Source organism: Micromonospora sp. CA-263727, assembly GCF_050942455.1.
Taxonomy (GTDB): domain Bacteria; phylum Actinomycetota; class Actinomycetes; order Mycobacteriales; family Micromonosporaceae; genus Micromonospora.
Map to the genome: position 1 here is coordinate 1,775,893 of NZ_CP192031.1, position 113,873 is coordinate 1,889,765.

The window sequence follows — 113,873 nt, forward strand, 5'->3', positions numbered from 1 at the left end:
CGACGAGGTGGTCGACCGGATCCGGGCCGAGCTGGCCGTTCCGGCGGCGGGCGGCGTCGACCCGCAGGGGTGATTTCAGGGTCGGCTCCGGGGAGTGTTGACGTTTCGGCGACCTGGACAGGGCGGGCAGAATCGGATGATGGAGCAGCCCCACGATCTCACCGTCGAGGCCCCTCGCACCTGGGAGCGTCCGGTCGTCTGCGTACCGGTGCTCGTCGCCCTCTCGCTGGTCGGCGGTCGCTTTCCGTCCTTCTCGACGGAGGCGAACCTCTACGTCTTCGGCACCGGCGGGGTGCTGATCTGGCTGGGTCTGACCAAACGGGTGCAGGCCCGTCCGGCGCCGCAGCGGTTGGGCTCGGGTGCGGTCTGGTGGGCGCTGCCGGTGGTGGTCTTCGGGGTCTTCGAGGGGGCCACCTTCATCGCGGCGGCCGGTGACGATTTTCCCACCTTCTCGCTGCTGGCCGACCCGCTGTTGGAGGACCGCCTGGTCCGCTCCGCCGGCTGGCTGGTGTGGCTGTCGGCGTTCTGGGGGTTGGTGCGGCGATGATGCGGTCGCTGGCGATCGGTGGCTTCCTGGTCGGGTTGGCGCTGTTCGGTCTGGTCGAGTGGCTGGCCCGGCGGGAGGGTTCGCGGATACCGACCCTCGGCGAGGTCTGTGCCTACGTGATGCGGTACGAGGTGGGCCCGGTCCCGGTGGGCCGGATCGGGTTGTTCGGCTTCTGGTGGTGGGTCGGCTGGCACTTCCTGGCCCGGTGATGGGAGCCCGACGTGTCCAAATGGCGGGAACAGCGCGCACCATGTGGACCTGAACGATAACTTGGGAAACGGCCGGCGCTGCGTTCTGGCGCAGGCCAGGGGCGGCGGAGCCATACCCGGCGCCGCTTCCCTCCAGGGTCGACCGACCCGGGCCAGCACGTCGCCCACCCACCGCTGCGGTGACCCCGGAGCAGGTGCCGGGCGCCTCGTAACAACGCCCGTGACGCCCCGTCGCGCCTGACGGCGCGCGCCCTGGAAGGGGTCCTTCATGCCCGCCAAGCCCAAGCCCGAGACCACCGACGAGGCCCGCGAGCAGGCCCGCCGCGCCCTGCAGACCTCCATGGACACCCGTCAGTGACCGTGCCCGACCGGCGGTGACGCCGAGCCGTCCCGCGCGTACGGCGTCACCGCCGGCCAGGTCGCCCGCTGTCGTCGGCCTCCCCACCCGCCCGGCAGCGCCCGGCGGTAAGTAGCGCACCAGCTTGCTCCCCTTACTATTCGCGTGTCACCATCGGCGGCGATGAGCCAGCCCATCGTCAGCACCGACCGGGTCGCCTCGCCGCGCCGGATCGCCGCGCTCGCCCTGCCGGCCCTCGTGGTCCTGGCCGCCGAGCCGCTCTACGTCCTCGTCGACACCGCGGTCGTCGGCCATCTGGGCCGGGTCCCGTTGGCCGCGGTGGCGGTCGGCGGCACCGTGATGACCCTGACCGCCTGGTTGGGCACCGTGGTCGCCTACGGCACGACCGGCCGGGCGGCCCGCCGCTTCGGCGCCGGCGACCGGGCCGCCGCGGTGGCCGAGGGCGTGCAGGCGTCCTGGCTGGCCCTCGGGGTCGGGGTGCTGGTCCTGGTCGGCATGCAGTTCGGCGGTGGCGCACTGGCCGGAGCGCTGGCCGGAGGTGGTGAGGTCGGCGTCGCCGCCGCCGAGTGGCTGCGGGTCGCCGCGTTCGGCGCACCCGGGCTGCTGCTCGCCGCAGCCGGCAACGGCTGGCTGCGTGGCGTGCAGGACACCCGCCGGCCGCTGGCCTTCGTGGTCGGCCCCAATTTGCTCTCCGCGGTGCTCTGCCCGGTGCTGGTCTACCCGGTGGGCATGGGGCTGATCGGCTCGGCGGTGGCGAACGTGATCGCGCAGACCCTCTCCGGGGTACTCTTCGCCGCCGCCCTGGTGGCCGAGCGGGTGGCGCTGCGCCCGCGTCCGCGGGTCATCGGCCAGCAACTGGTGCTCAGCCGCGACCTGCTCATCCGGGGGGTGGCCTTCCAGGCCAGCTTCCTCTCCGCGACGGCGGTCGCCGCGCGGTTCGGTGCCGCCGCGGTCGGTGCCCACCAGATCGCCGTGCAGCTCTGGTTCTTCGCGGCGCTGGTACTCGACGCGCTGGCCATCGCCGCGCAGGCGCTGGTCGGGGCCGCGCTCGGTGCCGCTGACGAGGCGGGGGCCCGCGCGCTGGCCCGGCGGATCGGCCGGCTCGGCGCGGCCTGTGGCACGGCGTTCGCCCTGCTGGCGGCGGCCGGCGCCGGCGTCGTGCCGGGCTGGTTCAGCTCCGACCCGGCGGTACGCGAGCAGGCGCTGGTGGCCTGGCCCTGGTTCGTCGCGATGCTGCCCCTGGCCGGGGTGGTGTTCGCGCTCGACGGCGTGCTGATCGGCGCGGGTGACATCCGTTACCTGCGCAACCTGACGGTGGTCGGCGTGCTGGGTGGATTCCTGCCGGCGATCTGGCTCGCCTACGCCTTCGACCTCGGCCTCGGCGGCATCTGGGCCGGCCTGATGCTGTTCGTCGTGATCCGCCTGGTGGCCCTGCTGCTGCGGCTGCGTACCGGCGCCTGGGCGGTGACCGGCGCGGTGCGGACCGAGCCTCGCGCCGGCGTCACCGCCTGATCATGCCTGGCTGTAGAGGCCGTAGGCGAACATCACCATGGCCAGGATCACCACGAAGGAGATCAGCATGGCACCGATCTTGACGGTGTTCGGGAAGCGTTGGTAGAGGCGCTGCCGCTGCTGCCAGGCCCACCAGCGACGGCGCAGCCAACCGGCGCCGGGCAGGGCGGCGAGGCCGCCGGCCACCCGGTCGCCCAGGGTGCGCCGCGCCGGAGGCGGGTCGAGCATCCAGTCGGGCAACGCGGGTCGCGGGTCGGGCGTGTGGAGGCGTACCGGCTCCATCGGCGGTCGGGCGCCCGAGGGTTGGCCGCTGGTCGTCATCTCGTTCTCCCCGTGGTTCGCGAGCAGGGCGTCCATCGACGCCGACGAGCCCATCGTGGCAGGGTGCCGCCACGACACATCCCGTTTTTCCGGCCGCACGTCCGGTGCCCGGTCGCCCGGACGGGTCTGGCAGGCTTGCACGTCGTGAGCGGAGACGGTCTGATCGTGGTGGACAAACCGGGCGGCATGACGTCGCACGACGTGGTGGCGCGGGTTCGCCGGCTCGCGCGTACCCGGCGGGTGGGTCACGGCGGCACGCTCGACCCGATGGCCACCGGGGTGCTGGTGATCGGCGTGGGCCGGGCCACCCGGCTGCTGACCTACGTGATCGGCGCGGGCAAGAGCTACACCGCCACGCTCCGGCTCGGCCAGGCCACCGTCACCGACGACGCGGAGGGCGACGTGATCACCACCACGCCCGCCGGCACGCTCACCGACGAGGCGATCCGGGCGGCGCTGGCCGCGCTCACCGGGGAGATCGACCAGGTGCCCAGCGCGGTCAGCGCCATCAAGGTCGATGGGCAGCGGGCGTACAAGCGGGTGCGTGAGGGGGAGAGCGTCGAGCTGCCGGCCCGGCGGGTCACCGTGTCCCGGCTGGACGTGCTGGCGATCCGGCGCGAGCAGCCGGACGTGGTCGACGTCGACGTCGAGGTGGCCTGCTCGACCGGCACGTACATCCGGGCCATCGCCCGGGACGCGGGCCTGGCGCTGCGGGTCGGCGGGCACCTGACCGCGCTGCGGCGGAGCGCGGTGGGGGGTTTCACCCTGGCCGAGGCCGCCACCCTCGACGAACTGGAGCGGCGCGCGCCCGACCTGGTCGACCTGCCGCTCGCCGCCGCCGCCGAGCGGTTCTTCCCGCGCCGCGACGCCACGGCCGACGAGGCGCGGGTGCTCTCCCACGGCGGCCCGCTGGAGGCGGTCGGCCGGACCGGGCCGTACGCGGTCTTCGATCCGGCCGGTGGGCTGATCGCTATCGTCAGCGAGCGGGCCGGCCGGGCCCGTGCGGAGATCGTGCTCGCCCCGGCCTGAGCAGCCAGGGCATCTGACCCGGGTCCGCCGGCGGCCGGCGGGAGAAAGCGGAGGAGCAGCATGCAGCGGTGGCGGGGGTACGACGCGGCGCCCGGCGGCTGGGGGCGGTCCGTCGTCACCATCGGCGTCTTCGACGGCGTGCACAAGGGGCACCAGGCGACGATCGGGCACGCCGTGGCCCGCGCCCGCGAACTGGGTGTCCAGTCGGTGGTGGTCACCTTCGACCCGCACCCGGCCGAGGTGGTCCGGCCCGGCACCCACCCTGCGGTGCTCACCGAGCCGGCCCGCAAGGCGGAGCTGATCGAGGCGCTCGGGGTGGACGTGCTCTGCGTGGTGCCGTTCACCCCCGAGTTCTCCCGGCTGCCCGCCGAGGCGTTCGTGCACGACGTGCTGGTGGAGCACCTGCACGCCGCGCTCGTGGTGGTGGGGGACAACTTCCGGTTCGGGCACCGGGCGGCCGGGGACGTGGCGCTGCTGGAGCGGCTCGGCCGCACGTTCGGCTTCGCCGTGGAGGGCGCGCCGCTGGTGGCCGGGGCCGGCACGGTCTTCTCCTCGACCTACATCCGCTCCTGCGTGGACGCCGGTGACGTCGGTGCGGCGGCCGCCGCGCTGGGTCGCCCGCACCGGCTGGAGGGCGTGGTGGTCCGGGGCGACCAGCGCGGCCGTGAGCTGGGCTTCCCGACCGCGAACCTGCTCTGCCACCGGTACGCCGCGGTGCCCGCGGACGGCATCTACGCCGCCTGGCTGGTCCGCCGGGGGCAGCGCAAGCCGCTCGCCGCGGCGGTGTCGATCGGCACGAACCCGACCTTCTCCGGCCGGGAACGGCGGGTCGAGGCGTACGTCCTCGACTTCGACGCCGACCTGTACGGCGAGCGGCTCGTCCTGGACTTCGTGGCGCACCTGCGCGGGCAGATCCGGTTCGACTCGATCGAACCGTTGGTGGCGCAGATCACCGAGGACGTGGCGCAGACCCGCCGGGCGCTCTCCTGACGGGCCTCATCCGGATGATCCGGATGAGGTGATACCGTGGTCAGGACGTCGGCTGACCGACGTGGGGCCTCGCATGCCTGCTCGACGCCGCGGGTGCGAGGACCGTCCGTCACCGGTGCCCTAGCCCGGCCCGACGGACAGCATCGAATCAACCCACTGGAACAGGGAGAACATGGCGCTCGACCAGCAGGCCAAGGCCAAGATCCGCGAGGAGTACGCGACCGTCGAGGGCGACACCGGTTCGCCCGAGGTGCAGGTCGCGGTCCTCACCAAGCGGATCGCCGAGCTCACCGAGCATCTGAAGGTGCACAAGCACGACCACCACAGCCGCCGTGGGCTGCTGCTGCTGGTCGGCCGCCGCCGTCGGCTGCTCAACTACGTCCAGAAGAAGGACATCAACCGCTACCGGTCGCTCATCGAGCGACTCGGTCTGCGCCGGTGACGTGACGGGGGAGCGGCCCAGCGGGCCGCTCCCCCGTTCGGCGTCCCACCCGAGACACGGGCCGCGACACCCAGACAGGGAGCCGTCGGCGTACCGGTCTCCGGTAGTGGCCTCCGGGCACCGCGGCAGCTCGCCGTCGGTTCCGGGCGCTTCGATCGAAGACCGGCCGTCCGTACAGCTCCCGCGTCGTGGCCCCCCGATGCGAAGGAGCATTGCCGCACTATGACCGAGACCAAACTCGGCACCGAATCCCGCACCGCCGTGATCGACAACGGGTCGTTCGGCACCCGTGAGATCACCTTCTCCACCGGTCGGCTGGCCCGGCAGGCCGCCGGCTCCGTCACCGCCCAGCTCGGCGAGACGGTCGTCCTCTCCGCCACCACCGCCGGCAAGCAGCCGAAGGAGCAGTTCGACTTCTTCCCGCTGACCGTCGACGTCGAGGAGCGGATGTACGCCGCGGGCCGCATCCCCGGCTCGTTCTTCCGCCGCGAGGGCCGGCCCAGCGAGGACGCCATCCTCACCTGCCGGCTGATCGACCGGCCGCTGCGCCCGTCGTTCGTCAAGGGCCTGCGCAACGAGGTCCAGGTCGTCGAGACCATCCTCGCGCTCGACCCGCAGCACCCGTACGACGTGGTGGCGATCAACGCCGCCTCGATGTCGACCAAGCTCTCCGGCCTGCCGTTCTCCGGCCCGATCGGGGCCACCCGGATGGCGCACGTCGACGGCCAGTGGGTCGCCTTCCCGACCTACGAGGAGCTGAGCCGGGCCACCTTCGACATGGTGGTGGCCGGCCGCGCCCTGCCCGACGGCGACGTCGCGATCATGATGGTCGAGGCGGAGGCCACCGAGCACACCGTGAGCCTGGTCGCCGGTGGCGCCACCGCGCCGACCGAGGAGGTCGTGGCCAGCGGCCTGGAGGCCGCCAAGCCGGCCATCCGTGAGCTGTGCCGGGCGCAGAGCGAGCTGGCCGAGGTGGCCGCCAAGCCGGTCGCCGACTTCCCGGTCTTCCTGGACTACCAGGACGACGCCTACGACGCGGTCGCCGAGCTGGCCCGCGCCGACGTCGCCGAGGCTCTCCAGATCGCCGGCAAGGCGGTCCGCGAGGAGGCCCTGGACGCGGTGAAGGCCCGCGTGCAGGAGGAGCTCGGCCCGCGCTTCGAGGGCCGGGAGAAGGAGCTCTCCGCCGCCTTCCGCTCGCTGACCAAGTCCGAGGTGCGCGGCCGGGTGCTGCGCGAGCAGGTCCGCATCGACGGCCGTGGCCCGCGCGACATCCGCCCGCTGAGCGCCGAGGTCGGCGTGCTGCCCCGGGTGCACGGCTCGGCGCTGTTCGAGCGCGGCGAGACCCAGATCCTCGGCGTCACCACGCTCAACATGCTCCGCATGGAGCAGGCGCTGGACACCCTCTCCCCGGAGAAGTCCAAGCGCTACATGCACAACTACAACTTCCCGCCGTACTCCACCGGTGAGACCGGCCGGGTCGGCTCGCCGAAGCGCCGCGAGATCGGGCACGGCGCGCTCGCCGAGCGGGCGCTGATCCCGGTGCTGCCCTCGCGCGAGGAGTTCCCGTACGCCATCCGGCAGGTCTCCGAGGCGCTCGGCTCCAACGGCTCCACCTCGATGGGCTCGGTCTGCGCCTCGACGCTGGGCCTGCTCTCCGCCGGTGTGCCGCTGAAGGCGCCGGTGGCCGGCATCGCCATGGGCCTCATCTCCGACGAGGTCGACGGCAAGACCCAGTACGTGACGCTGACCGACATCCTCGGCGCCGAGGACGCCTTCGGCGACATGGACTTCAAGGTCGCCGGCACCCGGGACTTCGTCACGGCGTTGCAGCTCGACACCAAGCTCGACGGCATCCCGTCGGACGTGCTGGCCGCCGCGCTCCAGCAGGCCCACGAGGCCCGGCAGACCATCCTCGACGTGATGCAGCGGGCGATCGAGACGCCGGCCGAGATGTCCGACTACGCGCCGAGGGTCACCACGGTGAAGATCCCGGTCGACAAGATCGGCATGGTGATCGGCCCGAAGGGCCAGACCATCAACGCCATCCAGGACGAGACCGGCGCCGAGATCTCCATCGAGGACGACGGCACCATCTACGTCGGCGCCACCAACGGCCCGTCGGCGCAGGCCGCGGTCGAGCGGATCAACGCGATCGCCAACCCGACCCTGCCCAAGGTCGGCGACCGGTTCCTGGGCACCGTGGTCAAGACCGCGCCGTTCGGCGCGTTCGTCTCGCTGCTGCCGGGCCGCGACGGCCTGCTGCACATCTCCAAGGTGGGCGACGGCAAGCGGGTCGAGAAGGTCGAGGACTTCCTCAACGTCGGCGACCGGGTCGAGGTCGAGATCGCGGACATCGACCAGCGCGGCAAGATCTACCTCGACAAGGTCCGCCCGGAGGGCGCCGAAGCGCCCGCCGCCGGTGAGGCCGCCGACGGCGAGCGGCCGGCCGGCCGGGACCGGGGCGACCGGGGCCCGCGTGACCGGGGTGACCGCGAGCGCGGTGGCGACCGGGGCAGCCGGGGCCCGGAGCGTGGCGAGGGCGACGGCGACGGCGACTCCCGTCCGCGGCGCCGCACCCGGCACAGCTGATCCTCGATCAGCCGTACTGATCCGCTGACCGGCCGGGCGACATCGTCGCCCGGCCGGTTCGTGACCCACCACCCCTTCGTGTCACCCTCGTCGAACTGGAAGCAGGTTCCCGTGAGTCGGACCCGGCGCTCGTCCTTTCCCGCGGAGCGACGGGGTGCGACGCCGCCCGGTGCGGCCCGGCGGGCCAGCGCGACCGCCGGCGCGGTGACCAGGACGCTGAGCGACGACCCGCTGGGCGGCACGGTGCGCCGCACCGTGCTCCCCAACGGGCTGCGGGTGCTGACCGAGGCGATCCCGACGATGCGCAGCGTCTCGTTCGGCATCTGGGTGGCGGTCGGCTCGCGGGACGAGACCGGCCCGCAGGCCGGCGCCGCCCACTTCCTGGAGCACCTGCTCTTCAAGGGCACCCACAAGCGGGGCGCGCTGGAGATCTCCTCGGCGATCGAGGCGGTCGGCGGGGAGACCAACGCCTTCACCACGAAGGAGTACACCTGCTACTACGCCCGGGTGCTCGACGAGGACCTGCCGCTGGCCATCGACGTGATGTGCGACCTGATCGCCGACTCGGTGCTGGAACCGGCCGACGTGGAGACCGAGCGGGGCGTGATCCTCGAAGAGATCGCCATGCACGAGGACGAGCCGGGCGACGAGGTGCACGACCTGTTCACCCGGGCCGTCTACGGTGACCACCCGCTGGGCCGGCTGATCTCGGGCACCGCGGAGACGGTCACCCCGATGACGCGCCAGCAGATCCACGGCTTCTACCGGAGCCGCTACGTGGCGCCGGAGATCGTCGTCGCCGCCGCCGGCAACCTCGACCACGCGGAGGTGGTCCGGCTGGTCCGCGCGGCGCTGCGGGGCACCCCGCTGGACACCGACCCCGCCACCTCCGCGCCGCACCGGCCGGCCACCCCGGCGGTACGCACCCGGGCCGCCGCCACACTGGTGGAGGCGAAGGAGACCGAGCAGGCGCACGTCGTCCTCGGCTGCCCCGGCATCGACCGGCTGGATGAGCGCCGGTTCGCCCTCGGCGTGCTCAACAACGTGCTCGGCGGCGGCATGTCGAGCCGACTCTTCCAGGAGATCCGTGAGCGCCGAGGCCTGGCCTACTCGGTCTACTCCTACGCCAGCCAGTACGCCGACAGCGGCCTGTTCGGCGTCTACGCCGGCTGCGCACCGAGCCGGGTCCAGGAGGTGCTGGAGTTGACCCGGGCCGAGCTGGCGCGTACCGCCGTGCACGGCATCACCGAGGCCGAACTGGCCCGGGGCAAGGGGATGAGCAAGGGCTCGTTCGTGCTCGGGCTGGAGGACACCGGCTCGCGGATGAGCCGGCTGGGCAAGGGCGAACTGCTCTACGGCGACCTGATGCCGGTCGACGAACTGCTCGACCGGGTCGACGCGATCACCCTGGACGACGTCAACACCCTCGCCGCCGACCTGCTCTCCCGACCGATGTCGCTGGCCGTGGTCGGCCCGTTCGACGAGTCGGACTTCACCGCCTGACAACCCGCCCGACCCGATTGGGATAGGTTGTGCCGCGTGACTGACGAGCAGCAGAAGGGCACGGCCGGTCCGATCCGGGTCGGCGTGTTGGGTGCCCGTGGCCGGATGGGCGCCGAGGTGTGCAGGGCCGTCGAGGGGGCCCCCGACATGACACTGGCGGCGGCGGTCGACCAGGGCGACTCGTTGACCGACGTCGCGGCGGCCGGCGCGCAGGTGGTGGTCGACTTCACCACCCCGGATGCCGTCATGGAGAACCTGAGCTGGTGCGTCGACCAGGGCATCCACGCGGTGGTCGGCACCACCGGCTTCACCGGGCAACGCCTCGACCAGGTGGGCGGCTGGCTCGCCGGCCGGCCCGGGCTGGGTGTGGTGATCGCCCCGAACTTCGGCATCGGCGCGGTACTGATGATGCAGTTCGCCGCCCGCGCGGCCCGGCACTTCGAGTCGGTCGAGATCATCGAGCAGCACCACCCGGGTAAGCTCGACGCGCCCAGCGGCACCGCCACCCACACCGCCCGGCTGATCGCCGCGGCCCGCGCCGAGGCCGGGCTGGGCGCGGTGCCGGACGCCACGAAGGACGAGGTTGCCGGTGCCCGGGGCGCCGACATCGACGGGGTGCGCGTGCACGCGGTCCGGGCCGCCGGTCTGGTCGCCCACCAGGAGGTGCTCTTCGGCACCACCGGCGAGACGCTGACCATCCGGCACGACTCGTACGACCGGGTCTCGTTCATGCCCGGCGTGCTGCTCGCGGTCCGCGCGGTGCGCAACCGTCCCGGCCTGACCATCGGCCTGGACGCTTTGCTCGACTGAGCGACGGTCTCCGCCCGGCCGGGGCCGCGCTCAGCGCGCCCCGGCGCCGGTCAGCTCGCCTCGGCCGGGTCGGTGGGCAAGGACACGTGCAGGCGTAGCTGGGGGACCAGCATGTCGTCCACGTCCAGCGCGCGTCCCGCGCCGTCGGGCGCCCAGCCGGCCGCACCGAGGAACTTCCGGGATGCCTGGTCGCCCTCGAACACCCAGCCGACCGCCCGGGTGAAGCCGGACTCCCGCCACAGGTCGACGCTGGCGGCGAGCAGCCGGCTGCCGTGCCCGCGCCGGCCCCAGCGCGGCTCGACCAGCAGGTCGGTCACCGCGACCACCTCCGGGCCGAGGGCGTCGGCCGGCTCGTTCGGGGCGAGCGCCTCGGCGTCGACCGGGCCGGAGGCGGCAAACCCCACCAGATACGATTGCTCGGCCTGCTCGACGGCGACCAGCACCCGATGGGTGTCGCCGGGTGGTTGGCGCACCGCGGCGTCCCAGCGTTGGGCGAGCCACGCCTCGTCGAGCTCCTCCAGCACGTGCCGGGGCAGCAGCCGCCGGTAGGCGGCCCGCCAGGTCGCGAGCTGGACACGTGCGATCTCGCCGGCGTCCTCCGGACGCGCCGGGCGGACAAACCCGAGAGCCATGGGACGACAGCCTACGCAGGGTGAGGGAGGCGACGTTGGCGCAGGGTGCCAGGCGGACGATCGGGCAGGTCGTCGCCGTGGTCGTGCTCGCCGTGGCGGTGGCCGCGTTCCTGTCCGTGGCGGCGGCCCGGCACGGCTTCTTCGACCTGCACGTCTATCGGGGCGCGCTGGTCTGGTGGGTACACGACGGCGGGGAGATCTACGACTACCTCAAGCCCGGCACCCAGTACGGCTTCACCTATCCACCGTTCGCCGCCCTGGTGATGCTGCCGATGGCGTACCTGCCCTGGCACGCGGCGATCGCGGTCAGCGTGGCGGCCGGCGCGGTGACCAGCGCGGTGCTGATCTGGTGGCTGCTGGACCCGGTGTCGCGGCGGGCCGGCTGGACCCGCTGGTTCGCCTTCGCGGTGGCGCTCTGCCTGGCCGCCGCCTTCGAGCCGATGCGCGAGACCATCAACTTCGGCCAGGTCAACACGCTGCTGCTGTTCCTGGTCGCGGTGGACCTGCTCCGGCTGCTGCCGCGCGGCAGCCGGTGGGCCGGCGTGGGCATCGGCCTGGCCACCGCGATCAAACTCACCCCGGGCATCTTCCTCGTCTACCTGCTGGTGACCCGGCGCTGGCGGGCGGCGGCCACCGCGACGGGCACCGCGGCCGGGGCGACGGTGCTCGCCGCCGCGCTCTTCCCGGACGCCTCGCGGGAGTTCTGGACCTCCGCGCTGTGGAACACCGGCCGCGTCGGTGAGCTGGCCTTCGTCTCCAACCAGTCGCTGCGCGGCGTGGTGGCCCGGCTGGACCCGCAGAGCCCCAGCACGCTGGCCTGGCTGGGGCTGGTGGCCGCGACGCTGGCGCTCTGGGTGTGGCGGTCCCGCGCCGCCGCGTCGGCCGGCGACGAGGCCGCCGGCCTGGCGCTGACCGGCGCGGTGATGTGCCTGATCAGCCCGGTCACCTGGGTGCACCACCTGGTCTGGCTGCTGCCGGGGTTGCTGCTGCTGGTGGAGAGCGCGATGGCCGCGCCGTCCGGCAGCCGCCGACGACGCCTCCTGCTGGTCGCCGCGATCGTCGGGTACGCCTTCCTGACCAGCCGGATCGTCTGGGCGTGGGAGCGGGATTTCAGCGGCGTCGACGGTTTCCTGTTCAGCAACACCTACGTCTGGATAAGCCTGGCGCTGCTGGCGTTCCTGCCGCTGCGGCACCGTGCGGCGGCCACGGAGTGGGCCGGGTCAGCCGTCGAGCCGGCCGGTGTAGCGCAGCTCGACCAGCCCGATCGGCGGTCGTCCGCCGGAGAGCGGCACCGGGTAGGTCGACCGCTCACCGTCCGGTGACAGCCCGGCCCGCTGGTAGAAGCGGCGGGCCCGGTGGTTCTCCGCCAGCACCCACACCCGGTACTCCGTCCAGCCCCGCTCGACCAGGCCGGCGCGGGCCGCCGCCAGCAGGGCCGGCGCGGTGCCGTCGCCCCAGTGTTCGGGCACCACGTACAGCGCCACCATCTCGCCGTAGGCCGGGTCGAGGTCGCCGCGGTCCTGGTTGTTGCGGTATGGGCCGAACGTGGTGAACCCGGCGAGCCCGCCGTCGACCTCGGCCAGCAACGTGGTGAACGGGTGGTCGGGTTCGGCCGTGCCGAGATCGCGGCGGCGCTGTGCCCAGGCCACCGGGTTGAGTCGCCGGAGCACCTCCGCCGGCATGATCCCGGCGTACCCGGCCTGCCAGCCGCGGATGTGCACCCGGGCGATCGCCTCGGCGTCGGCGGGCTCCTCACGGCGGATGGTGGGCATAGCTGTAGTTCTAGGCGGCCACCGGCGGCAGGTCCAGCGTCCGCACCGGGGCGCCGGTGTCGTACCGCTGGCGTAGCCTGCCTGCGATGGTCGTACCGGAATCGCTCTCGCTCGCCCAGGCCCGCCGCGTCGCGCTGGCCGCCCAGGGCTTCGCCGACCCCGCGCCCACCGGGGCGCCCACCCGCCGGCACCTGCGCCGGGTGCTCGACCGGGTCGGGCTGATCCAGATGGATTCGGTCAACGTGCTGCAACGGGCGCACTACCTGCCGCTCTACAGCCGGCTCGGGCCCTACCCGACCACGCTGCTCGACTCGGCCGCCTACCGCCGCCCCCGCGATCTCTTCGAATACTGGGGCCACGAGGCGTCGCTGGTGCCGGTCGGCCTGCATTCGGCGCTGCGCTGGCGGATGGCGCGGGCGCACTCCGACGCCTGGGGCGGCATGCGCCGCATCGCCCAGGAGCAGCCCAAGCTGGTCGCCTGGGTGCGCGACGAGGTGGCCGCCAATGGCCCGCTGACGGTGGCCGAGATCGAGCACGACGCGCCCCGGCAGACCGGCAACTGGGGGTGGAACTGGTCGGACGTGAAGCGGGCGCTGGAATATCTCTTCTGGGCTGGCGAGGTCTCCGCGGCCGAGCGCACCACCTCCTTCGCCCGCCGCTACGACCTGCCCGAGCGGGTGCTGCCGGCCGAGGCGCTGGAGGCGCCCACCCCGACCGACGCCGAGGCGTACCGCACCCTGGTCGGCATCGCCGCGCGGTCGCTCGGGGTGGCCGCGGAGGTGGAGCTGCGCGACTACTTCCGGCTGCCGGTGGCCGGGGCCCGGCAGGCCATCGCCGAGCTGGTCGAGGCGGGGGAGTTGCGGCCGGTCGCCGTGCAGGGCTGGCGGCAGCCGGCCTGGTTGCACGCGCAGGCCCGGCTGCCCCGCTGGGTCCGCGGCAACACGCTGGTCAGCCCCTTCGACCCGCTGGTCTGGGAACGCGGCCGCACCGAGCGACTCTTCGACTTCAGCTACCGGATCGAGATCTACGTCCCGGCGCCGCAGCGGGTGTACGGCTACTACGTGCTGCCGTTCCGGCAGGGTGAGCGCTTCACCGCCCGGGTCGACCTGAAGGCCGACCGCAGGAGCGGGGTGCTGCTGGTGCCGGCCGCCTGGGCCGAGCCGGGCGTCGACCCGGGGGAGACCGCCGTGGCGCTCGCCGCCGAGCTGTACCGGCTGGCCGGCTGGCTCGGCCTGGACGCGGTGGCGCCGCCGGCCGCCGGCGACCTCGCGACCCCGCTGGCCGCCGCCCTGGTGGGCGTGGCCGGTGTACGGTGAGCGTCGTGACGAGCGTTGACCGACCGGGCGCCCAGCCCGCCCCGCCAGCCGGGAATCCGGCGGCACCGGCCGCTCCGACGCCTCCGACGCCCGAGGGCTGGCCGGCGGAGCAGTCCGCTGCCTATCCGGCGGGCTATCCGGTTGCCGAGCCCGACCGGCTCACCCGGTTCGTCAGCCGGCTCCACGCGCGCACGCCACGCTGGGTGGTGCCGCTGGCCGCGCTCGGCTGCGTCGGCGCCGGCATCGGCTACGCGTTGCTCAGCGACCCCACCCGCTCGGCGCCGGACGCCCTGCCGTCCTGCCTGCTCAAGTTGACCACCGGGCTCGACTGCCCGGGCTGCGGCGGCACCCGCGCCCTCTGGTACGTGCTGCACGCCGACCTGCCGGCCGCGGCCCGGCACCACTTCCTCTTCGTCTTCGCCCTGCCCTTCCTGGCGTACTTCTTCGTCGCCTGGGCCGGCAAGCAGGCGTTCGGCTGGCGGCTCCCCGAGCTGCGGATCGGCCCGAAGCTGGTCGGCGGCTTCCTGGCCGCCTGGCTCGCCTTCTCGGTGCTCCGCAACCTCCCCTGGCCCCCCTTCACCGCCCTCTACGTCTAACCCCCCCCACCCCCCCCCGGGGGGGCCGGCGGCGCAACTTCAGGGTTGTTGCTGCCTCGGTCCGGCCTGAGGCAGCAACAACCCGGAAGTTGCTGCCCTGAAGATCTTCCGGGGTGGGGGCGAGGCTGGTTTGGGTTGGGCTGGGGGTGCGCACTACAGTCGCAGGAATGTCGGAGATGGTGCAGCCGCAGGTCAAGCTCGTCGCGTGGACCCACTTCGACCCGCCCGAGGACGTGCCCTGGTCGACCGACGCGGACGGGGGGCAGGCGCTTGCCGAGTTCGCCGGGCGGGCCTGCTACCAGAGCTGGAAGAAGCCGAACCTGGCGACCGCGACCAACGCCGGCTACCTTGCGCACATCCTGGAGGTCGGGCACCTCTCCGTGCTGGAGCACGGCTCGGTCAGCTTCTACTTCACCGGGGTGTCCCGGTCGTTCACCCACGAGCTGATCCGGCACCGGCACTTCTCGTACTCGCAGCTGTCCCAGCGCTACGTGCCGGAGCGGGACGCGGCGATGGTCGAGCCGAGGGTGATCGCCGAGGACCCGGAGCTGCACAAGCGGTTCGTCGAGGCGGCCGAGGCGAGCGTACGGGCGTACAACGAGCTGCTGGAGGGGCTGGAACGGCACTTCGCCGACGAGCCCAACCCGACCCTGCGCCGCAAGCAGGCCCGCCAGGCGGCCCGTGCGGTGCTGCCGAACGCCACCGAGACCCGCATCGTGGTGACCGGCAACTACCGCGCCTGGCGGCACTTCATCGCGATGCGCGCCACCGAGCACGCCGACGTGGAGATCCGCGAGCTGGCGGTGGAGTGCCTGCGGCAGTTGCAGCGGGTCGCGCCGAACGTCTTCGCCGACTTCGTCATCTCGACCCGGCCCGACGGCACCGAGGTGGCGGCGAGCCCGCACGCCCAGACGCCCTGAGCGGGCGGCACCCGCACGCACAGGGGGCGTGAGCCCTTCCCCGGCAGCCCTCCGCCGGCCGTCCGCTAGGTTGTCATCATGACGCACGACCACCTTGACACCCCGGCCCGGGCGGCGTCCCGTCCCTTTGGTCGGGTGCTCACGGCCATGGTGACCCCGTTCACCGCCGACGGCGCGCTCGACCTGGACGGCGCCGCGCGCCTGGCGAACCACCTGGTGGCGGAGCAGGGCGCGGACGCGCTGGTGGTCAACGGCACCACCGGCGAATCGCCGACGACCACCGACGCGGAGAAGGAACGCCTGATCCGGACCGTGGTGGAGGCCGTCGGGGACCGGGCCCGGGTGGTGGCCGGGGTCGGCACCAACGACACCCGGCACACCATCGAGTTGGCCGCCGCCGCGGAGAAGGCCGGCGCGAATGGGCTGCTGGTGGTCACCCCGTACTACAACAAGCCGCCACAGGCCGGGCTGCTGCGGCACTTCACCGCGGTGGCCGACGCGACCGGGCTGCCGGTGATGCTCTACGACATCCCGCATCGGGCCGGTGTGCCGATCGAGACCGAGACGCTGGTCCGGCTCGCCGAGCACGGCCGCATCGTCGCGGTGAAGGACGCCAAGGGTGACCTGACCGCGACCAGCTGGGTGACCAGCCGCACCGAGCTGGCGTACTACAGCGGTGAGGATGCCCTCACCCTGCCCGCGCTGGCCATCGGCTCGGTCGGTGTGGTCGGCACCTCGACCCACTTCACCGGCGCCGAGACCAAGCGGATGATCGAGGCGTACGACGCGGGAGACCAGGCGACGGCGCTGGCCCTGCACCGGCGGCTGCTGCCGCTGTTCACCGGGATCTTCCGTACCCAGGGCACGATCCTGGTCAAGGCGGGCCTGGCGGCGCAGGGCCTGCCGGCCGGACCGGTCCGGCCGCCGCTGGTGGACGCCACCGACAGCCAGGTCGCCCAGCTGCGCGCCGACTGTGCGGCAGCGGGTCTACCGCTCCCCGAATGATCAAACGACACGATGGACGCCGGGTGACGGCGTCGCAGAATGAGGTGAACGCGTGACCGAGGCGCACAACGAGGAGGCCCAACTTCCCCCGCCGCTGCCGGAGGGCGGACTGCGGATCATTCCGCTCGGCGGGCTCGGCGCCATTGGTCGGAACATGACCGTCTTCGAGTACGACGGGAAGCTGCTGGTCGTCGACTGCGGCGTGCTCTTTCCCGACGTGGAGCAGCCGGGCGTCGACCTGATCCTGCCCGACTTCGGGCCGATCCTCGACCGGCTCGACGACATCCAGGCGATCGTGCTGACCCATGGCCACGAGGACCACATCGGTGCCGTGCCGTACCTGCTCGCCCACAAGCCCGACATCCCGCTGGTCGGCTCGCAGTTCACCCTCGCGCTGGTGGAGGCGAAGCTGGCCGAGCGGCGCATCCAGCCGTACACGCTGACCGTGCGCGAGGGTGGCCGGGAACGGCTCGGCCCGTTCGAGTGCGAGTTCTTCGCCGTCAATCACTCGATCCCGGACGCGCTGGCGGTGGCCATCCGCACCCCGGCCGGGCTGGTGCTGCACACCGGCGACTTCAAGATGGACCAACTGCCGCTGGACGGCCGGATCACCGACCTGGCCGGGTTCGCCCGGCTCGGCGCCGAGGGCGTCGACCTGCTGCTGTCGGACTCCACCAACGCGGAGATCCCCGGCTTCGTCACCCCGGAGCGGGAGATCGGCCCGGTCCTCGACTCGATCTTCGCCAAGGCGCGCGGCCGGATCATCGTTGCCTCGTTCGCCTCCCACGTACACCGGGTGCAGCAGGTCTTCGACTCGGCGCTGGAGCACGGCCGCAAGGTCGCGCTGATCGGCCGGTCCATGGTGCGGAACATGGGCATCGCCCGGGACCTGGGGCTGCTGAACATCCCAGCCGGCCTGGTCGTCGGCCTGGACGAGGCGACCTCGATGCCGCCCGAGCAGATCGTGCTGATGTCCACCGGCTCACAGGGCGAGCCGATGAGCGCCCTGGGCCGGATGGCCAGCGGCGACCACCGGCACATCACCATCGCCCCGGGCGACACCGTGGTGCTGGCCTCCTCGCTGGTGCCGGGGAACGAGACCTCCGTCTACCGGGTGATCAACCGGCTGGCCCGGGCCGGCGCCGTGGTGGTGCACAAGGACGTGGCCAAGGTGCACGTCTCCGGCCACGCCCCCGCCGGGGAGCTGCTCTACCTGCTCAACGTCGTGCGGCCCAGCAACCTGATGCCGGTGCACGGGGAGTGGCGGCACCTGCGCGCGCACGCCCGGCTGGGCATCGAGTCCGGCGTGGCGGCCGACCGGGTCGTGCTCTGCGAGGACGGCGACGTGGTCGACCTGGTGGAGGGCCGGGCCAGCCTGGTCGGTCACGTCAAGAGCCGGTACGTCTACGTGGACGGACTGGCCGTCGGTGACGTCAGCGAGTCGTTGCTCACCGAGCGTCGCATCCTCGGTGACGGTGGGTTCATCGCCGCCACCGTCGTGGTGGACTCGGTCACCGGCAAGGTGGTGGCCGGCCCGACCGTCTCCGCCAAGGGCTTCTCCGAGGACCCGGGAGCGTTCAACGCGGTGATCCCGCTGGTCACCGAGGCGCTCAACCGGGCCGCGGCGGACGGGATCACCGACCCGCACCAGCTCCAGCAGATCGTCCGCCGCACCGTCGGTCGCTGGGTCAACGACGCGTACCGTCGTCGCCCGATGATTGTGCCCACCGTCGTAGAGGTCTGAACCGTTCGGGTCTTTTGCCCGTACTCCCGGCCGGCAGGCGTACCCACGCCGGCCGGGAGGAGCATGGCGAATGGACCGCAGACGATTGACAGCCATCGGTGTCGTGGTGGCGGCGGTGGGCGCGGCGGCGGCGGTGGCGCTGCCGTCGTTCGCCGGTGACGGTGAGGTGCCGACCAGCGCGCCGACCAGTCAGGCCGTCGAGGGAGCCGACCCGGACGTGGTCGAGGCGATGCGCCGCGACCTGGGGCTGGACCAGACCCAGGTGGCCGCCCGGCTGAAGACCGAACGCTGGGCGACCGGTGTGGTCGATCAGCTCCGGACGGCCCTCGGCGCGGACTACGGCGGCAGTTGGCTCAGCGCCGACGGCAGTCAGCTCAACGTGGCGGTCGCCGACCCGGCGCAGGCGCAGCGGGTACGGGCCACCGGGGCGGTGCCGAAGGTGGTCGAGCGCGGGGTCGGACAACTCGACGCGCTGAAGACCCGGATGGACCGGACCGCCGCTCGGGCCGGGCAGGTCTCCGGCTGGTACGTCGACGTCGCCTCGAACACCGTCGTGGTGCTCGCCGAGCCGGGCGCTGAGGCGGCCGGCTGGCGCTTCGTCGCCCGCGCCGGGGTGCCCCGGCAGGCGGTCCGGATGGCCACCGAGGAACAGCCGCGACTCTTCGCCGACGTACGCGGCGGCGAGCCCTTCTTCATCGGCAACGGCCGCTGCTCGGTCGGCTTCGCGGTGGCCGGCGGCTTCGTCACCGCCGGTCACTGCGGGCGGGTTGGTGACCGCACCCGGGGTGCCGACGGAGCCCAGCAGGGCATCTTCCGTGCCTCGTCCTTCCCCGGCGACGACTGGGCCTTCGTGCAGGTGAACAGCAACACCACGGTCCTGCCCGAGGTGACCGACTTCCGGGGCGGCATCGCCCGGGTCGCCGGCTCGCAGGAGGTGCCCGCCGGCTCGTCGATCTGCCGCTCCGGCTCCACCACCGGCGTACGCTGCGGCACCGTGCAGGCCCGCAACGCCACCGTGCGCTACCCGGAGGGGCTGGTCAGCGGGTTGGTCCGGACCAACGTCTGCGCCGAGCCCGGCGACTCCGGTGGCTCGTGGATCTCGGGCAACCAGGCCCAGGGCGTCACCTCCGGTGGTTCCGGTGACTGTGTGCGCGGCGGCACCACGTTCTACCAGCCGGTCAACGAGATCCTGCAACGCAACAACCTGACCCTGATCACCACGCAGAACTTCCGCACGCTGAGTGGTCGGCGCTGAGCCGCTGAACCATCGCGGGCCCGGCCGCGCGACACCGGCCGGGCCCGCAATCCGCCGCCCGAGGGGCTCAGGGCAGGGCGGCGACCGCCTCCGCGTACGCGACGCCGGTCCGCACCGCCGCCTCCACCAGCACCGTGACCTGGGCCGGGGCCACCCCGTACGCCAGGTCGGTGGTCACCTCGCCGGCCAGCACCAGCTCGCCGTCACCCGGATCGTGCACGTACGCCTTGGGCAGCAGCCGTTCCCGGTTCCAGCCATTGCAGAACGCGTACGCCTCGGCACGGCGGGCCGTCGGCAGCCGGCGGCCGGCGACCACCCGGGCGTGCAGGATCTCGCCGCGTTCCCCGGCCCGGCGGAACTGGATCACCGCGTCGCCCCAGCGCCCCAGCACCGTGCCCGCGGCGTCGAGGGCGTACCCGTCGCCGCGCTGGTCCAGCGCCGCCGTGATCATCGCCACGGTCAGCGCGCCGAGTTCGTCCGCCGGTCCCCCACCGGCCCGCGCCCCGCGGTCGTCCGGCTCGTTGTCGTCCGGCTCGGCCTCGTCGGGTCGGGGCAGCGGCACCGGCGCGGCCAGCGGGCGTTCGGCCAGCCAGGACGCGATCCGGCCGGACTGGTGCCCGGTGCCGTTGCGGGCGTCGAAGCTGCCGGCCAGCCCGGTGGCGACGGTGAGCAGCTCGGCGCCGAGCGCACCGAGCGTGACCTCGGCCGCCGGTCGCTGGCCGTACGCCGGGCGGCGCGCCACCCGGTCGCCCGCCCGCTCCGCCGCCAGCGTGCAGACCAGCGCGCCCGCCGCGGCGAACTCCATGACGGAGAGGTCCTCGTGCGGCTGGTCCAGCCGGGGCAGCTGCTCGACCAGGATCTCCAGCCCGCGTTCGAGGTGCCCACCGAGCGCGCAGAAGCGCAGGTGCGTGGCGAGGTGACCGAATCCGTCGGGCGCCACCCGGTGCCGGCGGTACGCCCGGACGTGCGCCTGGGCCGCCCGGTCCGCCTGGCCCGCCCGCAGCCAGGGCAGCAACGCTCCGGTCAGCGCGGCCTCGGGCTGGGCGGTGCAGCGGACCGGACCATCGAGCAGCGGTTCGACGGTGGCGAGCGCCTCGGCCCAGTCGCCCCAGCCGGCGAGCAGCTCGGCCTGGCGTACGGGTAGACAGCCGGGGCACCCGGCGGCCGGGTCCGGCGCGCCGGACCGCCACCGCCCCAGCCAGCGCCGGGCAGCCGGCTCGTCCCCGACGTGGTCGGCGATCCGGCAGCGCAGCTGCGCGACGAGCGCCGCGTCGGCGAGGCCGCTCGCCGCGTCGGCGGGATTGCGCGCCGCGCGAGCTGGGTCGGTTGCCGGGCGGGCCGGGTCGGTTGCCGGGCGGCCGGCGAGTCCGTCCAGCATGCTCCGGGTCTGGTCGAAGCCGATGCGGGGGTGCCGAGCAGCGCCTCGACGGCGTACCGCCGGTAGCGGCGCAGCGTCTCGTCGTCGGGCCCGCCCCGGCCACCCGGCCCACCGGCGGGCCGGGTCGATGTCGGGCCGGCCGCCTCCAGGCAGCGCCGGACCGGCTCGAACAGCCGCCACCGCTCGCCGCCGCGCAGGTGCGTCTCGACCAGCTCGGACCAGGCGGCCAGGGCGGTGCGTGCCGCGCCGGTCGCCTCGGCGAGGGCGGCCACCCGTTCCAGTGCGGCGATCCGCGCCTCGCCGTCCGGCATGTCCCGGGCGTCGTCCAGCGCGTCGGCCGGCCGCCGCTCCCGGCCGCCGTCGTCCACCGGTCGCCCGCGACCACGGGCCCGACCCCCGTCGGCCGCCGGCCCGGTCACGGACGGGCCGTTCCGGCCAGCCGGCCGACCTCGGCGGCCAGCCGGCAGCCGGTCGAGATGCCCTGGTCGAGCAGCCGGTCCAGCTGGTGCGGTGTCACTCCCCGCTCCAGGTCGGCGATCACCTCGCCGCAGACCCGGGCGTGGCCGGCATCGTCGACGTGGACGAAGGCCTTCGGCCAGAACTGGTCCCGGTTCCAGGTGTTGCAGAATTCGTGCAGCAGCGGCACGCGGTCGACGGGGAAGGCGTGCACGGCGACCGTACGCACCTGGAGCAGTTCGCCGGCGTCGCCCGCGCGCAGGAACCAGATGTGGCCGTCCGCCCAGCGGCCGACCAGGTCGCCTCCGGCCTCGGTGGTGACCGCGTGCCCCCGGTTGGCCAGCACCGCCGCGACGAGGTCGCGGGTCAACGGGCGCAACGTCGACGGGTGCCCGGCCAGCGGACCGTCCGGACCGTCCTCGAACTCCGGCGACGCCATCGGCACCCCTTCGCCAGCGAATATCACGGCAGGCGGCGGGGACCGCGCTGCGACACGCGGACGCGACCAGGAAGACCGGCGTATCGCGGGGCCCGCCGTTACGGTGATGCTATGGCGGGCCGTACCTCTCAAGCGAGCCGGCGGCGCGGCGCGTCGCCGCGCGGTGGCACGAACAGCCGTGCCCGCCAACCGGCCAAGACGACCCGCGCGACGGCCCGGCGGCGCACCGCGGCGCGGGGCCCCGGTCCGGCGGCGTACGTCGGCCGCGCGGTCCAGGCACTGTGGATGGGGCTGGCCCACGGGGCCGGCTGGGCGGTGCGTGCCGTCGGCCGGCAGGCCGCCTCGGCGCGCGATCTCGACCCGGAGCACCGCCGCGACGGCGCCGGGCTGCTGCTGATCGGTCTCGCCCTGCTCAGCGCGGGAGCGATCTGGTTCTCGGCGGCCGGGCCGGTCGGCGCCCGGCTGGCCGACACGGTCCGGCTCTTCCTCGGCGCCATCTCCATCGTGGTGCCGGTGCTGCTCGGCATCGGGGCCTGGCGGCTGATGCGCCAGCCCGGCGACCCCGAGCACCGCGGGCGTGGCCTGATCGGCTGGGGCTCCATGCTGGTCGCCACCGGCGCGATGCTGCACATCGGTCAGCAGCCGGCCGACCCGGGCGAGCGGGACTTCGCCGGTGGCCTGATCGGCGCCGGCGTGGGCAGCCTGCTGGAGCGCGCCGTCACCGCGTGGGTCGCCATGCCGCTGCTGATCCTGCTGCTCCTCTTCGGCCTGCTGGTGGTCACCGCGACGCCGATCAACAAGATCCCGGAGCGGCTCGGTCTGCTCGCCGGGAGCGTGATCGGTCAGAGTCCACCGGAGACGGACGAGGCGCCCGCCGCGCCGGCCCGCCGCCGCCCCGCGAAGCGGACGCCGCCGCCGGTCGACCCGGACGACTTCGACGACCTGGACGGCGTGGACCTCCAGGAGACCATCCCGCTGCCGCGCAAGGCGCCGTCCCGGGCGCCCGCCGGCCGCAAGCCGGCCGAGCCGCCGGAGCACTCGCCCGCGCCGACCCGGGCCGAGCAGCTCGCCCTGACCGGGCTGGCCGGCGACTACACCCTGCCCCCGCCGAACATGCTCGGCAGCGGGGCCGCGCCGAAGACCCGCAGCAAGGCCAACGACGAGGTGATCGCCGCGCTCACCGGCGTCTTCGACCAGTTCGACGTGGACGCGGCGGTGACCGGCTTCACCCGTGGTCCGACGGTGACCCGCTACGAGGTCGAGCTGGGCCACGGGGTCAAGGTCGAGCGGATCACCCAGCTCTCCCGCAACATCGCGTACGCGGTGAAGTCGCCGGACGTCCGCATCCTCAGCCCGATCCCGGGCAAGAGCGCGGTCGGCGTGGAGATCCCGAACACCGACCCGGAGAACGTGGCCCTCGGCGACGTGCTCCGCTCGCGGGCCGCCACCAGCGACCACCACCCGATGGTGGTGGCGCTCGGCAAGGACATCGAGGGCGGCTACGTGGTGGCCAACCTCGCCAAGATGCCGCACATCCTGATCGCCGGGGCCACCGGCGCCGGCAAGAGTTCCTGCCTCAACACCCTGCTCATGTCCATCCTGACCCGGGCGACGCCGGACGAGGTGCGGCTGCTGCTGGTCGACCCGAAGCGGGTCGAGCTGACCGGCTACGAGGGGATCCCGCACCTGGTCACCCCGATCGTGACCAACGCGAAGAAGGCCGCCGACTCGCTGGAGTGGGTGGTCCGCGAGATGGACATGCGCTACGACGACCTCGCCGCCAACGGGGTCCGGCACATCGACGACTTCAACCGCAAGGTACGCAACGGCGAGATCAAGGCCCCGCCCGGCAGCGAGCGGGAGCTGCGGCCGTACCCGTACCTGTTGGTCATCGTCGACGAGCTGGCCGACCTGATGATGGTCGCGCCGCGCGACGTGGAGGACTCCATCGTCCGGATCACCCAGCTCGCCCGGGCCGCCGGCATCCACCTCGTGCTGGCCACCCAACGTCCCTCGGTCGACGTGGTGACCGGCCTGATCAAGGCCAACGTGCCGTCCCGGCTGGCCTTCGCCACCTCCTCGCTGGCCGACTCCCGGGTCATCCTCGACCAGCCCGGCGCGGAGAAGCTGCTCGGCCGCGGCGACGGCCTGTTCCTGCCGATGGGCGCGTCGAAGCCGGTGCGGATCCAGGGCGCCTGGGTCACCGAGCGCGAGATCAACGACGTGGTCAAGTTCTGCAAGGACCAGCGCGAGCCGGAGTTCCGCCCGGACGTGCTGGCCCCGGCCCAGGACAGCAAGAAGAAGATCGACGAGGACATCGGCGACGACCTGGACCTGCTGGTGCAGGCGGTCGAGCTGGTGGTCACCTCGCAGTTCGGCTCGACCTCGATGCTCCAGCGCAAGCTGCGGGTCGGCTTCGCCAAGGCCGGCCGGCTGATGGACCTGATGGAGACCCGGGGCGTGGTCGGCCCCTCCGAGGGTTCCAAGGCCCGCGACGTGCTGGTCAAGCCGGACGAGCTGGAAGAGGTCCTGGCGGGCCTGCGAGGCGGGGACGACTGACCGCCGCGGTTGTTCCGTGCCTGCTCCGCGGCGGTCGGGTCAGTCCGCACCGGTCAGTGGTAGATCTTCAGTCCGATCACTCCGGCGACCACCAGCAACAGGCACCCGATCCGGGGCAGGCTCGCCGACTCGCCCAGCGCCAGCATCCCCACCAGCGCGGTGCCGGTCGCGCCGATGCCGACCCAGAGCGCGTAGCCGGTGCCGACCGGGATCTCGCGCAGCGCGTACGCCAGGCCGGCCATGCTCAGCACCAGCGTGATCACGAAGACCACCGAGGGTGCGGGTCGGGTGAAGCCGGCGCTGCGATCCAGGGCGATCGCCCACGCCGTCTCCAGCAGTCCGGAGAGCACCAGCACGATCCAGGCCATCAGGTCACCTCTTCGGGCCGCCCGGGCCCACCAGAGCGCCGGGACGAGTCGGGTTCAGCTTCGGGGCGTCTTGGCCTGACCGGGTACGCCCACGACTCGTCCGGGGCGGCCACGCGGGCCGCCGGGACCGACCGTAGCACCGGCCGGAGCGCCGGCCGGTCCGGGTGAGACGGATCACCCGGCATGGACTTCAACCTCGCTTCAGCTTGCACGATGGAGCCATGACCGTGCTCATCTCCGACCCGGAGGTCGCCGCCGCGCTGGACGCACCGACCACGGTGGACGCCATGCGTCAGGCCCTGCTGGCCGCGTACGATGGGCGGCTGGTGGCCCCGCCCCGGGCCGCCGCCGCGCTGGGCGGCGGGCGGATGGTGCTCACCGCCGGGCACCTGGTCGGGCAGTGGTACGGGTACCGGGCGTACGACACCTTCGGGCACCCCGGGACCGAGCAGGTGGTGGTGCTGCACGACGGGCGTACCGGCGCGGTGCGGGCGGTGGCGGTGGGGGAGGAGTTGGGCTCCCGGCGTACCGGCGGGCTGGGTGGGGTGGCGGTGGACGCCCTGGCCCGCCCGGACGCGGCCACGCTGGGCGTGATCGGCTCCGGCCGCCAGGCGTGGACCCAGGTCTGGGCCGCCGCCGCCGTGCGCCCGCTGCGCGAGGTGACCGTGCACAGCCGCTCGGCGGTCCGCCGGGAGGCGTTCGCCGCCCGGGTCCGCGCCGAACTCGGCATCCCGGCCCGTCCGGTGGAGACCGTCCGGGCGGCCGTGCGCGACCGGGACGTGGTGGTGCTCGCCACCACCAGCGTGACGCCGGTGCTGACCGCCGCCGACCTCTCCCCGGGCACCCACGTCAACGCGGTCGGCTTCAAGCAACGCGACCGGGCCGAGTTCGACAGCGACCTGCTGGACGCCGCCGCCGTACTGGCCAGCGACTCACCGGCGCAGGCCCGGTCGTACGCCCCGCCGATGCTCGCCGCGGAGCCGCCGTACGCCGCACGCCTGCGCGATCTGGGCGCGGTGCTGGCCGGCGCGGCGCCCGGCCGCACCGGCGCGGACCAGATCTCGCTCTTCTGCTCGGTCGGCCTCGCCGGCACCGAGGTGTTCCTGCTCGACCGCCTGGTCCGGGTCCTCGCCCCGGCCCCCTGACGCCCCGGCCGCGCCCGGCCGCCCGGTACCCTCGGGTGGTGTCTGCCACCTCCTCCGACCACTCCAACTCGGCGCGTCTGACGCCGCGCCGCGACTTGGAGCAGTCGTCTCCCGAGCCCGAAGGCCGCCGGGTCGCCCTGCTGACCCTGGGCTGTGCCCGCAACGAGGTCGACTCGGAGGAGCTGGCCGCCCGCCTGCACGCCGACGGCTGGCAGGTGACCACCGACGGTGAGGGCGCCGACGTGGTCGTCGTCAACACCTGCGGCTTCGTGGAGAAGGCCAAGCAGGATTCGATCCAGACGCTGCTCGCCGCCGCCGACACCGGGGCCAAGGTGGTTGCCGCCGGTTGCATGGCCGAGCGGTACGGCCGGGAGTTGGCCGACAGCCTCCCCGAGGCCCAGGCGGTGCTCAGCTTCGACGACTACCCGGAGATCGGCGCCCGGCTGGATGCCGTGGTGGCCGGCCGCGACTTCGCCGCGCACACCCCCCGCGACCGGCGCGAGCTGCTGCCGCTGACCCCGGTCGCGCGGCGGGACAGCGCGGTGTCGCTCCCCGGGCACGGGCACGGCCCCGAAGTGGACGAGCACACCCCCGCACACCTGCGCCCGGTGCTGCGCCGCCGGCTCGACAGCGGCCCGGTCGCCTCGCTCAAGCTGGCCAGCGGCTGCGACCGGCGGTGCGCGTTCTGCGCCATCCCCGCCTTCCGGGGCGCCTTCGTCTCCCGTACCCCGGACGAACTGCTCGCCGAGGCCGAGTGGCTGGCCAAGAGCGGCGTCCGCGAGCTGGTGCTGGTCAGCGAGAACTCGACGTCGTACGGCAAGGACCTGGGCGACCCCCGCGCGCTGGAGAAGCTGCTGCCGCAGCTCGCCGTGATCGACGGCATCGTCCGGGTCCGGGTCAGCTACCTCCAGCCGGCCGAGACCCGGCCCGGCCTGGTCGAGGCGATCGCCACCACCCCGGGCGTAGCGCCCTACTTCGACCTGTCGTTCCAGCACTCCAGCGAGCCGGTACTGCGCCGGATGCGCCGTTTCGGCTCCACCGACCGGTTCCTGGAGCTGCTGGCCGGGGCGCGGGCGCTGGCGCCGCAGGCCGGGGCGCGGAGCAACTTCATCGTCGGTTTCCCCGGCGAGACCCGGGCCGACGTCGACGAGCTGGTCCGCTTCCTCACCGAGGCCCGGCTCGACGCGATCGGGGTCTTCGACTACAGCGACGAGGACGGCACCGAGGCCGCCGGACTGCCGGGCAAGCTCTCCGCCGCCACCATCAAGCGCCGGTACGACAAGCTCAGCGCGCTCGCCGACGAACTCTGCTCGCAGCGGGCCGAGGACCGGCTCGGCGCGACGCTGGAGGTGCTGGTCGACTCGGTCGACGGCGGTGTGGTCGAGGGGCGGGCCGCGCACCAGGCGCCAGAGGTGGACGGCTCGACCACGCTCGTCGCGCCGGACGGCGGCGGGGTCGACCTGGCCGCGCTGCGCCCGGGTGACCTGGTTCGGGCCACGGTGACCGGCACCGAAGGGGTCGACCTGGTAGCGGTGCCGGATGAGATGATTTCGGCGGCGCCCGGCGCGGCGCGGTGACAACGGGCCGGGACGAGGCGGGGGAGCGACAGAGTGTGGTGCCCGGGAGTGGGCCGATGACCGGCGCGACGGAGTCGACGCCGGCGCCGGTGGTGGCCCGGGTGCCGGTGGTCAACGCCGCCAACGCGCTGACCGCGCTGCGACTGGTGCTGGTGCCGGTCTTCGCCGCCTCGGTGGTGATCTCGGGCATGACCCGGCCCGGCTGGCAGGTCATCGCCTGTGTGATCTTCGCCGTCGCCTCGGCGACCGACCTGGTAGACGGCTGGATCGCCCGCCGCTTCGCGCTCGTCACCGCGGTCGGCAAGGTGGCCGACCCGATCGCCGACAAGGCGCTCACCGGCGCGGCCCTGCTGCTGCTCTCCTTCCACGACCGGCTGTCGTGGTGGGTGACCGTGGTCATCCTGGCCCGGGAGCTGGGCATCACGGCCCTGCGGTTCTGGGTGATCCGGCGCGGAGTGATCGCCGCGAGCCGGGGCGGGAAGGTCAAGACCGCCCTCCAGATCCTGGCCATCACCTGGTACCTGTGGCCGATGCCGGCGGCCCTCGCCCTGGTCGGCCCCTGGATCATGGCCGCCGCAGTCGCCGTCACCGTAGTCACCGGCTTCGACTACATAGCCCAGGCCCTCCGCCTCCGCCGCACCCCCACCTAACCACCCCCGCTACCCCCCAAGCCCCCGCCCCTCAAGGCGGGACGGGGCGAGGCGGGGGCGGGAGGGCGTGGGGGTGGGGGAGGATGTGGGGATGGGGGCGGTGGGGAGTGTGGCGGCGGGCGTGGTGCACCGGCTTGCCGATCTGGGGGAGACGGTGGCCACCGTCGAGTCACTGACCGGAGGGCTGCTGGCGGCCACGATCGTGGACGTGGCCGGGGCGAGCGCCGTCTACCGGGGCGGGTTGGTGGTCTACGCCACCGAGCTAAAGGAGCGGCTGGCTGACGTACCGGCGGATTTGCTGGCCGAGCGCGGCCCGGTCGATGGCGACGTGGCGGTGGCGCTCGCCGAGTGCGGCCGGCGACGGTGCGGGGCCGACTGGGGCCTGGCCACCACCGGGGTGGCCGGCCCGGAGTCGCAGGACGGCAAGCCGGTCGGGCTGGTCTTCGTGGCGGTGGCCGGGCCGCGCGGCACCGAGGTGCGGCAACTCGACCTCGACGGTGGGCGGGAACGCATCCGGGCAGGTGCCGTGACCGAGGCGCTGCGACTGCTCAAGGACCACGTCCAGGCCGCCGATCCGGAGGTCCTCTGACGCTGCCGGAGCCGGGGATCGCCGGACCGGACATGCGGGCGGGTATCGGCGTGTCCCACGCCGGACGGCGCGGGGAGCGGTCCCCGGACGACCGCGCTGAGCCGCCCGTCCGCCGGATTCGCGGCGGAGGCCGTGCGCGACGCCGTGCGTTACCCGGGTGGGGTGGGATGTCGTGGCGGCGCACAACGGGTACGGTTGCGGGAAGGCTCCGACGACCGGAGTCGGTGCCGCCGTCGGGCCGGCCGGTCAGGCGAACTGTGTCCCTCAGGGGAGGTGCGATGGTCCTGTTACGCCGGGTGATCGGTGACGCACTACGGGCGCGCCGGCAGGGGCAGCACCGCACGCTGCGCGAGGTCTCTTCCGCCGCCAATGTCAGCCTGGGTTACCTGTCCGAGATCGAGCGCGGCCAGAAGGAACCCTCCAGCGAACTGCTCGCCGCGATCTGCGACGCGCTGGGCGCCCGCCTGTCCGAGCTGCTCCGCGAGGTCAGCGACACGGTCGCGCTCGCCGAGCAGATGCCGGGCGTGCTGGTGCCGGTGCAGGACGAACCGGCCGAGTCGACGCCGGTCACCGCAGCGCCGGTGCAGAAGGCCACCGGCCGGGGCGTACGCCAGGTCAGCTCGGACGGCACCGTGTCCGTCTCGGTGCGGCAGGAGTCCCCGCTCAAGGCCACCCTGCGCGCCGCCCGGGTCCGGCCCGCCGATCGCACCGACCGGGACGTGGTCTGCGCCGCCTGAGGCCGCCCCGAGCCCCACGCCCCGAGCCCGGTGGCCGATGGTCGCGGTGGCGTGGGCCGCGTAGGCTTGATCGGGACGTTCCCCGCTCGCCGGTACGGATGCCGTGCTGGCGTCTGGCTGGGACGATGGATCCACCATCGCCGGTGGCCGAGCCGGGCCACCCAACGTGGGGGTAGGCGCAGCGACGTTACTGAGGGGATACCGCGGAGATGGCGAACCCGTTCGTCAAGGGTTGGAAGTACCTGATGGCGCTCTTCGGCGCCCGAATCGACGAGCACGCCGACCCGAAGGTGCAGCTTCAGCAGGCCATCGACGAGGCGCACCGGCAGCATCAGGCGCTCGTCCAGCAGGCCGCGGCGGTGATCGGTAACCAGCGCCAGCTGGAGATGAAGCTGTCCCGGCAGATGTCCGACGTCGAGCGGTTGCAGGCCAACGCCCGGCAGGCGCTGATTCTCGCCGACCAGTCCCGGGCCAAGGGCGACGAGACCGAGGCCGGGCGCTACGAGCAGTCCGCGCAGACGCTCGCCACCCAGCTGGTCTCCGCCGAGCAGTCCGCCGAGGACCTCAAGACCCTGCACGACCAGGCGCTCGCCGCTGCCGGCCAGGCACGCCGGGCAGTGGAGAACAACTCCATGATCCTCCAGCAGAAGCTGGCCGAGCGGGCCAAGCTGCTCAGCCAGCTTGAGCAGGCCAAGATGCAGGAGGCCGTGGCCAGCTCGCTGGAGTCCATGTCGGCGCTCACCGCGCCCGGCACCACGCCCAGCCTGGACGAGGTCCGCGACCGCATCGAACGCCGTTACGCCAACGCCATGGGCCGCGCCGAGCTGGCCAGCAACTCCGCCGAGGGCCGGATGCTGGAGATCCAGAAGGCCACCCTCGACACGGCCGGCTCGGCCCGGCTGGACCAGATCCGGGCCAGCATGGCCGGCGAGCAACTGGGGGCCAGCCCCGAGCGCAGTGCCGTCGGCGGCCAGCAGGCCGCATCGGCCGGCGAGACGGCGGCGGTCGCCCGGCTCGACGAGATCCGGGCCAGCATGAGCCGGGAACGCGGCACCGGCGACACCAGCGCCGCCGGCTGACCCGGCGGTCGAGGAGGCGACGGTGGCAGACGAGCGCACCCGGTACTTCCGGCGGCTGGGCAAGCTGCGACGCTCCGCCCGCCGCTGGAGCGTACTGGCCGGTGGGCTCGGCGGCGCCACCGTCATCCTCACCCCGTACGCCGGCATCGGCCTGGCCGACGCGTTCTGGGCCGCCGCGGCTGGAGCCTCCACCGCGCTCGCCGCCTGGCGCTGGATCGACCTGCGCGCCCTGGCCGCCCGCCCCGCCCCGCCCGCCCTCGACCCGGCCCAGGCCGCCGCCCGCAACCGGGCCCGCCTGGTCGCCGCCGTGGAACGACTGCCCGCCGGGGCCGGCGTGGTCGCCGAGGTACGCCGGGTGCGCTCCCGTGGTGCCCTGCGCGGCACCAGCGCGGCCGAGCCGTGGGACCGGCTCGACCGGGCCGCGTCGACCATGGCCGGGATGACCGGCCGACTGACCGGCCTCGCCGAGCCGGCCGTGGCCGAGGCGTCCGCCGCCGAGCACTCCCTACGTGACCTGGCCGACCGGGTGGCCAGCGTGGAACGCGCGGTCCGGCTCGCCCCGCCCGACGCCCGCCCGACGCTGGCCGAGGCACACCAGGCGCTGACCGGCCAACTGGAGGCCGGGGTGGGGGCGTACGAGCGCCTGGTGGTGGCCGCCGCCGGCTACCTCGCCGAGGAGTACCGCCCCGAAACCGAACACCCCGCCGCCGCCCGCCTGACGGAGGCCACCGACCTCCTGCACGGCTTCGCCTCGGCGCTGTCGGAGCTACGTGCCGTAGGCCGCCCCACCGCCACTTCCTGAGCAGGCCGGTGCCGGGCGGCGGGTCGCCGGGCCGGCTTGGGCCGTCGGGGGCCGACGCGGTGGCTGCGCGAGATCCCCACGGATAAGGTTGTCGATCTGATCTTGTTCGCATCTCATTAGGTCGTGGACTGCCGGCCGGAATTCAGGCGTGCAGCTGAGCAATCGCACTGATCAGTGCGGTCGGATCGGTGAGCGAACGGAAGATCGCGACTGCGCCGGCACGCCGCATCGCGTCGGTGTCGTCGGCTCCGGAGGCGATCCCCACTACTGCCGCTCCACCGTCCTGTCCGGCACTGACGTCCTGGGTCGAGTCGCCGATCAGCACGGTGTTGGTGCGATCAAAAACCTGGCCGGATTTGGCGGCAGCACGCTTCTGCGCGATCGGCACGAGACGCGGCCTGTCCAGATGGTCGTCGCCGTAGGCGCCGATCTCGATGTCGATGTGCTGGGCGAGATCAAAAGCATGGAGTTTCGTGATGGCGACCTGCCGGAGATTCCCGGTGAGGACGGACTGAAGGAGCCCGGGCTGCTCAGCGAACAGGGCCAGTGCTTCGGCGGCTCCGGGTAAGGCTCGTCCTCGTTCGCGTAGTCCGTCGACGTTTTCGCGGTACTGCCGGGACAGGGCCGCAGCGTAACGTTGCGTCAGCTCGGCGGACGGCTCGATTCCATGCCGCCGCAGGGACTCGGCAAAGATGGCCAACTCCGTGCGGCCGGTCACCTCAGCCGGGCGGGCCAAGGGGCTGCCGGTCGCCTCCTCGAACGCCCGAGCATACAACTCACGGCCGAGACCTCTGGTCTCGATCAGCGTGTGGTCGATGTCCCAGAGGATCAGAAGTGGGCGTTTCGGCGTGGCCAGCACCCGTCCAGTGTTCCATTCGCGGCGTACGCTGACCGTCGACACGGATCGAGCCTCATGGACAGGATGGATCTCGTGCAGTTCGATGAGTGGACGATCGGCCGGAAGATCGCCTCGCACAGGGCACGCAGGGGGCTGACGCAGGAGGAACTTGCCGGCCTTGTCGGCATCAGCCTGTCGCTGATGAAGAAGATCGAGTCCGGCGACCGGCTCGTGACGCGCTTCTCGCAACTCCTCCTCTTCGCGCAGGCGCTGCGGATCCCCGATCTGCGTGAGCTGACCGGCGTGCCGCTGCCACTGATGCCGGACGGTCGGCGCGGCCATCCCGAGGCCAACGCTGTCCGAGCGGCGTTCATGGAACGATCGCGGCCGGCCGTCGAACCGACCACCCTGGCCGCATTGGCCGCCGATATCGAGCGGACGTGGCAGGCGTGGCAGTCACCGTCGCCCTTCCGCTACGCGCAGGTCGGCCAGGACCTGCCCCATCTGCTACGGGGGACCCGGCTCCTACTGCTGACCGCCGATGATGACGAGCGCCGAGCTGCACTCGCGGAGGCGAGCAAGCTCTACCAGCTCGTCCGGAGCTGGACGAAGCGTGTGGGCGAGCATGAGCTGTCGCTCGTCGCGGCCGACAGGGCGGTGGCCGCCGCGATGGAGGCAGACGATCCTGACCTGGCTGGCGCGGCTTCCTGGAATCTCGCCATGATCCTGTCGGCGCGAGGGCACACCGAGCAGGCGCGGGCGGTGTGCCGTGAGGCGATCGCAGAGTTACGGCCGACGATGCCGGACGCCGGACCGGCGCGTCTCGCGGTCTGGGGTGGCCTCCATCTGCTCGCCGCCGTCGAGGCGGCACGGAAGGACGATGCCAGCGATGCGCGCCGGCTGTTGGACGCGGCCGACAAGATCGCTGACCGGATTGGTGAGACCAATCATTTCCGGATGGTCTTCGGGCCGACCAACGTCGCGTGCCACCGTGTCGCCACCGCCCTTGAGCTGGGGCGAACCCGCGATGCGCTGACCATCGCGGAGCGGGTGTCCGTCCACAACGCTCCCGCTGTCGAACGTCGGCTGACCTTCCACCTGGATGCGGCTCGCGGATATGCCCGGACCGGCAACGATATTGCCGCCGTGCACATGTTGCAGCGAATTCATGCGGAGTCGCCGGAGGAACTGCGGTTCGGCTCGGGCACGCGCGAGACGCTTCGCCTGCTCGTCGGCCGAGCGAAGCCCGCCATACTGGCAGATTTACGTCCGATGGCCGAAGCCGCCGGCCTCTCCTGACCAGGCAGCCGCTCAGGGGACACGGCATGTGTCCCTCACACACCGTGTCCGCTCGTGCCTTCCTGCGTACATACGCTTCCGTCCACGTCAGGCAGAGGTGCTGCCGCCTGACGCCAGGCCCCGGCCGGCCGTGACCCGAGCCTCCGTCCGGCCGGGTGCCGTCAACTAAGCCGAGCCGGGAGGACTTGCGATGATCTATGGCACCGCGAGGCGGTTGCGCCCCCACGACATCCGGGCCGTTACCTTCGATACCCGGTGGCGTGGCCTCGACCCGGTTCAGGTGCGCGACTACCTCAGTCGTACCGCCGACGAACTCGACCAGTTGCACCGCGAGTTGACCACGGCGAACATCGAGGCCGAACGCATCCGCCAAGCCCTGCGGCGGTGGCAGAGCAGGCACACTGTGTGCCACCACCCGGAGTCCGACCGGTGGGCAAGATGATCGCCCCTCGCTGGATCGTCCACCTCCCGACCACCATCACCAACCGGCACGACGCGATCGCCCTCGCCACGGCCCTACGTGACAGCCTCGGCCACGTCACCGTCATCGACTTTGGCGAGACGACGCTCAGCGAAGAGGATCGCCAGTCGGTGCGTACGCGAGTCTGGTGTGACGCCGTGGTCGACGATGCTGACCGGTGCCGGCGACGTGACGGGCACGACGGACCCTGCGGAGACGGTCAGTCCGGGGTGGTGACCGGGATCGGGCCGGTGTACGGGGAGGCGCCGACCACGTTGAACGAGCGGATCCGGTAGTGGTAGGTGACGCCCCGGGCCAGCCCGGTGTTGGTGAAGCCCCGGCCGGTGACCGTGAAGGTGGCCAGTTCCCGGGTGAACGCCGGGTCCAGGGCCCGTTCCACGGTGAACCCGGCGCCCTGGCCGGTGGGGGTGCTGGCCGCCCAACCCAGCACCACCGTCGCGGTGTCCGGGCCGGGTGCGCTGGTGGCCACGCTCACCGAGGTCGGGATGCCCGGTGCCGGCGGGGTGGTCACCGTGGCCACGGTGGACCAGGGTGATGCGGCGCCCAGGTAGGTGGTGCGTACCCGGTAGTAGTAGGTGGTGTCCGGGGCGAGCGCGGCGTCCAGGTGGTGATCGCCGACGCCGATCGCGGTGGTGCCGGGGCCGCTGGTGAAGGTCGGGTTGGTGGCCCGCTGCACGTCGATCCCGGTGGCGAAGGAGCGGTTGGTCCAGCGCAACGCCACCCGCAGCGGAGCGGCGGGCGGGATCGTCGCGGCCAGCCCGGCCGGGGCGGTGAGCTGCACCGCCGCGGGAACGCTGTTCGACCAGGTGGAGCAGCTCACCGCGTTCTCCGCGCGGATCCGGTAGTGGTAGGTGACGCCGGGGGTGATCGTGGCGTCGGTGTACCGGGTCGCCGTGGCGGCCACGGTGATCTCGGTCAGCCCGTTGGTGTACGTCGCGTCGGTGGCCCGTTGCAGCAGGTGGCTGGTTGCCGGCGGGCGGCTGCCGTTGCCGGTCCAGGTCAGCGCGATCGCCGGCAGGGCGGTCGCCCGGCCGGGGGCGGGGGTGGCGGTCAGCCCGGTCGGCGCGCGGGGCGAGACGCGTACCACCAGCGGTCGGCTCATGCCCTGGTCGCGGTGGGCGCCCGAGCCGCTCGACCAGCGGTACTCCCAGCCCAGGTTGACCAGCTGGTTGACCACCGCCGCCGGCCGCCCGTCGAGCGGGCTGATCGAGGTGGATCCGGTCCGCAGGCCCGCCGGCCGGGTCGGGTCGAGCAGCCGCACACTGTCGCCGATCTTGAATGGTAGGGGCGGTGCCTCGGGCCGCAGCGCGAGCACCACGTCCTCACCCGGGTCGACCCGGACGATCTGCTTCCAGCCCAGCTCGCCCGGGTGCGGTTCGCGGATCGTGCCGTCCCGGCCGACCCGGCCGACCACCTGCACCTCCAGCCCGTCGAACCGGACCGGATGGCTCTGCCGGCCCGTCCCGCGGACCCGCCACAGCTGGCTGCCGTCGCCGGGGGTGCCGACCGCGACCGCCGGGTCGCAGACGTGCAGCAGCTCGGTCGCCGGATCGGTCGGGCCGAGCGGCAGGGTCGCCTCGGCCAGTGGCCCGGCGTGCGGGTGACCCACGCCGAGGCGGCCGGTGAGCCGGCCGTGGCCAGGTTCGAAAACCTGCCGCACGGCCTTGACCGCCAGCGGCAGGATCACCGGCGTGGCACCACCCGGCGGGGTGAACTCGACCCCGATGGCGTGCACCGGCACCCGGTTCGGGCCGGCCGTGGCGGTGCCGAACCCGGGGTCGTAGGCCGGCTGGGGCACGACCGGGGGGCGCTGGCTGGCCGCGTACGCGCCGGGCAGTCGCTCGCGCAGCCGGGCGAGGTCGTACGGCGCAGCGGGTGTGCCGGCCACCCGCAACTGCATCAGGGTGCGGGTGTTCGGGCCGTACCCGGGAAGGGTCGGCGGGACGCCGCCCTCCGCGGTCCGGTCCGGCCCGCCGGTGTGGTGGTCGTACCGGGGGTCGAAGGCGGGCAGCGGGGCGGGAGCGTCGTTGTAGAGGATCAGCGTGCTGCCCGGTGCCACCGTGGCGAAGTCGACCAGCACGTCGGCCCGCTCGCCGGGGGCCAGCAGCAGCGCGTGGCCGTCGACGTTGAGCACGGTCGGGTCGCGCCGGTCGTACCGGAACCCGACCGGCCGGCTGGGGATCACCACGGGGGCCGGCAGCAGGCCGCACTCGTTGCCGATCCGGATCAGGTCGGGCCCGGCGGCGTCCGGGCTCGGCACGCCGCCGGTGCGGCCGTCGGTCGGCCAGTCCGCCGGCCGGTCGGGCGCGCGGACCGCGTCGAGCATCGGCACCTCGCCGGCCCGGGCGTCGGCCAGCCCGCCCTCCGGCGTCCACATCGGCGCGTCGGAGGCGGCCCGGTACAACTGGAGGTTGAGCCAGCGGTCGGTGCAGGCGTTCAGGATCCGCCACCGGTAGACCCGGGGCTCGACCGTCAGGTACGGGTACGCCGCGCCGTTGACCAGCACGGTGTCGCCGTACGCGCCGGGCACCGCGCTGGGGTGCGGCACGCCGGGCACCTCCGGCGGCTCGTCCGGGTCGGTGACCGGGTCGTGGTGCGGGTTGGGTACGGCGGTGGCGGTCGCGTCCGGGCCGGCGACCGTCGCCGTACGCGACCACGGGCCGTAGTCCCACCGGCCGGTCGGGTTGGTCCCGTCCGGCCGGTACGGGTTCTGCCGGGGCTGGTAGATATGCGGGTGCCAGAGGCTGCCCCGGGCGCCCCAACGGTCCCGGTCCCAGGTCGGATCCTGGTCGGCGAGCTGCGCGTCGTCCGGCACGAACGTCTTGTCCTCGAAGACCAGCGGCAGTTGCTCGGCGGGCAGCACCCCGTCGGCGACCAGCCGCTCCTGCGCCTCGTCGGTGAGCAGATAGAGCGCGACCTGCCCGGAGTAGCCGGTCAGCCGGGACAGCCCGATCGTGTTGTCGTGGAACCAGAGCAGCCGACCGCTCTGCTCGTTGGGGTAGTAGAGCGTGGTGGCGCCCTGCCCGGGATGGGCCATGTCGGGCACGTGGGTCAGCCCGATGCCGGTCGGGTACGGGGTGATCTCACCCGCCGGGGTGATCCAGTGCCAGGGGTTGCCGGCGCTGATCCAGCCGGTCAGCGCACCGCAGAGGTGCAGCACCGCCCGGTTCTGCGGGTAGGGCGCCGGCCCGCCGAGCGGACCCGCTCCGGCGCCGGGCACGGTCGGGTCGACCGGCAGGAACAGGTCGCCGGCCCGGCCGGCGGGCAGCTGGTTGATGAACTTGATCCGTACCGGCCGGCCCCGCCGGGCCAGCACGACCGGGCCGAGGTGCCAGGGGCGTTGTGGCGGGGCGACGGTGTTGTGCCCGTCGACGTCGGTGCCCAGGTTGAGTTGCTGATAGCCGCGCAGCCGGGTCGCCGGCAGGTCGCGGTGCAGGCGTTGGGCGTACTCCTGTAGGCCGATCTCGTAGTAGTCGCAGCCCGGGTGGGTGATGGTGTCCGGCACCGCGACCGGCAGGTGGGCGCCGAGCGGGGTACGCCCCAGCACGCCCAGGCCGGGCAGCGGGTCGACGAACTTGCGTATCCCGGTGCCGGCCACCACCTGCCCGGTGTCGTCGAGGACCGGCAGCGGGCTGTAGGCGTGGTTCGGCACCGGACCGAAGCAGCGGGGGACCGCCGCCGGATCCAGGCTCGCCGGTGCCGGTGCCGGTGCCGGTGCCGGTGCCGGTGCCTGGGCGGGTGCCGGTGCCTGGGCGGGTGCGGATGTCGCGCCGCTCTGGTCGACGGGGCGGCTTCCCGGCTCGGCCTGCTCCGTGTCCGGCGGGTCGGCGGCGGCGCTGCCGGGGCGGGACTCGTCCGGACGGTCGGTGGTGGCGCTGCCGGGGCGGGACTCGTCCGGTTCGCCCGCATCGGGGGTGGTGCGGGCGGCGGGAACGGTGGTTGCCGGTTCCTGCGATCCGATGCGGGCGACGCGGTCCAGCCAGGTCGACCGGAGTCTGCGGAACACGGCCATGGCTCTCCCGGGGATCGGGGCACGGCGGCCACCACCCCGACGTGGTGGCCTGGTCGCGCGGTGTTGACGGACCGTGAGGGCTCAACCGCAGCATGCGACGCCGGAGGTTGGTTAGGAAGTACCCAATCGTCCCAATCTGCCGATCTCCCGGCGTGTCGCCCGCGCCACCCCGCTGGTGCGGCGACGTCAGGTGGGAATGGCGGGCTGGCACGTGGGGCACCAGTAGGTGACCCGCTCGCCCTGTTCCTCCTTGCGGATGGCGGTGCCGCAGCGGCGGCACGGCTGGCCTCGCCGCCCGTACACGTGGGTGGTCTGGCCGCGGCGTAGCGAGCCGGTGGTGCTCTGGGTCCACCGGCCCCGGTTGGCGGCGAGCAGTTCCTGCGCCAGGGTGACCAGGCTGCCGAGGTCGGCCACCTCCCGGACCGGCGTCCGGGGATCGATCCCGCGCAGAAACAGCACCTCGCACCGGTAAAGGTTGCCGACGCCGGCCAGGTTCCGCTGGTCCAGTAGGGCCGGGCCGATGGCCGCGTCGGGGCAGGCGGCGAGCCGGCGGACCGCCTCGGCCGGATCCCAGTCCGCGCCGAGCAGGTCAGGTCCGAGGTGGCCGACGAGGCGGGCCTCCTGGTCGGTGGGGACCAGGGTCACCTCGTGCAGGTGGTAGCCGACGGCGGTCGCGGTCGGGGCGCGCAGCACGACCCGGATCAGGTGCGCGGGCCGGGCCGCCCAGCGTTCCCCGGGGGCGTACGCCCGCCAGAGGCCCTCCATCCGCAGGTGCGAGTGCAGCGTCCAGCCGGCCCCGTCGGCCGGCGCCGCCAGCCGGATCAGCAGATGCTTGCCCCGGCTGGCGCACTCGCGTACCACCCAGCCGGTGAGGTCGGTGGTGGCCAGCCGGGGCACCCGGAAATCGCTGCCGGTCAGTCGGGCGCCGGCCAACGCGCGTCCCAGGACGCGGGCGGTGTTCCAGACGGTGTCGCCTTCGGGCACCCCGCCATTCTTTCCCGGCGACGGTTGGTGGCGGCTGCCGTCAGGGCAGTTCCTCCGGCCGAGGGGCGCGCACGAGATCCTGGTAGCGGGGGTGGCAGGCGCCGTAGACGGCGAAGTTGAGGCGGGCCAGGGAAAGGCTGAGATCTCCGTTGGGCCCACCGCGTACGACATCGGCGTCGGCGTCGCTCTGTCCGTCGTCGGTCCAGAAGCAGACGGGACAGGTGCCGCCGCCGGTTCGGGACGCGCAGCAGGGGCAGGCGGCGGGTACCCAGCGATTTTCCACTCAGCCAGCTTTCCACAATGGACGTTTCATGTGTGTGGCGCGGATGCGCGTCAGGGGTGGGTGGCCCCCTCGACCCGTAGCAGCGTACCGGGGGCGGCGGCGAGCAGATCGGCGGCGCGGCCACCGTTCACGGAGAGGGCGACCCGGCCGGCCGAATCGGCGTGCGCCACCAGCGCGCCGGCCCGGGCGTCGCCGAACGTACGCCCGTGCACGGCCGCCCACCCCTCGCTGTCGCCGGCCGGGCCCACCCGGACGAGGGCCGGCAGCGGGGCCAGCAGATCGGCCGGGGCGGCCAGTTGGACGTTGCCGAAGTGGTCGACCGTCAACACCTCGGCGGTGAACCCGTCGGCCTGCGGCTCGACCACCGGCTCGGGCAACCGGACCAACGTCGACGGGTCGACCGCTGGACCGGCCTCGCCGAGCGGCTCGCCCAGCATCAACCGGGCCGCGACCGGCGCGAAGACGTCCCGACCGTGGAAGGTGGCCGAGACCCGCGCCGCCAGCCACCCCGGGTTGGTCAACTCCACCCCGGCGGTCACCCCGCCGAGCGCGGCGGCGGCGTCGGGCAGCAGGCCGTTGTCCGGCCCCACCAGGAAGCCGCCGGGGGTGGCCAGCGCGACGCCCCGGCGGGCCGTACCCACACCCGGATCGACCACGCCCATGTGCACCCCGACCGGCAGGTGCGGCACGGTCTGCGCGAGCACCGCCGCGCCCCGGCGGACGTCCCCGGGCGGCACCAGGTGGGTCACGTCGATCACCCGCGCCGTCGGCGCGAGCCGCGCGATCACCCCATGGCAGGCCGCCGCGAAACCGTCGGCGAGACCGTAGTCGGTGGTCAGCGAGACGACCCCGGGGCCGGGTGAGCCGCTGCTCGCGCTTCTCGTCACGGCACCGGATGCTACGGCGCGGGGTGCCGGATAGGCGACAGTACGCCGGGCCGACCGGCTGCTGTCCGAAGGTTCACCCGATGGGCAGACTGCATAGGGTGACACGCCGGATACTGCCCGCTGCCGTCCTGCTCGGGCTCGTGGCCGTGGTCGCGCTCGGCGGCTGCGGAGGCGACCCGGGCCGGCCGTCCGCCGCCACGCCCTCCACCGACGCCCCGGCGACGCCGGGCGTTGCGGAGTCGCCGGGCGCGCCGAACCTCACCGTCAGCCCGCCGCCCCGCGACGGCACCGCGCCGCCCGCCGCCGTGCCGGCTGCCCCCGTGCCGCCCGCCGGCGTGCCGACCGCCGCAGCGGCCCCGCCCGCCCGGCCCGGCGACGGCAGCACGCGGTGGCGATCGACCAGCCCACCCCCGGTGGAACTGCCGCCCCGCCAGGCCGGCGAGCCCAGCGCGCGGGAGGTCGTCGCGGCCTTTCGCGCGGCCGGGCTCAAGGTGACCAACCCTCGGGACCGGTCGGTCGAGTGCGGGCCGGACGGGCTGGGGCTGGGCTGCTCCGAGCTGATCGTCACCGACGGCGTCGCCGTGTACGTCTTCCCCGACGAGAGCAGCGCCGGTGACCTCGCCGAGGTGTGGAGCACGGGCGCCCACCGCAGCGGCACGGTGGTCCTCAACTACCTGGAGGCCCCGACTCCCCGCGCCGACCGCCCCCGCTACGAAAAGATCCTCACCACCCTCCGCTGATCGACTCCCGGCACGTCCGACGGGTGGGCTACGGGCGGAGGCGGAGGGCGCGGGGGGTGGCGCGGAAGCCGGCGGCGGTCAGGGCATCGTGGAGCGGGGAGGACCGGACCGGCTCGCCGTCGGCGCGTTCCACCGAGATCGGCCCCAACGCGCCGGAGCGCACGGCGTCGGCCAGCGCCTTCCCGGCCACGGCCAGCGCGTCGGCGTCGGCGCTGAAGGAGAGGATCGTCCGCCCGCCACGTTCCAGGTAGAGCACCAGGTCACCGGCGACCAACACGACCAGGGCACCGGCCTTGCGCCCGGCGCGATGACCGGTGGCCGCCGGCGGTGTCGCCGGGTCGCCGGAGTCGACCACCCGCTCCGGCCAGGGCAGCGCCGCGCCGTACGGGTTGGCCGGATCGGTGGCCGCCAGCACCACCGCCGCGCCGCCCCGGGCCCGCCCGCCGCCCGGCGAGGCGGCCGGGCTGCCCGTGGCGTGGCCGCCGTCGAGCGGATCGGCCAGCGCGCGGATCCGGTCCACCGCGCCGGGGAGCGCGAACTGGGCCGCGCCGAGCCCGTCGACGAAGTACCCGCGCCGGGCGGCACCGCGCTCCTCCAGCGCGGCCAGCACCGGATAGACCGCGGCGAAGCCGCCGGACACCTGCTCGGCCACGACCGCGCCCCGGGTGAGCACTCCGTGCCGCTCCAGCAGCACGTCGGCCAGGGCCGCCGCGCGCCGGGTCGGGTCGGTGTCCCGTTCCGGCAGCCGGGACCAGCGGCCCGCCGCCGTCGGCGGGCCACTGCGGCTGGGCAGGCTCATCCGCCCGGGACGGCGGTAGCGGCTGCGCCCGGCGGCCGGGCGGGACCGGTGCGCGCCGCCGCCGCCGAGCAGCGCACGCAGCGGTGCCAGGGTGTCGTTGGTGAGGTGCCCGGCCCAGACCAGGTCCCAGATGACGGTGGTCAGTTCGGCGTCGTCGGTGGCGCCGATCAGGTCGGCCAGCGGGCGGAAGAACATCGCCTGCCCGGCGCCGAGGGCATCCAGCACCGCGTCGTGCAGCGGCGTACGGGTGAGCGCGTCGTCCGGTGGCGGGAGCAGCAGCGGGGCCGAGTCGGCGTACGCCAGGCTGACCCAGCCGTCCCCGCCGGAGAGCGCGCCCGCCCCGGCCCACAGCACCTCGCCGCTGGCACAGAGTTCGTCGAGGAAGGCGGGAGAATACTCCGCGACCCGGGCCGGCAGCACCAGCCGTTCCAGTGCCGACGCCGGCACGGATGCGCCCTGCAACTGCTCCACCGTCGCGGCGACCGCCTCCACGCCCCGGGCCGACGAGCCGACCTGCTGCCAGCGGGGCAGGAAGGCGGCCAGCGCCCGGGGCGGTACCGGCTCGATCTCCCGGCGCAGCGCGGCGAGGGAGCGGCGGCGCAGCAGGCGCAGCACCTCCGCGTCGCACCACTGGCTGCCGACCGTCTCCGGAGTGAACTCGCCGGAGACCACCCGCCCGGTGGCGGCCAGCCGGCGCAGCGCCTGTTCCACCACGAAGACACCCAACCCGAAGCGCGCCGCGCAGCTGGCCGCGGCGAACGGGGCGTGCGTGCGGGCGTACCGGGCGACCAGGTCACCGAGCGGGTCGGCGACCGGTTCGAGGTACGCCCCGGCCACGCCCACCGGCAGGGCCACGCCGAGCGCGTCGCGCAGCCGGCCGGCGTCCTCGACGCCCACCCAGCGCTCCTGCCCGGCGATGCGGACCCGCAGCACCCGCCGGGCGGCCACCAGGTCGGTCAGCCACTCGACGGGCGCCCCGCGCTCGGCCAGCTCGTCGGTGCTCAGGTCGCCGAGCTGGCGCAGCAGCTCGACCGCGTCCTCCGCGTCCCGTGCCCGGCGCTGCGGGGTCAGCCAGCGCAGCTGCCGCTCGGTCTCGGCGAGCACCGTCGGGTCGAGCAGCTCGCGCAGGTCGACCCGGCCGAGCAACTCGCCGAGCAGGGCCGAATCCAGCGTCAGCGCCGCGGCCCGGCGCTCCGCGAGCGGGGCGTCCCCCTCGTAGAGGAAGGCGCCCACGTAACCGAAGAGCAGGGAGCGGGCGAACGGCGACGGCCGGGCGGTCTCCACCTCGACCAGCCGCACCCGGCGGCCGGCCAGATCCCGCATCACCTGGGCCAGGGCGGGCAGGTCGAAGACGTCCTGGAGGCACTCCCGGGCCGCCTCCAGGGTGACCGGGAAGTCGGCGTACTCGCGGGCCACGTCGAGCAGTTGGGCGGCGCGCTGCCGCTGCTGCCACAGTGGCTGCCGGCGTCGCGGGTCCCGGCGGGGGAGCAGCAGCGATCGCGCGGCGCACTCCCGGAACCGGGACGCGAACAACGCCGACGTGCCGACCGACTCCTCGACCAACTGGGTCATCTCGTCGGGGTCGAAGGCCACCACGTCGGCGCCGGGCGGACTGTCGGCGGTGTCCGGCAGGCGTACCACGATCCCGTCGTCGGCGGGCATCACCTGCGCGTCCACGCCGTAGCGCTCGGCGAGCCGGCGGCCGATCGCCAGCGCCCAGGGGGCGTTCACCCGGGCGCCGAGGACGCTGTGCACGGCGAGACGCCAGTCGCCGAGCTCGTCGCGGAACCGTTCGACCACCACCGTCCGGTCGTCCGGCAGGGAGCGGGTGGCGGCCTGCTGCTCGCGCAGGTACGCCATGAGGTTGCCGGCGGCCCAGTCGTCCAACCCGGCGGTACGCAGCGCGGCCAACGCCGCCTCGTCATCCTGCCGGAGCAGGGCGCGGACCCGGGCCCCGATCGCCCTGCCCAGCTCCACCGGCCGGCCCGGCTGGTCGCCCTTCCAGAACGGCATCTTGGCGGCCTGCCCCGGCGCGGGGGAGACCAGCACCCGGTCCGGAGTGATTTCCTCGATCCGCCAGGACGAGGAGCCGAGCAGGAAGACGTCGCCGACCCGGGACTCGTAGACCATCTCCTCGTCCAGCTCGCCGACCCGGGCGGCACGCTCCGCGCCGGCCAGGAAGACGCCGAACAGACCTCGGTCCGGAATGGTGCCGCCGCTGGTCACCGCGAGCCGCTGCGCGCCGGGCCGGCCGGTCAGCAGGTCGGTGGCGCGGTCCCAGACCAGCCGGGGGCGCAGCTCGGCGAAGGCGGTCGACGGGTAGCGGCCGGAGAGCATATCCAGCACGGCGTGCAGGGCCGAGTCGGGCAGCTCGGCGAAGGGCGCCGCCCGGCGGACCACCGTCGCCAGGTCGCCGACCCGCCACTGGTCCAGCGCGACCATCGCGACGACCTGCTGGGCGAGCACGTCCAGTGGGTTGCGGGGATGGTGCAGCTCCTCGATCGCGGCGTCGGCCATCCGCTCGGCGACCACGGCGCAGGAGAGCAGGTCGCCGCGGTGTTTGGGCAGCACCACCCCGCGGGAGACGGCGCCGACCTGGTGCCCGGCCCGGCCGACGCGTTGCAGGCCGGCGGCCACGCTCGGCGGCGCCTCGATCTGCACCACCAGGTCGACCGCGCCCATGTCGATGCCGAGTTCGAGGCTGGAGGTGGCGACCACGGCGGGGAGTTGACCGGCCTTGAGCGACTCCTCGATGTGCCGGCGCTCCTCCCGGGAGACGCTGCCGTGGTGCGCGCGGGCGATCACCGGCGGGGCGCCGGCCACTGCGCCGGCCTGGGCCATCAGCTCCGCCGGGGTACGGCTGGCGGCGTGGTTGGGTACGGCCGCCGGCTCCTCCGCGGCCAGCTCGTTGAGCCGGGCGCAGAGCCGCTCGGCGCTGCGCCGGGAGTTGGTGAAGACGATGGTCGAGCGGTGCGCCCGGATCAGCGCGAAGACCCGCTCCTCCACCGCCGGCCAGATCGACGCGGTCCGTGGGCCGGTGAGGTCGTCCGTCGGCGCGTCCTGCTCGTCGAGGCGGGTCATGTCCTCCACCGGGACCTGGACGCTCACCTCGATCGTCTTGGCGGTGACCGGGGCGACGACGTCGACCGGGCGAACGCCGCCGAGGAACCGGGCGCACTCGTCCACCGGCCGGATGGTGGCGGAGAGCCCGATCCGCTGCGCGGGAGCGGGTAGCAGCTCGTCGAGGCGTTCCAGGGAGAGCGCGAGGTGGGCGCCGCGCTTGGTGCCGGCCACCGCGTGCACCTCGTCGACGATCACCGTCTCGACGCCGCGGAGCGCGTCCCGGGCGGCCGAGGTGAGCAGCAGGAACAGCGATTCCGGGGTGGTGATGAGGATGTCGGGTGGCGTGCGGGCGAAGGCCCTCCGCTCGTCGGCCGGGGTGTCGCCGGTGCGCATGCCGACGGTGATGCCCGGTGGGGTGAGTGCCAGCCGGGTGGCGGCCTGCCGGATGCCGGCGAGCGGGGCGCGCAGGTTGCGTTCGACGTCGACCGCGAGCGCCTTGAGCGGGCTGACGTAGAGCACCCGGCACCGGTGCCGGGGATCGGCCGGGGCGGGCTCGCGGGCCAGCCGGTCGAGCGACCAGAGGAAGGCGGCGAGCGTCTTGCCCGAGCCGGTCGGCGCCACCACGAGGGCGTGCCGCCCGGCGGCGACCGCCGTCCAGGCACCGACCTGCGCCGCCGTCGGGGCGGCGAAGGCCGCGCCGAACCACTCCCGGGTCGCCGGCCCGAATCGGGAGAGCGCCGACCCGCCGGCCGACCCTCCGATGGAATCCGCCACGGCCCCATCCTGCCCCCGGCCACCGACATCCGCCGCTGCCCACCCGGCGAGCTATGTCTGGTTAAGCCAATACAGCCGACTTGACCGTTGATTCCGTTAAGTGTTACTTAACTGCTTGCTTGCGCCAGGCAACATAAAGTAACTTCACTCGCGGCGCGGCGAGCGGTGGAGGGGATCGGATGGCGGTCGAGGAGCGGCGGCTGGGGCCCGGCACCGATGTCCTGATCCGTAAGGTCGACAGCCACGTCGCCGCCCTCCGTGCCGGGCTGCACGGCCCCGAGTTCGAGTTGGCCGAGCGGCTCGCCGGCTCCCTGCGGGAGTTGGTCCTCTCCACCGCCCAGGCCAGCGCGGCCGACCGGGCGCAGGTGCGCGCCGCCGTGCACTACTTCGTGTTGCGCCGCGAGAGCCGGGGCCGACTGCTGTCGATGCGCTCCCTGGCCGCCGCCCAGCGGCTGGTCAACCGGGCGGCCAGCCAGCTGGGCCGCCCCGACCTCACAGTCTGACACCTCCTTAGCTGCCGCCAGCCTCTCGATCAACCAGCGTGGGGGCGGGCGCGGGAAAAGGGTGCATTTCGGGAAAACAGTGCATTGTGCGGCGAACTGTCGTCTGATCGCTCGTAGGCGCCGTGTACGCGGCACGGGCGCCGCTGCCACTCGACCGGGAGCGCCGTGCTCGTACTGCTGATCCTGCACCTCGTGGCGGCCGTTGTGGCGCCGCTGCTGGTCCGCTGGTGGGGGCCGCGCGCCTGCTACCCGCTGGCACTGGCGCCCGCCGCCGCGTTCGGCTGGGCGGTGGCACGCACACCCGCCGTCGCCGACGGCGGTGCGGTGGTCGAGACGTACCGGTGGATTCCCCAGCTGGGGTTGGATCTGGACCTACGGATGACCACCCTGTCCTGGCTGATGACGCTCCTGGTCGGCGGGGTCGGCGCGCTGGTGCTGGTCTACAGCGCGCGGTACTTCCGGCCCGGCGCGCTCGGGACGGCCCGGTTCGCCGGGGTGATGGTCGCCTTCGCCGGGGCGATGCTCGGCCTCGTCCTCGCCGACGACCTGCTGCTCCTCTACGTCTGCTGGGAACTCACCACGGTCTTCTCGTACCTGCTGATCGGGCACAGCACCGAGCGGCGGTCCAGCCGCTGGGCGGCCGCGCAGGCGTTGATGGTGACCACCTCCGGCGGCCTGGCCATGCTGGTCGGGTTCATCATGCTCGGCCACCACGCCGGCACCTACCGCTGGTCGGAGCTGGCCGGGCGCCCGCTGCCCGGCGGGGCGTACCTGGTCGTCGCCGTGCTGCTGATCCTGCTCGGGGCGCTGTCCAAATCGGCGGTGCTGCCGTTCACCTCGTGGCTGCCGGTAGCGATGGCGGCACCGACGCCGGTGAGCGCGTACCTGCACGCGGCGGCGATGGTGAAGGCCGGCATCTACCTGCTCGGACTGCTCGCCCCGGTGCTCGCCGTCGCCGGCCCGTGGCGACCGGTGGTGCTGGTCGCGGGGCTGGCCACCATGCTGCTGGGCGGCTGGGCAGCGCTGCGGCAGACCGACCTGAAGCTGCTGCTGGCGTACGGCACGGTGAGTCAGCTCGGCCTGCTGGCGGTGGTCATCGGGGCGGGCACCGCGGACGCCGCGCTGGCCGGTGCCGCGATGCTGCTCGCCCACGCCCTGTTCAAGGCGGCGCTCTTCCTCGTCGTCGGCGTGATCGACCATGGCGCCGGCACCCGCGACCTGCGCGAGTTGTCCGGGCTGTGGCAGACCGCTCCGGCGCTGGCCGGGGTGGCGCTGCTCGCCGCGGCGTCGATGGCCGGCCTGCCCCCACTGTTCGGCTTCATCGCCAAGGAGGCGGTCTTCACCGCCTTCACCGACCAGCCGTTGATCCTGGTGGTGCTGGTCGCCGGCACCGCGCTGACGGTCGCGTACAGCATCCGGTTCCTCTGGGGCGCGTTCGGCACCCGCCAGGGCCGGGCCCCGACCCACCTGGGACGGGTCGCGTGGCCGATGCTGGCGCCGCCGGCAGTGCTGGCCGGGGTCGGGCTGGTCGCCGGCCCGGCGGCGGGCGTGCTGGACGACCTGCTCCGCCCGTACCCGGAACTCTTCGGTGAGGTCCACGGCCATCTGGCCATCTGGTCGGGCCTCACCCCGGCGCTCGCCCTCTCCGCGCTGGCGGTGGCCGCCGGAGCGACGCTGTTCGCGCTGCGCGGCCCGCTGGCCCCGGCGCTGGCCCGGCTCCGTTCGCCGGTCGGCCCACTACAGGGGTACGAGTGGATCACCCATCGCTTCGACCGGGCCGCCGTGGACGTCACCAGCGTCACCCAGCGGGGTTCGCTGCCGCAGTATCTCGGGCTCATCCTGATCGTGCTGGCCGCCGTGCCCGGCGGCGCGCTGCTGCTGACCCGGCCGTGGGAGCAGCGGCTCGCCCTCTGGGACACCTCCGCGCAACCGGTGGTGTTGCTGGTGATCAGCGCAGCGGCGGTGCTCGCGGTGAGCGCCCGACGGCGGTTGACGGCGATGCTGCTGGTCGGGGTGACCGGCTACGGCACCGCCATGCTCTTCGTGCTGCACGGCGCGCCCGACCTGGCGTTGACCCAGCTGCTCGTGGAGACGGTGACCATCGCGGTCTTCGCGCTGGTGCTGCGCCAGCTGCCGGAGCGGTTCTCGGCCCGGCCGCTGCGCCGCAGCCGCTGGATCCGGCGGGCGATCGGCGTGACGGTCGGCGTGACCGTCGCCGGACTCGCGGTGACCGCCACGGCCGCCCGGCAGGTGCACAGCGTCTCCGAGGAACTTCCCCACCTGGCCGTCACGCAGGGGCACGGCCGCAACGTGGTCAACGTGACGCTGGTGGACATCCGGGCCTGGGACACGCTGGGGGAGTTGTCGGTGCTGGTGGTCGCGGCCACCGGGGTGGCCAGCCTGGTCTTCCAGCAGTCCCGCACCGGCCCCCGCCCGCGCCGGCTGGTCGCCGAGCCCCGCCAGCCCCCCGCTGGCCGGGCGGTGTGGCTGCGCGGCGGGACCACCCTGCACGAGCGGAGCCGTTCGATCGTGCTGGAGGTGGTCACCCGGCTGATCTTCCACACCGTGGTGATCTTCTCCCTGTACCTCCTCTTCTCCGGGCACAACGCGCCCGGTGGCGGGTTCGCCGGCGGGCTGGTGGCCAGCCTTGCGCTGACCGTGCGCTACCTCGCCGGCGGCCGCAACGAGCTGGCCGAGTCGGCGCCGGTCGGCGCCGGCACGGTGCTGGGCGCCGGGATCGGCTGCACGGTCGGCGGCGGGGTGCTCTCCCTGGTGGCCGGCGAAGGCGCGTTGAGCAGCACGCGGGTCAATTTCTGGGCCCCGCTGGTGGGGGACTTCTACCTGGTCACCTCCCTCTTCTTCGACGTCGGGGTCTACCTCGTGGTGATCGGGTTGGCACTGGATGTGCTGCGCAGCCTCGGCGCCGAGGTGGACCGGCACATCGAGGCGGCCGGCCGCGCCGACGGCGGGCTGGCCGTCGACCACCCGAAGGAGGCCAGGTGAGCATGGGAACCAACCTGGTGTCCTTCGCGGCGATCGGGGTGCTCGTCGGCTGCGGGGTGGCGCTGCTGCTGGAGCGGAGCCTGACCCGGGTCCTGCTCGGCATCATCCTGATCGGAAACGGGATCAACCTGCTGATCATCTTCGGCGGCCGGTCCGGCCGGGCGCCGATCGTCGGGGTCACCGAGCCGCCGTCGATGAGTGACGCGCTGCCCCAGGCCATGGTGCTCACCGCCATCGTGATCACCTTCGGGATCACCGCCTTCCTGCTGGCGATCAGCTACCGCAGCTGGTACCTGACCGGCGACGACGAGGTGCCGGACGACATCGAGGACCAGCAGATCGTGCATCGCGCCGCGCGCAAGGAGGTCTCCACCGCCGACCTCGGTGGCGAGGGAGCGGGCTCGGACACCGAACAGGTCGATCCGCCGATCCACCGCCGGTCCCCGCCAGAGGAGGGGCCGGGATGAACCGGACCGCACTCGTGCCGCTGCCGGTGATGCTGCCGCTGCTGGGCGCCGCGCTGACCCTGCTGCTGGCGAACCGGCCGTTGCCCCAGCGCGTGGTCAGCGTGACCTGCCTGAGCGGCACCCTGGCGGTGGCGGTGGCGCTGCTGGTGCAGGCGTGCCGGCACGGACCGCTGGTAATCGAGATCGGTGAGTGGCGGGCGCCGGTCGGCATCGTGCTGGTCGCCGACCAACTGGCCGCGCTGATGCTGGTGATCTCCGCCGCGGTGACCCTCTGCGTGTTGCTCTACTCGATCGGTCAGGGGCAGGCGGAAACCGGCGAGACCGCACCACTGGCCATCTTCCACCCGACCTATCTGGTGCTGACCGCCGGCGTGACCAACGCGTTCCTCGCCGGCGACCTGTTCAACCTCTTCGTCGGCTTCGAGATGCTGCTCGCCGCGAGCTTCGTCCTGATCACCCTGAACGGCACCCGGCTGCGCATCCGCACCGGCTCGACGTACGTGGTGGTCAACGTGCTGGCCTCGATGATCTTCCTGATCTCGGTGGGCCTGGTCTACGCGGCCACCGGCACGCTCAACCTGGCTCACCTCGCCGCCCGGCTGGACGCGCTGCCCGAGGGCGTACGGCTGAGCCTGCAGTTGATGTTGCTGCTGGCCTTCGGCATCAAGGCGGCGGTCTTCCCGCTGTCGGCCTGGCTGCCGGACAGCTACCCGACCGCGCCGGCCCCGGTCACCGCCGTCTTCGCCGGCCTGCTCACCAAGGTCGGCGTGTACGCGATCATCCGGACCCAGACCCTGCTCTTTCCCGGTCAGCGCGCCGGCGAGCTGCTGATGGTGGTGGCCGGGCTGACCATGCTGGTCGGCATCCTCGGCGCGGTGGCCCAGTCGGACATGAAGCGACTGCTGTCGTTCACCCTGGTCAGCCACATCGGTTTCATGATCTTCGGGGTCGGGCTCAGCACCGTCGCCGGGCTGGTCGGAGCCATCTTCTACGTGGTCCACCACATCACCATCCAGACCGCCCTGTTCCTGGTCGCCGGCCTGGTCGAGCAGCGGACCGGCAGCACCGACCTACGCCGGCTCGGCGGGCTGGCCCGGATGGCACCCGTGCTCGGCGTGCTCTTCTTCGTCTCGGCGATGAACCTCGCCGGCATCCCGCCCTTCTCCGGCTTCCTCGGCAAGCTCGGCCTGCTCCAGGCCGGCGTGGCGGCCGGCGGCGCGTTGCCCTGGACGCTGGTCGCCGTCGGCACGCTGACCAGCCTGCTCACCCTCTACGCGGCCAGCCGGGTCTGGACCCTGGCGTTCTGGCGTACGCCCTGCCAGACCGTCGCGTCGACCGCGCCGCTGCCCGCGCTGATGGTCGGCGCCACCGTGGCCCTGGTGGCGCTCGGGGTGGGGCTGACCGTCGTGGCCGGGCCGCTGTTCGACGTGACCCAGGGCGCGGCGGTCGACCTGCGTGACCGGACCCCGTACATCCACGCCGTGCTGCCCGGCGGGGCGCCGTGACCGGGCCGGGCGCGGGTGCGCCGTCATCGGCGTCGCCGGACCGGGGCGGGCGGGTCCGGCTCGGCCGGTGGCGCGACCGGCTGATCGCGTTCGGCTGGCTGGTGCTGGTCTGGAACCTGCTCTGGGGCGAGATCAGCTGGGGCAACCTGCTGGGCGGGCTGCTGGTGGCCGCGGCGGTGCTGGTGTTCTTCCCGCTGCCGCCGGTGACCTTCGGCGGCCGGCTGCGGCTGGGCGGGTTGTTGATCTTCGGGGTGCGGTTCGTCGTAGAGCTGGTCCGGGCCAGCCTGCACGTGGCCCGGATCGCGGTGCAGCCCGGCTTCGTCCCGCGTTCGGCCATCATCGCGGTGCGGCTGCGGATTCCCACCGACCTCAATCTGGCGCTCACCGCCGAAGCGCTCTCGCTGGTGCCGGGCACCTTGATCGTCGAGGTGGACCGGGCCGGCGGGCGGTTGTACGTGCACGTGCTCGACGTCCGCGGACCGGCCGATCTCACCGCCGCGCGAGAGCAGGTCCGCGCCGTGGAACGGCGGATCATCGCGGCGGTCGGCTCGACGGCCGAGGTACGCCGGATGCGCTCCGAACCTGCCGAGAAGGAGTCCTCGTGACAATCGTCCTTGTCATCGTCCTGGCCAGCCTGCTGTCGGTGGCCGCCCTGCTCGCCGTGGTCCGGCTCTACCGGGGGCCGTCGCTGCTGGACCGGGTGATCGCCGCCGACATGCTGCTCGCCACCATGGTCGGTGCGATCGGCGCCGAGGCGGCGATCAACCGGCACGCCACCACGCTGCCGGTGCTGGTGGTGCTCGCCCTGCTCGGCTTCGTCGGCTCGGTGTCCCTGGTCCGCTTCGCCGTCCGGCAGCAGCCGTGACGCCGGTCGCCGCCGTGGGGCTGGCCGCTTCCGTGACGCCGGTCGCCGGCGTGGGGCTGGCCGCGGCGGTGACGCCGGCCGGGGCCGCCGACTGGCTGGGGGCGGTGACGCCGGCCGCCGTGGCCGACTGGCTCGGTGCGGTCAGCCTGGTCGCCGGGGCGTTGTTGAGCCTGGCCGCCGCGATCGGGGTGCTCCGGTTTCCGGACGCGCCGAGCCGGATGCACGCCGCCACCAAGCCACAGGTGCTGGGCGTGCTGCTCCTGCTGCTCGGGGTGGCCCTGCGCCTGCGCAGCCCCGCCGACCTGGGCATGATCCTGCTCATCGGCATCTTCCAGTTGGCCACCGCCCCGGTCGCCGCGCAGATGATCGGTCGGGCCGCGTACCGCAGCGGGCGGCTGGACCGGCAACTGCTCGAAGCCGACGAACTCGCCGGGCGGTGACGCGCCGGGCGGTGACGCGCCGGAATTCGGGCAGTTCGACTATTCCGGCACCTTGCGTCTTGCTCCCCCGAACGTACCGCTGGACCCTCTCGCAGTGACGTACATCGATCAAGATGCCGTCCTCCGGCGCACGCGCACCCCCGCGTGGCCGGTGTTCGCCCCCGAACCGGGAGGATCCATGAAACCCCGCACCCCTCGACCCGGCTGGCTGGTCGTGGCCGTCGCCGCCACGACGGCCGCCGCCTCGGCGATCGCCGTACCGTCGACGGCCGGCGCCGCGCGACCCGGCATCGCCGCGCCGGCCAGCAGCGCCGCCGTCGCCGCGTTGGTCAGCAGCGCCGCCGGCACTGCGTTGGTCAGCAGCGCCGCCGTCGCCGCGCCCAACATCGCCGTGGCGAACGTCAAGACGCACCTGAGCCAGTTGCAGTCGATCGCGACCGCCAACGGCGGCAACCGGGCGCACGGCCGGCCCGGCTATCTCGCCTCGGTGAACTACGTCAAGGCGCAACTCGACGCGGTCGGCTACACCACCGCGGTGCAGTCGTTCACCTACAACGGCGCGACCGGGTACAACCTGATCGCCGACTGGCCGGGCGGTGACCCCAACGCGGTCGTGATGACCGGGGCGCACCTGGACAGCGTCACCGCCGGGCCCGGGATCAACGACAACGGCTCCGGGTCGGCGGCGATCCTGGAGGTGGCGCTCGCCGTCGCGCGTACCGGCTTCGCGCCCGACCGGCACCTGCGGTTCGGCTGGTGGGGCGCGGAGGAGTTGGGGCTGCGCGGCTCGCAGTACTACGTCAACAACCTGCCCGCCGCGGAGCGGACCCGGATCAAGCAGTACCTCAACTTCGACATGGTCGGCTCGCCCAACGCCGGTTACTTCGTCTACGACGGGGACAACTCCGACGGGGTGGGTGCCGGCCCCGGCCCGGCCGGCTCGGCGCAGATCGAACAGACGATCCAGGCGTACTTCACCTCGATCGGCGTGCCGACCCGGGGCACCGACTTCGACGGGCGCAGCGACTACGGCCCGTTCATCAACGTGGGCATCCCGGCCGGCGGTACCTTCACCGGCGCGGAGGGCGTCAAGACCAGCGCCCAGGCGTCGCTCTGGGGCGGCACCGCCGGGTCGGCCTTCGACCCCTGCTACCACCGTTCCTGCGACACCACGACCAACATCAACGACACCGCGCTGGACCGTAACGCCGACGCGATCGCGTACACGATCTGGACGCTGGCCCAGGCGGCCACCCCGCCTCCCGGCACGACCGTGTACAGCGACACCTTCGAGACCGCCACCGGCTGGACCACCAACCCGGCCGGCACGGACACCGCGACGCTCGGCCAGTGGGAGCGCGGCGACCCCGAGGCCACCAGCAGCTCCGGCATCGCCACCCAGCTCGGCACCACGGTCAGCGGAAGCAACGACCTGGTCACCGGACGGCTGGCCGGCAGCAGCGCCGGGGACTACGACCTGGACGGCGGGGTGAGCACCATCCAGTCCCCGACCATCACCCTGCCCTCGACGGGCACGCTGACCCTGTCGTTCTCCTGGTACCTGGCCCACCTGAGCAACTCCAGCAGCGCCGACTACCTCCGGGTACGGGTGGTGGGCGCCGGCACGGTGACCGCGCTCAACGTGGCCGGCGCAGCCACCAACCGGGCAGCCGCCTGGCAGAGCGCCAGCGTCAACATCTCGGCGCTGAGCGGGCAGACCGTGCGGATCGTGATCGACGCCGCCGACGCGAGCACGGCCAGCCTGGTCGAGGCCGCCGTCGACGACGTCCGCATCACGCAGAGCTGAATCGAAAGGAGGGGTCCCTTGTTAACGCCTCAGGTATAGGAGGGGCCCCTTCTTAACCCGTCGTCCCCGCGGTGCCGGGACGCGGTGCCGGGACGCGGTGCCGGGACGCCTGCCGCACAGCGCCCGAGCCTGCGGGGCCGGCCGGTAGAATGACGGGATGATCGACTCTTCTGCCCAGGAGGGCAGCAGTAGCCAGCCGGGTAAGCCCCGGCATTCCCACGATCCGACGGCACCGGGAGCCCTGAGCCTCCCGTGTTGATCATCGTCGGTCTTCTTCTGATCATCGTTCTGACCGTCGCGACGGGGTACTTCGTCGCGCAGGAGTTCGGCTACGTCGCCGTCGACCGGGGCAAGCTCAAGCAACGCGCGGCAGAGGGCGACCAGGCGTCGGCTCGGGCCCTGGAGGTCACCAGCCGGCTGTCGTTCATGCTCTCCGGCGCGCAGCTCGGCATCACCGTCACCGCCCTGCTGGTCGGCTACGCGGCCGAGCCCTATCTCGGCGCCGGCCTGGCCGAGCTGCTCGGCGTCGCCGGCATCTCCACCGGGGTCAGCCTGCCGCTGTCGGTCGCGCTGGCCCTGGTCATCGCCACCGTGGTGCAGATGGTGCTGGGCGAGCTGGCCCCGAAGAACCTGGCCATCGCCCGGCCCGAGCAGGTCGCCCGGGCACTGGCCCGCTCCACCCTGGTCTACCTGGCGATCGCCGGCCCGCTGATCAAGCTGTTCGACCGGGCCGCGGTGCGGCTGCTGCGGCGGGTCGGCATCGAGCCGATCGAGGAGCTGCCCAGCGGGGCCACCCCGGAGGACCTGGAGCAGATCATCGCCGAGTCCCGGCTGGGCGGGCACCTCGACGCCGAGATGTCGGCGTTGCTCGACCGGGGGCTCGACTTCCGCCAGCTGACCGCCGGCGAGGCCATGGTGCCCCGGGTCGACGTGCACATCGCCCGGGCGGACGAGCCGATCAGCCGGGTGGTCGAGCTGCTCGACACCGGCCGCTCCCGGTTCCCGGTACGCGGTGCCGAAGGCGTCGACGACCTGGTCGGCGTGATCGGCATCGCCGACGTACTCCGGGTTCCGCCGGCCGAGCGCGCCACCACCCCGGTCAGCGCGGTGGCCGTACCGCCGCTGTTGGTGCCCGAGACGCTGCCGCTGCCGACGGTGCTGGACCGGCTCCGCTCCGGGCACCGTCAGCTCGCCTGCGTGGTCGACGAGTACGGCGGTTTCGCCGGCGTCATCACGCTGGAGGACATCGCCGAGGAGCTGGTCGGGCCGATCCGCGACGAGGACGACCCGCCGGAGCGGGCCCCGGCCCGGCAGGAGGACGGATCCTGGGTGGTTCCGGCCCGCTGGCGGATCGACGAGGTCGCCGACAGCACCGGCATCGAGCTGCCCGAACATCCCGAGTACGACACCCTCTCCGGGCTGGTCATGCGGGAACTCGGTCGGGTGCCCGAGGTCGGCGACCGGCTGGAGATCAGCCTGCCGGCCGAGGGCGACAACAGCCAGGTCTCTCCCCGTGCGCTGGTGGAGGTGCTCGCGGTCGACCGGCACGTCGCCGACTCGGTCCGCCTCCAGCTCACCGGCGGGCGCGAGGAGGTGGGCGCATGAGTGAGCGGCAGCGAGTGAATCATCAACGCAGCGCGGATGCTGCCCAGGTCGGCGCCGAGCGAAGCGAGGTGGCGGCATGAGCGCCGGCTTCGCGCTGATCACCTCGGTGGTCCTGTTGGCGCTGAACGGGTTCTTCGTCGCCGCCGAGTTCGCCCTGGTGGCGAGCAAACGGTACCGCCTGGAACAGGCGGCGGCCGGCGGCGGCCGGGCGGCCCGGGCCGCGCTCGACGGGGTACGCGAGCTGTCGCTGATGCTGGCCGGCGCGCAGCTCGGCATCACGCTGTGCACGCTGGGCCTCGGTGCCCTGGCCGAGCCGGCGATCGAGCGCCTGCTCAGCCCGGTGCTGCACACCGTCGGCCTGCCGTACGGCGCCAGCCACGTGATCGCGCTGATCTTCGCGCTGAGCCTGGTCACCTTCCTGCACCTGGTGGTCGGCGAGATGGCGCCGAAATCCTGGGCGATCACCGACCCGGAGCGCTCCGCGCTGCTGCTGGGCCTGCCCTTCCGGGCGTTCGCCCGGGTGTCCCGGCCGGTGCTGTCGGCCCTCAACGCGGTGGCCAACGCCATGCTGCGGCTGGTGAAGGTCAACCCGCAGGACCAGTTGGCTCAGGTGCACGGCCCCGACGAGCTGCGGATGCTGCTGGAGCAGTCCCGCGAGCACGGGCTGCTCGGCGCCGCGCAGCACGAGCTGCTGACCAGCATGCTGGAGTTGCAGGGGACCACCGTGGCCCAGGTGATGGAGCCGGTCGAGGAGATGGTGACGGTGCGCCGGGACGATCCGGCGGACCGGATCGAGCAGGTCAGCCGGGACAGCGGCCGGTCGCGGCTGGCGGTGCTGGACGCCGCCGGTGAGGTCTGCGGCCTGGTCCACGTACGGGAGGCGGTGCGGGCTGCCGCCATCCGCCCGGACGCCGTCGCCGGTGACCTGATGAACGACGCGATCAGCCTGCCCGCCACGGCCACCGTCACCGAGGCGGTGGCCGCGATGCGGGCCCGCCAGTCCCAGCTCGCGCTGGTCCGTAACGGGGGCGGCCCGACCCGGCCGATCGGCTTCGTCGCCCTGGAGGACCTGCTGGAGGAGGTCATCGGGGAGTTCGACGACGAGACCGACCCGATCCCGCGCGCGGTGCGCCGGCTCAGATAGGAGCGACACGGGTGCGGCTGACGGGGGTGTCACCGGAGTCGGGCGGTACGGGCCTGACGGTGCGTACCGCCCTGGCCAACCCGAGCACCCGCCCCGGCCTGCGGTTGCCGGGGCGGGTGACGCTCGTCGCCGGCTCCGTCGACGTCCCGGTCTTCCACGTCCGGCTCGGCCTGGTCAGCACGGTCGAGCCGGACGATCCGGAGGAGCCCCGCCGGCTGGTGCAGTTCCATCAGGCGCAGGTGGCCGACGCCCTGGTGCTGCGAGCCGGTCGAGGACGGTCGATTCCCTTCGAGTTCCCGCTGCCCTGGGAGACGCCGGTCACCACGTTCGGCGGCGTGCCGCTGCTCAGCCTGCGGATGGGGCTGCGGACCGAGGTGGCCATCGAGCCCGCGCTGGACCAGGGCGCGATGGTGCCGGTCTTCGTCCACCCGCTGCCCACCCAGCAGCACGTGCTGGCCGCCCTGGACACGCTCGGCTTCAGCGTGCGCCAGGCCGGCCTGGTCGACGGCCGGCTGCCCGGGGTGGAGCAGACCCTGCCCCTGCACCAGCGGTGGGGGTTCTGGGTGGGGCCGCTCTATGCCGGGCCGATCACCGAACTGGAGGTGATCTTCGTGGCCAACTCCGCGGGCCTGGAGGTGATCTTCTGGTGCGACCGCCGGCTGGCGCTGGCCGGGATCACCCACACCAGCATCAGCCGGTTCCGGATCTGGCACGCCGGTGCTGACCAGCGCGACTGGGTATCCACCGTGGACGGCTGGCTGCGTGCGGCGATCAACCGGCATGCCGCCGCGGCGGCACACTCCGACTGGTCGGCCACCATCACCGAGTCGGCCCACGTCAGCCGCCCACCCGACAAGCCGATCCAGCCGGGCTTCGGCCTGGGCGGCACGGCCGGCGGCGCCGGCGTGGGTGGCGGCGGTGGCGGCGACGGCACCTGACCCGCCACCGCGCCCTGCGCTCGGTGTCAGCGCGCCCTGTGCTCGGTGTTAGCAGGGGGCCCCTTTACTACCTCAGGCGTTAAGAAGGGACCCCTCCTTTCACCCCTGGGCGAGCTTGAGGCCGAAGCCGAGGAAGAGGGCGCCGGCGGCGGTGGTCGCGCCGGCGGCCAGCCGGCGGCGCTGCTGGAACTGGGCGGCCAGGAAGGTGCCCGCGAAGATCAACGCGGTCAGGTAGAGCGCGCTGGCCACCTGGGCGATCAGGCCGAGCAAGAGGAAGGAGAGCGCCGGCCAGGGGTAGGTCGGGTCGACGAACTGGATGAAGAACGAGACGAAGAAGAGGATCGCCTTCGGGTTGAGCAGGCTGATCACCAGCGCCTTGCGGAACGGGCTGCGCATCGCCGCCGGCTCCGCGGCGTCGATGAGCCGCGGCGTGTCCGGGTCGTTGCGGTCCCGCCAGCGCCGCCAGGCCCCGCGAAGCATGGTCAACCCCACATAGCCCAGGTACGCGGCACCCGCGTACTTGATCACGAGGAAGACCGGTGGGTACGCCTTGAGCAGCGACGCCACCCCGGCGGCGGAGAGGAACATGAGCACCCCGTCGCCGACGAAGACCCCGGCCGCCGCCCGGTAACCGGTGCCCACACCCCGGCGGGCGGCGGTGGAGAGCACGAAGAGCGAGTTGGGTCCGGGCAGCAGCACGATGGCCACGGTGCCCAGCACGTACGTCCAGATGTCGGTGATCCCCAGCACGCCGGACATCATCCGGCCACCGGAGCCTGGGACAGAAGCCTTTCCCGGAGGCTGACCTGTGCGTTCGGCCACTCGTCGACGGTCATCGAATACTGCACGGTGTCCCGCCACGAGCCGTCGGGGCGCAGCCGGTGCTTGCGCAGCACCCCCTCCCGGGTCGCGCCGAGCCGCGCGATGGCCCGCTGCGAGCGCTCGTTGCGGATGTCGGTGTGCCAGACCACCCGCACCGCGCCCAGCTCGTCGAAGGCCCGGGCGAGCAGCAGCAGCTTCGCCTCGGTGTTGATTCCGGTACGCCACCAGGGCCGGCCGAGGTAGGTGTGCCCGATCGCCACCGACCGCCGTCCGGGGTCGATCTCGTAGTAGGAGGTGCTGCCGACCACCGCCCCGGTGACGGCGCACCGCTGCACCCAGGGGACCCGCTCGCCCCGGCGCTGGTCGGCCAGGGCGGCGGTGATCACCTCGCGCAGCTGTGCCGGCCCGGTCGGCAGCGGCTGGCCCAGGTGCTGCCAGACCTCCGGGTCGGCGGTGGCCGCGTACAGCTCGTCGGCGTGGGACGGGTCCAGCGGTTCGAGCCGCACGTGCCCGCCGGCCAGCGTGGCCGGCTCGTGCCACGGCGAGCGTGACCCGCGCAGGTACGCCGGCACCGGGGCGGTCACCCCGGCGTCGGGCTCGGGCCGGCCGGCGGTCAGCCGCAGCGGCACCACCCCGGCCCAGTGCGCCAGCGCGAGGTCGGCCGGGTCGTCGTGCACGCCGCCGCTGCGCTCCCGCACCGACACCTCGTGCAGCGGCAGCGCCAGCATGGCGGTCTCGGCCAGCTCGCGGCGGTTCGGCGGGCGGCTGTCGGCCGCGCGGCCGGCGCCGACCTTCTCCGTCAGCGCGGTCAGCACGTCGGCCTTCTCGCCCGGGTCGGTGACCAGGTGGGCGGTGCCGTGCGCGACCACCGACCGGTAGTTGGCGCTGTGGTTGAACTGTGAGCGGGCGTAGACCAGCCCGTCGAGCAGGGTGACCGCCACACAGACCGGCAACCCGTCACCCCGGGCCGCGAGCAGTGGCCGGCTGCCGGTGGAGCCGTGCAGGTAGAGCGTGTCGCCGACGCGTACGTGCAGGGTGGGCAGCACCCGCGGTTCGCCGTCCACGGTGAAGCCGAGCGCGCAGTGGTACGCCTCGTCGAGCACGGCGTGCGCGGCGGCCGGGTCGTAGTTCATCCGGTCCCGTGAGCGGCTGGCGGTGGTGCGGGCGGTCTGCGGGTACATGCTCCCACCTTTGTTCTAGTACAATCTCTTGTTTGTGTCAGCACACTATCAGGTGACCGGTGCGACGGCCGTCGAGATTTCGGCCAGCATCGAGTCGGGCATCCGCGCCAGCGCCCTCGCCCCGGGCGCACCCCTCCCGCCGGTCCGGGCGCTCGCCGCCGAGCTGGCCGTCAGCCCGGCCACCGTCTCCCGGGCCTACCAGGAGCTACGCCAGCGCGGGCTGATCGTCACCGCCGGCCGCAACGGCACCCGCGTCCGGCCCCGCCCGCCGGTGGCCGCCAGCCGCTCCGCGCTGAGCCCCCCACCCGCCCCCGGGCTGCGTGACCTGTCCCGGGGCGAGCCCGACCCGCGCCTGCTGCCACCGCTCGGCCCGCACCTGGGCGTGCTCGCCGACACCGCCGGCCCCCCGGTCAGCTACTCCGACGCCGGGGTGCTGCCCGACCTGGCCGAGGCGGCCCGGGCCCGACTCGCCGCCGACGGGGTACCGGCCGGCGAACTCACCCTCACCGGTGGCGCGCTGGACGGCATCGAACGCCTGCTCGGCGCACACCTGCGCGCCGGCGACGCGGTGGCGGTCGAGGACCCCGGCTGGGCCAACCTGCTCGACCTGGTCGCCGCGCTCGGGCTGCGCGCCATCGGCGTACCGGTCGACGACGACGGCCCGCTGGCCGCCGGGGTCGGCGCCGCGCTCGACGCCGGCGCCCGGGCGCTGATCGTGACCAGCCGGGCGCAGAACCCCACCGGTGCCGCGATCTCCGCCGGTCGGGCGGCCCAACTGCGCGCCCTGCTCGCCGACCGGCCCGACCTGCTGCTGATCGAGGACGACCACGCCGCCGAACTGGCCCGCGTACCACTGCATCCGCTCGCGGGCGCGACCCGCAGCTGGGCCTTCCTCCGGTCGGTGAGCAAGCCCTTCGGCCCCGACCTGCGGCTCGCCGTCCTGGTGGGGGACGCCACGACGGTGGCCCGGGTGGCCGGCCGGGCCCGGGTCGGCGCCGGTTGGGTCTCCACCGTCCTGCAACGGCTCGTGCTGTCGCTGTGGCGCGACCCGGCGGTGACCGCGCTGATCGAACGGGCGGCCGACAGCTACGAGCGGCGGCGCAACGACCTGGTCGCCGCCCTGGCCGATCGTGGCCTGGCCGCCCACGGGCGCAGCGGGATCAACGTGTGGCTGCCGGTGACCGACGAGACCGTCGCCTCGACCGTGCTGCGGGACGCCGGCTGGCTGGCCGCCCCCGGCGCGCTCTACCGGATCGCCGGCCGGCCCGCGCTGCGCATCACCGTCAGCGCGCTGGACGAGGCGGAGCTGCCGGCGCTGGCCGACGCGCTGGCCCGCGCGGCCCATCCCGCCGCACCCACCGGCTTCAGCGCGTGACCCCGGCCCGTGCCCGCCTCGACGCCTCCACCCCGGCGGCCCAGGCCCGCCGCAGGGCCGAAAGAGCCGTCAACCGGCCGCCCTGCGGAGCTGCTCGGGCTAGGTTCGCAACATGGACATCCGCCGACTCGACCATCTCGTCCTCACGGTCGGGTCCGTCGACCGCACCACGGCCTTCTACGGGAACGTGCTCGGCCTGCGGGTGGTCCGCGACGGGGACCGCACGGCACTCCACTTCGGCGAGCAGAAGATCAACCTGCACCAGGTCGACCACACCTTCGATCCGAAGGCGGCAGCCCCGACGCCGGGCTCCGGCGACCTGTGCCTGATCAGCACCGGCCCGATCGACGCGGTCCTGGCCGAGCTGGCCCGGTCCGGTGTCCCGACGGAGGCCGGCCCGGTGCGGCGCGACGGCGCGCTCGGCCCGATGACCAGCGTCTACGTACGCGACCCGGACCGCAACCTCGTCGAGATCGCCTGCTACTGACCCGGCCGGGCCCCGATCGGCTCGCGCTGGGCCGGCTGCCGGGCTCGCGCTGGGCCGGCTGCCGGGCGTGGCGGTCACCGGATGGTCGGGACCTCGGGATGACCGGCTGACGGGCCGCGACCTGCCGGAACGGCGGATCCGCCGGGCTCGCTCGCGTGGCCCGCGCCACACCGGGTAGAACAGTCGCCATGTCCGACACCTACACCGCGCCCGGCGCCCAGCAGTTCATCCCGCCACAGGCCGACACGCTTGCCGAACTGCGCGCCGCAGCCACCGGCTGCCGGGGCTGCGAGCTGTACCGGGACGCCTCGCAGACCGTTTTCGGCCGAGGCGACGCCACCGCCCGGATCGTCTTCGTCGGCGAGCAACCCGGCGACATGGAAGATCAGAAAGGGCTGCCCTTCGTCGGCCCGGCCGGCCGGCTGCTGCGCCGGGCCGTCGACGACGCGGGGCTGGACCCGAGCCACATCTACCTCACCAACGCCGTCAAGCACTTTCGTTTCGAGTTGCGCGGCAGACGGCGCATCCACCAGACCCCGGACCGGGTGCACATCGCCGCCTGCCGGCCCTGGCTGGTCTCCGAGTTCGCCCAGCTGAACCCGGAGGTCGTGGTCGTGCTCGGGGCGACCGCCGCGAAGGCGCTGCTCGGCCCGACGTTCCGGGTCACCCGCCAGCGCGGCGAGCTGCTGCCCTGGCCGGCCGCCGCGCAGCACCCGGAGGACTTCCAGCGGGTCCCGGTGGACAACGCCGGCAGGACCGCCGACGCGCCGCCGGCCCGGCTGCTGGCCACCATCCACCCGTCCGCCGTGCTCCGCGCCGACAACCAGGAGATCGCGTACGACGGACTGGTCGCCGACCTCACCGTCGCGGCCCGGGTGCTGGCCGCCTGACATCGACCGCAGCGCCGCCCCGATCCATCTGCGCGCTCAGCCCGGCAGGGCCGCCCTCAGTGCCGGCCCTGCCCTCAGTGCGGGCCTGCCCCTCAGTGCCGGCCCTGTCCCGAGCGTGGCCCTGTCCCGAGCACCGGCCCTGTCCCGAGCGTGGCCCTGCCCCGAGCACCGGCCAGGTCGTCGTGCGGGCGCTCAGGCGGCGGTGATGGTGCCAGACTTGCCGCCATGCGGCGGTGGTGCCGCGCCCTCGAATGCCGGGCGGCCGGCGGGATCGTCGACCGTGGTCTGGGACTGTGACGAGACCAGGGAACAGATCTGTTGAGCACCGACCTGACCACCACACCGGCGCCGGTGCTGCCCGACGCCGCGTCGATCCAGCGGCGTACCCTGCGCCTGCTCTTCAGCACGCAGGTCGTGGGCGGGGTCGGGGTGACCATCGGCATCGCCGTCGGGGCGCTGCTCGCCGCCGAGATCGCCGGCACCGCGATGGCCGGGCTGGCGCAGAGCGCGGCCGTCGTCGGTGGCGCGCTGCTCGCCATCCCGGTCACCCGGATCATCACCGGGCACGGCCGTCGCCCGGGCCTGGCCTTCGCGTACGGCGTCGGAGCCCTGGGCGGGACGCTGGTCGTGCTGGCCGCGGCGACCCGGTGGATCCCGTTGCTCTTCCTCGGCATGCTGCTCTTCGGCGGTGGCTCCGCGGCCAACATGCAGGCCCGCTACGCCGCGGTCGACCTCGCCGAGCCGACCCGCCGGGCCCGGCAGCTGTCATTGGTCGTCTGGGCCACCACCATCGGCGCGGTGGCCGCCCCGAACTTCGCCGCGCTCGCCGACCGCACCACCAGCGGCTGGGGGCTGCCGGCGCTGTCCGGCCCGTTCGCGTTCAGCGCCGCCGCATTCGTGCTCGCCGCCGGCGTACTGCTGGTGGGGTTGCGGCCCGACCCGCTGCTCACCGCGCGCCAGCTCGCGGCGGCCCGCTCCGGCGAGCCGTCCCCGGTGCCGCCCGGCGCGACCACGGCGCCGTCCGCCGGCACAGCGCCGTCCGCCGGCGCGGTGGGGTCTGCCGGCACGGTGGTGGCCGGTGCCGCGGTGGCGGCCGAGCCGGTCGCGGCGCGGGCAACGCCGGCCCGGCGCGGCGCCGGCATGCGCGCCGCCTGGTCGGTGGTACGCACCCGCCCGGCCGCCCGGCTCGGCATCGCCGCCGTGGCCATGGGCCACCTGGTGATGGTGGCGGTGATGGCGATGACCCCGGTGCACCTGCGGGAGTTCTACCCCGTCGAGGCGGTGCTGCCGGTGGTCGGGCTGGTGCTGAGCCTGCACATCGCCGGCATGTACGCGCTGGCGCCGGTGGTCGGCTGGCTCGCCGACCGGCTCGGCCGGCGTCCGGTCATCCTCGGCGGGATCGGCACGCTGCTGGCCGCCTGCGCGGTCGCCGGCACCGCCGGGCACCACACCCCTCGGCTCACCATCGGGCTGGTGCTGCTCGGGCTCGGCTGGTCGGCGACCATGGTGGCCGGCTCCACCCTGCTGTCGGAGTCGGTGCCGGACCCGGTACGCCCCAGCGCGCAGGGTCTGTCCGACCTGGTCATGGGACTGGCCGGGGCGCTGGCCGGCGCGGTCAGCGGGTTTGTCATGCAGGTGGCGGGCTATCCCGTGCTCACCCTGCTCGCCGCGGTCGCGGTGGCACCCTTGCTGGCGCTAGCGTTGCGGCCGGTGCCGGTGGGCGCACCGGACGAGGAGGACTGATCACGTGCGGCTGACCGACTTCTGGGCGCGGCTGGAGGAGGCGTTCGGGCCCGGCTATGCGGCCAGCATCGCCAGCGACCAGGTGCTGTCGCAGCTCGGCGGGTGGACCATCGAGCAGGCGCTCGCCGCCGGTGTCGAGACGCACGTGGTGTGGCGGGCGGTGGTCGCCGCCTATCCCGACCGGGTGCCCACCCGACTACGCTGAGCACCCGATTCATTACTTCCGCGTGTTGCTTGCCGACTCGTACACCTGTTCGGCTATTGTCCACAGCGGGTGCTCGTCCACAGGCCACGGCCCGTCGGCTGGTTTTCTGTCGGACCTAGCGCCTAGCGTGTCCCGCGTGACGCGAAGCTCAGGAAAGACGCCGGCGAAGGCAGGGGTGGCAACCATGGCGGCAGGGCCTGACCGGGAGAAGGCGCTCGACCTTGCTCTCGCTCAGATCGACAAACAGTTCGGCAAGGGCTCGGTGATGCGGCTGGGGGAGCGGCCGGTCGTGCAGACCGCGGTCGTCCCCACCGGCTCCATCGCCCTCGACGTCGCCCTCGGCGTGGGCGGTCTGCCCCGCGGCCGGGTCGTCGAGATCTACGGCCCGGAGAGCAGCGGTAAGACCACGGTCGCGCTGCACGCGGTGGCAAACGCCCAGCGGGCCGGCGGCATCGCCGCCTTCATCGACGCCGAGCACGCGCTCGACCCGGAGTACGCCAAGGCTCTCGGCGTCGACACCGACGCCCTGCTGGTCTCCCAGCCGGACACCGGCGAGCAGGCGCTGGAGATCGCCGACATGCTGGTCCGCTCCGGCGCGATCGACATCATCGTGATCGACTCGGTTGCCGCGCTGGTGCCGCGCGCCGAGATCGAGGGCGAGATGGGCGACAGTCACGTGGGTCTGCAGGCCCGGCTGATGAGCCAGGCGCTGCGGAAGATCACCGGTGTGCTCAACAACACCGGCACCACTGCGATCTTCATCAACCAGCTCCGCGAGAAGATCGGCGTCATGTTCGGGTGCATGTCGTACTCGACCCGGGTCACCCTGGCCGACGGCACGCAGGAGAAGATCGGCAAGATCGTCAACCAGCGGATGGACGTCGAGGTTCTCTCCTACAACCCGGAGACCGACCGGGTGGAGCCAAAGCGGATCATCAACTGGTTCAACAACGGGCCTGCGGAGCAGTTCCTCCAATTCACCGTCGCCAAGTCGGGCGGCAACGGACGGGCGCAGTTCGCCGCCACCGCCAACCACCTGGTGCGTACTCCCGGTGGATGGCGGGAGGCGGGCGAGTTGATCGCCGGTGATCGGGTGATGCTCGCCGAGGCGCGGCGCCTCAGCGAGCAGCAGTGGCAGGTCGTGCTCGGCTCGCTGATGGGCGACGGTGCCCTGTCGCCGAACCGCCGGGACCGTGACGGTGTCCGTTTCCGCCTCGGACATGGCGCGCAGCAGATCGATTACCTCGACTGGAAGGTTTCGCTGCTCGGCAACATCAGTCACTCCCGGCGTACCGACGCTCGGGGTGCGGGGTTCGTCGACTTCACGCCGCTGCCTGAGCTGGGCGAGCTGCGCAGCGCGGTCTACCTGGGCGACGGCAAGAAGCATCTCAGCTGGGACTACCTCAAGGCCCTGACCCCCCTCGCCCTCGCCGTCTGGTACATGGACGACGGTTGCTTCACGCTGCGCTCCAAGGGCGTGCAGGAGCGTACCGCGGGTGGCTCCGGCCGGATCGAGATCTGCGTCGAGGCGATGGCCGAGGGCAGCCGCGACCGTCTGGTCGAGCATCTGCGTGATGCGTACGGCATGGACGTGAAGCTGGCTTTCCGTGGCGCTCGACAGACGGCGTCGATCATCTTCACCACGGAGTCGTCGGCGAGGTTCCAGGAGCTGATCGCACCGTACGTACCGGTGGCGATGGAGTCCAAGCTGCTGCCGCGTTTCCGGGGCCGGTGCGTCGTCGAGCCGCAGTTCGTCGCGGCCGAGCTCATGCCGGTGCCCGCACGGATCATTGACGTGCGGGTCAAGCCGAAAGCCCGATCCATGAACCGGTTCGACATCGAGGTGGAGGGCAACCACAACTACTTCGTCGACGGGGTCATGGTGCACAACAGCCCCGAGACGACGACGGGTGGTCGGGCGCTGAAGTTCTACGCCTCGGTCCGGCTCGACGTACGGCGCATCGAGAGCCTCAAGGACGGCACCGACGTGGTCGGTAACCGCACCCGGGTCAAGGTCGTGAAGAACAAGGTCGCCGCGCCGTTCAAGCAGGCCGAGTTCGACATCATGTACGGCAAGGGCATCTCCCGCGAGGGCTCGCTGATCGACGTCGGCGTCGAGCAGGCGATCATCCGCAAGTCCGGTGCCTGGTACACCTACGAGGGTGACCAGCTCGGCCAGGGCAAGGAGAAGGCCCGCGAGTTCCTTCGGGAGAACCCGGACGTGGCCGCGGAGATCGAGAAGAAGATCCTGGAGAAGCTCGGCGTCGGAGTCGGCGCGGGCGACGCCGCCGGTGGGCCGGAGCTGCCGCCGGTCGACTTCTGATCCTGATCCATGGCTGGACGACGTGCCCGTACGGGGCGGGGCTGGGATGCCAGCCCGCCCCGTACGGGTGACACCACCCCGCGCCCCCGCCGAAGCCGCCGGGGCGTGGCGGGCGAGTCCGATCCGGTTGCCCCGGCGGAAGGCGGCACCGCGCCCCAGGACGAGGGTGAGAGGGCCCGGGAGATCTGCCTGCGGCAGCTCGCCGTCCGCCCGCGCACCCGCGCCGAGCTGGCCACCGCGTTGGCCCGGCGGGGCATCTCCGAGGAGACCGCCACCGGAGTTCTCGATCGGTACGACGAGGTCGGCATCATCGACGACGCCGCGTTTGCCCGGGCCTGGGTGACCAGCCGGCACACCGGCCGTGGACTGGCCCGCCGGGCGCTGGCCAACGAGTTGCGCCAGCGCGGCGTCGACGGCGACACGGCCAGCGCGGCGCTCGGCGAGTTGGACGAGACCACCGAGGCGGAGACGGCCCGTGCCCTGGTGGAGCGGAAGCTGCGTACCGCCCGGGGCGAGCCGGACGCGGTCTTCCGGCGGCTGGTCGGCATGCTGGCCCGCAAGGGCTATTCGCCGGGCGTGGCCATCCGGGCGGTGAAGGAGGCCCTCGCCGCGCAGAGCGCCGAGGCGGCCGAGTTTGCCGAGCAGATCGACGCCGACGCCCTGGCCGCCGCGGAAACCGAGCTCGACCGGTAAAGGTAAGCAGTGATGATGGTCGCTGTGGTCCTGGTCGAGGCGTCGTGTTTGTCCGCTGACGCCCGGCTCTTTGATGGCGCAGAGTAGCGGAGCAACTTCTCTCCGTCCGGGTGGTTTGATCATGACTTCTTGACCGGAGGCCGCCGGAGACCTAGCCTCGCCATAAAGGCTCACATTGCCCGACCAAGCGCAGGCTAAGCGCACAACATAGATCGCGTAACAAGACAGCATCACTTTGGCCCGCATCATCGGCCGCTGACGTCAGCTCCGGACAGGCCGGTCCGGTGCCGACGTGGCATTTGTACCCGGCCCGCCGACCGTCCCAGGGATGTCGTCGGCGGAGGAAGCCATCCCACGGCCAGGCGCTCCGGTCGGGCGTCCAGAGTCGTAGGAGCGTGCCCACAGGCAGGTTTCTGCGGCGCGACGTTCAGGGGAGGCGCGCCATGGCGAGGCGGCACAGGTCCACCGGTTGGCCGGCATGAGCGGGGAGGCTAGCGCGCCCGGCGTTACGGAGTCCGGGGCCAGCGACGACGGCGAGCCAGGGTCCGGCGGCGGCATGAGCGAGCGCGGCGAGCCAGTCATCAGGCTCAGTGCGGTGGTGTCTCAGGGCGGCGTGGAGCGAAGCGGAGTGCCGGCATGAGCGAGCGTGTGCGAGCGAATCATTGGCTCAGTGCGGTGGTGTCTCAGGGCGGCATGGAGCGAAGCGGAGTGCCGGCATGAGCGCATTCGACGTCGTACTGCTGGTCGCCGTGCTGGCGTTGACCCTGGTGGTGCTCGGCGCGGTGGTCTTCGGGCTCCGGGTGCTGCGCGGGCTTCAGACGCGTCCGGCGCCGGAGGATCCCGCCTTCATCGCCGAGAAGGACCGGCAGGAGCAGTCCCTGGCCGCGTTGCGGACCGCGGCCGACGAGGTCAACAGCACCATCGATGTGGCGAAATCCGCTGCGGCGGCGGCCCGAGCGGAGGCGGCGGCGGCCAAGGCTGAGGCGAAGGCGGGCCGGGCCGAGGCGCGCCGGGTGCTCGACGATGCCCGCGCCGAGGCGGACACCGTCCTCGAACGGGCACACAAGCAGGCCGAGACGGATGCCGAGCAACTGCGCGCCGCGGCCCGGCGCAGCGGCGAGCGGGAGGTTGCGGTGCTCGCCGCGACCACCCGGGAACAGGCCGCCGAGGTGGAGCGGCGGGCGGCCCGGATGGACGAGCGGGAGCGGCTGCACACCGAGGAAGTGGAGCGGCTGGCCGAGCGGGAGCGCCAGCTGACCGCCGCCAGCGCCGCCCTCGCCGCCCGGGACGCGGCGCTGGCGCGCCGGGAGGAGGAGTTGGCCGAGGCGGAGAACCAGCGCCGGCGCGAGCTGGAGCGGGTCGCCGGGCTGACCGCGGACGCGGCCCGGTCAGAGCTCGTCGAGGCGATCGAGGGCCACGCCAAGCGGGAGGCGGCGCTGCTGGTGCGGGACATCGAGGCCGACGCGCGGTCGACCGCCGAGCAGCGGGCCCGGCACATCGTGGTCGACGCCATCCAGCGGGTGGCCAGCGAGCAGACGGCCGAGAGCGTGGTCAGCGTGCTGCACCTGCCGGGCGACGAGATGAAGGGGCGGATCATCGGCCGGGAGGGTCGCAACATCCGGGCCTTCGAGTCGGTGACCGGGGTCAACCTGATCATCGACGACACCCCCGAGGCGGTGCTGCTCTCCTGCTTCGACCCGGTTCGTCGGGAGGTTGGCCGGTTGACGCTGGAGAAGCTGGTGCTGGACGGTCGGATCCATCCGCACCGGATCGAGGAGGTGCACGAGCTGGCCCGGCAGGAGGTGGACCAGCTGTGCCGGCGGGCCGCCGAGGACGCCCTGGTCGAGGTGGGCATCACCGAGATCCACGACGAGCTGGTCACGTTGCTGGGTCGGCTGCGCTACCGCACGTCGTACGGGCAGAACGTGCTCAAGCACCTGGTGGAGACCGCGCACATCGCCGGCATCATGGCCGCCGAGCTGCGCCTGGACGTGCCGTTGATCAAGCGGTCGGCGTTCCTGCACGACATCGGCAAGGCGCTCACCCACGAGGTGGAGGGCAGCCACGCCATCATCGGCGCCGACGTGGCCCGCAAGTACGGCGAGAGCGAGGACGTGGTGCACGCCATCGAGGCGCACCACAACGAGGTGCCGCCGCAGACCGTCGAGGCGGTGCTCACCCAGGCCTCCGACGCCTGTTCCGGGGGGCGGCCGGGGGCGCGGCGGGAGAGCCTGGAGGCGTACGTCAAGCGGCTGGAGCGGATCGAGGAGATCGCGGCCAGCAAGCTCGGCGTGGAGAAGGTCTTCGCCATGCAGGCGGGCCGGGAGATCCGGGTGATGGTCAAGCCCGACGACGTCGACGACATCGGCGCGGCGGTGCTGGCCCGCGACGTGGCCAAGCAGATCGAGGAGGAGCTGACCTATCCCGGCCAGATCCGGGTCACCGTGGTCCGCGAGTCCCGCGTCACCGAAATCGCCCGCTGAGGTGTAAGGAAGGGCCCCCTATTAACGCCTCGTGCATAGCAGGGGCCCCCTCTTAACAACCAGACGAAGCGGCGCCGGCCGAACTGGCCGGCGCCGCTTCGTCTGGTCGGCTCAGCCTTGCGGCTCGGCTGTAGCGCCGCCGCCCGCTGCCGTGGAGTCCGCCGCGACGACCGGCCCGGTCTGCTTCGGCATCCGGAAGGCCCGGACCCGGCTGCGTCGGTCCAGCCAACCGGCGAACGCGGTGAGCAGCGAGTTGATGATGATGTAGATGACCGCGATCACCATCGCTGCGGCGATGATGTTCCCCTTGTTGGCGGCGAGATCGTTGACGCCCCGCTGGAGCAGCTCGGGGTAGGCCACGATGTAGCCGAGCGCGGTGTCCTTGAGCAGCACCACCAGCTGGCTGACGATGATCGGCAGCATGGCGCGGGCCGCCTGCGGGATGAGGATCAGTTGCATGACCTGGGTCTTGCGCATGCCGATCGCGTACGCGGCCTCGGGTTGCCCGCCGGGCACGGCCCGGATGCCGGCGCGGAACGCCTCGGCCAGCACGGACCCGTTGTAGAGGGTCAGACCGATCACCACGGCCCAGAAGGCGGAGACCGGCTGCTTGATGATCCACGGCAGGCCGTAGAAGGTGAAGAAGATCATCAGCAGCAGCGGGACGGCCCGGAAGAATTCCACCACCGCGCCGGCCGGAAGGCTGATCCACCAGTGGTCGGAGAGCCGCCCGACGGCGAAGACGATGCCGAAGGCGAGCGACAGCACCATGCCGACCGCCGCCGCCTTGAGGGTGGCCCAGAGGCCGGGCAGGATGAACTGGGTCCAGGTCGGCGCCTCGGCGAACGGCTGCCACAGCCGTGGCTCCCACTGGTTCGCCTGGTCGAACTTGCTGTAGATCCACCACAACAGCCCGGCCAGCGCGATGCCGAAGACGACGCTCAGCACCAGGTTTCGGACGCGGGCCCGGGGCCCCGGGTGGTCGTAGAGGACGCTGCTGGTGCTCATCAGCGCTTCACCGCCAGACGGTTGGCCAGCCAGCCGAAGAAGTAGCCGGTGGGGATGAGGATCGCGGCGAACGTGCCGGCGAAGACCAGGAAGATCGGGATGACCGCGTCACCGTTGCTGTTGAGCAGGTCCTTCATGACGTTGGAGGCCTCGATCAGGCCGATGGTGCCGACGATCGTGGAGTTCTTGCAGAGGGCGATCAGGATGCTGCCGAAGGGCGCGATCACCGAGCGCGTGGCCTGGGGCAGCACCACGATCCGTAGCGTCTGCGCGAAGGTCAGCCCGAGTGCTCGGGCCGCCTCGGCCTGCCCGGTCGGCACGGTGTTGATGCCGGAGCGCACCGCCTCGCAGACGAACGCGGCCGTGTAGGTCGACAACCCGACCACACCCAGCCAGAAGTTGTTCAGGATGAAGTTGTCGGAGAGGGTCAGTCCGAGGGTGGAGTAGAGCCCGAAGAAACAGAAGAAGATGACCAGCGTGAGCGGGGTGTTGCGGAAGATGTTGACCCAGCCCGCGCCGAAACCACGCAGCACGGGTACGGGGGAGACCCGCATCCCGGCCAGGAGTACGCCGATCACCAGCGCGCAGCCCGCGGAGGCGCCGGTCAGCTTGAGGATCCAGAGAAATCCCGACAGGTACGCGTCGAGATTGTTCGGATCACTGAATACGTGCATGCTTCGGCTCCCGGGGCACGTCGTGGCGGCCGGTGACAGACCGGAGCCGGCACCCCGGGGGGATGCCGGCTCCGGTTCCGGTCAGGCTGCGCCGCAGTGGGTCAGCTTGGTGGTGTCCAGCTCGGGCGCGGGGGTACCGCTCTTGCCCAGGGTGGCGTCCCAGGCGGCCTTGTAGCTGCCGTCCGACGCGGCGGCCTTGAGGATGTCGTTGACCTTCTCGCAGCCGGTGGTGTCGTCCTTCTTCAGGCCGATGCCGTACGGCTCGTCGGAGAAGGTGCTGCCGACCACCTTGAACTTGCCGGCGTACTGGTCCTGCGCGGCGTAGCCGGCAAGGATGATGTCGTCGGTGGTCACCGCGTCGACCTGGCCGTTCTCCAGCAGCGGCAGGCACTTGGAGTACGCGTCGAACTGCTGCAACTGGGCCTGCGGGTAGTTCTCGGTGATCCGCTTGGCCGGGGTGGAGCCGCTGACCGAGCAGACCTTCTTGCCGGCCAACTGGTCCGGGCCGGTGAGGGTCGAGTCGGACTTGACCAGCAGGTCCTGGCCGGCGATGTAGTACGGGCCAGCGAAGTTGATCTTCTGCTTGCGCTCGTCGTTGATGGTGTAGGTGGCCACCACCAGGTCGACCGTGCCCTGCTCGATGAAGGGCTCACGGTTGGCCGACACGGTGGTCTTCCACTCGATGTTGCTCTCCTCGACGCCGAGGCCCTTCGCGATGATCTTGCCGATCTCGATGTCGAAGCCCTCGTACTGGCTGCCGGTCTGCAGGCCCAGGCCCGGCTGGTCGGCCTTGACGCCGATGACCAGCTTCTTCTGGCTCTCGGCCTTGCCCACGATGCCGCTGGCGCCCGTGCCGGAACCGCCATCCTCGCTGTCCCCGCCGCAGGCGGCCATGGCGACCGCGAGGCCGGCAACGGCGGCGACAGCCGCCATGCGCTTCATTCGCATACTTGTTCTCCTTCTTCGACGGAGCCTGCCGGGTCGCGGCCTGCCCCACTACGGACGCCTAGTGCGTGAGGATCTTGGAGAGGAAGTCCTTGGCGCGCTCGCTGCGCGGGTTGGCGAAGAACTCCGCCGGGGCGGCGTCCTCGACGAGCTTGCCGTCGGCCATGAAGATGACCCGGTTTGCGGCGTGCCGCGCGAAACCCATCTCGTGGGTGACCACGACCATCGTCATGCCGTCACGCGCGAGGGAGGTCATCACGTCGAGCACCTCGCCGACCATCTCCGGGTCGAGCGCGCTGGTGGGCTCGTCGAAGAGCATCGCCTTGGGCTGCATGGCCAGCGCGCGGGCGATCGCGGCGCGCTGCTGCTGGCCGCCGGAGAGCTGAGCCGGGAACTTCTCGGCCTGGTTGGCGATGCCCACCCGGTCGAGCAGGGCGAGACCCCGCTCGCGGGCCGCCGTCGGCTTCTCCCGGCGTACCTTGATCGGGCCGAGCGTGACGTTTTCGAGGATCGTCTTGTGGGCGAAGAGGTTGAACGACTGGAACACCATGCCGACCTCGCTGCGCAGCTTGGCCAGCGCCCTGCCCTCGGCGGGCAGCGCCTGCCCGTCGAAGGTGATGGTGCCGGAGTCGATCGGTTCCAGCCGGTTGATCGTGCGGCACAGGGTCGATTTGCCGGAGCCGGACGGGCCGATCACCACGACCACCTCGCCGCGACCCACCGACAGCGAGACGTCGTCCAGCACGTGCAGCGGCCCGAACCACTTGTTGACCGAGTCCAACACGATGAGCGGTTCGCCCGTCGTCACGTCGTCCACCGTCCCCCTCGTTGCCGTCGAGGGTCGGTCGACCCTCGGATAGCGGCCACTGTAAGCGGGGTGAAGTGGCGGAACACAACCCAGATGGTCACGGAGCGGTAACACCGTTTCCGGATCGGCCCTCCGCGTCCGAAATTGCCCGCTCCGGGTGGCGATCACGTGGCGTGACGGAGATCATGTGAAGATGACCGAGCCAGTGCGGTTGACCCGGTACGCCCGCGGTGGCGGGTGCGCGTGCAAGATCCCACCCGGTGAGCTGGAGGCGATGGTGGCCGGGCTCGGCCCCACCGTCGACGGCGGTGACCTGCTGGTCGGGCTCGACCACGGCGACGACGCCGCGGTGGTCCGGCTGGACGAGCGGACCGGCGTGGTGAGCACGGCGGACTTCTTCACCCCGGTGGTCGACGACGCGTACGACTGGGGGCGGATCGCCGCGACCAACGCCCTCTCCGATGTGTACGCGATGGGCGGCAGCCCGCTGGTGGCGCTCAACCTGCTCTGCTGGCCGCGTGAGGTGCTGCCGATCGAACTGGCCCGGGAGGTCCTGCGGGGCGGCCATGACGTCGCCCGTGCCGCCGGCTGCCAGCTGGCCGGCGGGCACAGCGTCGACGACGACGGCCCGAAGTACGGGCTGGCGGTCACCGGGCTGGTCCGGCCGCCGGAGCTGATCACCCTCGACGCCGGCCGGGCCGGCCTGCCGCTGTCGTTGACCAAGCCGCTCGGCATCGGCGTGCTCAACACCCGGCACAAGAACACGGGTGAGAGCTTTCCCGAGGCGGTCACGGCGATGACCACGCTGAACCGGGACGCGGCGCTGGCGGCGGTGGCGGCGGGGGTGCGGTGCGGCACCGACGTGACGGGGTTCGGCCTGCTCGGCCACGCCTCGAAGCTGGCCCGCGCCAGCGGGCTCACCGTGGCGATCGACATCGCCCGGGTGCCCTACCTGGCCGGCGCCCGGGAGGCGGTCCGCGACGGGTACGTCAGCGGTGGCTCCCGCCGCAACCTGGAGTGGGTGACCCCGTGGACCGACTTCGGCCGGGCCGGGGAGGCCGATCGGCTGCTGCTCGCCGACGCGCAGACCTCCGGGGGTCTGCTGGTGGCCGGCGAGCTACCCGGCGCGCCGGTGATCGGTGAGCTGCTGCCGCGTGGCGAGCACCTGATCGTGCTCCGTTGACCAATGCCGCAGCAGCGGCGGGTTCGGAGTAACGCCGCAGCAGCGGGGGTTTGGAGTAATGCCGCAGCGGCGGCGGGTTGAATCGTCGCGGCTTGGCGGCGAGCCACTGCGTGGGAACGCGCACCATACCCGATAAACTGTCATCTTCGCGCTACTCAGGGCGATGGGGCTCCGGAAATTTTGCCCAGAATGGTCACAGACCGGTAACTTGCCCCCGGCTAGGGGCAAATGCCCCGCACCATCGTCTGTAAGGCCCGATCCGGAGGCCGGTGGGACGCGCACAGCGAGGAGGCGGCGTGACCGAGCTGTGGAACTGGAGAATCGACCAGGTACGACCGGTGGAGGTCTACCCGGCGCTGGCCGACGCGCTCGGTCGGGTGGTGATGCCGCTGGCAGTGGCCGACCCGGCCCGGCTGCCGAAGTACGCGGTGGTCTGCGACGTCTGGCAGGCGCCGGGGGAGTTCGCCACGATCGTGGACTGCTACGGCGTGCCCGACGGCCTCGCCGAGCTGCCCAGCGTCGCGGCGCTGGCCCGGCTGCTCGACCGCAACTGCCTGCTGCGCGACGACACCCTCGACGACACCCGGCACCTGTTGGTGGCCCCGGACGGCAGCATCCGCCCGGTGCACTTCGACGTCCGGGAGACCGACGACGGCGAGGTGCTCAGCGACCGGCGTCTCTGCACCGAGGCCGATCCGCGCTGTCGGGGCTGGTCGCGCTGCCACCGCTCCCGCTGGGCCCCCGACTCCGTCAACCCCGCCCTCGCCGCCGCCTGAAATGTAAGGAAGGGCCCCCTCTTAACGCCTCCTGCATAGCAGGGGCCCCCTATTAACAGCGCCATCAGCAGCGCAGCAGCGCGTCGGCGGCGAGGTGTTAATAGGGGGCCCTTCCTCTACCGTAGGCGTTAACAAGGGACCCTTCCTTACACCTCAGGGGCGGGTGCCGCGTATTTTTAGCTGGGCGAGCAGGGTTGCGGTGGCCGTTGCCACGGCGGCCACCGCGGCGTCGAACGCGGCGGCGTTGTGCGCCGCCGGCGCCCGGAATCCGGAGATCTTCCGGACGTACTGCAACGCCGCGGCCTGGACGTCCGCCTCGGTGACCTCCGGGGTGTACGGCTCACGCAGGGTCTTGATGCTCCGGCACACGGCTCCTCCTCATGCTGTCCGACCCGTCGGGCCCGGATACGCTGTGCACGTCATGACTACCGCAGCGGCGAGCAGCCCGCGCACCTACCAGGTGCGAACCTACGGCTGCCAGATGAACGTGCACGACTCCGAGCGCATTTCCGGCCTGCTGGAGCAGGCGGGCTATGTCCGCGCGGGCGAGGCCGACGACACCCCGGACGTGGTGGTGTTCAACACCTGCGCGGTCCGGGAGAACGCGGACAACCGCCTCTACGGCAACCTCGGTCATCTGCGCCCGGTGAAGGACCGGCACCCGGAGATGCAGATCGCGGTCGGTGGCTGTCTGGCCCAGAAGGACCGCGGCGACATCGTCCGTAAGGCGCCCTGGGTCGACGTGGTCTTCGGCACGCACAACATCGGGGCGCTGCCGGTGCTGCTGGAGCGCGCCCGGCACAACGCCGCCGCCGAGGTGGAGATCCTCGAATCCCTCGACGTCTTTCCCTCCACCCTGCCGACCCGCCGCGAGTCGACGTACGCCGGCTGGGTGTCGATCTCGGTGGGCTGCAACAACACCTGCACCTTCTGCATCGTGCCCGCGCTGCGCGGCAGGGAGAAGGATCGCCGCCCCGGCGACATCCTGAGCGAGGTGCGGGCGCTGGTCGACGAGGGCGTGCTGGAGGTGACGCTGCTCGGGCAGAACGTCAACTCCTATGGCGTCGAGTTCGGGGACCGGTACGCCTTCGGGAAGCTGCTGCGCGCCTGCGGCGCGGTCGACGGGCTGGAACGGGTGCGGTTCACCAGCCCGCACCCGAAGGACTTCACCGACGACGTGATCGCGGCGATGGCGGAGACGCCGAACGTCTGCCACTCGCTGCACATGCCGTTGCAGTCCGGCTCCGACGACGTGCTGCGCGCGATGCGCCGGTCGTACCGGTCGGAGCGGTACCTGGGGATCATCGAGAAGGTCCGCGCCGCGATGCCGGACGCGGCGATCACCACCGACATCATCGTCGGCTTCCCCGGCGAGACCGAGGCCGACTTCGCGCGCACCCTGGACGTGGTCCGGGCGGCCCGGTTCTCCTCCGCCTTCACCTTCCAGTACTCCAAGCGCCCCGGCACGCCGGCCGCGACCATGGACGGGCAGCTGCCGAAGCAGGTCGTGCAGGAGCGGTACGAGCGGCTGATCGCCTGCGTCGAGGAGATCACCTGGGCGGAGAACAGGAAGCTGGTCGGCGAGGCGGTCGAGGTGCTGGTCGCCGTCGGGGAGGGCCGCAAGGACGAGCGCACCGGCCGGATGTCCGGCCGGGCCCGGGACGGCCGCCTGGTGCACTTCGCGACGGGCGCGCCCGGCCAAACCGGTGACGCCGGGTCGATCCGCCCCGGTGACATCGTGCACACCACGGTCACCTACGCCGCCCCGCATCATCTCAACGCCGACGGCGAGCCGCTGTCGCACCGCCGTACCCGGGCCGGTGACGCGGCCGAGGCGGGGCGGTCGCCGCGTACCCCCGGGGTGTTGCTCGGGTTGCCCACCATCGGTGCGCCGGCCGCGACGCCCGCGCCGACCGCCGGCTGCGCCGTCACGCACTGAGCGACTGTCGGGAACCCGCGGCGGGCCCAGACGGCGACCGGCGGTCGCCGAGCCGGTCGGGGCCCGGCGTGCCGGACCCCGACCGACCCGCATGGGTCAGACCGAGATCCGACCGGCGCCCGCGCCGCCCGTCACGATCGACTTGACGTTGCTCGCGGTGTCCAGGGTGTACGAGTACGGGATGCCGGCCACGCTGCCGCCGGTCTGCCCGCTACCCGAGTTGACGAAGTGGTTGTTGCGGGCCACCAGCGAGCCCGGGCCGGAGCTGCCCTCGCCCAGGTGGTACGGGTCGGGGGTGTTCTCGAAGTAGTTCCCCTCGACCAGCACGCCCGCGTTCATGGTCGACGCCACGCCGTAGCCGCGCACGTTGCTGTAGTAGTTGTTGTAGACGTGCACCGGGTTGCCGAAGCGGACCCGGGGGTGGCGCTGGTTGCTGCCGTCGAACCAGTTGTGGTGGTACGACACCCGCAGCTTGCCGACGTCCTGGCTGGCGTTGTCGTCGCTGTGTCCGAGCAGCATCGACTTGTCGTGACCGGAGACCCGGTTCCAGGAGACGGTGATGAAGTCGGAGCCGCGCTTGATGTCGACCGCGCCGTCGTAGCCGACGCCGAACGTGTTGTGGTCGATCCAGATGTTGGTGGCCGACTGCTCCACGTTGATCGCGTCGTCGTCCCAGCCCCGGAAGGTCAGGTTCCGGATGATCACGTTGCGGTCACCGTTGATGGTGAAGCCACAGCCGACGATGGTCGCGCCCGCGTTGCCGAGGATGGTCTTGTTGGACCGGACCCGCAGCATCCCGGTGCAGTTGATGGTGCCGGAGACCCGGATCACCGCCGCGCTGGTGGAGCCGAGCGCGCTGGTCAGCGCCGAGGCGCTGGTCACGGTGGTGGTGCCGGCGCTGCCGCCGCCGGTGGTGCCGCCGTTCTGGGTGGCCCAGCCGACCAGTCCGGTCTGTGGGGTGGTCGGGGGGTTGGTGGTCGGGGGAGTGGTGCCGCTGCCGAGCCGGATCATCTGCCACCGCTGGTTGGCGCCGTCGAGGTCGGCGTACTGCGAGACGATGCCGCCGTCGGCGGTGGACCACTGCCACAGGTCCATCGCCTTGCCGCTGTGGCGGTTGATGAACCGCACGTCGCCGTTGGCGGAGTCGCGCAGCGCCCAGTGCTGCTTGGTGTCGCTGCTCGCCGTGACCTGGGTGAGCTGCACCCCGTCGACCGCGTTGGGCACCGTGATGACCTTGCCGGAGTGGCGGTTGCGCAGCTGGTAGTAGCCGCTGCCCACGTCGACGAACTGGAACTGCTGGTTGTTGCCGTCGCCGCGGGTGAACTGCCGGATCTCGCCGCCGTCGGCGGTGGACCAGTTCCACACGTCCATTGCCTTGCCGCTGTTCCGGTTCACGAACACGTAGTAGGCGCTGGTGTCGACGGTCGCCGCCGTGGCCGGGGCGATGGTCACCGCGACGAGCGCCGCGGGCAGCGCGACCGCCGTCGCGGCCAGCGCCGCCAGCCGCCGGGTCAGGCGACGCTTGACGATTGCAAGCACGGTCATTCTCCTCATCCTTGGGTACGCGGAACGGGTCGGATGACGCGTCGGTTCGTCGCGGTCCGGCTGCCGGTGCCGGCCCGGACTGCGTCCGCGACGTGCCTGCCTCCGGCGGGTGTGCGGTGGTACGACGCCGTGGTGCAGGCCGGAAGACGTCATCCGGTGTGGTCGGCAGGGGTACGCCACGGTGTCGGTGACTGCCGTGCCCAGCGGCAGCGATGCCGGGGCGGTCGCGGGTTGCGGCCTGCCGTCGTCGGATGAACTGGTCGAACTGGCTCCCGCGTCTCGCCCGGTAGGGCAAGCGCTTTCCTCAGATAACCACAGATGAGTGTCGATGTAAATGTCGTACGTTCACATCGCTCTGACCAGCGGCCAGCCGAACAGGGAAGCCCCCGGTCCCACGCGGGGACCGGGGGCTTCCCGGAGTTGCCGGAGTTGCCGGCTCAGCCGGCCTGCTCGGCCAGCTGGAGGAACTGACGCTTCGAGGCGAGCGCCTGCTCGGCCTCCTTGATCCGCCGGTTGTCACCGGCGGCCCGGGCCCGGGCCAGCCGCTCCTCGGCCTCCGCGACCTGCGCCCGCATCTGGGCCAGCAGCGGGTTCTCCTCCCGGGTGGTCCGGCGCCAGGCCGAGTCCATCACCTCGCGGACCTTGTCGTCGACGGCCCGCAGCCGGCGCTCCAGCCCGGCAGCCGCCTCGCGCGGCACCCGGCCGGCCTCGTGCCACTGCGCCTGGATGTCCCGCAGCCGGGCCTGGGCGCCCTTGGGGTCGCCGTCGATGTCGAGGGCCTCGGCCTCGGCGAGCAGCGCCTGCTTGCGCTCCAGGTTGGCGCGCTGCTCGTTGTCGCGGGCCGAAAAGACCTCGCTACGTCGGGTGAAGAAGGCGTCCTGCGCGGCGCGGAACCGTTCCCAGAGCCGCTGCTCGGCCTCCTTCGAGGCGCGCGGCGCCGCCTTCCACTGGTTCATCAGGTCCTTGAGCTGGTTGGCCGTCGCCGCCCAGTCGGTGGATTCCTTGATTTTCTCGGCCTCGGCGACCAACTCCTCCTTGACCGTCTGCGCCTGCTTGCGCTGCGCGTCCAGCGAGGCGAAGTGCGCGCCCCGGCGGCGGGTGAAGCCGTCCCGGGCCGCCGCGAACCGCTTCCACAGCTCACCGTCGGTCTTCTTGTCGACCCCGCGAATGGTCTTCCACTCGTCCAGGATCTCCTTGAGCCGGTCGCCGGCGGTCTTCCAGCCGGTCGACTCGGCGGCCAGCTTCTCCGCCTCTTCGACCAGGGTGGTCTTGCGGGCCAGGGCCTCGCTGCGGGCGGCCTCCTTGGCCGCGCGGGCCTCGCCGGCCTTCTCCTCGGCCACCGTGGCGAGCTTGTCGAGCCGGGCGGCCAGCGCGTCGATGTCGCCGACCACGTGCGCCTCGGCCAGCGAGGCACGGATCCGCCGGATGGTGGCCAGGGAGTGGTTGGCGTCCGCTGCGCCCGAGTTGAGCCGCGCCTCGGTCAGATCCACCTCGGTCACCAGGTCCGCGAAGCGGCGTGCGAAGTGTGCCAGCCCCTCCTCCGGTGCACCTGCCTGCCAGGATCCGACCACCCGCTCGCCCTCGGCGGTCTTGACGTAAACGGTGCCGTCCGCGTCCACCCGTCCGAAGGCAGTCCAGTCGCTCATGTGCCCATCCTCGTTCTCCCGGCATCCAGGGAGCAGCCCCGGACGCCGCCACGGCGCAGCTAACTTTCTCCGGGCATTGTCACAGGTGTGCCCCGGTCCGCGTCGAGCGCCTATCGCCGACCGTGACCATACGGTGTCCTAGCCCCCGGCGGCACCATCCGGTCCGGCACACCGGCTGCCGGCCCTCCGGCGCACCGCCGGGCCGATACGGTTGCCGGGTGCCTCTGGTCGCCGCCGCCGTCTGTCCCCATCCGCCGCTGATCGTCCCCGAGGTGGCCGGTGCCGCCGCGCCGGAGCTGGACGACCTCCGGGCCGCCTGCGACGCCGCCGTGGCCCGGCTCTGCGCCTCGGGAGCGCGGAGCATCGTGGTGGTCGGCGTCGACGACCGCAGCGCCGACCTCGACCACCCGTTCCGGGGCAGCTTCGCGCCCTGGGGACTGCCGCTGGAGGTGCGTCTCGGTGACCTCCCCGACGGCCGGGTGGGCACCGACGGCCTGCCGCTCAGCCTGCTGGTGGGGGCCTGGCTGGTGCGCCGGCGGCCGGTCCCCGGTGGCGGGGCGATGAGCTGGCGGATGAAGACCGTTGGCGCCGACGAACCGGCCGAGAGGTGCGCCGCCTGGGGTGCCAGGCTCGGCTCGAACCATCCGTGGGGGCTGCTGGTGATGGGGGACGGGTCGGCCTGCCGGGGCGAGAAGGCGCCCGGCTACGCCGACCCGCGTGCCGAGGCGTACGACGCGGGGGTTGCCCGGGCCCTGGCCGACGCGGACACCGACGCCCTGCTCGGCCTCGACCCGGAGCTGTCGGCGCAGCTGATGGTGGCCGGCCGGGCGCCCTGGCAGGTGCTCGCCGGTGCCGCCCGGACGGCGGGCGGCGACTGGCGCGGCGAGCTGCGCTACCACGCGGCGCCCTACGGGGTGGCCTACTTCGTGGCCAGCTGGGAGCGGTCGTGACCGCCCCGGGTCCGGTGGTCGCCGTGGTCGGGCCGACGGCGGCGGGAAAGTCGGCGCTGAGCATCGCCCTGGCGCACGCCCTCGGCGGCGAGGTGGTCAACGCGGACTCGATGCAGCTCTACCGGGGGATGGAGATCGGCACCGCCAAGATCACCACTGCCGAGCGCGCGGGCGTGCCGCACCACCTGCTCGACATCTGGGAGGTCACCGAGCCGGCCAGCGTCGCGGAGTACCAGCGGCTGGCCCGGGCGGCGGTGGACGACATCCTCGCCCGGGGCCGGGTGCCGCTGCTGGTCGGCGGGTCCGGGCTGTACGTGCGGGCGGTGCTGGAGCAGTTCGAGTTCCCCGGCACAGATCCGGTCCTGCGCGAGCGGCTGGAGGGCGAGCTGGCCGCGGTCGGGCCGGCGCCGCTGTACGCGCGGCTGCGCGAGGCCGACCCGGTGGCGGCGGCCGGGATCCTGCCCGGCAACGGCCGGCGGATCGTCCGCGCGCTGGAGGTGATCGAGCTGACCGGCGGGACGTTCACCGCCGCGCTGCCCGAGCCGACGCCCTACTACCCGTCCGTGCAGATCGGGGTCGACCTGGACACCGCCCTGCTGGACGAGCGGATCGCGGTCCGGGTAAACCGGATGTGGGCCGACGGGCTGGTCGCCGAGACCCGCGAGTTGGTCGGGCGGGGCCTGCCCGAGGGTCGCACGGCCAGCCGGGCGCTCGGTTACCAGCAGGTCCTGCGCTTCCTCGCCGGCGAGCTGACCGAGACCGAGGCGTACGACGAGACGATCCGGGCCACCCGCCGCTTCGTCCGGCGTCAGCGCTCCTGGTTCCGGCGCGACCCGCGGGTGCACTGGCTGGACTCGGCCGATCCCGGGCTGGTCGAGGCCGCCCTGCGGATTCTCCGTGACGCTGCGCAATGATGAGGGTGTGGAGTTCACCAAGGGACACGGCACCGGCAACGACTTCGTGATCCTGCCCGACCCGGACGGCGCGCTCGAACTGGCGCCCGACCTGGTGGCGGCGATCTGCGACCGGCGGCGCGGGATCGGCGGGGACGGCGTGCTGCGGGTGGTCCGCGCCGCCAAGCACCCCGACGGCGCGGCCATGGCCGGTGAGGCCGAGTGGTTCATGGACTACTGGAACTCCGACGGATCCTTCGCCGAGATGTGCGGCAACGGCGCCCGGGTCTTCGTCCGGTACCTGCTGGAGACCGGGTTGGCCACGCCGGCCGACGGCACGCTGCCGGTGGCCACCCGGGCCGGCGTCGTGCACGCGCGGGTCGACGACGCCGCCATCGCCGTCGAGATGGGCCGCCCCCGGCTGTACGGCGCGTCGGCCGCCGCCCTGGGCGGGCTGGCCCTGCCCGGGACGGCGGTGGACGTCGGCAATCCCCACCTGGTCTGCCCGGTGCCCGCCGGGCTGGAGTTGACCGGGCTGGACCTGACCCGGGCGCCCGGCTTCGACCCGGCGCTCTTCCCGTCCGGGGTGAACGTCGAGTTCACCGCCCCCGGCGAGCCGGTCGACGGGGTGGACGCGCACGTGCTCATGCGGGTCTACGAGCGGGGCTCCGCCGAGACGCTCTCCTGCGGCACCGGTGCCTGTGCCGTCGCCGCCGTCGCCCTGCACGACGTTGCCCAGCAGGTCGGCACGGTAGCCGTCGACGTCCCCGGCGGTCGCCTCACCGTCACCATCACGCCCGACTCCTGCTGGCTCTCCGGCCCCGCCCTCCTAATCGCCACCGGCACCCTCTCCCTCCCCTGACCCGAACCACCCGCCCCGCCCGGCTCTTGCGCCCCGCCCCGCACTTGCGCGTCGATCATGCAGTTGTGGTGGCCGCTTTGTCCTGTCTGGCGGCTTTTGGGCGGCACCACAACTGCATGATCGGCGGGGCGATGGGGCGGCGGGCGGGTGGCGGGGGCGGGCAGTCGGGGGTGGGGGTGTTAGGGGGTGGCGGAGGCGTTGGCGGCGATCTCGGGGAGGTCGGCGGGGCCGGGGTCGGCGGCGGGAGGCGGAGTGACCGCGGGGTTCTGGGCGGCGGCGCGGACGGCGGCGGCGACCGCCGGGGCCACCCGGGAGTCGAAGACGCTGGGCACGATGACCGTCGGATTGATCTTCTCCTCGCCGACCACGTCGGCGATGGCCCGGGCGGCGGCCAGCGCCATCTCCTCGGTGAACTCCTCGGCGTGCGCGTCGAGCATGCCCCGGAAGACGCCCGGGAAGGCCAGCACGTTGTTGATCTGGTTCGGCTGGTCGGAGCGGCCGGTGGCGACGACGGCGGCGTGCTTGCGCGCCTCCCGCGGGTCGACCTCCGGGTCCGGGTTGGCCAGCGCGAAGACGATGGCGTCCTTCGCCATCGTGGCGATGTCGTCGCCGGTCAGCAGGTTCGGCGCGCTCACCCCGATGAAAACGTCCGCGCCCTCCAGCGCACCGGGCAGGTCGCCCGAGTAGCCGTCCCGGTTGGTGTGCTCGGCCAGCCACTGCCAGGCCGGGTTGAGCCCGGTCTGGCCGCGGTGCAGGGCGCCCTGGCGGTCGTACGCGATGATGTCGCCGACGCCCTGGCGGAGCAGCAGTTTCATGATCGCGGTGCCCGCCGCGCCGGCCCCGGAGACCACCACCCGCACGTCGGCGAGCTGCTTGCCCACCACGCGCAGCGCGTTGGTCAGCGCGGCCAGCACGCAGATCGCGGTGCCGTGCTGGTCGTCGTGGAAGACCGGGATGTCCAGCGCCTCGCGCAGCCGCGCCTCGATCTCGAAGCAGCGCGGCGCGGCGATGTCCTCCAGGTTGATCCCACCGTACGCGGGCGCGATCGCCTTGACGATGGCGACGATCTCGTCGGTGTCCTGGGTGTCGAGCACCACCGGCCAGGCGTCCACCCCACCGAAGCGCTTGAACAGCGCCGCCTTGCCCTCCATCACCGGCAGCGACGCGGCGGGGCCGAGGTTGCCCAGCCCGAGCACGGCCGAGCCGTCGCTGACCACGGCGACCGTGTTGCGCTTGATGGTCAACCGGCGGGCGTCGGCGGGGTTCTCCGCGATCGCCTGGCAGACCCGGGCCACCCCCGGGGTGTACGCGCGGGACAGCTCGTCGCGGGTGCGCAGGGCGACCTTCGGGCTCACCTCGATCTTGCCGCCGAGGTGCAGCAGGAAGGTGCGGTCGGAGACCTTGCGCACGTCCACGCCGTCCAGCGTGCTGAGCGCGTCCACCACCTGGTCGGCGTGGCCGGAGTCGGCGGTGTCGCAGGTCAGGTCGACGAGCACGTGGGTCGGGTCGGAGTCGACCACGTCCAGCGCGGTGACGATCGCGCCGGCCTCACCCACCGAGGTGGTGAGCCGGCCGATCGAGGAGGCGTCGGCGGGCACGGCGATCCGGATCGTGATCGAGAATCCGGCACTGGGCAGTCGGGTGGTGGGCACGCGGATCCCTCCGTCGGCGCTGAACGGCTCGTCCGCATTTCTACTCGCTTGCTGGTGGCGGCCAGCACCCACCCCCGCTTTTGCCTGATTACGCGGTGGGCATATAGCAGGTGCACTGGGCGTTGACACATGTCAGGATTGCTCGGTACATGCACAGAACGGACAGGAGAGACGCTTGCGCGACCAGGAGACCTACGTTCCTTTCCCAGACGACGAGCTCGACGGCACCACCGGTGAGTACGAGCTGTCCGAGCGGCAGGCGTTGCGACGGGTCCCCGGGCTCTCCACCGAGCTGACCGACGTCACCGAGGTCGAATACCGCCAGCTCCGGCTGGAGCGGGTGGTCCTGGTCGGCGTCTGGACCGAGGGCACCCAGGTCGACGCGGAGAACTCGCTGGCCGAGCTGGCCGCGCTGGCGGAGACCGCCGGCTCGCAGGTGCTCGAAGGGCTGATCCAGCGACGCAACCGGCCCGACCCGGCCACCTACATCGGCCGGGGCAAGGTCGACGACCTCGGTGCCGTGGTGCTCTCCGCCGGGGCCGACACGGTGATCTGTGACGGCGAGCTGTCCCCGTCCCAGCTGCGCAACCTGGAGCAGCGCACCAAGGTCAAGGTGGTCGACCGCACCGCGCTGATCCTCGACATCTTCGCCCAGCACGCCAAGAGCAGGGAGGGCCGGGCCCAGGTCGAGCTGGCCCAGCTCGAATACCTCCTGCCGCGGCTGCGCGGCTGGGGCGAGACGCTGTCCCGGCAGACCGGTGGGTCGGGCCGCGGCGGCGGCGCCGGTGGTGGCGTGGGCGTGCGTGGCCCGGGTGAGACCAAGCTGGAGACCGACCGGCGGCGGATCCGCCACCGGATCGCCCGGCTGCGCCGCGAGATCAAGGCCATGCGGACGGTACGCGAGACCAAGCGTGCCCGCCGCTCCCGCAACGCGGTGCCCGCGGTGGCCATCGCCGGCTACACCAACGCCGGCAAGTCGAGCCTGCTCAACCGGCTCACCGGGGCCGGGGTGCTGGTGGAGGACGCGCTCTTCGCCACGCTCGACCCGACCACCCGCCGCTCCACCACCGCCGACGGGCGGGTCTACACCCTCTCCGACACGGTCGGTTTCGTCCGGCACCTGCCGCACCAGATCGTCGAGGCGTTCCGCTCCACGCTTGAGGAGGTCGGCGAGGCCGACCTGGTCGTGCACGTGGTCGACGGCACCCACCCCGATCCGCAGGAGCAGGTCCGGGCCGTCCGCGAGGTGCTCGGCGAGGTCGGCGCCGACCGGCTGCCCGAGTTGCTGGTGGTCAACAAGACCGACGCGGCCGACGAGGAGACCCTGCTGCACCTCAAGCGGCTCTGGCCCGAGGCGGTCTTCGTCTCCGCGCAGAGCGGGCGCGGCATCGACGACCTCCGCGAGGCGATCGAGCGGCGGCTGCCCCGGCCGGCGGTCGAGGTTCGCGTGGTGCTCCCGTACGACCGGGGTGACCTGGTGGCCCGGGTGCACCGGCAGGGTGAGGTGCTCGGCAGCGCCCACCTGCCGGAGGGCACCATGCTGCACGTACGGGTCAACGAGGCGCTCGCCGCCGAGTTGGCGCCGTTCGGCGACACGGTGGAGGCGGTCCGTACCGCCTGGTGACCGCCCAGCGGCGTCACCCGAAGGAAACCTTCGGCATGCGACACTTCATGCATGCACCGCACTGTCACCTCGGTCACGGTTGCGCTCGGCCTGCTCGGGGCCACCGTGGCGGTCACCGGCGCCGCTCTCGCGGCCCCATCGCCCGCGTCGGCGGCGACGCCCGGGTTTGCTGTGCCAGCCGTGGCGGCTGCGGCTCCCGTGTTCGCCGGGTCACCGTTGGTAGCGGCCCCGCTGGCGGTGGCCCCGTTGGCGGCGACTCCGCTGGCGGCGGCCCCCAAGAAGCAGTGCACCGTCACCGACTCGCGGCTGCGTGAGCTGTCCGGTCTGGTGGTCACCAAGACCGGCTACATCGTGATCAACGACAGCACCGACCAGGACAGCCGCAAGCGGGTCTTCTACCTCAACAAGGACTGCCAGGTCGTCCGCGACCTCCCCTACTCCGGCGGCGGGCCGTTCGACACCGAGGACCTCGCCCTCTCACCGGACAAGAAGACGCTCTGGATCGCCGACACCGGCGACAACGTCACCAGCCGTCAGCGCCGCGAGCGGGTGGCGGTCTGGAGCATGCCGGTCAACGGCAACGCGCAGCCGAAACTGCACCGGCTCTCCTACCCGGACGGCAAGCCGCGGGATGCCGAGGCGCTGCTGATCGGCGACGACAACCTTCCGCTGATCATCACGAAGGTCACCGCCGGCAAGGCCGAGATCTTCACCCCCGGCGGGCCGTTGAAGACCGGCGACACCGACCCGGTGCCGATGAAGAAGGTCGGCGACATCGAGCTGCCGAAGACCGACACCGAGAACCCGCTGAGCACCTTCGGGCGCGTCGCGATCACCGGCGCCGCCCGCTCCCCGGACGGTTCCCGGGTGGTGCTGCGCACCTACGCCGACGCCTTCGAGTACGACGTCCAGAACGGCGACATCGTCGGTGCCCTGACCACCGGCACCCCGAGGGTCACCGCGTTGGCCGACCCGTTCGGCGAGGCGATCGCCTACTCGACCGACGGCAAGACGTTCCTGACCGTCTCCGACGCGGGCCACCTGGACGACAGCGACCCGATCGACATCCTCAGCTACACCCCCTCGACCGAGGGCCCGAAGAACCTGGCCGGGAACCCGGACGCGGCGAAGAACGCGGCCGGCCGGTCGTGGATCGACGGGTTGACCCTGGACGACATCACGTACCTGATCGCCACGGTGGGGGTGCTCGGCGCGCTGCTGGTCGGCGCGGGCATCTTCGGCATCCTGCGGTCACGCAAGCGGCCCGTGCCGGCCGGCAGGGCCCGCGGCGGGGACGACGACGGCCCCGGGGCGCGCGGAAGGGACGACGGGTTCGGCTCGTCGCAGAACCCTGCCCGGGGCGGGGTGTACGGCGGCGCGCCGGCCAGCGGCGTCTACGGCGGGCCGCCGAACGGCGAGCGGCCCGGCGGTGGCCGCCCGGGGCCGGTGTACGGGGCCCGCGCGGGCGGGGACGGTGGCCGTCCGGGCGCCGGTGGTGGCGGTGGCCACCCGGGGGGCCAGGGCGGTGGCGGCGTCTACGGCGGTGGTGGCCGGCCCGGTGGCGAGGGCGCCCCGGTCTACGGGCGGCCCGGCGGTGGCGGCCGGCCGGCGGGTGGCGGGCGTTCCGGTGGCGGCGGCGGTGTCTACGGCGGCGGTGGCGGTGGCCGTGCCGGAGGACAGCCCGGTGACCGCGCAGAGCCGCCCCGGCGGGGTGGGCCACCCGAGCCCGACTACCGGGGCCGGCGCTCCGGTCGCTACCGCGACGAGGGCGACGAGCCGTACGGGCAGGTGCCCGGCGGCAACTACGGCTACCGGGGCGACCGCTACTGACCGGTCCTCGGGATGACCGGCACCGACCGGAGGCCGGTGCCGGTCATCCGGGGTCAGATCCGGCGTAGCACGGCGACGACCCGGCCCATGATGGTGGCGTCGTCGCCGGGGATCGGGTCGAAGGCGGGGTTCTGCGGCATCAGCCAGACGTGGCCGTCCCGCCGTCGGTAGGTCTTCACGGTCGCCTCGCCGTCGAGCATGGCGGCGACGATCTCGCCGGAGTCGGCGGTCGGCTGCTGCCGGACCACCACCCAGTCGCCGTCGCAGATCGCCGCGTCGAGCATCGAGTCGCCCTTGACCTGGAGCATGAACACCTCGCCCTCGCCGACCAACTCGCGGGGCAGCGGGAAGACGTCCTCCATCGACTGCTCGGCGAGGATCGGCCCACCGGCGGCGATGCGGCCGAGCATCGGCACGTACGCGGGGGTGGGGCGCTGCGAGCGGGTCAGCTCGTCGTCGACGTCGCTGGGGGAGCGGACGTCCACCGCGCGCGGCCGGTTCGGGTCACGCCGCAGGAAGCCCTTCTTCTCCAGCTCCTTGAGCTGGTAGGCGACGCTGGACGGCGACACCAGCCCGACCGCCTCGCCGATCTCGCGCACGCTCGGCGGGTAGCCGTGCCGCTCCACCCAGGTGCGGATGAAGTCGAGGATGCGCCGCTGGCGGGCGGTGAGGTCGACCGTCGCCGGGTCGGGGAAGGCGCTGACCACCGACGTCACGGGGCGCACGGCGGGCTGCCCGGCCCGGGCGCGGGTGACGCTCCGGCGTCGGGCGGCCGGCGGGCCCGCCTCGGTGCCCTGCTGCGGGCTCTGCGGCCGGTTGGCCCGGTCCTCGGTCACGTCCGTCCTCCCTGGTCGGCGCTGGGTGCCTCGGCGGCTCGTGGTGCGCACGGTGGTCTCGCGGGCCGGTTGGGGCGACCATGGTCACCTCCGGCTGTTGATGACCGTATAGGTGAGATCGGTCATTTTCAAACATCTGTACGACCTTCCTCCGCGTGTCGGCGCGAAAAGCCGCGACAGTCGTACGCCTGTTCTGGTAAATGGTACGTCGGGTCGAACGGGTGTTCGACCCGGTCCGGATCGCTGACGATCCCGGGCGATCGGGCGGTAACCCGTGTCGCCGGTCCGCGTTGGGTTCTCGGGTTGCGTGGAAAGGGGAAGCGGGTGGCCTGTCGGGTGACGCGCCGGACACGCCGGCAACTTGACCGCGGAACGTCGGCGGCATACGGTCGACCCCTAGATGTAGTAGTCACACGGGCGTAAGTTGCCTACAGGTTGGGTTCGACTACCGACCGCACTCCCATACCGCTGACCCGGCGGCCATCCTGCGGGATGGCTCCGCCGTCCCGCGGCGTGCCCGGAGGCGGCCGGGGTGGGCCCGTGGTCGATCGAGGAGGTCGGGCGATGCGGTGTCCGTACTGCCGGCACGCCGACTCCCGCGTGGTCGACTCGCGGGAGGCCGACGACGGCCAGCTGATCCGTCGGCGACGCTCCTGCCCGGAGTGTGGCAAACGGTTCACCACCGTCGAGGAGGCGGTGCTCGCCGTCGTCAAGCGCAGCGGGGTGACCGAGCCGTTCAGCCGTACGAAGATCATCGGCGGGGTGCGCAAGGCGTGCCAGGGCCGGCCGGTCGACGAGGACTCGATCGCGATTCTCGCGCAGCGGGTCGAGGAGACCATCCGGGCCAAGGGGGCCGCCGAGATCCCCAGCAACGAGGTGGGGCTGGCCATCCTGGGCCCGCTGCGGGACCTGGACGAGGTCGCCTACCTGCGGTTCGCCAGCGTCTACCGGTCGTTCGACTCGCTCGCCGACTTCGAGCGGGAGATCGAGACGCTGCGGGCCGCCGCACGCGCCCGCGAGGGCGTCCGGGCCGAGGCGGCCAGCGCCGCCGGCCCCGCGTAGTGAGCTTTTTCTTCGAGCAGTAGTGACAGTCGGATCGCGCGGGGGCCCGCGCGGACGAGGGGGCGGATGAGATGCCGGGGGACGGTGTGACAACAAGCAGGTCACGGAGCAAGGCGGGCGCGGGCCTGAAGGTCGAGCGGGTCTGGACCAGCCAGGGAGTGCACCCGTACGACGAGGTCGCCTGGGAGCGCCGGGACGTCGTGATGACGAACTGGCGGGACGGCTCGATCAACTTCGAGCAGCGCGGGGTGGAGTTCCCGGAGAGCTGGAGCGTCAACGCGGCCAACATCGTGACCACCAAGTACTTCCGGGGCGCGGTGGGCACCCCGGAGCGCGAGTGGTCGCTCAGGCAGCTGATCGACCGGGTGGTCGCCACCTACCGCACCGCCGGCGAGGAGTACGGCTACTTCGCCTCCGCGGCCGACGCCGAGGTCTTCGCCCACGAGCTGACCTGGATGCTGCTGCACCAGGTCTTCAGCTTCAACTCGCCGGTCTGGTTCAACGTCGGCACGCCCTCCCCCCAGCAGGTCAGTGCCTGTTTTATCCTTTCTGTGGATGACTCGATGGACTCCATCCTCGACTGGTACAAGGAGGAGGGGCTGATCTTCAAGGGCGGCTCCGGCTCCGGGGTGAACCTCTCCCGGATCCGCTCCTCCCGGGAGCTGCTCTCCTCCGGTGGCACCGCCTCCGGCCCGGTCAGCTTCATGCGCGGCGCGGATGCCAGCGCGGGCACCATCAAGTCCGGTGGGGCCACCCGGCGCGCGGCCAAGATGGTGATCCTCGACGTCGACCACCCGGACGTCGAGGAGTTCGTGGTCACCAAGGCGCGCGAGGAGGACAAGATCCGCGCGCTGCGCGACGCCGGGTTCGACATGGACCTGGGCGGCGCCGACATCGTCAGCGTGCAGTACCAGAACGCCAACAACTCGGTCCGGGTCTCCGACGAGTTCATGACTGCGGTGGAGAACGGGACGGGCTTCGACCTGCGTGGCCGGCTCGACGGGCAGACCATCGAGACGATCGACGCGCAGAAGCTGTTCCGCACCATCTCGCAGGCCGCCTGGGAGTGCGCCGACCCCGGCCTCCAGTACGACGACACCATCAACGACTGGCACACCTGCCCGGAGACCGGCCGGATCACCGCGTCGAATCCGTGCTCGGAGTACCTGCACCTGGACAACTCCTCGTGCAACCTGGCCTCGTTGAACCTGATGAAGTTCCTCCGCGCCGACGGGGGCTTCGAGGTGGAGAAGTTCGTCCGCAGCGTCGAGCTGGTCATCACCGCGATGGACATCTCGATCTGCTTCGCCGACTTCCCGACCGAGAAGATCGGCGAGACCACCCGGGCGTACCGGCAGCTCGGCATCGGGTACGCCAACCTCGGTGCCCTGCTGATGGCCTCCGGCCTGCCCTACGACTCGGAGCAGGGGCGCTCGGTCGCCGCCGCGATCACCTCGCTGATGACCGGCACGGCGTACCGCCGCTCGGCCGAGCTGGCCGGCATCGTCGGCGCGTACGACGGCTACGCCCGCAACGCCGAGCCGCACAAGCGGGTGATGCGCAAGCACGCCGCCGCCAACGACCAGATCAAGCCGGCCGGCACGGTGGCCACCGCGATCGTCCGTGAGGCCACCCGGCAGTGGACCCAGGGCAACAAGGTCGGTGAGAGGAACGGCTGGCGGAACTCGCAGGCCAGCGTGCTCGCCCCGACCGGCACCATCGGCCTGATGATGGACTGCGACACCACCGGTGTCGAGCCGGACCTGGCGCTGGTCAAGTTCAAGAAGCTGGTCGGCGGCGGCTCGATGCAGATCGTCAACCAGACCGTGCCGCGCGCCCTGCGCAGCCTCGGCTACCCCGAGGAGCAGGTCGAGGCGATCGTCGAGCACATCGCCGACCACGGCCACGTGGTGGACGCCCCCGGCCTCAAGCCGGAGCACTACCCGGTCTTCGACTGCGCCATGGGCGAGCGCTCCATCGCCCCGATGGGCCACGTGCGGATGATGGCGGCGGTGCAGCCGTTCATCTCCGGCGCCATCTCCAAGACGGTCAACATGCCGGAGCAGGCCACCGTCGAGGACGTCGAGAAGATCTACTTCGAGGGCTGGAAGCTCGGCCTCAAGGCCCTGGCCATCTACCGGGACAACTGCAAGGTGGGCCAGCCACTGTCGGCGGCGAAGAAGAAGACCGCCGAGCCGGAGGCGACCAGCACGGCCGTCGAGCCGGTGGTGGAGAAGGTGGTCGAGTACCGCCCGGTGCGCAAGCGGCTGCCGAAGAAGCGCCCGTCGGAGACCATCTCCTTCTCGGTCGGCGGCGCCGAGGGTTACCTCACCGCCTCGTCCTACCCGGACGACGGCCTGGGCGAGGTCTTCCTCAAGATGTCCAAGCAGGGCTCCACCCTGGCCGGCGTGATGGACGCCTTCTCGGTGGCCATCTCCATCGGCCTCCAGTACGGCGTCCCGCTGGAGACGTACGTCAGCAAGTTCACCAACATGCGCTTCGAGCCGGCCGGCATGACCGACGACCCGGACGTGCGGATGGCCGCCTCGGTGATGGACTACATCTTCCGTCGCCTGGCACTGGACTTCCTGCCCTACGAACGCCGCGCCGAGCTGGGCATCTTCACCGCCAAGGAGCGGGCCGCCCAGCTGGCCGCCGAGGCCGAGGCGGAGGCGAACGCCGCCGACCTCACCGCCATGGCCTCCTCCGCCCCGGTGGAGATCAAGCCGGAGGAGCCGAAGGTCGGCCCGATCGCCCAGCCGGCCCTCGAACTGGCCGACGCCGCCGCCGTCAAGCCGGCGTCCTCCGTCGGTTCCAGCACCGAGCTGCTGGAGGCGGTCATCGGCAAGGCCGCCGACGCGCCGCTCTGCTTCACCTGCGGTACGAAGATGCGCCCGGCCGGCAGCTGCTACGTCTGCGAAGGCTGCGGCTCCACCAGCGGCTGCAGCTGATTCTCCGGTACGCGACGGGCCCTGGGCGGATCACCGCCCGGGGCCCGTCCCGTCTGGCCTCCGTTTCGCTGCGGTGCCTGGAGCGGCAGCGGCGTGGCACGCGGTGGCCGAGACCGCGCTCCCCGCCGACGTACCCGAATACCAGCAGCTCCGCGAGCTGCGGGCCGACCTCGCGGCAGCAGTCGCCCTCGGCGACGAGGGCGATCTTCAGCGCTCGGCCGCAGCCGCCGCACTCTGGTCCACCCGCGCGGAACTCGACCAACGGCCACCGGTCCAACCGGACCTCCCCGCGCTGGCGACGGCGATCGCGGTGGCCTACGAAACCGAGGCAGCCGCTGTCGACGCACTCCGAACCGCCACCCACCCCCTCACCACCCACCCCACCCCGCCCCCACCCGAGCCCCCGTGCGTCGATCATGGAGTTGTGGTGGCTGATTTGCGCTGTTTGCAGGTTTTTGTAAGGCACCACAACTCCATGATCGGCGGGGGTCGGGTGCTTGCGGTGAGCGGGTGGGGGGAGGGGGTGAGGCGGGTGGTCAGGAAGTCGCGTTCGGGGTTGTTGTCGGCCAGTTCGAGGGCCGCCTGGTACGCCCGTGCGGTTTCCGCCGGGCGGTCGAGTTGGCGTGGCAGGTCGGCTCGGATCGCGGGCAGGTAGTGGTAGCCGGCGAGTCGGGCGTCCTGCGCCAGGGCGTCGACCTCGGCGAGCGCGGCTTCCGGTCCGTCCACCATCGACCCGGCCACCGCCCGGTTCAGCGCGACGACCGGGCGCGGTCGGGGCTGCCGCCGGCTGTCTAGACTGCGCCGGGTGGAAGGAGAGCGACGGCCCCTGGCGGCGCGGCCGCTGACCGAGCCGCACCCGTCGCGGCTGCCGCCCGAGCACCCCGAACGGGAGCGGATCCTCGCCGCGCACGCGGCTGCGCTGGCCGCCGGTGAGGCCGGCTATCTCGACCCGGCGACCGGGCTGTTCGTGCTCACTGCGGGCTTTCTGGCCCGTCGCGGCACCTGCTGTGGTCGGGGCTGCCGGCACTGCCCGTACGTGAGTTGAACGGGCAGCGCGTCAGGCGGCGGCGACGAAGACCCGGGAGGCGACCTCGCGGGGCAGCCGGATGCTCTCGCCGGAGCGGTCGATGGCGACGGCGTCGCGCTCCTGCGCCACCGTCACGGTGGCCCCCGGGTCGACGCCGGCCGCGTGCAACTGCCGGAGCACCTCGGCGTCGGTCTGCACGCTCTCGCAGATCCGCCGGACGACCACCTTGCCGGTCAGGCCGGGGAAGGCCAGGTTGCGTTCGCCCTCGGCCGGCTCCGGCTCCGTCCTGCCGGGCGAGCCCAACTCCTCCAGCCCGGGGATGGGGTTGCCGTACGGCGACCGGGTCGGCCGGTTGAGCAGGTCGTAGACCCGCTTCTCGACCGCATCGCTCATCACGTGCTCCCAGCGGCAGGCCTCCTCGTGGGCCTCCTCGTAGGGCATCCCGATCACGTTGACCAGCAGCAGTTCGGCGAGCCGGTGCTTGCGCATCACGGACACGGCGGTGCCGCGGCCGAGCGCGGTGAGGCTGAGGTGTCGGTCACCCTCGACCGTGAGCAGGCCGTCGCGTTCCATCCGGGCGACGGTCTGGCTGACGGTGGGGCCACTCTGGTGCAACCGTTCGGCGATCCGGGCACGCAGCGGCGGCACGCCCTCCTCTTCGAGTTCGAGAATGGTGCGCAGGTACATTTCGGTCGTATCGACCAGGTCGTGAGACTTCATGGTGTCAGCGGCCCTCCAGTGATCGATGGTACCCTGCCCCACCCCCGAACGGCGGTCACCGAACCGCCTCCCCGGGTCACCAATGGTGTTGACTGGACGCTATGTCCGGTGCCGATGATCTTCTGGTCGAGGTCGGGCGGCTCGCCGTCGAACTCGACGAGGTCGACCCGCCCACCCTGCTCGACGTCCGCTGGCGGCTGGCCGGCCCGTCCGGCCGGGACGACTACGCGGCCGGGCACCTGCCCGGGGCGGTCTTCGTCGACCTGGACACCGCGCTCTGCGGCCCACCCGGTCTGGCCGGCCGGCACCCGCTGCCCGATCCGGCCGCCTTGCAGGCGGCGCTGCGGGCCGCCGGGGTGCGCGCCGGTCACCCCGTGGTGGTGTACGACGGCGGCGACGGCATGTCCGCGGCCCGCGCCTGGTGGACGCTGCGCTGGGCCGGGCACCGGCCGGTACGCCTGCTGTCCGGCGGCTACCCGGCCTGGCGGGCCGCCGGCCTGCCCACCAGCACCGACGAGCCGACCCCGGCCCCCGGCGACGTGGCCGTCCGGCCGGGCGCCCTGCCGGTGCTGGACGCGACGGCGGCCGCCCGACTCGCCGCGGCCGGTGACGGCGTCCTGCTCGACGTCCGGGCCGCGCCCCGCTACCGGGGTGACCATGAGCCGATCGACCCGGTCGCGGGGCACATCCCCGGCGCGGTGAACCTGCCGGCGTCCGAGTACGTCACCGACGGCCGCTTTCCCGCCGCCGACGCGCTGCGGGACCGGTTCGCCGCCGCCGGGGTGGCCGCGGGGGTGCCGGTCGGGGCGTACTGCGGCTCGGGAGTGACCGCCGCCCAGGCGGTGCTCGCCCTGCATCTGGCCGGCCGGCCGGACGCCGCGCTCTACGTCGGCTCGTGGAGCAACTGGGTGGCCGACCCGGCCCGGCCGGTGGCCACCGCCCCGCCACCCGGTGCCTGACCCGGTACACGACCCGGCCGCCCGGCGGCCACGTGCGACGATGGACAGATGTCCGACGACACGGTGGTGGTGTGGGACGAGTCGCTGCTCGCCTACGACCTCGGTGACCACCCGCTCGATCCGGTCCGGGTGGAGCTGACCATCGCGCTCGCCCGGGAACTCGGCATCCTGCAACGACCCGGGGTGCGGCTGGTCAAGCCCGCGCCCGCCGCCGACGCGCTGCTGACCCGGGTGCACGACCCGCGCTACCTGGACGCGGTCCGGATCGCCCCGCGCGATCCGCTCTTCGCCGGCTTCGGCCTGGGCACCTCCGACAATCCGGTCTTCGACGGCATGCACGAGTCCAGCGCGCTGGTCGCCGGGGCCTCGGTGACCGCCGCCGAGGCGGTGTGGCGCGGCGAGGCCCGCCGCGCGGTGAACGTGGCCGGCGGCCTGCACCACGCGATGCCGGCCCGGGCCGCCGGCTTCTGCGTCTACAACGACCCGGCGGTGGCCATCGCCCGGCTGCTCGACCTCGGCGCGGAGCGGATCGCGTACGTCGACGTCGACGTGCACCACGGCGACGGGGTGCAGCAGATCTTCTGGAACGACCCGAGGGTGCTGACCGTCAGCCTGCACGAGACCCCGCTGGCGCTCTTCCCGGGCACCGGGTTCCCGGACGAGACCGGCGGCCCCGGCGCGGAGGGCACCGCGGTCAACATCGCGTTGCCGCCCGGCATCGAGGATCCCGGCTGGCAGCGCGCCTTCCACGCGATCGTGCCGTCGGTGCTGCGCGCGTTCCGCCCGCAGCTCCTGTTCACCCAGTGCGGGGCGGACGCGCACCGGGTCGACCCGCTGGCCGACCTGCACCTCTCGGTCGACGGGCAGCGGGCCACCTACCTGGCGCTGCGGTCGCTCGCCGACGAGCTCTGCGACGGCCGTTGGGTGGCCACCGGCGGCGGCGGGTACGCCCTGGTCGAGGTGGTTCCCCGGGCCTGGACGCACCTGTTGGCGGTGGCCACCGGCGCACCGCTGGACCCGGCCACGCTGACGCCGCTGGCCTGGCGGGAGTTGGCCGCCGCCCGCCGCCCCGGTTTCGACGTGCCGCTGCGGATGACCGACGACGTCGACCCGGGGTACGAGCCGTGGCAGCCCACCGGTGAGCCGGACCCGGTGGACCGGGCGATCGCCGCGAGCCGTAAGGCGATCTTCCCGCTGCTCGGCCTCGACCCACACGATCCACGCGACTGACCGTGCCGGCCGGGGGAGGGCCGCCCGAGGTGACCACAGCCGAACAAGCCGTGGACGTGCTGCTCAGCGACGGCAGCACGGTCCAGCTGCGACCGATCCGTCCCACGGACGCGCCGGCGATCGTGGCGATGCACTCCCGGTTCTCCGAGCGGACCCGGTACCTGCGCTACTTCTCGCCGTACCCGCGTATCCCGGAGCGGGACCTGCGGCGCTTCGTGAACGTCGATCACCTCGACCGGGAGGCGTTCGTGGTGCTGGCCGCCGACCAGATCGTCGCCGTCGGCCGCTACGAACGGCTCGGTCCGGCCTCGCCCGACGCCGAGGTCGCCTTCGTGGTCGAGGACGCCTACCAGGGCCGCGGTATCGGCTCGGTGTTGATGGAGCATCTCGCCGACGCCGCCCGGCGGGTCGGGATCGTCAACTTCGTCGCCGAGGTGCTTCCGGCCAACGGCCAGATGCTGCGGGTCTTCGCCGACTTCGGGTACCAGATCCAGCGCCAGTTCGCCGATGGCGTGGTCCACCTGAGCTTCCCGATCGCCCCCACCGAGGCGACCCTGGAGGTGCAGCGCGGCCGGGAGCACCGTACCGAGGCGCGCTCCATCGCCCGGCTGCTCGCCCCGCGTGGCGTCGCCGTCTACGGTGCCAGCGCCACCGGCCAGGGCGTCGGCGCGGCGGTGCTCGGGCACCTGCGCGACGGCGGGTTCACCGGGGCGGTGGTGCCGGTGCATCCCACCGCCGCCCGGGTCGCCGGCCTGCCCGCGTACCCGTCGGCGGCCGACGCCGGGCTGCCGGTCGACCTGGCGGTGGTGGCGGTGCCGCCGCCCTCGGCGTCCGAGGTGGTCGCCGACGCCGCCGCGGCCGGGGTGCACGGCCTGGTCGTCATCTCCGCCGGCTTCGCCGAGGCGGGCGTCGAGGGCGCCGCCGCGCAGCGGGCGCTGGTCCGTGCGGCCCACGCCGCGGGCATGCGGGTGATCGGCCCGAACTGCCTGGGGGTGGCGAACACCGACCCGACGGTACGCCTCAACGCCACCCTCGCCCCCCGTCTGCCGCTGCCCGGCCGGGTCGGCATCTTCAGCCAGTCCGGTGCGTTCGGCGTGGCGCTGCTGGCCGAGGCGGACCGGCGGGGGCTCGGCCTGTCCAGCTTCGTCTCGGCCGGCAACCGGGCCGACGTCTCCGGCAACGACCTGTTGCAGTACTGGCAGGACGACCCGGCGACCGACGTGATCATGTTGTATCTGGAGACCTTCGGCAACCCGCGCAAGTTCGCCCGGCTGGCCCGGCGGATCGGCCGGGACAAGCCGGTGGTGGCGCTGGCCTCCCCGGCCCGCCCGCCCGGGGTGGGCGACACCGTCGGCCCGGACGAGGTGGCGGTGAGCGCGCTCTTCGCCCAGTCCGGGGTGATCCGCGTGGACACCGTCGCCGAGCTGCTCGATGTCGGGGTGCTGCTGGCCAACCAGCCACTGCCCGCCGGGAACCGGGTCGGCATCGTCGGCAACTCCTCGGCGTTGACCGGGCTGGCGGCCACCGCCTGCGCGGCCCAGGGGCTGACCGTCGCGGCCGGTTATCCCCGCGACGTCGGGCCTCGGGCCAGCGCGGCCGAGTACGCCCAGGCGCTCGCCGCCGCTGCCGCCGACGGGACCGTCGACGCGCTGGTGGCCCTCTTCGCGCCGCCACTGCCCGGCCAGTTCACCGACGCCGAGGCGGACTTCGGCGCGGTCCTGCCCGCCGCGCTCGCCACCGCCGCCAAGCCGGCGGTGGCGACCTTCCTGGTCGGCCGGGCACCGGCAAACATGCCCTCGTACCCGAGCGTCGAGGAGGCGGTCCGCGCGCTCGCCCGGGTCACCGCGTACGCCGACTGGCTGCGCCGGCCGCCCGGCGTCCTGCCCGAGCTGCCCGGCGTCGACCGGGCGGCGGCGCAGGCGGCGCTGCGGGCGGACGGCGTCGACCCGGCGGCGCTGCTCGCCGCGTACGGCGTCGAGGTGGTCGAGTCGGTGCCGGTCGCCTCCGCCGGGGAGGCCGTCGAGGCGGCGACGCGGCTCGGGTACCCGGTGGCGCTCAAGGCCGCCGCCGGTGGGCTGCGGCACCGCCTCGACCTGGGCGCCGTCCGCCTCGACCTGGCCGACGCGGCCACCGTGCGCAGGACGTACGCGGAGCTGGCGGCGGCATTCGGCGCGGACGTCCTGGTGCAGCCGATGGTCCCGCCCGGCGTGGCCTGCGTGGTGGAGCTGGTCGAGGATCCCGCGTTCGGCCCGGTCGTCGGCTTCGGGCTCGGTGGGGTCGCCACCGAGCTGCTCGGCGACCGGGCCTGGCGGGCGGTGCCGTTGACCGACCGGGACGCGGCCGAACTGGTCGACGCGCCGAGGGCGGCACCGCTGCTGCGCGGTCACCGGGGCGCCGCTCCGGTGGACCGCATGGCCCTGGCCGACCTGCTGCTGCGGGTCGGGCGGCTGGCCGACGAGCAGCCCCGGGTCCGTGCGCTGGCGCTGAACCCGGTGCTCGCCCGCCCCGACGGCCTCTCCGTGCTGCACGCCGCTGTCCGGGTCGGCTCCGCCACCCCCCGCCCCGACACCGGCCCCCGCCGTTTGTGAAAGGAAGGGCCCCTTCTTAACGCCTGGTGTAGAGGAAGGGCCCCCTGTTAACAGCTGGCTCAGGCACGGCTGGAGATCTGCGGCACCGCGCCCCTGTCGATCACGACCGAGCAGCCCGAGCCGGGCGGGGTGAGCTGCACGATCCGTACGTCGTCGCTGATCACCGTGTCGTGGTCGACGGTGAAGCCGACCCGGTCGGCGTAGAACGCCTTGGCCTGGTCCAGGTCGGGAACCGGCACGACCACCACTTCGAGCGTCCGGTTCATCGTCATCCTCCCGGGACTGGCCTGTTTGTACCACCCGCATCGGGCGGCGCGGGCCGGGTCAAGCGGTACCCACGACATCGGCCCCGGCGAACCGCCGGGGCCGATGTCACTTCAGTCACGTCAGCAGGCGTACGCCTCCAGCCGCTGCGCCCGCTCCGGAGCGCGCAGCTTGAGCAGCGTCACCTTCTCGATCTGCCGGATCCGCTCGCGGGACAGGCCGAACTCGCGGCCCACCTCGTCCAGGGTGCGCTGCCGGCCGTCGTCGAGCCCGAACCGCAGCCGGATCACCGCCTGCTCGCGCTGGGACAGGGTGGCCAGCACGATGCTCACCTCGTTGCGCAACTCGCCCCGGGCGGTGGCGTCGCCCGGCTCGGCGGACGGGTCGACGGCGGCCACGAAGTCGCCCAGCGCGCTCTCGCCGTCCTCGCCGACAGCCTGGTCCAGGCTGACCGGCTCCCGGTCGTACGAGATCAGCTCGATCACCTGGAACTCCGGCACGTCCAGCGCGTGGGCGACCTCGGCGATGGTGGGCTCGCGGCCCAGCGACACCGCCAGCTCGCGGCGCGCCCGGACCATCCGGTTGACCTGCTCGACCATGTGGACGGGGATGCGGATGGTGCGGGCTTGGTCGGCCATGGCGCGGGTGATGGCTTGGCGGATCCACCAGGTGGCGTAGGTGGAGAATTTGTAGCCCTTGGTGTAGTCGAATTTTTCGACGGCGCGGATGAGGCCGAGGTTGCCTTCCTGGATGAGGTCGAGGAAGGCCATGCCGCGGCCGGTGTACCGCTTGGCGATGCTCACCACCAGCCGGAGGTTGGCTTCCAGCAGGCGGTTCTTCGCGGCCCGACCCTGCTGCGCCACCAGTTCCAGGTCGGCGCGCAGGTCGGCGGAGACCGGGGTGCAGGTGGCCAGCTTCTCCTCGGCGAAGAGCCCGGCCTCGATCCGCTTCGCCAGGTCGACCTCCTCGGCCGCGGTGAGCAGCTTCGTCCGGCCGATTCCGTTGAGGTACGCCCGGACCAGGTCCGTGGAGACGCCGCGCTCGTCGGTGGCGTCCAGGTCGGTCATCGTCTCGACGCCGTGCTCGGCTTCGGTGCCGGCGCGCATCCGGTGTTCCATCATCTGCAGGGCCATCTCGTCACTCCCCGTGTCCACGTCCGTGCCGTGTTGCCCCGGCCAGTCCTGCCGGTGACAAACAGCTTGGCGGTTGGGGCGTAAAACGGGAGTGAGGCGATCGGGGACCCGACAGCCCGCGCGAGAAGAAGGGGGACGACCGGCACGGTCGGTGACGGTCGGGTTCGGAAATTCAGAGGTCGAGGAGGAGGGTGCGGGGGCCGATGTTGACGCTCTCCACCAGCATGTGGGCGCGGAAGCGGCCGGTCTCGACCTTCGCGCCGCGCTGCCGCAGCGCCTCGACCACCGCGTCGACCAGAGGTTCGGCCAGTTCGGCGGGGGCCGCCGCGGTCCAGGAGGGGCGGCGACCCTTGCGGGCGTCGCCGTAGAGGGTGAACTGGCTGATGACCAGGATCGGCGCGCCGGCGTCGGCCGCGGACCGCTCGTCGTCCAGGATCCGCAGCTCGTGCACCTTGCGCGCCATCGTGCGGGCGGTCTCGACGGTGTCGGTGTGGGTCACCCCGACCAGCACCAGCAGCCCGTCGGAGATCGCACCGACCACCTCGCCGTCGACCGTGACGCTGGCCCGGCCGACCGTCTGCACCACCGCCCGCATCAGGCCGTCACCGGTTCGATGAAACCCCGCTCGACCAGGTGCGCCACGATCGGCCCGGCCGCCTCGGCCAGCTCGTCGACGGTCACGTCGTGCGCGACGGCGAGCAGCGCCAGCTGGTCGCGCAGCGGCAGCCGGCCGTCGGCCCCGCCCACCAGGGCCAGTACCAGCGGGTCGATCTCCTCGGTCCAGCGCAGTCCCTGCGGCATGGCGAGGACCTGCCGGTCCACCGCCCAGCCATCGGGGCCCATGGTGGCCTCCTGACGTAGTTGGAGCCCGTCGGTGGCGCGATAGCGCGCGGCCAGCAGCCCGTCGTCGTCGCGCCCGTGCAGCCAGCTCTGCCGGTCGAACCAGGCGTCGATCCGGTCGCCCATCGGCGTCTGCACCCGCTGGCGCAGGTCCTCCACCCGCAGCGTCGGCGCGTCGTGGCCGCCCCGGCGCAGCGAGACGATGCCGAAACCGATCGCCTCCACCTTGTGCGCGTCGAACCAGTCCAGCCAGTCGGCCATGCGCTGCGGGTCGGCCGCCTCGCCGACGTCGGTCAGCCACAGGTTGACGTACGCCATCGGGTCGGCGACCTCGCGCTGGATCACCCAGGCGTCCAGGCCGGTGCCGGCGAACCAGCCGGCCACCCGCTCGCCCCAGTCCTCGCCGGTCACGTGCACCCAGTTGGCGAGGTACTGCATGGTGCCGCCCTCGGTGAGCAGCCCGGGCGCGGCGGCGGCCAGTTCTGCGCCGATCGCGTCGCCGACCCGGCCGGAGTCGCGGTAGACATGTGTGGTGGTGCCCGGCCCGACCACGAAGGGCGGGTTGCTCACCACCAGGTCGAAGCGACGACCGGCGACCGGTGCCACCATGTCGCCCTGCAACAGTTCCCAGTCCTGGCCGTTGAGCGCGGCGGTGGTGGCGGCGAAGCGCAGCGCGCGTCGTGAGAGATCGGTGCCGGTGACCCGCCGCGCGTGGGTGCTCAGGTGCAGCGCCTGTACGCCCGATCCGGTGCCCAGGTCGAGGGCGCTCTCCACCGGCCGCCGGACGGCAGCGCCGATCATGGTCTGGGTCGCCCCACCGATGCCCAGGACGTGCTCGGCGTGCAGCGGGCGGCCGGGTCGGGCGCTGGCCGGCACGTCGGCGAGCACCCACCATTCGTCGCCGTACGGTTCCAGGTCCAGCCCCATCCGCAGCCCGTCCCCGTATCGCTCGACCAGTCCCGCGTCGAGGGCCTCGGCGATGGACAGTGGCGCCAGCGCGGCCGACACCGCGGCCTCCGGCTCGGTCTGCTCGCAGATGAAGACCCGGATCAGGGTGGCGAGCGGGTCCTGGTCGGCGGTGGCGCGCAGGGCGGCCCGGAAGTCGTTGCGGGCCACGCCGCCGGTGGCCTGCGGGCCGAGCCGCATGGCGATGCCGTTGGCGGTGAACGCGGCCCGGGTCAACGCGGTCCGCAGTGCATCGACGCCGGCGGGGGAGAGCAGCATGTCGTGTCCGTCCACGCCGTCATCCTGCCTGGTGGAGCCGGGCCGGGGTGCGTCCGACCGTGACATTCTCAATCAATTGACGAACATCTCTGTCATATCTATCGATCAAAGGCTAGCATCTCCTGCAACTCAATCCGAGGGGCGGACCGTCCGGCCAGAAGCCCGGTCGGCCGCCCAGGCAAGGGAGGCAGACGATGTCCTCAGGGTCCACCGCGCGACGGCGCTTCATCCGGGCGTTCGCCGTCGTCGCCACCGCGGCGGCCGTCTCCGCGGCCAGCGTTACCCCCGCGCTCGCCGCGCCCACCGGCGAGATCCGCGGCGCTGGCGCGTCGAACGCGATCAGCGGAAGCTACCTCGTCGTCCTGCGTACCGACGCGGTCGGCTCCGCCGGCTCGTCGGCGGCTCGCAGTGCGGTGCCGGACCGGGCCAGCGCCCTGGTCAAGCGGTACGGGGGCAGTGTCTCCGACGTGTACAGCGCGGCGCTGACCGGCTTCGCCGCCAAGATGACCGCGGCCCAGGCGGCCCGGCTCGCCGCCAACCCGGCGGTCGCCTACGTCGAGCAGGACCAGGTGGTCACCCTCCAGGCGACCCAGAACAACCCGACCTGGGGCCTGGACCGCATCGACCAGCGGAACCGGCCGCTGAGCGCCACCTTCACCTACCCGAACACGGCCTCGAACGTGCGGGCGTACATCATCGACACCGGCATCCGGACCACCCACAACGACTTCGGCGGCCGGGCCACCTGGGGCACCAACACGGTCGACACCAACAACACCGACTGCAACGGCCACGGCACCCACGTCGCCGGCACGGTCGGCGGCACGACCTACGGCGTGGCCAAGCAGGTCCGCCTAGTCGCGGTGAAGGTGCTCAACTGCTCCGGCGGCGGCACCACCACCAGCGTGGTCAACGGCGTGAACTGGGTGACCGCCAACGCGGTGAAGCCGGCCGTGGCGAACATGAGCCTCGGCGGCGGGGCCAGCACCGCCATCGACAACGCGGTCGCCAACTCGATCGCCTCCGGCGTCAGCTACGCCGTCGCCGCCGGCAACTCGAACGCGAACGCCTGCAACTACTCCCCGGCTCGTACCTCGACCGCCATCACCGTCGGCTCGACGACCAACACCGACGCCCGGTCGTCCTTCTCCAACTACGGCACCTGCGTGCACATCTTCGCGCCGGGCAGCAGCATCACGTCGGACTGGCACACCAGCAACACCGCGACCAACACGATCAGCGGCACCTCGATGGCCTCGCCGCACGTGGCAGGAGCGGCTGCCCTCGTCCTGGGCGCCAACCCGTCGTGGACCCCGGCGCAGGTCAAGACCTACCTGATCAACAACGCCACCACCGGCGTGGTGACCAGCCCGGGCACCGGCTCGCCGAACCGCCTGCTGTTCGTGGTCAACTGACCATGACCTGAACCGGCCCGGCGGACGGCGCGACCGATCCGCCGGGCCGCTTCGCGTACCGGGTCAGTTGGCCAGGGCGAGCACGGTGCGGCCGGGGGCGTCGTCCGCCGGGAAGGCCCGCGCCGCGCCCTCCACGCGCACCCGCACCTCACCACCCAGCGGTACGGCGGTGCCGCCGTCGACGATCCGGGCGGTGATCCGGGTGCCGTCGGCCAGCCGGAGACCGACCAGCGCGTCGTGGCCGTGGAAGTCGTGCCGCAGCACGGTCGCGGTGACCGCGTTCGGGCCGGCGGCGAGGCGTACCTGCTCGGGGCGGACCAGCACGGTGACCGGCCCGTCGGTCACGGCGCCGACAAGCGGGACGACCCCCAGCGCGGTCCGCGCGGACCCGTGCTCGGCGATCGCCGGCAGCAGCACGGCGTCGCCGACGAAGCCGGCCACCCACGGGTCGGCGGGCTCCCGGTAGACCGTGGTCGGCGCGGCGGCCTGGACCACCCGCCCGTCGCGCAGCACCACCACCTTCTCCGCCACCGACAGCGCCTCGCCCTGGTCGTGGGTGACCAGCACGCCGGTCGCGCCGTCGGCCCGCAGCGCCTCGCGTACGTCGTGCCGCAGCCCCGCGCGCAGCCCCGCGTCGAGGGCGCTGAACGGCTCGTCCAGCAGCACCACCGACGGCCGGGGCGCCAGGGCGCGGGCCACCGCCACCCGTTGCTGCTGCCCGCCGGAGAGCTGGTGCGGCATCCGGTCGCCGTACCCGGCTAGCCCGACCAGGGCCAGCGCCTCCTCGACCCGGTCGGAGCGCCGGCCGGCCCGGTCCAGGCCGTAGCCGACGTTCTCCGTCACGCTCAGGTGCGGGAAGAGCGCGCCCTCCTGCGGCACCACCGCGATCCGGCGCCGATGCGCCGGCAGGTGCCTGCCGCCGCCCGCGATCCGGACGCCGTCGATCTGGATCTCGCCGTCGTCGAGTCGCTCGAAGCCGGCCAGGCAGCGCAGCAGCGTGGTCTTGCCGCACCCGGAGGGGCCGAGCACCGCGGTCAGCCGGCCGGACGGCACGGCGAGATCCACCCCGGCCAGGGCGGTGATCCGTCCGTACCGCTTGACCACGCCGGTGAACACGACGTCGCTCATGACGGCGCTCTGAGCTGACGATTCGCTCGCTGACGCTCGCTCATGGGCGGTCCTCCTTGTCGAGCAACCCGCTGCGGGCGACCAGCAGCCAGGTGGGCAGGGCCGAGATCGCCACCAGCAGCGCGGCGTAGGGTGCCGCCGCCGCGTACGCGCCAACGGCGGTGCTGGACCACAGTTCGGTGGCCAGGGTGTCCGTCCCGGTGGGGCGCAGCAGCAGGGTAGCGGGTAGCTCCTTCATGCCGGTGAGGAAGACCAGCGCGGCCCCCGCGCCGATGCCCGGCAGGGTCAGCGGCAGGGTCACCGTCCGCAGCACGCTCCACGGCCCGCGGCCGAGCGAGCGGGCCACCTCCTCCAGACCGGCGGGGGACTGGGCCGCGGCACCGGCCACCGCACCGACCGCCAACGGCAGGAACAGCGTGGCGTACGCCAGGGCCAGCAGCCACCGGGTCTGGTAGAGCGGGTACGCGACGTTGATGCCGAAGAAGATCAGCGAGAGCCCGATCACCACCCCGGGCAGGGCGTGGGCCAGATACGCGAGCCGGTCCAGCACGGTGGTCAGCGGGCCCGGTGCCCGCGCCGCGAGCAGGCCCAGGGGCAGCGCCAGCAGCATGGTCAGCGCGGCGCCCGCCAGCGAGATGGTCAACGAGTTGCCGGCCGCGGTGAGCACCTCGGGCAGCGCCCCCGGGCGGGACACCCCGGCCGCGAGCCGCTGCCCGAGGCTGACCGCCGGCACGCCGAGCGCGAGCCCGGCGACGCCGAGCAGCGCGGCCGTGACCGGCCAGCGGGCCGCCCCGAGCGGCAGCCGCGCAGCGGGCCGGCGGGCCCCACCGAGCCGGGCGTACCGGGCGCCCCGCCGGCGGGTCGCGGTCTCGCCGGCCAGCAGCAGTACGGTCAGCGCCACCAGCACGCTGGAGAGCACCAGCGCTCCGGTGCGGTCGAAGCCCAGGTCGAAGGCGACGAAGATGGCCCGGGTGAAGGTGTCGGCACGCAGGATGGAGACCGCGCCGAAGTCGGAGAGCACGTAGAGGGCGACCAGCAGCGCCCCGGCGGCGGTGGCCGGGCGGATCTGTCGCAACGTCACCGCGGTGAAGGTCTGCCAGCCGCTGCGGCCCAGCGACCGGGAGACCTCCTCCTGAGCCGGGTCCGCGCCGCGCAGCGCGGCCGCGACCGGCAGCAGCACGTACGGGTAGGAGCAGAGGGTGAGCACCAGCGCCGCCGGCCAGAAGCCCTCCAGCCGGGGCAGCGCGGAAACCCAGGCGAAGGCGGCGATGTAGGTCGGCACGGCCAGCGGAAGCGCGGCCAGCACGGCGAAGGCCCGACGGCCGGGCAGGTCGGTGCGGGTGACCAGGAACGCGGTGCCGACGCCGAGCAGCACGCAGCCGGTGGTGACCACCGCCGCCAGTCCGAGGCTGCGCAGGGCGAGCAGTGCCACCCGCTCGGTCCACAGCTCTGCGGCGATCTGGTTCCGGCCCGCCTCGGCGGTGCGTACCGCGAGGTAGGCCAGCGGGATCAGGGCGACGGCCAGCGCGGCGGTCGAGGCCGCGAGCAGCGCCGGCCGGGGTGCCAGTCGCCGCAGCCGCCCGGGAACGCCGGACAGGGCCGACCCGGTGCGGGTCGGCCCTGTGGCGGTTGTCGGAGCGGTCAGGGGACCAGACCCGAATTCTTGATCATGGTGACGGTGGCGTCCAGCGTGTCCAGGTCGTTCAGGTCGATCTGCGGCACCGACAGGTCGGCCAGCGCCGGCACGTACGCCGGGCCGGGCACGCCGGCGATCACCGGGTACTCGAAGGTCTGCTCGGCGAAGTACGTCTGGGCCTCGGTGCCGAGCAGGAAGTCCACGAACTGCTGCACGTCCGGGTCGGTGGCGGACCGGTTGAGCACGCCCACGCCGGCCACGTTGACCAGGGCGCCGGTGTCGCCGTCGGGGAAGAAGTGCAGCTTGACCTTGAGCGCCTCCGGGGTGGTGCCCTCCTCCTTGGCGATCTCGCCCAGGTAGTAGTGGTTGACCAGGCCGACCGGGACGGCACCGCTGTTCACGTCCTCGACGATCTTGCCGTTCCCGTCGCGGACCTGCGGGTCATTGGCCTTGAGCCCGGCCAGGAACTCCTCGGCCTTGGCGTCGTCGTGCTGCACCCGGATGGCGGTGATGAAGGCCTGGAACGAGGCGTTGGTCGGTGCGACACCGACCTTGCCCTTCCAGGCCGGACCGGTCAGGTCGAACACCGACTTCGGCAGCTGGTCGGCCGGCACCAGATCGGGGTTGTACGCCAGCACTCGGGCCCGGGCGCTCACGCCGACCCACTGGCCGTTGCCGGCCCGGTAGGACTGCGGCACCTTCGCCGTGGTCGCCTCGGACAGGGCGCTGAACATGCCGCGCTTGGCGACCGTGCCCAGCGCTCCGGCGTCCTGGGCGAAGAACACGTCGGCCGGGGACCTGTCGCCCTCCTCGACCAGTTGGGCGGCGAGCTGGGCGGTGCTCGCGTAGCGCGGCTTCACGGTGATGCCGGTCTGTGCGGTGAACTTCTCCAGCAGCGGCTTGACCAGCTGCTCGTTGCGTCCGCTGTAGACGGTGATTTCCTTGTCGTTGGGCTTGCCGGGGTCGGCCGAGCTCTCCTCGTCGGATCCGCAGGCGGCCAGGCCGATGGTGAGCAGCCCGGCGGCGAGCAGCACGCTGGTGGTGCGGCGGGTGATGAGCACAGTGAACCTCTTACTTCCCGGTCGGGGCGGTCAAGGCCGGAGAAGTTAGCATAGCCTAACCTAATAAAGCGTCGATGTGGATGCTGGAGCGGCCCGGCGCGGCCCGATCCGGCCCGCAAGTGCAGGATGGAGGGCATGACACTCGCGCTGCCCATCGACCCGGAGGCGAACCAACTGCTGGCGCGCAGCCCGCTGGCCCTCCTGGTGGGAATGGTTCTCGACCAGCAGGTCTCGATGGAGAAGGCGTTCTCCTCGCCGTACGTGCTGGCCCAGCGGCTCGGCCACGACCTGGACGCCCGGGAACTCGCCGGGTACGACCCGGAGGCCCTGGTGGCGCTCTTCGCCCAGCCGCCGGCGCTGCACCGGTTTCCGAAGGCGATGGCGGCGCGGGTCCAGGAGGTGTGCCGGGTGCTGGTCGAACGCTACGACGGCGACGCCGCCCGGCTCTGGGCCGATCCGGCGGACGGGCGTGAGCTGCTCGCGCGGATCACCGCGTTGCCCGGTTTCGGCCGGCAGAAGGCGCAGATCTTCCTCGCTCTGCTCGGCAAGCGGTTCGGCGTCGCGCCGCCGGGCTGGCAGGAGGCGGCCGGCAGCTACGGCGAGCCGGAGACCCACCGGTCTGTCGCCGACGTCACCGACGCCGAGTCGCTGCGCCTGGTCCGCGAGTACAAGCAGCAGATGAAGGCGGCGGCCAAGGCGAAGGCCGCCGGCGACTGACCCGACGCCGCCGCGGCACGGCCGGCAGCCGCTGCGTGCCGTGCCGGCGCTGGCCCGCCGTGCCGGCGGCGGGCTGGGCGTCAGGCGGCGCTGGGATGGGCCAGGGAGGCGATGGCCCGGCGGACGTCGGCCAGCGAGACGGTGGCCGAGTCGTCCAGGTCGGCGAGACCAGCCTCGATCCACTGCCGCATCAGGGTGGTCACGCCGATGCCCCGCGCGTCGGCGACCGCGCGGACCCGCTCGTACGTCTCCAGCGGCAACCGGACCGAGCGGCTGACCATCGGGGTGTCGGTGTCGGGGGTGGGCAGCTGCGCCGGATGGTTCTCGTCGATCAACTCGGCGAGCCGGTCGCCGCCGCTGTGGAACTGCTTGGTCGCGTCGTGACGGTTCATCGTCACCGCCTCCTCGTCTCCGGAGATCTCCGCACGGCCTCGTCGTAGCGTTTCGCCTCGACGTCGCTCAGCTCGCGGGCGGAGAGGATGTCCCAGTCGTTGTCGGTCCCGTCGGCCTCGGCGAGCAGCACGGCCACCCGGCGCCCGCGGGCGGTGGTGGCGTAGACCACCATCACGTCGTCCCCCAGGTGGCGGATGACCCGCCGGCTGCTGTGCAGGGCCTGCCAGACTTCCCCCGGCGTGACGTCGTAGACCCGCAGGTTGGCCAGCGCCTCGTCGGTGAAGCTGAACCTGCTGCCCACGGGGCGAGCGTACCACGCACGTAACACGACACCTGCCGGGCGACGAAGCTCGTCGCCCGGCCGACCGGAGTGACAGGATGGGGGACGACCCCCGAGGAGGTACCACGGTGAAGCGTCAGGCGTACCGGCCGATCCTCATCACCGATGCCTCGCGCAGCCAGGACGACCAGCTCACCAGCCGGCAGCGGCGGTACGTCGCGATGATGGGCGTCCGGGTGGCGTGCGTCATCGTCGGCGCGATCCTGGTCGGCACCCGTGCGCCGCTGCTCTGGCTCTGGCTGCCGCTGGTCGCGCTGGGCATGGTGCTCATCCCGTGGCTCGCCGTGCTGCTCGCCAACGACCGGCCGCCGAAGGAACAGCACCGGCTGGCCAGCCGGTACCGGGCGCAGCCGGCGGCCGACGTCCCGCCGAGAAGCCTCACCACCGAGGAAGCGCCGCACAAGGTCATCGACGCCGAGCCCTGACGGCGCGGGCGGGGCCGGCCCGGGTGCCGCAGCGGCGGCGAGGCCGGACCCACCGATGACCCAGCGGGCGGCGAGAACCGGGCGGCTGATGGGCTCAGCGGGCGGCGAGACCGGAGCGGCCCGGCCGGATGGCTCAGCGGGCCGGCCGGGCCCCGATCTGGGAGACCGCTGCGGCGCCGAGGTCGGTGGCCCGCTCCAGCGCGGCCTCCGGCGTGGCCCCGGCCAGCCCGGCGGCGAGCAGGCCGGCGGCGAAGGCATCCCCCGCCCCGGTCACGTCGATCACCGCCACCCGGCGGGCCGGCGAGGTGGCGCGCGTGCCGGCCCGGTCGACCCAGGTCGCGCCGGCGCCGCCCCGCTTGACCACCACCTGCCGGGCCACCGCGACCAGCGCCCGACCCTGCGCCGCCGGGTCGAGCCCGCCGGCCAGCACGGTCGCCTCGTCGGTGTTCACCAGCAGCAGGTCGACCTCGCGTACCCAGGAGAGGAAGGCCGCCGCCCCGACCGCGCGCAGCGGTGCCGCGGAGGCGGCGTCGACGCTCGTGGTGAGACCGCGCTCGCGGGCCGCGGCGAGCGCGTGCAATCCGGCCGGGCGGGAGTCCGCGTCCAGCAGGGTGTACCCGGACAGGTGCAGATGTGCCGCGTCCGGCGCGCCGGCCAGCGCCGCGTCGACGTGCCCGGGACGCAGCCGCACGTTCGCCCCGCGCTCGGTGATCATGGTGCGCTCGTCACCGGCGGCCAGCACGATCACCGTCCCGGTGGCGCAGCCGGCGATCCGCTCCACCGCGCAGTCGACCCCGGCGGCGGTCAGCTCCGCGATCCGGTCCTCGCCCGCGGCGTCCCTGCCGACCGCCCCGACCAGGGTCACCGGCACGCCCTGCGCGGCGAGCCAGGACGCGGTGTTGGCGGCCTGCCCGCCGCCGGTGAGCCGGATCGCGGCCGGGGTGTCCGAGCCGGCCGCCAGCGGCGCGGCCAGCACCGCCAGCACGTCGGTGATCACGTCGCCGACGACCAGGACGCGGCCGGCCCCGCCCGGTGCCGGCTCGCTCCGCCCGCCGGCCGCCTGCGGTGCTCCGGCGCCGTGCCCGGCGGTTCGCGTACGCCGGACGCTCACGCCGCTGCGGCGTCGTGGCGGTTGGCGGCGGCGACCGCGATCCGGGCGGCGAGGTCGGCGTTGCGCAGGATGATCCGGATGTTGACCGCCAGGCTCGCGCCCTGCGTGGCGGAGTGGAAGTGGGCCAGCAGGTACGGGGTCACGGCCTTGCCGCTCACCCCGTCGCGCTCCAGCCGGGCCAGCCCCTCGGCGAGGGTGCGGTCGTGCAGGCCCGGGTCGAGCTGCTCGTCGGCGGGCAGCGGGTTGGCCACGATCAGCCCGCCGTGGTGCACGCCCTGCCGCTCGCGGGCGGCCAGCGCGTCGGCGACCAGCTCCGGCGAGTCGACCGACCAGTCCAGGTCGAAGCCGCCGTCGGTGATGAAGAATCCGGGGAAGCGGCGGGTGCGGTAGCCGACCACGGCCACGCCGAGGGTCTCCAACCGCTCCAGGGTCGCGCCCACGTCGAGGATCGACTTGACCCCGGCGCAGACCACCGCGATCGGGGTCCGGGCCAGGGTGACCAGGTCCGCCGACTCGTCGAAGGTCTGCGCTGCCTCGCGGTGCACCCCGCCCAGCCCGCCGGTGGCGAACACGCCGATGCCGGCGGCGGCGGCCACCGCGCTGGTCGCGGCCACGGTGGTGGCACCGTCCGCGCCGGTGGCGGCGGCCACTGCGAGATCGCGTACGGAGAGTTTGGTCACGCCGTCGGCGGTGGCCAGCCGGGTCAGCTCGGCATCGTCGAGGCCCACCACGAGTTCGCCGGCGACCATGCCGATGGTGGCCGGCACCGCGCCCGCCTCCCGGACCGCCTGCTCGATCTGCCGGGCCACCCGGAGGTTGTCCGGCCGGGGCAGGCCGTGCGAGACGATGGTGCTTTCCAGAGCGACCACGGGACGACGCTCGCGCAGCGCGCGGGCCACCTCGGTGCCATAGCGAAGATGAAAGTCGGTCACAATCGCCCACCGTACGCCCGCCGCCTGGTCCACCTCAGGTGGACCAGGCCAGGGTGACCTGCCAGACTTGTCGGTTGGAGGTGCAGATGTGAGCACACAGGTTCTCGAGCGTCCGGAGCTGAAGGACGCCGACACCGGTCCGGAGATGTTCCACTACGTCCGGAAGGAAAAGATTGCCGAAAGTGCCGTCATGGGCACTTTCGTCGTGGCGCTGTGCGGGGAGACGTTCCCGGTCACCAAGACGCCCAAACCGGGCTCGCCGGTCTGCCCGAAATGCAAGGAGATCTACGACTCGTACCGCGAGTGATTCCGGGCCTGCGGCGTAACCTGCGGCGGTGACCACCTCCACCGCCCTGCTCCTGGCCGACCTCGCCGGAGTCGCGGTGTTCGCCGCCTCGGGGGCCTCCGCCGCGGTGGCCAAGCGGCTCGACCTGTTCGGCGTGGTCTTCGTCGGCTTCGTCGCCGCCCTCGGCGGCGGGATCGTCCGGGACCTGGTCATCGACGAGGTCCCGCCGCTGGCCTTTGCCGACTGGCGGTACGCGACCACCGCCGCGCTGACCGCCGGGGCCGTCTTCTGGCTGCACCCACAACTGGCCCGGCTGCGTACCACCGTACTGGTGCTGGACGCGGCCGGGCTCGGCCTGTTCACCGTCACCGGCACCCTCAAGGCCCTCGACGCCCAGGTGCCGCCGGTCGGCGCCTGCCTGATCGGCATGCTCACCGCGATCGGTGGTGGACTCGTCCGCGACCTGCTCACCGGCGAGATCCCGGTGGTGTTGCGGCGGGAGATCTACGCCGTCGCGGCGCTCGCCGGCTCGATCGTGGTGGCGGCCCTGTACGGGCTGGGACAGACCGGGCCGATCCCGCTGACCGTCGCGGTGATGCTGGTCTTCGGCGTACGCCTGGTGGCGCTGCGTCGGCGCTGGTCGGCCCCGGTCGCCACGCTGCGCCCGCCACCGGCCGGGATACCCGGGCCGCCCGCGGAGTGAGCTTGCGGCCGGCCGTGCGCCGCGTGGTTCGGGCCGGTTCAGTGACGGAGGGCACCGGGTGACCGGTGTGGCGTCGGGTGGGGGCGGCGACCCGTCCTGGTTATGCTGAGTCGGCCTTCGCGGCTACCGGCGCGGAGGCGTTTTCATGGCGCGGCTCCGGTGCCACCTGGCCCCGGGGTCGCCGGTTTTCGCGGTCGGGACACCGTGCGGACGGGACGTCGTGCGGTCGGAGAGGAGCCCAACGCGTGGCAGCCCGGATGCCGGCGCTTGAGACGTTTCCGCCGCTGCGCGCCTGGCAGCGCAAGGCCCTGGTGGAGTACCTGCGCCGCCGCGGCGAGGACTTCACCGCGGTCGCCACGCCCGGCGCCGGCAAGACCACCTTCGCCCTGCGGATCGCCGCCGAGCTGCTCGCCGACGGCACCGTCGAGGCGGTCACCGTGGTCGCGCCGACCGAGCACCTGAAGGCCCAGTGGGCGGAGTCCGCGGCCCGGGTCGGCATCCAGCTCGACGCCGCGTTCCGCAACGCCGACCTGCACTCCTCGGCGGACTTCCACGGTGCCGTGGTCACCTACGCCCAGGTCGGGATGGC

At 73.0% G+C, this 113,873-nt stretch carries 103 protein-coding genes, 3 pseudogenes and 1 riboswitch (2 of these 107 only partly in view); of the genes and pseudogenes, 70 read left to right on the plus strand and 36 right to left on the minus strand.

The window, feature by feature from the left end; translation table 11 throughout:
- From ACQPYA_RS08120 to ACQPYA_RS08135, 4 genes are all read left to right on the plus strand, one after another.
- Positions 1–73, plus strand: the end of a protein-coding gene (locus ACQPYA_RS08120; protein ID WP_433533419.1) for a DHH family phosphoesterase. It extends 965 nt beyond the left edge of the window; the window shows 73 of its 1,038 coding nt (coding positions 966–1,038); its start codon lies beyond the left edge, outside the window; the stop codon is at positions 71–73.
- A 66-nt stretch (positions 74–139) separates the two neighbouring features.
- Entirely contained in the window at positions 140–547 is a 408-nt protein-coding gene (locus tag ACQPYA_RS08125) for a hypothetical protein (RefSeq protein WP_433533420.1), read from the plus strand.
- Positions 547–756, plus strand: coding sequence for a DUF6186 family protein (locus tag ACQPYA_RS08130; RefSeq protein ID WP_433533421.1), 210 nt, complete (start codon positions 547–549; stop codon positions 754–756). Before ACQPYA_RS08125 ends, ACQPYA_RS08130 begins: the two co-directional genes overlap by 1 nt.
- Before the next feature lie 520 nt (positions 757–1,276).
- Positions 1,277–2,626, plus strand: a complete 1,350-nt coding sequence (locus ACQPYA_RS08135) for an MATE family efflux transporter (RefSeq protein ID WP_433532014.1) — start codon at positions 1,277–1,279, stop codon at positions 2,624–2,626.
- Here ACQPYA_RS08135 and ACQPYA_RS08140 read toward each other — a convergent pair whose 3' ends face one another.
- Positions 2,627–2,908 carry a hypothetical protein gene (locus ACQPYA_RS08140; RefSeq protein WP_433533422.1) on the minus strand — a complete coding sequence of 94 codons (282 nt, stop codon included), beginning with the start codon at positions 2,906–2,908 and terminating at the stop codon, positions 2,627–2,629.
- A gap of 183 nt (positions 2,909–3,091) precedes the next feature.
- Here ACQPYA_RS08140 and truB point away from each other — a divergent pair, with 183 nt between their 5' ends.
- The 6 genes from truB (at position 3,092) to dapB (ending at position 10,310) form a co-directional block, all read left to right on the plus strand.
- Positions 3,092–3,976: a tRNA pseudouridine(55) synthase TruB gene (truB, locus tag ACQPYA_RS08145; protein WP_433532015.1), complete on the plus strand. Its 885-nt coding sequence runs from the start codon at positions 3,092–3,094 to the stop codon at positions 3,974–3,976.
- A 60-nt stretch (positions 3,977–4,036) separates the two neighbouring features.
- Positions 4,037–4,966 (plus strand): bifunctional riboflavin kinase/FAD synthetase, encoded by a 930-nt coding sequence (locus ACQPYA_RS08150; RefSeq protein WP_433532016.1) that lies wholly within the window; start codon positions 4,037–4,039, stop codon positions 4,964–4,966.
- Between the two features lie 172 nt (positions 4,967–5,138).
- On the plus strand, positions 5,139–5,408 hold the full coding sequence (gene rpsO, locus ACQPYA_RS08155) for a 30S ribosomal protein S15 (protein WP_111213887.1): 270 nt from the start codon (positions 5,139–5,141) through the stop codon (positions 5,406–5,408).
- A 222-nt stretch (positions 5,409–5,630) separates the two neighbouring features.
- Positions 5,631–7,997 carry a polyribonucleotide nucleotidyltransferase gene (locus ACQPYA_RS08160; protein ID WP_433532017.1) on the plus strand — a complete coding sequence of 789 codons (2,367 nt, stop codon included), beginning with the start codon at positions 5,631–5,633 and terminating at the stop codon, positions 7,995–7,997.
- Between the two features lie 111 nt (positions 7,998–8,108).
- Complete coding sequence (locus tag ACQPYA_RS08165; protein ID WP_433532018.1) at positions 8,109–9,500, plus strand: M16 family metallopeptidase; 1,392 nt, start codon at positions 8,109–8,111, stop codon at positions 9,498–9,500.
- Positions 9,501–9,536: 36 nt separating this feature from the next.
- Positions 9,537–10,310 (plus strand): 4-hydroxy-tetrahydrodipicolinate reductase, encoded by a 774-nt coding sequence (gene dapB / locus ACQPYA_RS08170; protein WP_433532019.1) that lies wholly within the window; start codon positions 9,537–9,539, stop codon positions 10,308–10,310.
- A gap of 50 nt (positions 10,311–10,360) precedes the next feature.
- Here dapB and ACQPYA_RS08175 read toward each other — a convergent pair whose 3' ends face one another.
- Positions 10,361–10,942, minus strand: a complete 582-nt coding sequence (locus ACQPYA_RS08175) for an N-acetyltransferase family protein (protein ID WP_433532020.1) — start codon at positions 10,940–10,942, stop codon at positions 10,361–10,363.
- Positions 10,943–10,977: 35 nt separating this feature from the next.
- Between ACQPYA_RS08175 and ACQPYA_RS08180 the strand changes: the two genes are divergently transcribed.
- Positions 10,978–12,264 (plus strand): glycosyltransferase family 87 protein, encoded by a 1,287-nt coding sequence (locus tag ACQPYA_RS08180; RefSeq protein ID WP_433533423.1) that lies wholly within the window; start codon positions 10,978–10,980, stop codon positions 12,262–12,264.
- Here the strand turns inward: ACQPYA_RS08180 and ACQPYA_RS08185 are convergent.
- Positions 12,163–12,714, minus strand: a complete 552-nt coding sequence (locus tag ACQPYA_RS08185) for an N-acetyltransferase family protein (RefSeq protein ID WP_433532021.1) — start codon at positions 12,712–12,714, stop codon at positions 12,163–12,165. The genes ACQPYA_RS08180 and ACQPYA_RS08185 overlap by 102 nt on opposite strands.
- An 86-nt stretch (positions 12,715–12,800) precedes the next feature.
- Here ACQPYA_RS08185 and ACQPYA_RS08190 point away from each other — a divergent pair, with 86 nt between their 5' ends.
- From ACQPYA_RS08190 to ACQPYA_RS08215, 6 genes are all read left to right on the plus strand, one after another.
- Positions 12,801–14,030, plus strand: a complete 1,230-nt coding sequence (locus ACQPYA_RS08190; protein ID WP_433532022.1) for a winged helix-turn-helix domain-containing protein — start codon at positions 12,801–12,803, stop codon at positions 14,028–14,030.
- A complete protein-coding gene (locus ACQPYA_RS08195) occupies positions 14,027–14,626 on the plus strand; it encodes a DUF2752 domain-containing protein (RefSeq protein ID WP_433532023.1) in 600 nt (199 codons plus the stop codon). The genes ACQPYA_RS08190 and ACQPYA_RS08195 overlap by 4 nt, the downstream gene beginning before the upstream one ends.
- A 176-nt stretch (positions 14,627–14,802) precedes the next feature.
- Positions 14,803–15,546, plus strand: coding sequence for an FAD-dependent thymidylate synthase (thyX, locus tag ACQPYA_RS08200; RefSeq protein ID WP_433533424.1), 744 nt, complete (start codon positions 14,803–14,805; stop codon positions 15,544–15,546).
- A gap of 78 nt (positions 15,547–15,624) precedes the next feature.
- On the plus strand, positions 15,625–16,551 hold the full coding sequence (gene dapA / locus ACQPYA_RS08205) for a 4-hydroxy-tetrahydrodipicolinate synthase (RefSeq protein WP_433532024.1): 927 nt from the start codon (positions 15,625–15,627) through the stop codon (positions 16,549–16,551).
- Positions 16,552–16,603: 52 nt separating this feature from the next.
- Positions 16,604–18,295, plus strand: a complete 1,692-nt coding sequence (locus ACQPYA_RS08210; RefSeq protein WP_433532025.1) for a ribonuclease J — start codon at positions 16,604–16,606, stop codon at positions 18,293–18,295.
- A gap of 70 nt (positions 18,296–18,365) precedes the next feature.
- A complete protein-coding gene (locus ACQPYA_RS08215; protein WP_433532026.1) occupies positions 18,366–19,550 on the plus strand; it encodes a S1 family peptidase in 1,185 nt (394 codons plus the stop codon).
- A 67-nt stretch (positions 19,551–19,617) separates the two neighbouring features.
- On the opposite strand, the pseudogene ACQPYA_RS08220 reads toward ACQPYA_RS08215, so the two are convergent.
- Together ACQPYA_RS08220 and ACQPYA_RS08225 are read right to left on the minus strand one after the other, a co-directional pair.
- Positions 19,618–21,239 (minus strand): annotated as a pseudogene (locus ACQPYA_RS08220) (YbjN domain-containing protein).
- Between the two features lie 104 nt (positions 21,240–21,343).
- The gene (locus tag ACQPYA_RS08225; RefSeq protein WP_433532027.1) at positions 21,344–21,823 is read right to left on the minus strand and encodes a YbjN domain-containing protein; all 480 of its coding nucleotides are present in this window, start codon (positions 21,821–21,823) and stop codon (positions 21,344–21,346) included.
- A 111-nt stretch (positions 21,824–21,934) separates the two neighbouring features.
- On the opposite strand from ACQPYA_RS08225, the gene ACQPYA_RS08230 reads away from it, so the two are divergent.
- Complete coding sequence (locus ACQPYA_RS08230) at positions 21,935–24,382, plus strand: DNA translocase FtsK 4TM domain-containing protein (protein ID WP_433532028.1); 2,448 nt, start codon at positions 21,935–21,937, stop codon at positions 24,380–24,382.
- 53 nt (positions 24,383–24,435) lie between these two features.
- Here ACQPYA_RS08230 and ACQPYA_RS08235 read toward each other — a convergent pair whose 3' ends face one another.
- Positions 24,436–24,750 (minus strand): DMT family transporter, encoded by a 315-nt coding sequence (locus ACQPYA_RS08235; protein WP_433532029.1) that lies wholly within the window; start codon positions 24,748–24,750, stop codon positions 24,436–24,438.
- A 59-nt stretch (positions 24,751–24,809) separates the two neighbouring features.
- A riboswitch (guanidine-III (ykkC-III) riboswitch) is annotated at positions 24,810–24,876 on the minus strand.
- Positions 24,877–24,971: 95 nt separating this feature from the next.
- Between ACQPYA_RS08235 and ACQPYA_RS08240 the strand changes: the two genes are divergently transcribed.
- From ACQPYA_RS08240 to pspM, 7 genes are all read left to right on the plus strand, one after another.
- The gene (locus ACQPYA_RS08240) at positions 24,972–25,895 is read left to right on the plus strand and encodes an ornithine cyclodeaminase family protein (protein WP_433532030.1); all 924 of its coding nucleotides are present in this window, start codon (positions 24,972–24,974) and stop codon (positions 25,893–25,895) included.
- A gap of 95 nt (positions 25,896–25,990) precedes the next feature.
- Positions 25,991–27,472 carry a 30S ribosomal protein S12 methylthiotransferase RimO gene (gene rimO / locus ACQPYA_RS08245; protein WP_433533425.1) on the plus strand — a complete coding sequence of 494 codons (1,482 nt, stop codon included), beginning with the start codon at positions 25,991–25,993 and terminating at the stop codon, positions 27,470–27,472.
- Between the two features lie 56 nt (positions 27,473–27,528).
- Positions 27,529–28,122, plus strand: coding sequence for a CDP-diacylglycerol--glycerol-3-phosphate 3-phosphatidyltransferase (pgsA, locus tag ACQPYA_RS08250; RefSeq protein WP_433532031.1), 594 nt, complete (start codon positions 27,529–27,531; stop codon positions 28,120–28,122).
- Between the two features lie 67 nt (positions 28,123–28,189).
- Positions 28,190–28,711 carry a CinA family protein gene (locus ACQPYA_RS08255; RefSeq protein WP_433532032.1) on the plus strand — a complete coding sequence of 174 codons (522 nt, stop codon included), beginning with the start codon at positions 28,190–28,192 and terminating at the stop codon, positions 28,709–28,711.
- A 278-nt stretch (positions 28,712–28,989) separates the two neighbouring features.
- Positions 28,990–29,448, plus strand: coding sequence for a helix-turn-helix domain-containing protein (locus ACQPYA_RS08260; RefSeq protein WP_433532033.1), 459 nt, complete (start codon positions 28,990–28,992; stop codon positions 29,446–29,448).
- Between the two features lie 209 nt (positions 29,449–29,657).
- Complete coding sequence (locus ACQPYA_RS08265; protein WP_433532034.1) at positions 29,658–30,527, plus strand: PspA/IM30 family protein; 870 nt, start codon at positions 29,658–29,660, stop codon at positions 30,525–30,527.
- Between the two features lie 22 nt (positions 30,528–30,549).
- Positions 30,550–31,329, plus strand: coding sequence for a phage shock envelope stress response protein PspM (gene pspM / locus ACQPYA_RS08270; protein WP_433532035.1), 780 nt, complete (start codon positions 30,550–30,552; stop codon positions 31,327–31,329).
- A 142-nt stretch (positions 31,330–31,471) separates the two neighbouring features.
- Here pspM and ACQPYA_RS08275 read toward each other — a convergent pair whose 3' ends face one another.
- On the minus strand, positions 31,472–32,230 hold the full coding sequence (locus ACQPYA_RS08275; RefSeq protein WP_433532036.1) for an HAD family hydrolase: 759 nt from the start codon (positions 32,228–32,230) through the stop codon (positions 31,472–31,474).
- 30 nt (positions 32,231–32,260) lie between these two features.
- Between ACQPYA_RS08275 and ACQPYA_RS08280 the strand changes: the two genes are divergently transcribed.
- From ACQPYA_RS08280 to ACQPYA_RS08290, 3 genes are all read left to right on the plus strand, one after another.
- A complete protein-coding gene (locus ACQPYA_RS08280; protein WP_433532037.1) occupies positions 32,261–33,466 on the plus strand; it encodes a helix-turn-helix domain-containing protein in 1,206 nt (401 codons plus the stop codon).
- A gap of 190 nt (positions 33,467–33,656) precedes the next feature.
- Positions 33,657–33,908 (plus strand): DivIVA domain-containing protein, encoded by a 252-nt coding sequence (locus ACQPYA_RS08285; RefSeq protein WP_433532038.1) that lies wholly within the window; start codon positions 33,657–33,659, stop codon positions 33,906–33,908.
- Positions 33,905–34,222, plus strand: coding sequence for a hypothetical protein (locus tag ACQPYA_RS08290; RefSeq protein ID WP_433532039.1), 318 nt, complete (start codon positions 33,905–33,907; stop codon positions 34,220–34,222). Before ACQPYA_RS08285 ends, ACQPYA_RS08290 begins: the two co-directional genes overlap by 4 nt.
- On the opposite strand, the gene ACQPYA_RS08295 is transcribed toward ACQPYA_RS08290, so the two are convergent.
- The 4 genes from ACQPYA_RS08295 to ACQPYA_RS08310 form a co-directional block, all read right to left on the minus strand.
- Positions 34,147–37,959, minus strand: coding sequence for a hypothetical protein (locus ACQPYA_RS08295; protein ID WP_433532040.1), 3,813 nt, complete (start codon positions 37,957–37,959; stop codon positions 34,147–34,149). The two genes, ACQPYA_RS08290 and ACQPYA_RS08295, sit on opposite strands and share 76 nt — an antisense overlap.
- Before the next feature lie 186 nt (positions 37,960–38,145).
- Positions 38,146–38,943, minus strand: a complete 798-nt coding sequence (locus tag ACQPYA_RS08300; RefSeq protein WP_433532041.1) for a zinc finger domain-containing protein — start codon at positions 38,941–38,943, stop codon at positions 38,146–38,148.
- A 40-nt stretch (positions 38,944–38,983) separates the two neighbouring features.
- On the minus strand, positions 38,984–39,226 hold the full coding sequence (locus ACQPYA_RS08305) for a CPCC family cysteine-rich protein (RefSeq protein ID WP_433532042.1): 243 nt from the start codon (positions 39,224–39,226) through the stop codon (positions 38,984–38,986).
- A gap of 50 nt (positions 39,227–39,276) precedes the next feature.
- Positions 39,277–40,113, minus strand: a complete 837-nt coding sequence (locus ACQPYA_RS08310) for an SAM hydrolase/SAM-dependent halogenase family protein (protein ID WP_433532043.1) — start codon at positions 40,111–40,113, stop codon at positions 39,277–39,279.
- A 98-nt stretch (positions 40,114–40,211) separates the two neighbouring features.
- On the opposite strand from ACQPYA_RS08310, the gene ACQPYA_RS08315 reads away from it, so the two are divergent.
- Entirely contained in the window at positions 40,212–40,853 is a 642-nt protein-coding gene (locus tag ACQPYA_RS08315; RefSeq protein ID WP_433532044.1) for a hypothetical protein, read from the plus strand.
- A gap of 28 nt (positions 40,854–40,881) precedes the next feature.
- Here the strand turns inward: ACQPYA_RS08315 and ACQPYA_RS08320 are convergent, their stop codons facing one another.
- Positions 40,882–45,489 (minus strand): ATP-dependent helicase, encoded by a 4,608-nt coding sequence (locus tag ACQPYA_RS08320; protein ID WP_433532045.1) that lies wholly within the window; start codon positions 45,487–45,489, stop codon positions 40,882–40,884.
- Between the two features lie 179 nt (positions 45,490–45,668).
- On the opposite strand from ACQPYA_RS08320, the gene ACQPYA_RS08325 reads away from it, so the two are divergent.
- From ACQPYA_RS08325 to ACQPYA_RS08375, 11 genes are all read left to right on the plus strand, one after another.
- Complete coding sequence (locus tag ACQPYA_RS08325; RefSeq protein ID WP_433532046.1) at positions 45,669–45,992, plus strand: hypothetical protein; 324 nt, start codon at positions 45,669–45,671, stop codon at positions 45,990–45,992.
- Between the two features lie 165 nt (positions 45,993–46,157).
- On the plus strand, positions 46,158–48,995 hold the full coding sequence (locus ACQPYA_RS08330; protein WP_433532047.1) for a Na+/H+ antiporter subunit A: 2,838 nt from the start codon (positions 46,158–46,160) through the stop codon (positions 48,993–48,995).
- A gap of 2 nt (positions 48,996–48,997) precedes the next feature.
- Positions 48,998–49,462, plus strand: coding sequence for a Na(+)/H(+) antiporter subunit C (locus ACQPYA_RS08335; protein ID WP_433533426.1), 465 nt, complete (start codon positions 48,998–49,000; stop codon positions 49,460–49,462).
- Positions 49,459–50,967: a Na+/H+ antiporter subunit D gene (locus ACQPYA_RS08340; protein ID WP_433532048.1), complete on the plus strand. Its 1,509-nt coding sequence runs from the start codon at positions 49,459–49,461 to the stop codon at positions 50,965–50,967. The genes ACQPYA_RS08335 and ACQPYA_RS08340 overlap by 4 nt, the downstream gene beginning before the upstream one ends.
- The gene (locus ACQPYA_RS08345) at positions 50,964–51,572 is read left to right on the plus strand and encodes a Na+/H+ antiporter subunit E (protein ID WP_433532049.1); all 609 of its coding nucleotides are present in this window, start codon (positions 50,964–50,966) and stop codon (positions 51,570–51,572) included. The genes ACQPYA_RS08340 and ACQPYA_RS08345 overlap by 4 nt, the downstream gene beginning before the upstream one ends.
- Positions 51,569–51,832, plus strand: a complete 264-nt coding sequence (locus ACQPYA_RS08350; protein ID WP_433532050.1) for a monovalent cation/H+ antiporter complex subunit F — start codon at positions 51,569–51,571, stop codon at positions 51,830–51,832. The genes ACQPYA_RS08345 and ACQPYA_RS08350 overlap by 4 nt, the downstream gene beginning before the upstream one ends.
- Entirely contained in the window at positions 51,829–52,272 is a 444-nt protein-coding gene (gene mnhG, locus ACQPYA_RS08355; RefSeq protein WP_433532051.1) for a monovalent cation/H(+) antiporter subunit G, read from the plus strand. Before ACQPYA_RS08350 ends, mnhG begins: the two co-directional genes overlap by 4 nt.
- Before the next feature lie 178 nt (positions 52,273–52,450).
- Positions 52,451–54,079: a M20/M25/M40 family metallo-hydrolase gene (locus tag ACQPYA_RS08360; RefSeq protein ID WP_433532052.1), complete on the plus strand. Its 1,629-nt coding sequence runs from the start codon at positions 52,451–52,453 to the stop codon at positions 54,077–54,079.
- A gap of 252 nt (positions 54,080–54,331) precedes the next feature.
- Positions 54,332–55,684: a hemolysin family protein gene (locus ACQPYA_RS08365; RefSeq protein WP_433532053.1), complete on the plus strand. Its 1,353-nt coding sequence runs from the start codon at positions 54,332–54,334 to the stop codon at positions 55,682–55,684.
- A 76-nt stretch (positions 55,685–55,760) separates the two neighbouring features.
- Complete coding sequence (locus ACQPYA_RS08370) at positions 55,761–56,828, plus strand: hemolysin family protein (RefSeq protein ID WP_433532054.1); 1,068 nt, start codon at positions 55,761–55,763, stop codon at positions 56,826–56,828.
- A gap of 11 nt (positions 56,829–56,839) precedes the next feature.
- Positions 56,840–57,766, plus strand: coding sequence for a sporulation protein (locus tag ACQPYA_RS08375; RefSeq protein ID WP_433532055.1), 927 nt, complete (start codon positions 56,840–56,842; stop codon positions 57,764–57,766).
- 99 nt (positions 57,767–57,865) lie between these two features.
- On the opposite strand, the gene leuE is transcribed toward ACQPYA_RS08375, so the two are convergent.
- Positions 57,866–58,528, minus strand: a complete 663-nt coding sequence (gene leuE, locus ACQPYA_RS08380; protein ID WP_433532056.1) for a leucine efflux protein LeuE — start codon at positions 58,526–58,528, stop codon at positions 57,866–57,868.
- Positions 58,525–59,769, minus strand: a complete 1,245-nt coding sequence (locus tag ACQPYA_RS08385; RefSeq protein WP_433532057.1) for a bifunctional pyridoxamine 5'-phosphate oxidase family protein/GNAT family N-acetyltransferase — start codon at positions 59,767–59,769, stop codon at positions 58,525–58,527. The genes leuE and ACQPYA_RS08385 overlap by 4 nt, the downstream gene beginning before the upstream one ends.
- A 34-nt stretch (positions 59,770–59,803) precedes the next feature.
- On the opposite strand from ACQPYA_RS08385, the gene ACQPYA_RS08390 reads away from it, so the two are divergent.
- The 10 genes and pseudogenes from ACQPYA_RS08390 to rny all read left to right on the plus strand — a co-directional run bounded on the left by ACQPYA_RS08390 (position 59,804) and on the right by rny (position 69,968).
- Complete coding sequence (locus ACQPYA_RS08390; protein WP_433532058.1) at positions 59,804–61,144, plus strand: aminotransferase class I/II-fold pyridoxal phosphate-dependent enzyme; 1,341 nt, start codon at positions 59,804–59,806, stop codon at positions 61,142–61,144.
- Between the two features lie 112 nt (positions 61,145–61,256).
- Complete coding sequence (locus ACQPYA_RS08395; RefSeq protein ID WP_433532059.1) at positions 61,257–61,631, plus strand: VOC family protein; 375 nt, start codon at positions 61,257–61,259, stop codon at positions 61,629–61,631.
- Between the two features lie 188 nt (positions 61,632–61,819).
- Positions 61,820–62,521, plus strand: coding sequence for a UdgX family uracil-DNA binding protein (locus tag ACQPYA_RS08400; RefSeq protein ID WP_433532060.1), 702 nt, complete (start codon positions 61,820–61,822; stop codon positions 62,519–62,521).
- A gap of 318 nt (positions 62,522–62,839) precedes the next feature.
- Positions 62,840–64,264, plus strand: coding sequence for an MFS transporter (locus ACQPYA_RS08405; RefSeq protein WP_433532061.1), 1,425 nt, complete (start codon positions 62,840–62,842; stop codon positions 64,262–64,264).
- A gap of 4 nt (positions 64,265–64,268) precedes the next feature.
- A complete protein-coding gene (locus ACQPYA_RS08410; protein WP_433532062.1) occupies positions 64,269–64,469 on the plus strand; it encodes a DUF3046 domain-containing protein in 201 nt (66 codons plus the stop codon).
- A gap of 184 nt (positions 64,470–64,653) precedes the next feature.
- Positions 64,654–65,505, plus strand: a pseudogene (gene recA, locus ACQPYA_RS08415) (recombinase RecA); the annotation flags it as partial.
- 3 nt (positions 65,506–65,508) lie between these two features.
- Positions 65,509–66,120, plus strand: a pseudogene (locus ACQPYA_RS08420) (intein-containing recombinase RecA); the annotation flags it as partial.
- A gap of 171 nt (positions 66,121–66,291) precedes the next feature.
- On the plus strand, positions 66,292–66,792 hold the full coding sequence (locus tag ACQPYA_RS08425; RefSeq protein ID WP_433533427.1) for a hypothetical protein: 501 nt from the start codon (positions 66,292–66,294) through the stop codon (positions 66,790–66,792).
- Between the two features lie 9 nt (positions 66,793–66,801).
- Positions 66,802–67,485: a regulatory protein RecX gene (locus tag ACQPYA_RS08430; RefSeq protein WP_433532063.1), complete on the plus strand. Its 684-nt coding sequence runs from the start codon at positions 66,802–66,804 to the stop codon at positions 67,483–67,485.
- 716 nt (positions 67,486–68,201) lie between these two features.
- Entirely contained in the window at positions 68,202–69,968 is a 1,767-nt protein-coding gene (rny, locus tag ACQPYA_RS08435) for a ribonuclease Y (protein WP_433532064.1), read from the plus strand.
- 111 nt (positions 69,969–70,079) lie between these two features.
- On the opposite strand, the gene ACQPYA_RS08440 is transcribed toward rny, so the two are convergent.
- From ACQPYA_RS08440 to ACQPYA_RS08455, 4 genes are all read right to left on the minus strand, one after another.
- Complete coding sequence (locus ACQPYA_RS08440) at positions 70,080–70,976, minus strand: amino acid ABC transporter permease (protein ID WP_433532065.1); 897 nt, start codon at positions 70,974–70,976, stop codon at positions 70,080–70,082.
- Positions 70,976–71,650, minus strand: a complete 675-nt coding sequence (locus tag ACQPYA_RS08445) for an amino acid ABC transporter permease (RefSeq protein ID WP_433532066.1) — start codon at positions 71,648–71,650, stop codon at positions 70,976–70,978. The genes ACQPYA_RS08440 and ACQPYA_RS08445 overlap by 1 nt, the downstream gene beginning before the upstream one ends.
- Positions 71,651–71,731: 81 nt before the next feature.
- The gene (locus tag ACQPYA_RS08450; protein ID WP_433532067.1) at positions 71,732–72,598 is read right to left on the minus strand and encodes a glutamate ABC transporter substrate-binding protein; all 867 of its coding nucleotides are present in this window, start codon (positions 72,596–72,598) and stop codon (positions 71,732–71,734) included.
- A gap of 58 nt (positions 72,599–72,656) precedes the next feature.
- A complete protein-coding gene (locus ACQPYA_RS08455) occupies positions 72,657–73,412 on the minus strand; it encodes an amino acid ABC transporter ATP-binding protein (protein ID WP_433532068.1) in 756 nt (251 codons plus the stop codon).
- 184 nt (positions 73,413–73,596) lie between these two features.
- On the opposite strand from ACQPYA_RS08455, the gene selD reads away from it, so the two are divergent.
- The gene (gene selD / locus ACQPYA_RS08460) at positions 73,597–74,586 is read left to right on the plus strand and encodes a selenide, water dikinase SelD (RefSeq protein ID WP_433532069.1); all 990 of its coding nucleotides are present in this window, start codon (positions 73,597–73,599) and stop codon (positions 74,584–74,586) included.
- Positions 74,587–74,882: 296 nt separating this feature from the next.
- Entirely contained in the window at positions 74,883–75,362 is a 480-nt protein-coding gene (locus ACQPYA_RS08465) for a hypothetical protein (protein WP_433532070.1), read from the plus strand.
- Between the two features lie 153 nt (positions 75,363–75,515).
- Here the strand turns inward: ACQPYA_RS08465 and ACQPYA_RS08470 are convergent, their stop codons facing one another.
- Positions 75,516–75,731 (minus strand): DUF2277 family protein, encoded by a 216-nt coding sequence (locus ACQPYA_RS08470; RefSeq protein WP_433532071.1) that lies wholly within the window; start codon positions 75,729–75,731, stop codon positions 75,516–75,518.
- 52 nt (positions 75,732–75,783) lie between these two features.
- On the opposite strand from ACQPYA_RS08470, the gene miaB reads away from it, so the two are divergent.
- On the plus strand, positions 75,784–77,301 hold the full coding sequence (gene miaB, locus ACQPYA_RS08475) for a tRNA (N6-isopentenyl adenosine(37)-C2)-methylthiotransferase MiaB (RefSeq protein ID WP_433532072.1): 1,518 nt from the start codon (positions 75,784–75,786) through the stop codon (positions 77,299–77,301).
- 96 nt (positions 77,302–77,397) lie between these two features.
- Here miaB and ACQPYA_RS08480 read toward each other — a convergent pair whose 3' ends face one another.
- Both ACQPYA_RS08480 and ACQPYA_RS08485 read right to left on the minus strand, forming a co-directional pair.
- Positions 77,398–78,846 carry an RICIN domain-containing protein gene (locus ACQPYA_RS08480; protein ID WP_433532073.1) on the minus strand — a complete coding sequence of 483 codons (1,449 nt, stop codon included), beginning with the start codon at positions 78,844–78,846 and terminating at the stop codon, positions 77,398–77,400.
- Positions 78,847–79,283: 437 nt separating this feature from the next.
- On the minus strand, positions 79,284–80,492 hold the full coding sequence (locus ACQPYA_RS08485; RefSeq protein WP_433532074.1) for a DUF349 domain-containing protein: 1,209 nt from the start codon (positions 80,490–80,492) through the stop codon (positions 79,284–79,286).
- A 218-nt stretch (positions 80,493–80,710) separates the two neighbouring features.
- Between ACQPYA_RS08485 and ACQPYA_RS08490 the strand changes: the two genes are divergently transcribed.
- The 3 genes from ACQPYA_RS08490 to dapF are packed head-to-tail and all read left to right on the plus strand — an operon-like array spanning position 80,711 to position 83,197.
- Positions 80,711–81,442, plus strand: a complete 732-nt coding sequence (locus tag ACQPYA_RS08490) for a class III extradiol dioxygenase subunit B-like domain-containing protein (protein WP_433532075.1) — start codon at positions 80,711–80,713, stop codon at positions 81,440–81,442.
- The gene (gene miaA / locus ACQPYA_RS08495; RefSeq protein WP_433533428.1) at positions 81,325–82,356 is read left to right on the plus strand and encodes a tRNA (adenosine(37)-N6)-dimethylallyltransferase MiaA; all 1,032 of its coding nucleotides are present in this window, start codon (positions 81,325–81,327) and stop codon (positions 82,354–82,356) included. The genes ACQPYA_RS08490 and miaA overlap by 118 nt, the downstream gene beginning before the upstream one ends.
- 7 nt (positions 82,357–82,363) lie before the next feature.
- Positions 82,364–83,197, plus strand: coding sequence for a diaminopimelate epimerase (gene dapF, locus ACQPYA_RS08500; RefSeq protein ID WP_433533429.1), 834 nt, complete (start codon positions 82,364–82,366; stop codon positions 83,195–83,197).
- Between the two features lie 179 nt (positions 83,198–83,376).
- Here dapF and ACQPYA_RS08505 read toward each other — a convergent pair whose 3' ends face one another.
- Complete coding sequence (locus ACQPYA_RS08505) at positions 83,377–84,849, minus strand: NAD-dependent malic enzyme (RefSeq protein WP_433532076.1); 1,473 nt, start codon at positions 84,847–84,849, stop codon at positions 83,377–83,379.
- A gap of 175 nt (positions 84,850–85,024) precedes the next feature.
- Between ACQPYA_RS08505 and hflX the strand changes: the two genes are divergently transcribed.
- Together hflX and ACQPYA_RS08515 are read left to right on the plus strand one after the other, a co-directional pair.
- Positions 85,025–86,473 (plus strand): GTPase HflX, encoded by a 1,449-nt coding sequence (gene hflX, locus ACQPYA_RS08510; RefSeq protein WP_433532077.1) that lies wholly within the window; start codon positions 85,025–85,027, stop codon positions 86,471–86,473.
- A gap of 51 nt (positions 86,474–86,524) precedes the next feature.
- Positions 86,525–88,303, plus strand: coding sequence for a hypothetical protein (locus ACQPYA_RS08515; protein ID WP_433532078.1), 1,779 nt, complete (start codon positions 86,525–86,527; stop codon positions 88,301–88,303).
- A gap of 53 nt (positions 88,304–88,356) precedes the next feature.
- On the opposite strand, the gene lexA is transcribed toward ACQPYA_RS08515, so the two are convergent.
- Entirely contained in the window at positions 88,357–89,139 is a 783-nt protein-coding gene (gene lexA, locus ACQPYA_RS08520; RefSeq protein ID WP_433532079.1) for a transcriptional repressor LexA, read from the minus strand.
- Between the two features lie 564 nt (positions 89,140–89,703).
- Here lexA and nrdR point away from each other — a divergent pair.
- Both nrdR and ACQPYA_RS08530 read left to right on the plus strand, forming a co-directional pair.
- A complete protein-coding gene (gene nrdR / locus ACQPYA_RS08525; protein WP_433532080.1) occupies positions 89,704–90,201 on the plus strand; it encodes a transcriptional regulator NrdR in 498 nt (165 codons plus the stop codon).
- Positions 90,202–90,272: 71 nt separating this feature from the next.
- A complete protein-coding gene (locus ACQPYA_RS08530) occupies positions 90,273–93,152 on the plus strand; it encodes a vitamin B12-dependent ribonucleotide reductase (RefSeq protein WP_433532081.1) in 2,880 nt (959 codons plus the stop codon).
- A gap of 414 nt (positions 93,153–93,566) precedes the next feature.
- On the opposite strand, the gene ACQPYA_RS08535 is transcribed toward ACQPYA_RS08530, so the two are convergent.
- Complete coding sequence (locus ACQPYA_RS08535; protein ID WP_433532082.1) at positions 93,567–93,881, minus strand: hypothetical protein; 315 nt, start codon at positions 93,879–93,881, stop codon at positions 93,567–93,569.
- Positions 93,882–93,957: 76 nt separating this feature from the next.
- On the opposite strand from ACQPYA_RS08535, the gene ACQPYA_RS08540 reads away from it, so the two are divergent.
- Positions 93,958–94,197 carry a DUF5522 domain-containing protein gene (locus ACQPYA_RS08540; RefSeq protein ID WP_433532083.1) on the plus strand — a complete coding sequence of 80 codons (240 nt, stop codon included), beginning with the start codon at positions 93,958–93,960 and terminating at the stop codon, positions 94,195–94,197.
- Positions 94,198–94,209: 12 nt separating this feature from the next.
- Here the strand turns inward: ACQPYA_RS08540 and ACQPYA_RS08545 are convergent, their stop codons facing one another.
- Positions 94,210–94,899 carry a metal-dependent transcriptional regulator gene (locus tag ACQPYA_RS08545; RefSeq protein WP_433532084.1) on the minus strand — a complete coding sequence of 230 codons (690 nt, stop codon included), beginning with the start codon at positions 94,897–94,899 and terminating at the stop codon, positions 94,210–94,212.
- A 101-nt stretch (positions 94,900–95,000) separates the two neighbouring features.
- Here ACQPYA_RS08545 and ACQPYA_RS08550 point away from each other — a divergent pair, with 101 nt between their 5' ends.
- The 3 genes from ACQPYA_RS08550 to ACQPYA_RS08560 are packed head-to-tail and all read left to right on the plus strand — an operon-like array spanning position 95,001 to position 99,676.
- On the plus strand, positions 95,001–95,858 hold the full coding sequence (locus tag ACQPYA_RS08550) for a sulfurtransferase (protein WP_433532085.1): 858 nt from the start codon (positions 95,001–95,003) through the stop codon (positions 95,856–95,858).
- Between the two features lie 48 nt (positions 95,859–95,906).
- Positions 95,907–97,088 carry an acetoin utilization protein AcuC gene (locus ACQPYA_RS08555; RefSeq protein ID WP_433532086.1) on the plus strand — a complete coding sequence of 394 codons (1,182 nt, stop codon included), beginning with the start codon at positions 95,907–95,909 and terminating at the stop codon, positions 97,086–97,088.
- Between the two features lie 29 nt (positions 97,089–97,117).
- Complete coding sequence (locus tag ACQPYA_RS08560; protein WP_433532087.1) at positions 97,118–99,676, plus strand: GNAT family N-acetyltransferase; 2,559 nt, start codon at positions 97,118–97,120, stop codon at positions 99,674–99,676.
- 59 nt (positions 99,677–99,735) lie between these two features.
- Here ACQPYA_RS08560 and ACQPYA_RS08565 read toward each other — a convergent pair whose 3' ends face one another.
- The 4 genes from ACQPYA_RS08565 to ACQPYA_RS08580 form a co-directional block, all read right to left on the minus strand.
- Positions 99,736–99,942, minus strand: coding sequence for a VOC family protein (locus ACQPYA_RS08565; RefSeq protein WP_433532088.1), 207 nt, complete (start codon positions 99,940–99,942; stop codon positions 99,736–99,738).
- A 120-nt stretch (positions 99,943–100,062) separates the two neighbouring features.
- A complete protein-coding gene (gene sigB, locus ACQPYA_RS08570) occupies positions 100,063–101,073 on the minus strand; it encodes an RNA polymerase sigma factor SigB (RefSeq protein ID WP_433532089.1) in 1,011 nt (336 codons plus the stop codon).
- Between the two features lie 172 nt (positions 101,074–101,245).
- Positions 101,246–101,668, minus strand: coding sequence for a D-aminoacyl-tRNA deacylase (dtd, locus tag ACQPYA_RS08575; RefSeq protein ID WP_433532090.1), 423 nt, complete (start codon positions 101,666–101,668; stop codon positions 101,246–101,248).
- Complete coding sequence (locus ACQPYA_RS08580; protein WP_433532091.1) at positions 101,668–103,152, minus strand: DUF7059 domain-containing protein; 1,485 nt, start codon at positions 103,150–103,152, stop codon at positions 101,668–101,670. Before ACQPYA_RS08580 ends, dtd begins: the two co-directional genes overlap by 1 nt.
- 179 nt (positions 103,153–103,331) lie before the next feature.
- Between ACQPYA_RS08580 and ACQPYA_RS08585 the strand changes: the two genes are divergently transcribed.
- On the plus strand, positions 103,332–104,552 hold the full coding sequence (locus ACQPYA_RS08585) for a S8 family peptidase (protein ID WP_433532092.1): 1,221 nt from the start codon (positions 103,332–103,334) through the stop codon (positions 104,550–104,552).
- Between the two features lie 63 nt (positions 104,553–104,615).
- Here ACQPYA_RS08585 and ACQPYA_RS08590 read toward each other — a convergent pair whose 3' ends face one another.
- The 3 genes from ACQPYA_RS08590 to ACQPYA_RS08600 all read right to left on the minus strand — a co-directional run bounded on the left by ACQPYA_RS08590 (position 104,616) and on the right by ACQPYA_RS08600 (position 108,377).
- On the minus strand, positions 104,616–105,680 hold the full coding sequence (locus tag ACQPYA_RS08590) for an ABC transporter ATP-binding protein (RefSeq protein ID WP_433532093.1): 1,065 nt from the start codon (positions 105,678–105,680) through the stop codon (positions 104,616–104,618).
- A 40-nt stretch (positions 105,681–105,720) separates the two neighbouring features.
- Positions 105,721–107,256: an ABC transporter permease gene (locus ACQPYA_RS08595; RefSeq protein WP_433533430.1), complete on the minus strand. Its 1,536-nt coding sequence runs from the start codon at positions 107,254–107,256 to the stop codon at positions 105,721–105,723.
- 65 nt (positions 107,257–107,321) lie between these two features.
- On the minus strand, positions 107,322–108,377 hold the full coding sequence (locus ACQPYA_RS08600) for an iron ABC transporter substrate-binding protein (protein ID WP_433532094.1): 1,056 nt from the start codon (positions 108,375–108,377) through the stop codon (positions 107,322–107,324).
- A gap of 135 nt (positions 108,378–108,512) precedes the next feature.
- Between ACQPYA_RS08600 and ACQPYA_RS08605 the strand changes: the two genes are divergently transcribed.
- A complete protein-coding gene (locus tag ACQPYA_RS08605) occupies positions 108,513–109,094 on the plus strand; it encodes an HhH-GPD-type base excision DNA repair protein (RefSeq protein ID WP_433532095.1) in 582 nt (193 codons plus the stop codon).
- An 80-nt stretch (positions 109,095–109,174) separates the two neighbouring features.
- Here ACQPYA_RS08605 and ACQPYA_RS08610 read toward each other — a convergent pair whose 3' ends face one another.
- Positions 109,175–109,486 carry a hypothetical protein gene (locus ACQPYA_RS08610; protein WP_433532096.1) on the minus strand — a complete coding sequence of 104 codons (312 nt, stop codon included), beginning with the start codon at positions 109,484–109,486 and terminating at the stop codon, positions 109,175–109,177.
- Between the two features lie 2 nt (positions 109,487–109,488).
- Positions 109,489–109,788 carry a hypothetical protein gene (locus ACQPYA_RS08615; RefSeq protein ID WP_433532097.1) on the minus strand — a complete coding sequence of 100 codons (300 nt, stop codon included), beginning with the start codon at positions 109,786–109,788 and terminating at the stop codon, positions 109,489–109,491.
- Between the two features lie 107 nt (positions 109,789–109,895).
- Here ACQPYA_RS08615 and ACQPYA_RS08620 point away from each other — a divergent pair, with 107 nt between their 5' ends.
- Positions 109,896–110,252, plus strand: a complete 357-nt coding sequence (locus ACQPYA_RS08620; protein ID WP_433532098.1) for a DUF3099 domain-containing protein — start codon at positions 109,896–109,898, stop codon at positions 110,250–110,252.
- A 133-nt stretch (positions 110,253–110,385) separates the two neighbouring features.
- On the opposite strand, the gene ACQPYA_RS08625 is transcribed toward ACQPYA_RS08620, so the two are convergent.
- Positions 110,386–111,264, minus strand: coding sequence for a carbohydrate kinase family protein (locus ACQPYA_RS08625; RefSeq protein WP_433533431.1), 879 nt, complete (start codon positions 111,262–111,264; stop codon positions 110,386–110,388).
- Between the two features lie 95 nt (positions 111,265–111,359).
- Positions 111,360–112,295, minus strand: a complete 936-nt coding sequence (locus tag ACQPYA_RS08630) for a pseudouridine-5'-phosphate glycosidase (protein ID WP_433532099.1) — start codon at positions 112,293–112,295, stop codon at positions 111,360–111,362.
- Positions 112,296–112,383: 88 nt separating this feature from the next.
- Between ACQPYA_RS08630 and ACQPYA_RS08635 the strand changes: the two genes are divergently transcribed.
- From ACQPYA_RS08635 to ACQPYA_RS08645, 3 genes are all read left to right on the plus strand, one after another.
- Entirely contained in the window at positions 112,384–112,602 is a 219-nt protein-coding gene (locus ACQPYA_RS08635) for a DUF3039 domain-containing protein (RefSeq protein ID WP_119573379.1), read from the plus strand.
- A gap of 28 nt (positions 112,603–112,630) precedes the next feature.
- A complete protein-coding gene (locus ACQPYA_RS08640) occupies positions 112,631–113,284 on the plus strand; it encodes a trimeric intracellular cation channel family protein (protein WP_433532100.1) in 654 nt (217 codons plus the stop codon).
- A gap of 245 nt (positions 113,285–113,529) precedes the next feature.
- On the plus strand, positions 113,530–113,873 hold the 5' portion of the coding sequence (locus tag ACQPYA_RS08645) for a DEAD/DEAH box helicase (protein WP_433532101.1). Its footprint extends 1,384 nt past the window's final position; the window shows 344 of its 1,728 coding nt (coding positions 1–344); its start codon is at positions 113,530–113,532; the stop codon falls past the right edge of the window.

Excerpts from the sequence above, each read along its gene's own strand:
- ACQPYA_RS08370 (WP_433532054.1), top strand. The coding sequence starts at position 55,761 with ATGAGCGCCGGCTTCGCGCTGATCACCTCGGTGGTCCTGTTGGCGCTG.
- ACQPYA_RS08555 (WP_433532086.1), top strand. The coding sequence starts at position 95,907 with ATGTCCGACGACACGGTGGTGGTGTGGGACGAGTCGCTGCTCGCCTAC.
- ACQPYA_RS08150 (WP_433532016.1), top strand. The coding sequence starts at position 4,037 with ATGCAGCGGTGGCGGGGGTACGACGCGGCGCCCGGCGGCTGGGGGCGG.
- leuE (WP_433532056.1), bottom strand. The coding sequence starts at position 58,528 with ATGATGTCCGGCGTGCTGGGGATCACCGACATCTGGACGTACGTGCTG.
- rny (WP_433532064.1), top strand. The coding sequence starts at position 68,202 with ATGAGCGCATTCGACGTCGTACTGCTGGTCGCCGTGCTGGCGTTGACC.
- ACQPYA_RS08440 (WP_433532065.1), bottom strand. The coding sequence starts at position 70,976 with ATGAGCACCAGCAGCGTCCTCTACGACCACCCGGGGCCCCGGGCCCGC.
- ACQPYA_RS08400 (WP_433532060.1), top strand. The coding sequence starts at position 61,820 with ATGTCCGACACCTACACCGCGCCCGGCGCCCAGCAGTTCATCCCGCCA.
- ACQPYA_RS08585 (WP_433532092.1), top strand. The coding sequence starts at position 103,332 with ATGTCCTCAGGGTCCACCGCGCGACGGCGCTTCATCCGGGCGTTCGCC.
- ACQPYA_RS08295 (WP_433532040.1), bottom strand. The coding sequence starts at position 37,959 with ATGGCCGTGTTCCGCAGACTCCGGTCGACCTGGCTGGACCGCGTCGCC.
- ACQPYA_RS08335 (WP_433533426.1), top strand. The coding sequence starts at position 48,998 with ATGGGAACCAACCTGGTGTCCTTCGCGGCGATCGGGGTGCTCGTCGGC.
- ACQPYA_RS08340 (WP_433532048.1), top strand. The coding sequence starts at position 49,459 with ATGAACCGGACCGCACTCGTGCCGCTGCCGGTGATGCTGCCGCTGCTG.
- rpsO (WP_111213887.1), top strand. The coding sequence starts at position 5,139 with ATGGCGCTCGACCAGCAGGCCAAGGCCAAGATCCGCGAGGAGTACGCG.
- ACQPYA_RS08260 (WP_433532033.1), top strand. The coding sequence starts at position 28,990 with ATGGTCCTGTTACGCCGGGTGATCGGTGACGCACTACGGGCGCGCCGG.
- ACQPYA_RS08185 (WP_433532021.1), bottom strand. The coding sequence starts at position 12,714 with ATGCCCACCATCCGCCGTGAGGAGCCCGCCGACGCCGAGGCGATCGCC.
- ACQPYA_RS08235 (WP_433532029.1), bottom strand. The coding sequence starts at position 24,750 with ATGGCCTGGATCGTGCTGGTGCTCTCCGGACTGCTGGAGACGGCGTGG.
- ACQPYA_RS08535 (WP_433532082.1), bottom strand. The coding sequence starts at position 93,881 with ATGGTGGACGGACCGGAAGCCGCGCTCGCCGAGGTCGACGCCCTGGCG.
- ACQPYA_RS08550 (WP_433532085.1), top strand. The coding sequence starts at position 95,001 with ATGTCCGGTGCCGATGATCTTCTGGTCGAGGTCGGGCGGCTCGCCGTC.
- ACQPYA_RS08140 (WP_433533422.1), bottom strand. The coding sequence starts at position 2,908 with ATGGAGCCGGTACGCCTCCACACGCCCGACCCGCGACCCGCGTTGCCC.
- ACQPYA_RS08160 (WP_433532017.1), top strand. The coding sequence starts at position 5,631 with ATGACCGAGACCAAACTCGGCACCGAATCCCGCACCGCCGTGATCGAC.
- ACQPYA_RS08130 (WP_433533421.1), top strand. The coding sequence starts at position 547 with ATGCGGTCGCTGGCGATCGGTGGCTTCCTGGTCGGGTTGGCGCTGTTC.
- ACQPYA_RS08445 (WP_433532066.1), bottom strand. The coding sequence starts at position 71,650 with ATGCACGTATTCAGTGATCCGAACAATCTCGACGCGTACCTGTCGGGA.
- ACQPYA_RS08360 (WP_433532052.1), top strand. The coding sequence starts at position 52,451 with ATGAAACCCCGCACCCCTCGACCCGGCTGGCTGGTCGTGGCCGTCGCC.
- ACQPYA_RS08240 (WP_433532030.1), top strand. The coding sequence starts at position 24,972 with ATGACCGTGCTCATCTCCGACCCGGAGGTCGCCGCCGCGCTGGACGCA.
- ACQPYA_RS08265 (WP_433532034.1), top strand. The coding sequence starts at position 29,658 with ATGGCGAACCCGTTCGTCAAGGGTTGGAAGTACCTGATGGCGCTCTTC.
- pgsA (WP_433532031.1), top strand. The coding sequence starts at position 27,529 with ATGACCGGCGCGACGGAGTCGACGCCGGCGCCGGTGGTGGCCCGGGTG.
- ACQPYA_RS08125 (WP_433533420.1), top strand. The coding sequence starts at position 140 with ATGGAGCAGCCCCACGATCTCACCGTCGAGGCCCCTCGCACCTGGGAG.
- dapA (WP_433532024.1), top strand. The coding sequence starts at position 15,625 with ATGACGCACGACCACCTTGACACCCCGGCCCGGGCGGCGTCCCGTCCC.
- dtd (WP_433532090.1), bottom strand. The coding sequence starts at position 101,668 with ATGCGGGCGGTGGTGCAGACGGTCGGCCGGGCCAGCGTCACGGTCGAC.
- ACQPYA_RS08590 (WP_433532093.1), bottom strand. The coding sequence starts at position 105,680 with ATGAGCGACGTCGTGTTCACCGGCGTGGTCAAGCGGTACGGACGGATC.
- ACQPYA_RS08290 (WP_433532039.1), top strand. The coding sequence starts at position 33,905 with ATGATCGCCCCTCGCTGGATCGTCCACCTCCCGACCACCATCACCAAC.
- ACQPYA_RS08215 (WP_433532026.1), top strand. The coding sequence starts at position 18,366 with ATGGACCGCAGACGATTGACAGCCATCGGTGTCGTGGTGGCGGCGGTG.
- selD (WP_433532069.1), top strand. The coding sequence starts at position 73,597 with ATGACCGAGCCAGTGCGGTTGACCCGGTACGCCCGCGGTGGCGGGTGC.
- ACQPYA_RS08565 (WP_433532088.1), bottom strand. The coding sequence starts at position 99,942 with ATGAACCGGACGCTCGAAGTGGTGGTCGTGCCGGTTCCCGACCTGGAC.
- ACQPYA_RS08425 (WP_433533427.1), top strand. The coding sequence starts at position 66,292 with ATGAACCGGTTCGACATCGAGGTGGAGGGCAACCACAACTACTTCGTC.
- ACQPYA_RS08385 (WP_433532057.1), bottom strand. The coding sequence starts at position 59,769 with ATGTACCCGCAGACCGCCCGCACCACCGCCAGCCGCTCACGGGACCGG.
- ACQPYA_RS08480 (WP_433532073.1), bottom strand. The coding sequence starts at position 78,846 with ATGACCGTGCTTGCAATCGTCAAGCGTCGCCTGACCCGGCGGCTGGCG.
- ACQPYA_RS08135 (WP_433532014.1), top strand. The coding sequence starts at position 1,277 with ATGAGCCAGCCCATCGTCAGCACCGACCGGGTCGCCTCGCCGCGCCGG.
- thyX (WP_433533424.1), top strand. The coding sequence starts at position 14,803 with ATGGTGCAGCCGCAGGTCAAGCTCGTCGCGTGGACCCACTTCGACCCG.
- sigB (WP_433532089.1), bottom strand. The coding sequence starts at position 101,073 with ATGGCCCTGCAGATGATGGAACACCGGATGCGCGCCGGCACCGAAGCC.
- ACQPYA_RS08515 (WP_433532078.1), top strand. The coding sequence starts at position 86,525 with ATGCACCGCACTGTCACCTCGGTCACGGTTGCGCTCGGCCTGCTCGGG.
- ACQPYA_RS08225 (WP_433532027.1), bottom strand. The coding sequence starts at position 21,823 with ATGGCGTCGCCGGAGTTCGAGGACGGTCCGGACGGTCCGCTGGCCGGG.
- ACQPYA_RS08450 (WP_433532067.1), bottom strand. The coding sequence starts at position 72,598 with ATGCGAATGAAGCGCATGGCGGCTGTCGCCGCCGTTGCCGGCCTCGCG.
- ACQPYA_RS08610 (WP_433532096.1), bottom strand. The coding sequence starts at position 109,486 with ATGAACCGTCACGACGCGACCAAGCAGTTCCACAGCGGCGGCGACCGG.
- ACQPYA_RS08530 (WP_433532081.1), top strand. The coding sequence starts at position 90,273 with ATGCCGGGGGACGGTGTGACAACAAGCAGGTCACGGAGCAAGGCGGGC.
- ACQPYA_RS08230 (WP_433532028.1), top strand. The coding sequence starts at position 21,935 with ATGGCGGGCCGTACCTCTCAAGCGAGCCGGCGGCGCGGCGCGTCGCCG.
- ACQPYA_RS08395 (WP_433532059.1), top strand. The coding sequence starts at position 61,257 with ATGGACATCCGCCGACTCGACCATCTCGTCCTCACGGTCGGGTCCGTC.
- miaB (WP_433532072.1), top strand. The coding sequence starts at position 75,784 with ATGACTACCGCAGCGGCGAGCAGCCCGCGCACCTACCAGGTGCGAACC.
- ACQPYA_RS08285 (WP_433532038.1), top strand. The coding sequence starts at position 33,657 with ATGATCTATGGCACCGCGAGGCGGTTGCGCCCCCACGACATCCGGGCC.
- ACQPYA_RS08485 (WP_433532074.1), bottom strand. The coding sequence starts at position 80,492 with ATGAGCGACTGGACTGCCTTCGGACGGGTGGACGCGGACGGCACCGTT.
- ACQPYA_RS08325 (WP_433532046.1), top strand. The coding sequence starts at position 45,669 with ATGGCGGTCGAGGAGCGGCGGCTGGGGCCCGGCACCGATGTCCTGATC.
- ACQPYA_RS08175 (WP_433532020.1), bottom strand. The coding sequence starts at position 10,942 with ATGGCTCTCGGGTTTGTCCGCCCGGCGCGTCCGGAGGACGCCGGCGAG.
- ACQPYA_RS08430 (WP_433532063.1), top strand. The coding sequence starts at position 66,802 with ATGGCTGGACGACGTGCCCGTACGGGGCGGGGCTGGGATGCCAGCCCG.
- ACQPYA_RS08190 (WP_433532022.1), top strand. The coding sequence starts at position 12,801 with ATGGTCGTACCGGAATCGCTCTCGCTCGCCCAGGCCCGCCGCGTCGCG.
- ACQPYA_RS08605 (WP_433532095.1), top strand. The coding sequence starts at position 108,513 with ATGACACTCGCGCTGCCCATCGACCCGGAGGCGAACCAACTGCTGGCG.
- nrdR (WP_433532080.1), top strand. The coding sequence starts at position 89,704 with ATGCGGTGTCCGTACTGCCGGCACGCCGACTCCCGCGTGGTCGACTCG.
- ACQPYA_RS08545 (WP_433532084.1), bottom strand. The coding sequence starts at position 94,899 with ATGAAGTCTCACGACCTGGTCGATACGACCGAAATGTACCTGCGCACC.